Source organism: Microbispora triticiradicis (genome assembly GCF_005864065.1).
GTDB lineage: Bacteria > Actinomycetota > Actinomycetes > Streptosporangiales > Streptosporangiaceae > Microbispora > Microbispora triticiradicis.
The window spans coordinates 450,430-562,719 of record NZ_VANP01000001.1 but is presented as its reverse complement, the minus strand read 5'-3'; the positions used below and the strand labels follow the sequence as shown (position 1 = coordinate 562,719).

107 protein-coding genes, 2 tRNA genes and 1 pseudogene (1 of these 110 only partly in view) are annotated in these 112,290 nt (G+C 71.3%); 49 read left to right on the top strand and 61 right to left on the bottom strand.

What is annotated here, in order from left to right:
- Window positions 1–311: 311 nt before the first annotated feature.
- Window positions 312–1,133 carry a M15 family metallopeptidase gene (locus FED44_RS02705; protein WP_138459606.1) on the bottom strand — a complete coding sequence of 274 codons (822 nt, stop codon included), beginning with the start codon at window positions 1,131–1,133 and terminating at the stop codon, window positions 312–314.
- Between the two features lie 206 nt (window positions 1,134–1,339).
- Here FED44_RS02705 and FED44_RS02700 point away from each other — a divergent pair, with 206 nt between their 5' ends.
- From FED44_RS02700 to FED44_RS37030, 4 genes are read left to right on the top strand one after another with little or no spacing between them, the layout of a single operon-like run.
- A complete protein-coding gene (locus tag FED44_RS02700) occupies window positions 1,340–2,167 on the top strand; it encodes a prolipoprotein diacylglyceryl transferase (RefSeq protein ID WP_117410253.1) in 828 nt (275 codons plus the stop codon).
- On the top strand, window positions 2,164–2,820 hold the full coding sequence (locus tag FED44_RS02695; RefSeq protein WP_138459605.1) for a hypothetical protein: 657 nt from the start codon (window positions 2,164–2,166) through the stop codon (window positions 2,818–2,820). Before FED44_RS02700 ends, FED44_RS02695 begins: the two co-directional genes overlap by 4 nt.
- Window positions 2,821–2,822: 2 nt before the next feature.
- Window positions 2,823–4,385 carry a radical SAM protein gene (locus tag FED44_RS02690; RefSeq protein WP_244301670.1) on the top strand — a complete coding sequence of 521 codons (1,563 nt, stop codon included), beginning with the start codon at window positions 2,823–2,825 and terminating at the stop codon, window positions 4,383–4,385.
- Window positions 4,386–4,407: 22 nt separating this feature from the next.
- The gene (locus tag FED44_RS37030) at window positions 4,408–4,794 is read left to right on the top strand and encodes a hypothetical protein (protein WP_244301669.1); all 387 of its coding nucleotides are present in this window, start codon (window positions 4,408–4,410) and stop codon (window positions 4,792–4,794) included.
- Window positions 4,795–4,824: 30 nt separating this feature from the next.
- On the opposite strand, the gene FED44_RS02680 is transcribed toward FED44_RS37030, so the two are convergent.
- A complete protein-coding gene (locus FED44_RS02680; RefSeq protein ID WP_117408892.1) occupies window positions 4,825–5,490 on the bottom strand; it encodes a helix-turn-helix domain-containing protein in 666 nt (221 codons plus the stop codon).
- A gap of 92 nt (window positions 5,491–5,582) precedes the next feature.
- Between FED44_RS02680 and FED44_RS02675 the strand changes: the two genes are divergently transcribed.
- Both FED44_RS02675 and FED44_RS02665 read left to right on the top strand, forming a co-directional pair.
- Window positions 5,583–6,458: an oxidoreductase gene (locus tag FED44_RS02675; RefSeq protein WP_117408893.1), complete on the top strand. Its 876-nt coding sequence runs from the start codon at window positions 5,583–5,585 to the stop codon at window positions 6,456–6,458.
- Window positions 6,459–6,842: 384 nt separating this feature from the next.
- Window positions 6,843–8,024: an ATP-binding protein gene (locus FED44_RS02665; RefSeq protein WP_138459603.1), complete on the top strand. Its 1,182-nt coding sequence runs from the start codon at window positions 6,843–6,845 to the stop codon at window positions 8,022–8,024.
- Between the two features lie 105 nt (window positions 8,025–8,129).
- On the opposite strand, the gene FED44_RS02660 is transcribed toward FED44_RS02665, so the two are convergent.
- Together FED44_RS02660 and FED44_RS02655 are read right to left on the bottom strand one after the other, a co-directional pair.
- The gene (locus FED44_RS02660) at window positions 8,130–8,984 is read right to left on the bottom strand and encodes a MauE/DoxX family redox-associated membrane protein (protein WP_117408896.1); all 855 of its coding nucleotides are present in this window, start codon (window positions 8,982–8,984) and stop codon (window positions 8,130–8,132) included.
- Window positions 8,985–8,987: 3 nt separating this feature from the next.
- Window positions 8,988–9,938 carry a hypothetical protein gene (locus FED44_RS02655; RefSeq protein WP_244301668.1) on the bottom strand — a complete coding sequence of 317 codons (951 nt, stop codon included), beginning with the start codon at window positions 9,936–9,938 and terminating at the stop codon, window positions 8,988–8,990.
- Between the two features lie 234 nt (window positions 9,939–10,172).
- On the opposite strand from FED44_RS02655, the gene FED44_RS02650 reads away from it, so the two are divergent.
- Entirely contained in the window at window positions 10,173–10,712 is a 540-nt protein-coding gene (locus tag FED44_RS02650; RefSeq protein ID WP_244301722.1) for a SigE family RNA polymerase sigma factor, read from the top strand.
- 44 nt (window positions 10,713–10,756) lie between these two features.
- Here the strand turns inward: FED44_RS02650 and FED44_RS36220 are convergent, their stop codons facing one another.
- Window positions 10,757–11,776, bottom strand: a complete 1,020-nt coding sequence (locus FED44_RS36220; RefSeq protein ID WP_117408898.1) for a thermonuclease family protein — start codon at window positions 11,774–11,776, stop codon at window positions 10,757–10,759.
- 135 nt (window positions 11,777–11,911) lie between these two features.
- Window positions 11,912–12,409 (bottom strand): MarR family winged helix-turn-helix transcriptional regulator, encoded by a 498-nt coding sequence (locus tag FED44_RS02640; RefSeq protein ID WP_138459602.1) that lies wholly within the window; start codon window positions 12,407–12,409, stop codon window positions 11,912–11,914.
- Between the two features lie 97 nt (window positions 12,410–12,506).
- On the opposite strand from FED44_RS02640, the gene FED44_RS02635 reads away from it, so the two are divergent.
- Window positions 12,507–13,070, top strand: coding sequence for a YceI family protein (locus tag FED44_RS02635; protein ID WP_117408900.1), 564 nt, complete (start codon window positions 12,507–12,509; stop codon window positions 13,068–13,070).
- Window positions 13,071–13,380: 310 nt separating this feature from the next.
- Window positions 13,381–13,470, top strand: a tRNA-Ser gene (locus tag FED44_RS02630).
- A gap of 220 nt (window positions 13,471–13,690) precedes the next feature.
- On the opposite strand, the gene FED44_RS02625 is transcribed toward FED44_RS02630, so the two are convergent.
- Entirely contained in the window at window positions 13,691–14,059 is a 369-nt protein-coding gene (locus FED44_RS02625; RefSeq protein ID WP_138459601.1) for a bleomycin resistance protein, read from the bottom strand.
- A gap of 311 nt (window positions 14,060–14,370) precedes the next feature.
- Between FED44_RS02625 and FED44_RS02620 the strand changes: the two genes are divergently transcribed.
- Window positions 14,371–14,733, top strand: coding sequence for a nuclear transport factor 2 family protein (locus tag FED44_RS02620; protein WP_138459600.1), 363 nt, complete (start codon window positions 14,371–14,373; stop codon window positions 14,731–14,733).
- Between the two features lie 226 nt (window positions 14,734–14,959).
- Window positions 14,960–15,733, top strand: a complete 774-nt coding sequence (locus tag FED44_RS02615) for an SDR family NAD(P)-dependent oxidoreductase (protein WP_138459599.1) — start codon at window positions 14,960–14,962, stop codon at window positions 15,731–15,733.
- Window position 15,734: 1 nt separating this feature from the next.
- On the opposite strand, the gene FED44_RS02610 is transcribed toward FED44_RS02615, so the two are convergent.
- From FED44_RS02610 to FED44_RS02600, 3 genes are all read right to left on the bottom strand, one after another.
- Window positions 15,735–16,151 (bottom strand): GNAT family N-acetyltransferase, encoded by a 417-nt coding sequence (locus FED44_RS02610; protein WP_208758798.1) that lies wholly within the window; start codon window positions 16,149–16,151, stop codon window positions 15,735–15,737.
- Between the two features lie 167 nt (window positions 16,152–16,318).
- Complete coding sequence (locus tag FED44_RS02605) at window positions 16,319–16,687, bottom strand: barstar family protein (protein ID WP_117410409.1); 369 nt, start codon at window positions 16,685–16,687, stop codon at window positions 16,319–16,321.
- A 9-nt stretch (window positions 16,688–16,696) separates the two neighbouring features.
- Entirely contained in the window at window positions 16,697–17,110 is a 414-nt protein-coding gene (locus tag FED44_RS02600; RefSeq protein ID WP_208758797.1) for a ribonuclease domain-containing protein, read from the bottom strand.
- Window positions 17,111–17,335: 225 nt separating this feature from the next.
- Here FED44_RS02600 and FED44_RS02595 point away from each other — a divergent pair, with 225 nt between their 5' ends.
- A complete protein-coding gene (locus tag FED44_RS02595) occupies window positions 17,336–17,842 on the top strand; it encodes a DUF4142 domain-containing protein (RefSeq protein ID WP_167521369.1) in 507 nt (168 codons plus the stop codon).
- Window positions 17,843–17,924: 82 nt separating this feature from the next.
- Here FED44_RS02595 and FED44_RS37970 read toward each other — a convergent pair whose 3' ends face one another.
- Complete coding sequence (locus FED44_RS37970; RefSeq protein ID WP_259402020.1) at window positions 17,925–18,047, bottom strand: hypothetical protein; 123 nt, start codon at window positions 18,045–18,047, stop codon at window positions 17,925–17,927.
- A gap of 335 nt (window positions 18,048–18,382) precedes the next feature.
- On the opposite strand from FED44_RS37970, the gene FED44_RS02590 reads away from it, so the two are divergent.
- A tRNA-Arg gene (locus FED44_RS02590) sits at window positions 18,383–18,455 on the top strand.
- Between the two features lie 466 nt (window positions 18,456–18,921).
- Here FED44_RS02590 and FED44_RS35575 read toward each other — a convergent pair.
- The 4 genes and pseudogenes from FED44_RS35575 to FED44_RS35565 form a co-directional block, all read right to left on the bottom strand.
- On the bottom strand, window positions 18,922–19,464 hold the full coding sequence (locus FED44_RS35575; protein ID WP_167521368.1) for a cellulose binding domain-containing protein: 543 nt from the start codon (window positions 19,462–19,464) through the stop codon (window positions 18,922–18,924).
- Window positions 19,465–19,520: 56 nt separating this feature from the next.
- Complete coding sequence (locus FED44_RS35570; RefSeq protein WP_167521367.1) at window positions 19,521–20,108, bottom strand: hypothetical protein; 588 nt, start codon at window positions 20,106–20,108, stop codon at window positions 19,521–19,523.
- A gap of 415 nt (window positions 20,109–20,523) precedes the next feature.
- Window positions 20,524–21,126 (bottom strand): annotated as a pseudogene (locus tag FED44_RS02580) (site-specific integrase); the annotation flags it as partial.
- Between the two features lie 21 nt (window positions 21,127–21,147).
- Window positions 21,148–21,288, bottom strand: a complete 141-nt coding sequence (locus FED44_RS35565; RefSeq protein WP_167521365.1) for a hypothetical protein — start codon at window positions 21,286–21,288, stop codon at window positions 21,148–21,150.
- A gap of 223 nt (window positions 21,289–21,511) precedes the next feature.
- On the opposite strand from FED44_RS35565, the gene FED44_RS02575 reads away from it, so the two are divergent.
- A complete protein-coding gene (locus tag FED44_RS02575) occupies window positions 21,512–22,222 on the top strand; it encodes a class I SAM-dependent methyltransferase (protein WP_138459594.1) in 711 nt (236 codons plus the stop codon).
- Window positions 22,223–22,636: 414 nt separating this feature from the next.
- Here FED44_RS02575 and FED44_RS02570 read toward each other — a convergent pair whose 3' ends face one another.
- Window positions 22,637–23,095 (bottom strand): hypothetical protein, encoded by a 459-nt coding sequence (locus tag FED44_RS02570; protein WP_133306204.1) that lies wholly within the window; start codon window positions 23,093–23,095, stop codon window positions 22,637–22,639.
- Window positions 23,096–23,729: 634 nt separating this feature from the next.
- On the opposite strand from FED44_RS02570, the gene FED44_RS02565 reads away from it, so the two are divergent.
- The 4 genes from FED44_RS02565 to FED44_RS02550 all read left to right on the top strand — a co-directional run bounded on the left by FED44_RS02565 (window position 23,730) and on the right by FED44_RS02550 (window position 27,666).
- On the top strand, window positions 23,730–24,548 hold the full coding sequence (locus FED44_RS02565) for a glycoside hydrolase family 16 protein (RefSeq protein ID WP_167521364.1): 819 nt from the start codon (window positions 23,730–23,732) through the stop codon (window positions 24,546–24,548).
- Window positions 24,549–24,883: 335 nt separating this feature from the next.
- Complete coding sequence (locus tag FED44_RS02560; protein ID WP_138459593.1) at window positions 24,884–25,726, top strand: peptidoglycan-binding domain-containing protein; 843 nt, start codon at window positions 24,884–24,886, stop codon at window positions 25,724–25,726.
- Between the two features lie 42 nt (window positions 25,727–25,768).
- Window positions 25,769–26,665 (top strand): peptidase inhibitor family I36 protein, encoded by an 897-nt coding sequence (locus tag FED44_RS02555; protein ID WP_138459592.1) that lies wholly within the window; start codon window positions 25,769–25,771, stop codon window positions 26,663–26,665.
- A gap of 53 nt (window positions 26,666–26,718) precedes the next feature.
- Window positions 26,719–27,666, top strand: coding sequence for a SpoIID/LytB domain-containing protein (locus FED44_RS02550; protein ID WP_208758796.1), 948 nt, complete (start codon window positions 26,719–26,721; stop codon window positions 27,664–27,666).
- A 59-nt stretch (window positions 27,667–27,725) separates the two neighbouring features.
- Here FED44_RS02550 and FED44_RS02545 read toward each other — a convergent pair whose 3' ends face one another.
- Window positions 27,726–28,676 carry an NBR1-Ig-like domain-containing protein gene (locus tag FED44_RS02545; RefSeq protein ID WP_244301721.1) on the bottom strand — a complete coding sequence of 317 codons (951 nt, stop codon included), beginning with the start codon at window positions 28,674–28,676 and terminating at the stop codon, window positions 27,726–27,728.
- A 61-nt stretch (window positions 28,677–28,737) separates the two neighbouring features.
- The gene (locus FED44_RS02540) at window positions 28,738–29,394 is read right to left on the bottom strand and encodes an NADPH-dependent F420 reductase (protein WP_208758795.1); all 657 of its coding nucleotides are present in this window, start codon (window positions 29,392–29,394) and stop codon (window positions 28,738–28,740) included.
- Window positions 29,395–29,485: 91 nt separating this feature from the next.
- Here FED44_RS02540 and FED44_RS02535 point away from each other — a divergent pair, with 91 nt between their 5' ends.
- A complete protein-coding gene (locus FED44_RS02535) occupies window positions 29,486–29,848 on the top strand; it encodes a winged helix-turn-helix transcriptional regulator (protein WP_138459589.1) in 363 nt (120 codons plus the stop codon).
- Here FED44_RS02535 and FED44_RS02530 read toward each other — a convergent pair.
- The gene (locus tag FED44_RS02530; RefSeq protein ID WP_138459588.1) at window positions 29,823–30,446 is read right to left on the bottom strand and encodes a TetR/AcrR family transcriptional regulator; all 624 of its coding nucleotides are present in this window, start codon (window positions 30,444–30,446) and stop codon (window positions 29,823–29,825) included. The two genes, FED44_RS02535 and FED44_RS02530, sit on opposite strands and share 26 nt — an antisense overlap.
- Before the next feature lie 137 nt (window positions 30,447–30,583).
- Between FED44_RS02530 and FED44_RS02525 the strand changes: the two genes are divergently transcribed.
- Both FED44_RS02525 and FED44_RS02520 read left to right on the top strand, forming a co-directional pair.
- Window positions 30,584–31,477, top strand: coding sequence for an aldo/keto reductase (locus tag FED44_RS02525; RefSeq protein ID WP_138459587.1), 894 nt, complete (start codon window positions 30,584–30,586; stop codon window positions 31,475–31,477).
- Window positions 31,478–31,487: 10 nt separating this feature from the next.
- Complete coding sequence (locus tag FED44_RS02520) at window positions 31,488–32,507, top strand: NADPH:quinone reductase (RefSeq protein ID WP_138459586.1); 1,020 nt, start codon at window positions 31,488–31,490, stop codon at window positions 32,505–32,507.
- A gap of 28 nt (window positions 32,508–32,535) precedes the next feature.
- On the opposite strand, the gene FED44_RS02515 is transcribed toward FED44_RS02520, so the two are convergent.
- The 11 genes from FED44_RS02515 to FED44_RS02465 form a co-directional block, all read right to left on the bottom strand.
- Complete coding sequence (locus tag FED44_RS02515) at window positions 32,536–32,745, bottom strand: GNAT family N-acetyltransferase (protein ID WP_187405959.1); 210 nt, start codon at window positions 32,743–32,745, stop codon at window positions 32,536–32,538.
- Between the two features lie 110 nt (window positions 32,746–32,855).
- Window positions 32,856–33,743, bottom strand: a complete 888-nt coding sequence (locus tag FED44_RS02510) for a hypothetical protein (protein ID WP_138459585.1) — start codon at window positions 33,741–33,743, stop codon at window positions 32,856–32,858.
- Window positions 33,740–34,297 (bottom strand): RNA polymerase sigma factor, encoded by a 558-nt coding sequence (locus FED44_RS02505; protein WP_138459584.1) that lies wholly within the window; start codon window positions 34,295–34,297, stop codon window positions 33,740–33,742. Before FED44_RS02505 ends, FED44_RS02510 begins: the two co-directional genes overlap by 4 nt.
- Before the next feature lie 78 nt (window positions 34,298–34,375).
- Complete coding sequence (locus tag FED44_RS02500; protein WP_138459583.1) at window positions 34,376–35,923, bottom strand: sensor histidine kinase; 1,548 nt, start codon at window positions 35,921–35,923, stop codon at window positions 34,376–34,378.
- 3 nt (window positions 35,924–35,926) lie between these two features.
- Window positions 35,927–36,610, bottom strand: coding sequence for a response regulator (locus FED44_RS02495; protein ID WP_138459906.1), 684 nt, complete (start codon window positions 36,608–36,610; stop codon window positions 35,927–35,929).
- Window positions 36,611–36,632: 22 nt separating this feature from the next.
- Entirely contained in the window at window positions 36,633–38,126 is a 1,494-nt protein-coding gene (locus FED44_RS02490; protein ID WP_138459582.1) for a serine hydrolase domain-containing protein, read from the bottom strand.
- Window positions 38,127–38,236: 110 nt separating this feature from the next.
- Window positions 38,237–38,722 carry a DnaJ family domain-containing protein gene (locus FED44_RS02485; RefSeq protein WP_138459581.1) on the bottom strand — a complete coding sequence of 162 codons (486 nt, stop codon included), beginning with the start codon at window positions 38,720–38,722 and terminating at the stop codon, window positions 38,237–38,239.
- A gap of 101 nt (window positions 38,723–38,823) precedes the next feature.
- The gene (locus FED44_RS02480; protein WP_117409234.1) at window positions 38,824–39,282 is read right to left on the bottom strand and encodes a hypothetical protein; all 459 of its coding nucleotides are present in this window, start codon (window positions 39,280–39,282) and stop codon (window positions 38,824–38,826) included.
- 75 nt (window positions 39,283–39,357) lie between these two features.
- On the bottom strand, window positions 39,358–40,236 hold the full coding sequence (locus tag FED44_RS02475) for a CDP-alcohol phosphatidyltransferase family protein (RefSeq protein ID WP_138459580.1): 879 nt from the start codon (window positions 40,234–40,236) through the stop codon (window positions 39,358–39,360).
- A 328-nt stretch (window positions 40,237–40,564) separates the two neighbouring features.
- Window positions 40,565–41,179: a trimeric intracellular cation channel family protein gene (locus tag FED44_RS02470; protein WP_138459579.1), complete on the bottom strand. Its 615-nt coding sequence runs from the start codon at window positions 41,177–41,179 to the stop codon at window positions 40,565–40,567.
- Window positions 41,180–41,245: 66 nt separating this feature from the next.
- Window positions 41,246–42,322: a L,D-transpeptidase gene (locus FED44_RS02465; RefSeq protein ID WP_138459578.1), complete on the bottom strand. Its 1,077-nt coding sequence runs from the start codon at window positions 42,320–42,322 to the stop codon at window positions 41,246–41,248.
- A gap of 147 nt (window positions 42,323–42,469) precedes the next feature.
- Between FED44_RS02465 and FED44_RS02460 the strand changes: the two genes are divergently transcribed.
- The 4 genes from FED44_RS02460 (at window position 42,470) to FED44_RS02445 (ending at window position 46,145) form a co-directional block, all read left to right on the top strand.
- Window positions 42,470–43,084, top strand: coding sequence for a pentapeptide repeat-containing protein (locus FED44_RS02460; protein ID WP_138459577.1), 615 nt, complete (start codon window positions 42,470–42,472; stop codon window positions 43,082–43,084).
- A 133-nt stretch (window positions 43,085–43,217) separates the two neighbouring features.
- Window positions 43,218–44,648, top strand: coding sequence for an aldehyde dehydrogenase family protein (locus FED44_RS02455; protein WP_222867865.1), 1,431 nt, complete (start codon window positions 43,218–43,220; stop codon window positions 44,646–44,648).
- Between the two features lie 107 nt (window positions 44,649–44,755).
- Window positions 44,756–45,442 (top strand): siderophore-interacting protein, encoded by a 687-nt coding sequence (locus FED44_RS02450; protein ID WP_138459576.1) that lies wholly within the window; start codon window positions 44,756–44,758, stop codon window positions 45,440–45,442.
- Window positions 45,443–45,602: 160 nt separating this feature from the next.
- Window positions 45,603–46,145 (top strand): hypothetical protein, encoded by a 543-nt coding sequence (locus FED44_RS02445; protein ID WP_138459575.1) that lies wholly within the window; start codon window positions 45,603–45,605, stop codon window positions 46,143–46,145.
- Window positions 46,146–46,212: 67 nt separating this feature from the next.
- Here FED44_RS02445 and FED44_RS02440 read toward each other — a convergent pair whose 3' ends face one another.
- Window positions 46,213–46,689, bottom strand: a complete 477-nt coding sequence (locus FED44_RS02440) for a MarR family winged helix-turn-helix transcriptional regulator (RefSeq protein ID WP_208758794.1) — start codon at window positions 46,687–46,689, stop codon at window positions 46,213–46,215.
- 104 nt (window positions 46,690–46,793) lie between these two features.
- Here FED44_RS02440 and FED44_RS02435 point away from each other — a divergent pair, with 104 nt between their 5' ends.
- Window positions 46,794–48,893: an MMPL family transporter gene (locus FED44_RS02435; RefSeq protein ID WP_138459574.1), complete on the top strand. Its 2,100-nt coding sequence runs from the start codon at window positions 46,794–46,796 to the stop codon at window positions 48,891–48,893.
- Here FED44_RS02435 and FED44_RS02430 read toward each other — a convergent pair whose 3' ends face one another.
- From FED44_RS02430 to FED44_RS02410, 5 genes are all read right to left on the bottom strand, one after another.
- Entirely contained in the window at window positions 48,894–53,225 is a 4,332-nt protein-coding gene (locus tag FED44_RS02430) for a cation-translocating P-type ATPase (RefSeq protein WP_138459573.1), read from the bottom strand. It abuts the gene before it with no gap.
- A 107-nt stretch (window positions 53,226–53,332) separates the two neighbouring features.
- Window positions 53,333–53,680, bottom strand: coding sequence for an STAS domain-containing protein (locus tag FED44_RS02425; protein WP_111700333.1), 348 nt, complete (start codon window positions 53,678–53,680; stop codon window positions 53,333–53,335).
- Window positions 53,681–53,879: 199 nt separating this feature from the next.
- Window positions 53,880–54,719: an SAM-dependent methyltransferase gene (locus tag FED44_RS02420; protein ID WP_187405958.1), complete on the bottom strand. Its 840-nt coding sequence runs from the start codon at window positions 54,717–54,719 to the stop codon at window positions 53,880–53,882.
- 176 nt (window positions 54,720–54,895) lie between these two features.
- Complete coding sequence (locus tag FED44_RS02415; RefSeq protein WP_111700334.1) at window positions 54,896–55,399, bottom strand: VOC family protein; 504 nt, start codon at window positions 55,397–55,399, stop codon at window positions 54,896–54,898.
- Between the two features lie 39 nt (window positions 55,400–55,438).
- Window positions 55,439–56,584 (bottom strand): ROK family transcriptional regulator, encoded by a 1,146-nt coding sequence (locus FED44_RS02410; RefSeq protein ID WP_244301667.1) that lies wholly within the window; start codon window positions 56,582–56,584, stop codon window positions 55,439–55,441.
- Between the two features lie 133 nt (window positions 56,585–56,717).
- Here FED44_RS02410 and xylA point away from each other — a divergent pair, with 133 nt between their 5' ends.
- The 3 genes from xylA to FED44_RS02395 all read left to right on the top strand — a co-directional run bounded on the left by xylA (window position 56,718) and on the right by FED44_RS02395 (window position 60,056).
- Window positions 56,718–57,863 (top strand): xylose isomerase, encoded by a 1,146-nt coding sequence (gene xylA, locus FED44_RS02405; RefSeq protein WP_111700336.1) that lies wholly within the window; start codon window positions 56,718–56,720, stop codon window positions 57,861–57,863.
- Window positions 57,864–57,897: 34 nt separating this feature from the next.
- Window positions 57,898–59,268: a xylulokinase gene (gene xylB, locus FED44_RS02400; protein ID WP_138459572.1), complete on the top strand. Its 1,371-nt coding sequence runs from the start codon at window positions 57,898–57,900 to the stop codon at window positions 59,266–59,268.
- Between the two features lie 140 nt (window positions 59,269–59,408).
- The gene (locus FED44_RS02395; RefSeq protein WP_111700338.1) at window positions 59,409–60,056 is read left to right on the top strand and encodes a DUF998 domain-containing protein; all 648 of its coding nucleotides are present in this window, start codon (window positions 59,409–59,411) and stop codon (window positions 60,054–60,056) included.
- A gap of 19 nt (window positions 60,057–60,075) precedes the next feature.
- On the opposite strand, the gene FED44_RS02390 is transcribed toward FED44_RS02395, so the two are convergent.
- From FED44_RS02390 to FED44_RS36215, 4 genes are read right to left on the bottom strand one after another with little or no spacing between them, the layout of a single operon-like run.
- A complete protein-coding gene (locus tag FED44_RS02390; protein WP_111700339.1) occupies window positions 60,076–60,651 on the bottom strand; it encodes a GTP-binding protein in 576 nt (191 codons plus the stop codon).
- A complete protein-coding gene (locus FED44_RS02385) occupies window positions 60,632–60,979 on the bottom strand; it encodes a DUF742 domain-containing protein (RefSeq protein ID WP_244301666.1) in 348 nt (115 codons plus the stop codon). Before FED44_RS02385 ends, FED44_RS02390 begins: the two co-directional genes overlap by 20 nt.
- A gap of 31 nt (window positions 60,980–61,010) precedes the next feature.
- Complete coding sequence (locus tag FED44_RS02380) at window positions 61,011–61,418, bottom strand: roadblock/LC7 domain-containing protein (RefSeq protein WP_030507694.1); 408 nt, start codon at window positions 61,416–61,418, stop codon at window positions 61,011–61,013.
- A complete protein-coding gene (locus FED44_RS36215) occupies window positions 61,415–63,898 on the bottom strand; it encodes a sensor histidine kinase (protein ID WP_208758793.1) in 2,484 nt (827 codons plus the stop codon). Before FED44_RS36215 ends, FED44_RS02380 begins: the two co-directional genes overlap by 4 nt.
- A gap of 235 nt (window positions 63,899–64,133) precedes the next feature.
- Between FED44_RS36215 and FED44_RS02370 the strand changes: the two genes are divergently transcribed.
- Window positions 64,134–64,946, top strand: coding sequence for an SDR family NAD(P)-dependent oxidoreductase (locus tag FED44_RS02370; protein WP_111700341.1), 813 nt, complete (start codon window positions 64,134–64,136; stop codon window positions 64,944–64,946).
- Here FED44_RS02370 and FED44_RS02365 read toward each other — a convergent pair.
- The gene (locus FED44_RS02365; protein ID WP_138459570.1) at window positions 64,938–65,798 is read right to left on the bottom strand and encodes a helix-turn-helix transcriptional regulator; all 861 of its coding nucleotides are present in this window, start codon (window positions 65,796–65,798) and stop codon (window positions 64,938–64,940) included. The two genes, FED44_RS02370 and FED44_RS02365, sit on opposite strands and share 9 nt — an antisense overlap.
- A 134-nt stretch (window positions 65,799–65,932) precedes the next feature.
- Here FED44_RS02365 and FED44_RS02360 point away from each other — a divergent pair, with 134 nt between their 5' ends.
- From FED44_RS02360 to FED44_RS02345, 4 genes are all read left to right on the top strand, one after another.
- Window positions 65,933–66,709, top strand: coding sequence for an SDR family NAD(P)-dependent oxidoreductase (locus tag FED44_RS02360; RefSeq protein WP_111700343.1), 777 nt, complete (start codon window positions 65,933–65,935; stop codon window positions 66,707–66,709).
- 66 nt (window positions 66,710–66,775) lie between these two features.
- Window positions 66,776–67,906 (top strand): acyltransferase family protein, encoded by a 1,131-nt coding sequence (locus tag FED44_RS02355; RefSeq protein ID WP_138459569.1) that lies wholly within the window; start codon window positions 66,776–66,778, stop codon window positions 67,904–67,906.
- A 52-nt stretch (window positions 67,907–67,958) separates the two neighbouring features.
- Window positions 67,959–68,159: a hypothetical protein gene (locus FED44_RS02350; RefSeq protein ID WP_111700495.1), complete on the top strand. Its 201-nt coding sequence runs from the start codon at window positions 67,959–67,961 to the stop codon at window positions 68,157–68,159.
- Between the two features lie 48 nt (window positions 68,160–68,207).
- A complete protein-coding gene (locus FED44_RS02345) occupies window positions 68,208–69,698 on the top strand; it encodes a flotillin family protein (RefSeq protein ID WP_111700344.1) in 1,491 nt (496 codons plus the stop codon).
- Window positions 69,699–69,749: 51 nt separating this feature from the next.
- On the opposite strand, the gene FED44_RS37965 is transcribed toward FED44_RS02345, so the two are convergent.
- Window positions 69,750–70,592 carry a helix-turn-helix transcriptional regulator gene (locus FED44_RS37965; protein ID WP_187405957.1) on the bottom strand — a complete coding sequence of 281 codons (843 nt, stop codon included), beginning with the start codon at window positions 70,590–70,592 and terminating at the stop codon, window positions 69,750–69,752.
- Window positions 70,593–70,746: 154 nt separating this feature from the next.
- On the opposite strand from FED44_RS37965, the gene FED44_RS02335 reads away from it, so the two are divergent.
- The gene (locus tag FED44_RS02335; protein WP_316246842.1) at window positions 70,747–71,778 is read left to right on the top strand and encodes an aldo/keto reductase; all 1,032 of its coding nucleotides are present in this window, start codon (window positions 70,747–70,749) and stop codon (window positions 71,776–71,778) included.
- Window positions 71,779–71,815: 37 nt separating this feature from the next.
- On the opposite strand, the gene FED44_RS02330 is transcribed toward FED44_RS02335, so the two are convergent.
- Window positions 71,816–73,348: an MDR family MFS transporter gene (locus tag FED44_RS02330; RefSeq protein ID WP_222867864.1), complete on the bottom strand. Its 1,533-nt coding sequence runs from the start codon at window positions 73,346–73,348 to the stop codon at window positions 71,816–71,818.
- Window positions 73,349–73,507: 159 nt separating this feature from the next.
- Here FED44_RS02330 and FED44_RS02325 point away from each other — a divergent pair, with 159 nt between their 5' ends.
- The gene (locus FED44_RS02325) at window positions 73,508–74,719 is read left to right on the top strand and encodes a cytochrome P450 (RefSeq protein WP_111700347.1); all 1,212 of its coding nucleotides are present in this window, start codon (window positions 73,508–73,510) and stop codon (window positions 74,717–74,719) included.
- Window positions 74,716–75,297 carry an NUDIX domain-containing protein gene (locus tag FED44_RS02320; RefSeq protein ID WP_167521363.1) on the top strand — a complete coding sequence of 194 codons (582 nt, stop codon included), beginning with the start codon at window positions 74,716–74,718 and terminating at the stop codon, window positions 75,295–75,297. The genes FED44_RS02325 and FED44_RS02320 overlap by 4 nt, the downstream gene beginning before the upstream one ends.
- Window positions 75,298–75,301: 4 nt before the next feature.
- On the opposite strand, the gene FED44_RS02315 is transcribed toward FED44_RS02320, so the two are convergent.
- From FED44_RS02315 to wecB, 8 genes are all read right to left on the bottom strand, one after another.
- Window positions 75,302–76,930, bottom strand: a complete 1,629-nt coding sequence (locus FED44_RS02315; protein WP_138459567.1) for an ABC-F family ATP-binding cassette domain-containing protein — start codon at window positions 76,928–76,930, stop codon at window positions 75,302–75,304.
- A gap of 13 nt (window positions 76,931–76,943) precedes the next feature.
- Window positions 76,944–77,468 (bottom strand): DUF1697 domain-containing protein, encoded by a 525-nt coding sequence (locus tag FED44_RS02310; RefSeq protein WP_111700349.1) that lies wholly within the window; start codon window positions 77,466–77,468, stop codon window positions 76,944–76,946.
- 96 nt (window positions 77,469–77,564) lie between these two features.
- On the bottom strand, window positions 77,565–79,307 hold the full coding sequence (locus FED44_RS02305) for an HNH endonuclease signature motif containing protein (protein WP_167521362.1): 1,743 nt from the start codon (window positions 79,305–79,307) through the stop codon (window positions 77,565–77,567).
- A gap of 605 nt (window positions 79,308–79,912) precedes the next feature.
- On the bottom strand, window positions 79,913–80,572 hold the full coding sequence (locus FED44_RS02300; protein WP_138459565.1) for a response regulator transcription factor: 660 nt from the start codon (window positions 80,570–80,572) through the stop codon (window positions 79,913–79,915).
- Window positions 80,560–81,834 (bottom strand): sensor histidine kinase, encoded by a 1,275-nt coding sequence (locus tag FED44_RS02295; RefSeq protein ID WP_138459564.1) that lies wholly within the window; start codon window positions 81,832–81,834, stop codon window positions 80,560–80,562. Before FED44_RS02295 ends, FED44_RS02300 begins: the two co-directional genes overlap by 13 nt.
- Window positions 81,835–81,876: 42 nt before the next feature.
- A complete protein-coding gene (locus tag FED44_RS02290) occupies window positions 81,877–82,818 on the bottom strand; it encodes a CPBP family intramembrane glutamic endopeptidase (protein WP_111700353.1) in 942 nt (313 codons plus the stop codon).
- 209 nt (window positions 82,819–83,027) lie between these two features.
- Window positions 83,028–85,097, bottom strand: coding sequence for a glycosyltransferase family protein (locus FED44_RS02285; protein WP_138459563.1), 2,070 nt, complete (start codon window positions 85,095–85,097; stop codon window positions 83,028–83,030).
- A gap of 83 nt (window positions 85,098–85,180) precedes the next feature.
- Window positions 85,181–86,308, bottom strand: a complete 1,128-nt coding sequence (gene wecB / locus FED44_RS02280; RefSeq protein WP_138459562.1) for a non-hydrolyzing UDP-N-acetylglucosamine 2-epimerase — start codon at window positions 86,306–86,308, stop codon at window positions 85,181–85,183.
- A 56-nt stretch (window positions 86,309–86,364) separates the two neighbouring features.
- Between wecB and FED44_RS02275 the strand changes: the two genes are divergently transcribed.
- From FED44_RS02275 to FED44_RS02250, 6 genes are all read left to right on the top strand, one after another.
- Window positions 86,365–88,032, top strand: a complete 1,668-nt coding sequence (locus tag FED44_RS02275; RefSeq protein WP_111700356.1) for a glycosyltransferase family 4 protein — start codon at window positions 86,365–86,367, stop codon at window positions 88,030–88,032.
- Between the two features lie 98 nt (window positions 88,033–88,130).
- Window positions 88,131–89,393, top strand: a complete 1,263-nt coding sequence (locus FED44_RS02270) for a nucleotide sugar dehydrogenase (protein WP_138459561.1) — start codon at window positions 88,131–88,133, stop codon at window positions 89,391–89,393.
- 14 nt (window positions 89,394–89,407) lie between these two features.
- Window positions 89,408–90,496: a glycosyltransferase gene (locus tag FED44_RS02265; protein ID WP_182872994.1), complete on the top strand. Its 1,089-nt coding sequence runs from the start codon at window positions 89,408–89,410 to the stop codon at window positions 90,494–90,496.
- A 62-nt stretch (window positions 90,497–90,558) separates the two neighbouring features.
- Window positions 90,559–92,394 (top strand): DUF4434 domain-containing protein, encoded by a 1,836-nt coding sequence (locus FED44_RS02260; RefSeq protein ID WP_138459560.1) that lies wholly within the window; start codon window positions 90,559–90,561, stop codon window positions 92,392–92,394.
- A 39-nt stretch (window positions 92,395–92,433) separates the two neighbouring features.
- Window positions 92,434–93,108 (top strand): NUDIX hydrolase, encoded by a 675-nt coding sequence (locus FED44_RS02255; RefSeq protein ID WP_111700359.1) that lies wholly within the window; start codon window positions 92,434–92,436, stop codon window positions 93,106–93,108.
- 66 nt (window positions 93,109–93,174) lie between these two features.
- The gene (locus tag FED44_RS02250) at window positions 93,175–94,371 is read left to right on the top strand and encodes an acyltransferase family protein (protein WP_138459559.1); all 1,197 of its coding nucleotides are present in this window, start codon (window positions 93,175–93,177) and stop codon (window positions 94,369–94,371) included.
- On the opposite strand, the gene FED44_RS02245 is transcribed toward FED44_RS02250, so the two are convergent.
- Both FED44_RS02245 and FED44_RS02240 read right to left on the bottom strand, forming a co-directional pair.
- Window positions 94,350–95,099, bottom strand: a complete 750-nt coding sequence (locus tag FED44_RS02245) for a polysaccharide deacetylase family protein (RefSeq protein WP_138459558.1) — start codon at window positions 95,097–95,099, stop codon at window positions 94,350–94,352. The two genes, FED44_RS02250 and FED44_RS02245, sit on opposite strands and share 22 nt — an antisense overlap.
- A gap of 48 nt (window positions 95,100–95,147) precedes the next feature.
- Entirely contained in the window at window positions 95,148–97,316 is a 2,169-nt protein-coding gene (locus tag FED44_RS02240) for a glycoside hydrolase family 6 protein (RefSeq protein ID WP_138459557.1), read from the bottom strand.
- A gap of 135 nt (window positions 97,317–97,451) precedes the next feature.
- On the opposite strand from FED44_RS02240, the gene FED44_RS02235 reads away from it, so the two are divergent.
- On the top strand, window positions 97,452–97,955 hold the full coding sequence (locus FED44_RS02235) for a hypothetical protein (RefSeq protein WP_138459556.1): 504 nt from the start codon (window positions 97,452–97,454) through the stop codon (window positions 97,953–97,955).
- Between the two features lie 32 nt (window positions 97,956–97,987).
- Window positions 97,988–99,043 (top strand): histidinol-phosphate transaminase, encoded by a 1,056-nt coding sequence (hisC, locus tag FED44_RS02230; RefSeq protein ID WP_187405956.1) that lies wholly within the window; start codon window positions 97,988–97,990, stop codon window positions 99,041–99,043.
- 117 nt (window positions 99,044–99,160) lie between these two features.
- Here the strand turns inward: hisC and FED44_RS02225 are convergent, their stop codons facing one another.
- From FED44_RS02225 to purD, 4 genes are all read right to left on the bottom strand, one after another.
- A complete protein-coding gene (locus FED44_RS02225; protein ID WP_165900650.1) occupies window positions 99,161–100,405 on the bottom strand; it encodes a transcriptional regulator in 1,245 nt (414 codons plus the stop codon).
- Window positions 100,406–100,667: 262 nt separating this feature from the next.
- Window positions 100,668–101,945 (bottom strand): UDP-N-acetylglucosamine 1-carboxyvinyltransferase, encoded by a 1,278-nt coding sequence (gene murA, locus FED44_RS02220; protein ID WP_138459555.1) that lies wholly within the window; start codon window positions 101,943–101,945, stop codon window positions 100,668–100,670.
- Window positions 101,946–102,120: 175 nt separating this feature from the next.
- On the bottom strand, window positions 102,121–103,008 hold the full coding sequence (locus FED44_RS02215) for a phosphoribosylaminoimidazolesuccinocarboxamide synthase (RefSeq protein ID WP_138459903.1): 888 nt from the start codon (window positions 103,006–103,008) through the stop codon (window positions 102,121–102,123).
- Entirely contained in the window at window positions 103,005–104,264 is a 1,260-nt protein-coding gene (gene purD / locus FED44_RS02210; protein WP_138459554.1) for a phosphoribosylamine--glycine ligase, read from the bottom strand. The genes FED44_RS02215 and purD overlap by 4 nt, the downstream gene beginning before the upstream one ends.
- A 381-nt stretch (window positions 104,265–104,645) precedes the next feature.
- Here purD and FED44_RS02205 point away from each other — a divergent pair, with 381 nt between their 5' ends.
- The 3 genes from FED44_RS02205 to FED44_RS02195 all read left to right on the top strand — a co-directional run bounded on the left by FED44_RS02205 (window position 104,646) and on the right by FED44_RS02195 (window position 107,355).
- Window positions 104,646–105,764, top strand: a complete 1,119-nt coding sequence (locus tag FED44_RS02205; protein WP_111700365.1) for a magnesium and cobalt transport protein CorA — start codon at window positions 104,646–104,648, stop codon at window positions 105,762–105,764.
- 145 nt (window positions 105,765–105,909) lie between these two features.
- Window positions 105,910–107,106, top strand: coding sequence for a cytochrome P450 (locus FED44_RS02200; RefSeq protein WP_111700366.1), 1,197 nt, complete (start codon window positions 105,910–105,912; stop codon window positions 107,104–107,106).
- Window positions 107,107–107,127: 21 nt separating this feature from the next.
- Complete coding sequence (locus FED44_RS02195; protein WP_111700367.1) at window positions 107,128–107,355, top strand: ferredoxin; 228 nt, start codon at window positions 107,128–107,130, stop codon at window positions 107,353–107,355.
- Window positions 107,356–107,573: 218 nt separating this feature from the next.
- On the opposite strand, the gene FED44_RS02190 is transcribed toward FED44_RS02195, so the two are convergent.
- The 4 genes from FED44_RS02190 to fbaA all read right to left on the bottom strand — a co-directional run bounded on the left by FED44_RS02190 (window position 107,574) and on the right by fbaA (window position 111,594).
- Window positions 107,574–108,503 carry a glycerophosphodiester phosphodiesterase family protein gene (locus FED44_RS02190; protein ID WP_138459553.1) on the bottom strand — a complete coding sequence of 310 codons (930 nt, stop codon included), beginning with the start codon at window positions 108,501–108,503 and terminating at the stop codon, window positions 107,574–107,576.
- 73 nt (window positions 108,504–108,576) lie between these two features.
- Complete coding sequence (locus tag FED44_RS02185) at window positions 108,577–109,860, bottom strand: adenylosuccinate synthase (RefSeq protein ID WP_111700369.1); 1,284 nt, start codon at window positions 109,858–109,860, stop codon at window positions 108,577–108,579.
- A 187-nt stretch (window positions 109,861–110,047) separates the two neighbouring features.
- On the bottom strand, window positions 110,048–110,470 hold the full coding sequence (locus tag FED44_RS02180) for a DUF3151 domain-containing protein (protein ID WP_111700370.1): 423 nt from the start codon (window positions 110,468–110,470) through the stop codon (window positions 110,048–110,050).
- A 101-nt stretch (window positions 110,471–110,571) separates the two neighbouring features.
- Window positions 110,572–111,594: a class II fructose-bisphosphate aldolase gene (gene fbaA / locus FED44_RS02175; protein WP_111700371.1), complete on the bottom strand. Its 1,023-nt coding sequence runs from the start codon at window positions 111,592–111,594 to the stop codon at window positions 110,572–110,574.
- Between the two features lie 177 nt (window positions 111,595–111,771).
- On the opposite strand from fbaA, the gene FED44_RS02170 reads away from it, so the two are divergent.
- A protein-coding gene (locus FED44_RS02170; RefSeq protein WP_244301665.1) for a DedA family protein crosses the window boundary here: on the top strand, window positions 111,772–112,290 show its 5' portion. The gene runs 186 nt beyond the window's last position; 519 of the gene's 705 nt are visible here — the first part of the coding sequence; the start codon lies at window positions 111,772–111,774; the stop codon falls past the right edge of the window.

Sequence of the window (112,290 nt, the reverse complement as noted above, 5' to 3'; positions counted from 1 at the left end):
AGCAGTTGACCGGTCGGGCGCGCGTGATCGCCACAGCGTGACGGCGTCGTAGGCCGATCGTTATTAACTGGTAAGCGATCCTTCCCAAGCCGGAGTCCGTAGCCCGTTAGCGTGTGAGCCCTCACTCGTGATTCCCCTTTATCCGGAGAATCAGGAGATGTCATATCTGGAGAGACGCCCGCTTCTGCGGCCGGAGAAGCGGGCGTTGTCCTCCATCCCTCGCCCCACCGATCCGACCCGCCTCCCGCGCGGTCCTCTCCGTGTGCCCGTCCCGAGGTTTCCGGGCCGTGCCGTCTGCGCGGCCGATGCCGTCAGCGCCCGTTGACCGAGAAGTGCTGGTAGTCCCGGGCGCCCGACCAGGTGCCGCCCCAGCCCCAGCCGATGCTCGCGAAGGCGCGCACCACGCGGTCGCCTCTGTTGATGACGCCGGGCTTCTTCAGCGGTCTGTCCACGAACGCGTCCGCGTTGCGGTGCGCGTTGCTCCCGTCCGCCTCCACGTACGGGTTCTCGCGCGGATTGAGGTCCACCGCCAGCCCGTACGCGTGGTTGGACCAGCTGCCCGATCCCGTGGCGTTGCGGCAGTTGAAGGCCGAGGTGTTGTCCACCTCGATGGAGTCGAAGTCGCTGCCCTTGTAGACGTCGACGGGCTCCATCCGCCGGATGGGATAACGCATCTCGTACAGCTTCCCGAAGACCGACGCGACGTCCTCGGCCACCGACCTGTTCACCACCAGCGTGCCGGTGTGCGCCTTGTCGTCGAAGCCCCAGTAGGTCATCGTGATCTTCCGTAGGCCGCTCGGCGCCACCGGGCAGCCGGGGCGCCAGGAGTGCCGCAACTCGTCCCGGGACACCTTATCGATCTTCGAGGAGAAGGCGGGCGGGCCGCTCGGGCTCGGTGTGCCGCCGTCCTCCGGAGCGGACGGGGCGGGCGTCGCCGAGGGCGTCGCGGGCGCGGGCGTGGCGGTTGCCGGGGAGAGGGACGCCGCCGGTGACGTGACGGCGACGGGCACCGACGTCCGGGCGGGTGCGGAGGCGGCGCCTCCGGCCTCGGGGCCTGCCCCGCCGCCACAGCCGGTCACGCCCACCAGCGTCGCTATCATCACCGCTGACCTGCGGTTCTTCAATAAGCCCATAGGCGCAGAGTACCCGCGGCCGCAAGGTGCGCCGACGGTTGTGCACAACCTGTGGATAACCATCCTTCGAATGCACGTGGCCGATCCGCGCCGACCTCCCCGTACGGGCCGTCGCCCGGAACCGCCCGGTCAGGTGAACCCGGCTCGGCCGGCCCGGAAATCGAGGATCGGAAACGTCGGAAGCCGCCGCTAGGGTGGCGTCCGTGATGGAGGAACTGCGCTTCGGCGGGGTGAGCGTGCCGGCCCACGCTTTCTTCGTGGGCCTCGGCGTGGTCCTCGCCAGTGTGGTCTTCGTCCTGGAGGCGCGCCGCAGGGGCGCGCTGCGTGAGGAGTCGCTGGTGGCGGTCACCGGCGCGCTCGTCGGCGGAGCGGTGGGCATGCGGCTGTCCGGCTGGGCCGAGCACCTCGACCCCGCGCTGAACCCCGGGCTCGTCGAGGCGTGGATGTTCGGCGCCCGGAGCATCCTCGGCGGGCTGACCGGCGCCTATGTCGGCGTGCTGGTGGCGAAACGGCTGATCGGCTACCGGGAGCGGACCGGTGACCTGTTCGCCCCCGCCGTCGCGATCGGCATGGCCGTCGGGCGCATCGGCTGTTTCCTCACCGAGGCCCCCGGCCGCCCCACCACTCTTCCCTGGGGCGTCCACGCGCCCGCGACCGTCCCCGAGTGCCCTGGGTGCCTGGCCGGGCAGGCCATGCACCCCTCTTTCCTCTACGAGGTCGTCTTCCAGCTCGCCGCCTTCGGCGCGCTGCTGTGGGCGCGCGGCCGCGTCGACCGGCCGGGCGAGCTGTTCACCCTCTATCTGGGTGCCTACGCCGTGTTCCGTTTCCTGGTCGAGTTCACCCGGGCGAACGAGACGGTCTGGCTCGACCTGACCCGCCCGCAGTGGTTCCTGATGCCGGGCCTGGCGCTCCTCGCCGTCCGGCTCACGTATGGCTGTCGCAAGGGGTTCTACGACAGACTGCTCCCCGGCCGGGGCGAGCGGCCGTTATTGACGGGCGTACGGCTTTCGCCCGCCGGCGAGGAGGACAGATGAGCACACCCCCCGAGCCGCCCGAGCGGCCTCAGGACCCCCAGCCCCAGGATCCGCAGCCCCAGGATCCGCAGCCCCAGGACCTCCGGCCCGGCGACCGGCCCCCGCCACCGGAACAGCCCCCGCCCCCCGGCCAGCCCCCACCCCCGGGCCGGCCTCCGTACCCCGGCGAAGCGCCGGGTGGTCCGCCCGGTCCCGGCGGTCCGTACGGTTCCGGCCCGGGCGGGCCGCACGGCCCCGGTGGCGCGCCCGGCCCCGGTGGCGCACCCGGTCCCGGCGGTCCGTACGGTCCGGGCGGCGGGGCGCCCTACGCGTGGCCGCCACCACCGGCGCGGCAGGAGAACACCACCGGCGTGGTCGTCGCGTTGACGTTCGCGGGGATCGTGCTCGAGGTGATCGTCAACGCGATCCTCGCCGTCGCCACCCTGGCGGCAGCCGACGGCCTCGGCGATCACAAGGAGATAGCGGTCGTGGGCGGGGCCGTGATCCTGGCCGCGATCGTCTTCGGCGGCGGGACGCTGCTGATCCGCCACCGGCAGCCGTGGTCGCGGGGGCTCGGTCTCGGCCTGATGATCGGGTGGGCGCTCGTGACGATCGTCACCGCCGGTTTCTGCACCGGCGTCAACACCTCGCTCTACACGGACGGCGGACTGTGACCATGGGAATGCCGCTGCGGGGAGACCGGATCCTCCGCTACGTCAACGCGTTCTGCCCCCGCTGCCACGAGGAGCGGCCGGACCGCCCGCTAGCGGAGGTGCCGCGGCTGTCCGGCTGGCTGGCCGCCCGTGACGGCCGCGTCTACCTGGAGCGCGGCTGCCGGGCCCACGGCATGGTCAGGACCCTGTACGACGAGGACCCGGAGATCCTCGCCTACCTGGAGGAGTGGACCGCTCCCACCAAGGCCCACCTGCCCGACGTCGCGGGCAACTTCGACCCGATCCCCGAGGCGTACCTGCGGGGTCTGCCGGAGATGCAGACGCAGCACACGTGCATCCTGCTGGAGGACGTGGCGGAGGCGTGCAACCTGCGCTGCCCGACCTGCTTCACCGAGTCCTCGCCCGACCTGCGGGGAGTCGTACCGGTCCGGGAGGTGCTCGCCAACGTCGACCAGCGGCTGGCCCGGGAGAACGGCCGGCTCGACGTGCTCATGCTCAGCGGCGGCGAGCCGACGCTGCATCCCGACCTGCCCGAGTTGCTCGCCGGACTGGTGGCACGGCCGGTCACCCGCATCCTCGTCAACACGAACGGCCTCCTGGTGGCCAGGGACGACGCGCTGCTCGACCTGCTCACCGAGCACCGCGAGCGCGTCGAGGTCTACCTGCAGTACGACGGCCTGTCCGCCGAGGCGTCCCGGCACCACCGGGGCGGCGACCTACGGCGGCAGAAGGCGGAGGCGCTGCGCCGGCTGTCGGAGCGGGAGATCTTCACGACCCTGGTGATGACGGCCGCCCTCGGCGTCAACGACGGCGAGATCGGCGACGTGGTGCGCCTGGCCCTCGACACGCCCTACGTCGGCGGCGTGTCGATCCAGCCGCAGTTCGGCTCGGGACGGTCCGGCGTGATCGACCCCATGGACCGGCTCACCCACACCGGCGTGCTGAAGCGCCTCGGCCCCCAGACGGACGGCCTGGTCACCTGGCAGGACCTCACGGCACTGCCCTGCTCGCACCCCCACTGCTGCTCGGTGGGCTACATGGTCAGGGACGACGCCGACCGGTGGCGCTCCCTGACGGCCCTGATCGGCCACGACCGTCTCAAGGAGAACCTCGGCCTGGTCTCGAACCGGATCGCCGACTCGGAGATCCCCCGCCAGCTTCGCATGGCCGTGCAGGAGTCGCTGCTCGGCCTGTTGTCGGAGCAGTCGTCGCTGTCCCACCCCGAGATCGGGAAGGTCTGGCGCGACATCTGCGAGAACTGCGATCTCGGGCTGACGACCCTGCTGACGCTCGCGTCGTCGGTGCTGCCCGGCCGGCAGCGGCGCCTGCGGAAGCTGCTCGGCGAACGGGTCGTCCGGATCACGGTCAAGCCGTTCATGGACATGTCCACGATGCTGGAGGAGCGCCTGACCCAGTGCTGCGTACACGTCGGCACCCGCTCCGACCAGGACCAGTGCGCGCCCTTCTGCGCGGTCCAGGCCTGGCCGGCGCTCGCGCGTCAGCGCCTGTCGGCCGTCGCCTCCGCCGACGCCGGTGTACGGCTGCCGCTCGTGGAGATCACGTGAGCCGCCGCGTCGCGGAGCCCGCGTGAACCCCGGCACCGGGCCGCGAGCGGGTGACCGGCCGGACGACCACCCCACCGGCGTCGCCTACGAGCAGGCCCTCGCCGCCCAGGGCCGTACGCCCGGCCAGGCCCCGGAGGACGGTCAGGCCCCGGCGGACGGTCAGGCGCAGCCGTACGATCCGCTGAAACTGTGCGTCTACGCCACGGTGGCGCTGCTCGCCTGGGTGTTCGGAGCGTGGGCGGTGCTCGCCTTCGCCGCCCTGGGCGTCGCCGGATACTGGCGGGCCCGCCGCGCGGGGCTGACGAGGAGCAAGTGCTATCTCCGTGACACCCGGCTCGTCCTCGCCTACCTGGGGCTGGTCGCCCTGGCTGCCGCCGCGGCCCTCGTGCTCCCGCACCTGCCCCGCTGAACCGGCGACCTGTGTCCGACCGGTGTCCGTCTATCCCGTGAGCCCGAGTTCGCCGGCGCGCAGCCCGGCCTGGAAGCGCGAACCGGCGTCCAGCGCCTCCATGAGCTCGGCGACGCGCCTGCGGTACGTACGCACCGACAGGCCGAGGTGCCGCGCCGCGGTCTCGTCGGTGTGACCCGCGCCGAGCGCGCGCAGGACGGCCCGGCTGTCCTCGTCGAGGTGCGGCGCGTCGCCGCGCAGGTAGGCGGTCAGCTCGGTGGCCGCGTCCCAGGCGGCCGTGAAGAGGGCGTACACGCCGCTCACCAGGGTGGGCGAGGTGGTGACGGTGAACTCGCGGGGGCCGGGCCCGTCCCGTCCCGCGAGGATCATCACGCGCCGGTCGATGACGATCGTCTCGTGCGGCAGCGGGGTGGAGCTGATCCGCACCTCGATGCCCCTGGCCACGGCCTCGCGCAGGTGTGTCCGGGAGGCCTCGTCGGCGAGGGCGACGGGGGTGTAGAGCTTCCTGGCGGCCAAGCCGGAGCTGCCGGGGGCGGGCATCCGCCCGATCATGGAGTTTCGCGCCTCGGGCTGCGACCACGTGGCGAGGTCGCGGGCCGCGCACACGAACTCCTGCCGGGCGCCGGTGAACAGATGACCGGCCCGGGCCACGAGTTCCGCGTCGCCACGGACGGTGATGACCTGTTCGGCTGTCATTCGCCCATTATGACCCTCCATGACCTGGCGGGAGGCTGGCAGCTTGCTGCCACCACGTTGGCCGCCGCCCCCGGCCGCGCGAGGCTGACGGCATGACGACCAACACGAACGCCGCGCTCGGCGGCGAGTTCCTCCTCGGCGGCGACCTGCCCGTTCACCGGCTCGGCTTCGGGGCCATGCGGCTGCCGGTCGGCACCTTCGACGGCGCCGTGCGCGACCCCGAGACGGGCGTCGCCGTGCTTCGCCGCGCCGTCGAGCTCGGCGTGGACCACATCGACACGGCATGGTTCTACCGGCGAGGGGGCGTGGCCGCCAACGACCTGATCCGCCAGGCGCTCGCGCCGTACGCGGACGGCCTGGTGATCGCGACCAAGGTCGGCCCCCTGCTCGGGGAGACCGGAATGCCGACCGGCGAGGCCGGCCCGGACGAGCTGCGCGGGCTGGTGGAGGACAACCTGCGCACCCTGGGCGTGGAGCGGCTCGACCTCGTGTACCTGCGGGTCGGCGGCATGAGCGGCCCGGGCGGCGCCTCCGTCTCCGACCGGTTCGCGGCCCTGGCCGAGCTCCGCGAGGAAGGGCTGATCCGGCACCTCGGCGTCAGCAACGTCGACGCCGCCCAGCTCGACGAGGCCCTGTCCATCGCCCCGGTGGCCGCCGTGCAGAACAGCTTCCACGTGCAGGACCGGGGCGACGCCGAGCTGCTGGCCCGGTGCGAGAAGGACGGCATCGCCTTCGTGCCCTTCTTCCCGCTCGGCGGCGGGTGGCGGCCCATCGACCAGACACGTCTGGCGGCGGTCGTGGAGCGTCACGGGGCGACCGCCCCGCAGATCGCGCTCGCGTGGCTGCTGGCGATCTCGCCCGCGCTGCTCGCGATCCCCGGTACGGGGGTCCTCGATCACCTGGAGGAGAACATGGCGGCGGGACGGATCCACCTGACGCCGGAGGACCTCGCCGCCCTCGAGGACTGAAGGCCCTCCTGACCGGAGCCGAACGACGGCGTTTGGCGGAGCTTTTTCACCGAACGCTCGCGCACATGTTCGATGAGGCGCTACAGTCATGGGCACCGGATCGAACACGGGTTCGGTCGAGTCCCGGCAGGTGAGGAGTGTGCGATGGCTGTGCCGACGGTGTCCGCCGCCCCCGCTCCCACTCCCGCCCCCGGCCTCGCCGGCCCGGCGGCGTTCGACCGCGGCGTACCCTCCCCGGCTCCGCCCGTCGTCGTCCCGGTCGTGCCGGCCCAGGCTCCGCCCGCCGCCGTGCGGTGCGTGCCCGGGCCGCGCCGGGCGACACGCCGTAGCGCTTTCTACGGAAATCTACGACGGCCGCTATATCCCGTCATAAAGTCCGAGAGCGTGGACCCCGTGCGCAACCCCTACGCCCCCGGCGCCGGACAGCGCCCCCCGGAGCTCGCCGGACGCGATCGCGAGCTGCAGCAGTTCGAGGTCGTGCTGGAGCGGGTGGCCCGGGGCCGCCCGGAGCGGAGCATGGTCCTCACCGGTCTGCGCGGCGTGGGCAAGACGGTCCTGCTCAACACCTTCAAGTCCATGGCCATGCAGCGGCTGTGGGGCACCGGGAAGATCGAGGCCAGGCCCGACCAGTCGATCCGGCGCCCGGTGGCGGCCGCGATGCACATGGCCATCAGGGAGCTCGCGCCCCGGCACCGCGCCCCCGAGCGGATCGAGGAGTTCCTCGGCGTGCTCAAGGCGTTCGCCATGCGCGATCCCGCCGCCGCCAAGGGCACCTCCCACTGGTCGCCCGGCATCGACGTCCCCGCCGCCCGCGGCCGGGCCGACTCCGGTGACCTGGAGATCGACCTGACCGAGCTGTTCGTCGACGCGGCGGGCGTGGCGACCGACCTCGGCGTCGGCATCGCGCTGTTCATCGACGAGATGCAGGACGTGCAGGCGCCGGACGTCTCGGCTCTCTGCGCGGCCTGCCACGAGCTGTCGCAGAGCGGTGGCCCGCTGATCGTCGTGGGCGCCGGCCTGCCGCACCTGCCGAGCGTGCTGTCGGCGAGCAAGAGCTACTCCGAGCGGCTGTTCCGGTACGCCCGCATCGACCGGCTCGACCGCGACGCCGCCGACCTGGCGCTGATCGTCCCGGCCGGCCGCGAGGACGTGGAGTTCACGCCCGACGCGCTCGACGCGCTGTACGAGGCGGCCGACGGCTACCCCTACTTCGTCCAGGCGTACGGGAAGGTCGCCTGGGACTTCGCGCCCCGCAGCCCCATCACCGCGGAGGACATCAAGGTGTCCGCGCCGGAGGCGGAGGAGGAGCTGGCCGTGGGCTTCTTCGGCAGCCGGTACGAACGGGCCACCCCCGCGGAGCGCGACTACATGCACGCGATGGCCCAGCTCGGCGACGACCCGGTGCCGACGGCCGAGGTGGCCGAGGCGCTCGGCCGCAAGCCGTCGAGCCTGTCCCCGGCCCGCGACAGCTTGATCAAGAAGGGCCTGATCTACAGCGCCGAGCGCGGCGTGATCGGGTTCACCGTGCCCCATTTCGGGAGGTTCCTGCGTGCCCAGCCGGTCTGAGGCGGCACGCCCATCGACCTCTCTACGGCTTTCTAGAGGGGAAGCTAGAGAGCCGTAGAGAGCTGAAGTGAAGTCCTCGATGCGGGAATCTACGCCTGTATAGCGTCAGGCCGATACAGGGGTAGATTCCCGCAGAGAGGCGTCCGTACGGTCACCGGTGGCGGCCGCGACGCGGCCGTCCGCGCCGACTACGGCGACGCGGACGGCGGGACGGCGTCCGCTCAGGTACACCGCGAAGACCACCTCGGTGCCGTCCTGGGCGGGAAACACGAAGAAGCGCCAGCACAGCTCGCGCCACACGTCGGACGGCTCGCCGGTCACCAGCGACCCCGCGTGCGCCCGCCACGCCGCACTGCCGCGCAGGCGGGACAGCGCCCGTCCGGAAGGCAGCGCCCGCTGCTCGCACGGCGCGCGGTGCCGTACGCGGGCGGCGACCTCGTCGATCTCCGGCGAGAGGACGAGCAGCAGCAGGACGAGGCCGCCGGCGATCCAGGCCGCGGTCCCCCGCGGCAGGACGGGCCGGGCCATGACTCCGGGCAGACCCGGGACGTTCCCGGCCGCGACGAGAACCGCCATCGCCGTCAGCGCGGCGGCCCGTCCGATGGACCGCAGCCCGACCGGCGCCGCGCTGACCTCACCGAAACAGCCGCACCCGACGTCGGGCCGTCGCCTGCGCAGGTCCCACAGGACGTACGTCGCGATCGCGAAAAACACCACCGGCGACCAGCGTGTGACGGGGTGGTCCAGCACCAGCGATCCGCCGGCCAGGGCGAACTCGGTCAGCGCGCAGGCGATCATCGCGGGCCTGGCGAACCGCTCCGGCGCGAGCGCGACCGGGCCCAGCCGGGTCAGCGCGCCCGGCGACGCCTCACGGCCGGCCGTGGCCAGCTTGGCGACGCCGCCCAGCGTCAGCGTGAGGGCGAGGACCGGCAACGCGGCCGTCGCGATGATCGTAAGCACCGGTCACCCCAATCCGACGCGGGCGTTGAAGCAGCCCTTGGTCAAGTCTCCCCCGAGCGCCACGTAGGACGACGCCGACAGTTCCACGAGCCTCCCGCGCGGGGAGGTGCCGCATTCCAGGCAGCGGTCGCAGAACCGCCCGGCGAGGCACCCGCACGCCACGATCGGCAGCGTGTCCGCCCGTCCGTCGCACACGTTCCGCACGCGCAGCAGCGAGCCCAGCGCGAGGTACGGCAGGCCCGCGCAGGAGACGCCCGCGTCGTCGCAGCCGGTGTCCTCGGATTCGAGCACGGGATAGGCCGCGCCGTCCTCCGGAAGGTCCGCCCACACGGCCGTGCCCGCGACGCTCGCCTGGACCCCTCCGTACGCCGGGGGAGCCGGGGGCGACGCCGAGGCGTGGTACGGCGGCTGCGAGGTCGCGGGAAGCTGCGCCAGTGACGTGCCCTGGTCGAGCAGGCCGATGGCGTCGAACAGATACCCCGGCTCCAGCTTCGGGTGCCGCACCCGGATCCGCCCCGAGGAGCGGTAGGGGATCACAATGGAGCGTTCCCGGCGGTGCGGACCGCAGTCGAGGTCCACGGTGAGGTCGCGGGTTCCCCGGACGTCGCGGATGACGCCGGTGATCCGCGTGACGTCGGCCCAGATGCGCTCGGCCACCGTGCCGGACCGCAGCGCCCTGATGACCACCCGCGACCCGATGGGCAGGTCGGCGGGCGCGACCGCGCCGCCGCGCCAGGCGGTCGCCCACGGCGCGATCACCAGGCGCCGCTGGCGGCCGTCGTCGGCCTCCACGATGATCAGATGCGGGCTGACGTCGACCATCTCGCCGTCGACCACGTCGAACGGCGCCTCCTCCTCCGGCGACCGCGGCGCGGGCCCGGGATCGCGCCCGAGCGCCGCCGCGGCCAGCATGCGCCGTCGCGCTCCGGCCCGGTGCGGTAATGACCCTTCCACGTCCTCCAGCCTCACATGCCGGGGCGGGATGGAGATGCCGTTTTCCGGGCGATGGTGGCGTCCGGGATCAATATTCCTCCTCCCGGTGCAAGGGGTTGCCACCCGCCGAGGGCAAACCACCGCCCGGGTGGGATTACGGCCCGTCCGGCCCGCCGCTACCGGCTTGTCCGGTGTTTACGCAGGCCGGGGCGAAACCTGAATTCCGGCTCAGTCGGATCCGATCGCGTGGCTGCGATTCTGGCACGAGATGCCTCTCTGGCCGGGTTGGTGATCCTGAGCGTGAACCACGAGGAGTTCCACACGTACGTCCAGTCCCGCGGGGCGGCGCTGCTCCGGGTCGCCAACCAGCTGACCGGCAACCCCAGCGACGCCGAGGATCTGCTGCAGACCGCCCTCACCCGCACCTACCTCGCCTGGGACCGCATCCGCGACCGGTCGTCGCTCGACGGTTACGTGCGACGCGCGATGGTGAACATCAACATCTCCTGGTGGCGGCGGCGCAGGCTGGAGGAGTACCCCTCGGAGTCCCTTCCCGACGTACCGGCGCAGCAGGACGCGCGGCACCGGTACGAGGAGTTGGAGCAGGCGCTCGACCGGCTCCCCACCCGGCAGCGTACGGCGATCGTGCTGCGCTACTACGAGGACATGACCGAGCCCGAGATCGCCAGGACGCTGGGGATCAGCGTGGGCACGGTCAAGAGCACGGTCTCGCGGGGCATGGCGAAGCTACGCGGCGATCTGGTCGTCCCCGATCCCCGGGAACGGGTGAACTGACCGCCGCGCGCCTCACCTGCCGCGCTTCTCAGGTCCCGCGCTTCTCAGGTCTCGCAGACCACGCCGTCGCTGTCACTGTCGACGTACCAGTCGTACTCGACGTCGATGCCCCGGACGTACGGCCCGTAGCCGGCCCTGTTGGCCTCCTCGCAGGTGCCGAAGCGGGGATCCGTCGAGCCGTCGTCGTCACCCGTCGCGGTCGGAGTGGGGGTCGGCGTCGGCGTCGCAGTGGGCGTCGGGGTGGGTGTGGGAGTGGTCGTGCCGCCGGTCAGCCCGTCGGGGTCGGGGCTCGCGGACGCGCCGGGCGCGGGAGAGGCGCCGTCGGCGGGCTCCACCGCGAGGTCTCCGGACGATCCGGGCGGAACCTGGATCGAACCGCGCTTGTCGTAGGTGTCGGCCGCCCAGCAGGGACCCGACCACATGCCCCGGCCATCGGCCTGCGCGCGCATCTGCTCGGCGAACTGCCAGTCGGTGTAGCTGTGGTCGGGCAGGTAGGGCACGGCCTGGGCGAACCCGCTCCTGACCATGTCGCCGTTGACGTACAGGCCCTTGGGCGACCACGTGTAGACGAGGACGCGGTCGTTCTCGGTCACCTGCTCGGAGGCCCGCACGTAGGCCGGCTTGCCGACGGGAAGCAGCGCCTTGAGCCGCGCGACCGCGCCTTCGTACCAGCAGTCGCCCTTCTCGGGCGCGTCCGCCTCCAGGAGACCGATCCGTACGGTCCGGCCGCTGGCGGTCACCACGTCCAGGGCGTCACCGTCCACGATCTTCTTCACCGTCACCTCGACGGCGTCCTTGGGCACGGTCTTCGGCCGGGGGGTCTTCGTGGCCTTCGCGGTCGTGCTCGGGGTGGCGCTGGGGCTCGGCGTCGCGCTCGCGCTCGGGCTGGGGGTCGCGGCCGGAGTCTGGGACGGGGTCGGCGTCGGGCTCGGACTGGCGCTCGGACTGGGGCTCGGGCTCGGGCTCGGGCTCGCGGCCGCGGCGAAGGCGCTGGTGGACGCGGCCACAGGAACCGCGAGGACCGCGGTGGCGAGGACGGCGAGTGCGTGTGAGGGGAAACGCACGAGTGCTCCATTGGCTTGGGTACGGGGGACACGTCGGCTTCGTGGAGCCGTTTCCTGGATTACGGAGTCCACCAGAAAACGATCGTATGCGCCAGTCCGTCCGGTCAGTTCCCTCGAATCACGATCCTGTGCGGCTCAGCCCGTCCTCGTCCGCGACGGCCTGCCGGCTCCGTCCGCTCCCGCGGTCGCGCAGGGCCGTACGACGTCGCGGATCACCCGCAGGGTCTCCAGGAACTCGGCGAGCCGCTCGCCGGTCAGCAGACCGGTGAACCAGGTCTCGATGTCCTTGATGTGCTCGGGGAGCACCGTGCGCAACCGCTCCGCCCCCGCCTCGCTCAGCACCGCGTACGACGCGCGGCGGTCACTCGCGCACGCGTGCCTCTCGACGAGTCCCTCGCGCTCCAGGCGGTCGACGACACGGGTGATCCCGCTGGTGGACAGCGAGGTCTGGGCCGCGAGGTCGCTCATCCGCAGCCGCCGCTCGGGCGAGCGGGCCAGCCGGATCAGAGTCTCGAAGTCGACCTCGGACAACCCGGCGGTGACCAGGGTGGGGGTGGTCTTGGCGGCCAGCCCGGCGAAGACCTCCGCGAACAGGCCCATCGCCGTGAGCCGCGGGTCGTCGAATGGATCCATGGTCCAAGTCTACGTCAGAATAGTTGACGCGAGGAATATCCTCGGGTAGAAATTTGCTCAGTGAGACATCCGCACCGCAACGATCTGGGGAGTAGCCATGAGCATCCGTGAGTGGGAGGGCCTGAAGGTCCCGACGGCCGGCGAGTTCGCGCTCGACAAGGCGCACACGCGCGTCGGTTTCGTCGTCAAGCACATGATGGTCAGCAAGGTCCGCGGGCACTTCGCCGACTTCGAGGGCAAGATCGCCATCGCCGAGAACCCGCTTGAGTCCTCCGTCGACGTCGTCATCAAGACCGGCACGATCGAGACCGGCGCGGCCGACCGTGACGGCCACCTGCGGAGCGACGACTTCCTGGGCGCCGACAAGTTCCCCGAGATCACCTTCCGCAGCAAGCGCGTGACCGACCTGTCCGGCAACGAGTTCACGCTCGTCGGCGACCTGACGGTGCGTGACGTCACCAAGGAGGTCGAGCTCAAGGTCGAGTTCAACGGCGCGGCCAACAACCCGTGGGGCCAGGAGATCTTCGGTTACTCCGCCGAGACCGAGATCGACCGCGAGGACTTCGGCCTGACCTGGAACCAGGCGCTGGAGGCCGGCGGTGTCCTCGTCGGCAAGAAGGTCAAGATCGAGATCGAGGGCGAGGCCGTCCGTCAGGCCTGAGCCCGTGGACTGCACCGGCGGAAATCCACACCTTGTGCACAGCCGTCATCCACAGCCTGTGGACGGCGGCTGTGCTCTTGTATAACGCCAGCTCACCCGGCGGCCGAGGACATCCTGCCGTACGCTCCGGCGCGAGTCTGTGGCCCGCTCGCCGACCCGCGCGGCTACCTCCGGCCCCGCCGAAGCCCGCCCGGAGCGGGCCCGCTCCGGTGCCGCGACGCGGGTGGTCGAGACGGTGCCACGCCCCACCCGGCAATCCGCTTTGCCGCGTTGCGCGATCGCCGGTACGCTGTGCTGAGCAGCGCTCCCAGGAGGCTTCGCCTAGTCAGGTCTATGGCGCCGCACTGCTAATGCGGTTTGGGTCTTAAGCCCATCCGGGGTTCAAATCCCCGAGCCTCCGCAGTTCAGAGCCCCTCTCGTTCTCACCGACGAGAGGGGCTTTTTGATCTCCACAGGGCCTCTGGTTGTAGTTGTCCTCGGTCCTCGCAGCCCCATGCGCTCGCTGACGATCCTTCACCTGGGGACTGGCGATGTAGTCGTGAGTCGCCGGCGCGTTCGTGTACGCAGCACCGTTGGGGTGGCCGTCCGGGCGAACTGGGAGAGCCGATTACATGATCAGATCACGGCATGGGCGAGCCGACGCGATGCAGTGTTCCGTCAGGGTCGACATAGCCGAACTCCCGAAGTCCGTATGGAGTGTCGTGAGGCTCGCCGAGGCGGCCAGTGACGTTCGCTGCGACCCATTCGGCGTGAAGGGCATCGGCGTCTGAAACATAGATGTACACGGCCGCAGCAGTGCGCGCAGGGTCGTGCTCGTTCCACTCGGTGAGATGGAGCGACACCGGCCCCCGAGCGACGAACCCATATCCAGGGTCCTCATCGGACCGCCGCGCCGCAAACCCCAGGTGACGGTAACGCTCAAGCGCGGCGGCCAGATTGCGGACGGGGATCACAGGCGCCACGCCCTCGAAGACGACCTTGCTGTCCATGGCCTCTCCTACGGCTGTCGGCGCCGAACCTCGATGCGAGGCTACGCGGTGGCCCTGACAGTTTCACCGGGCCCAGGTAGCTCAACGCCTCCGGCTCCGGGAGGTGCCGTACCGGAGAGGCGGGGCGTGCGCATCCACGCAGGTCACGACCCGCTCGAGTTGTAGTTGCCCACCGCTGCGGTCTGGTGACCTGAGACAGATCTCCGATCCGGGGCGCGGCAACAAGATCCACACCCTTGCGCTAGTTGTACGCCATCCTTCGCCCCGTATCGTCCGCATCAGTGATCCCGTCTGCGTGAGAAGGGACCGGCATGTCCGGCGATGCGGTGCTACGCGTTTTCCGATCAGTAGATTCGTTCGATCCCGACGAGTTCGGGCGGCTGCTGGCCGAGGACGCCACGCTGGTGTTCGGCAACGCCGAGCCGCTGGTGGGGCGTGAGGCCATCGTCGCGGGCATCCGGGAGTTCTACTCCACCATCGGCGGCCTGCGGCACCGGGTCGTCCGTACCTGGCAGGTGGACGCCGACATCATCGCCGAGACCGAGGTGACCTACCAGAGGCTCGACGGCAAGGACGCGAGCGCCGTAGCCGTATCGATCTGGCGCACCCGCGACGACGGCCTGATCTCGGACTACCGCATATTCGTCGATCTTGCCCCCATCTACGCGGTCTAGCGATTCGGCCACAGGTGAGGAGGAGCTGGAGCGGCGCTTCTGACGCGGCTACGTCGTCGATGCCGATCGGCTCGACGAGCGGCTGAACGTGTCCAAGACAACCCGACCTCAAGGAACTGGGCGACATCAAGCAGGCGCTGGTAGTGCGCGACGTTCTTCATGTGCCATGGTCGATTGATCACAGGTACACACCTCCGCCCGGGGTGACTTCGATGGAGGGGGCGTTGTGGGCTCTTCGTACGTTGTCACCGGGGGTGGGCGGGGCATCGGCCGGGCGATCGTCGAGCGACTCCTGGGCGACGCGAACGCTGTCGCCGTGATCGAACTCGACCCGGCGGCGCTCGAGTGGATCCGTACTCACCCCGCGGGTCCCCGGCTGATCGCGGTGGCAGGCGACGCCGCCGACGAGACCGTCACGGAACGGGCCGCCGACCTGGCGCAGGCGGCGGGCCCGCTCGCCGGATGGGTCAACAACGCCGCCGTCTTCCGCGCCGCATCGCTCGACTCCCCGTCGGCGAGTGAGCTCCTGGCTCTCATCGGGGCCAACTTCGACCCCGTGGTCGCCGGCTGCGTGACGGCGATCCGCCGCTTCCTCGACGCCGGTACGGCCGGGGCGATCGTCAACGTCTCGTCCCACCAGGCGCAGCGGCCGGTGCGCGGCTCCCTGACGTACGCGACGGCGAAGGCCGCGACCGAGGGGCTCACCCGGGCGCTCGCCGTCGACTACGGCCCGCGGGGCATCCGGGTCAACGCCGTCGCCCTCGGCTCGATCAACACCGAACGGTACGAGGCGTTCCTCCGCCGCCAGGAGCCCGTGGCGGCCACGCGGATCGAGAACGAGATGGGCCTGCTGCACCCGCTCGGCAGGGTGGGCCGTCCGGAGGAGGTGGCCGCCGCCGTCGCCTACCTGCTCTCCGCCGACGCGAGCTTCGTCAACGGCGCGATCCTTCCCGTCGACGGCGGACGGTCGGTGCTCGGACGCGACCCCGAGGAGGCATGAGTCACGCGCGGTTCTTCCAGTCGTCGGCGAGCAGACCGTAGAGGAGATCATCGGTCCATTCGCCCTTGAACCAGGTGTGCTGGAGGCGCAACCCCTCCCGCCGGAAGCCCACTCGCTCCAGGAGCCGTGCCGAGCTCGTGTTGCGGGCGTCGCACTCGGCGGAGACGCGCCGCAGGCCGCGCCGCTCGAACAGGTCGCGCAGTACGGCCCGCACCGCCTCGGTGGCGTACCCCCGGCCCTGCCATCGGGCGGCGAGAGTGAAGCCCAGCTCCGCCTGCATCCGGTTCTCGTGCAAGTTCACCCCCACGTCGCCGATCAGGCACTCCTCGGCCCGAAGCTCCACGGCGTACTGGAACCACCCGGGCTCCTCCGGGTCCCGCGAGGAGAACACGGTGACGAGCGAGACGGCCGACTCCACCGGAACGGGGGCGTCCAGCTCTGGTAACGCGCGACCACCGGGTCGGAGCGGTAGGCGGCGAACGCCGGCGCGTCCTCCGGCCGGAACCGACGCAGGAACAGTCGTGGCGTTTCCAGGAGCATTCGCCGATTCTCGCAGCGGGCAGCCCGGTGCGGGCCGCGGAAGGGTCAGGCGAGGCCCTCGGCCGTACGCCGGCGGAGTGGCGCCTCGTGGGCGGAGTCGGTGCACAGCGTCAGGGTCAGCCCGTCCTCCGCCGCCCCGGCCAGTACGGCCAGCAGGGTGGCGAACTGCTCGGCGGGTTCGGCGGCGAGCAGGTCCCCGGCGTGCTCGACGACCAGGTGGACGTTCCCGATGTCGCGCAGCGAGTCGGTCAGCGCGTCCCAGTTGTGGCCGAAGTAGCCGGGGAGGCGCAGCACCCGTGCCACCTCCGCGAAGAAGGCGGCACGGGTACGGCAGGCCCGCCCGTCGACGACCGCCGGGGCCCGGCCGGTGGTGATCGTGAGCCATTCGGGCAGCGGACGCGGGGCGGAGGTCATGAAGGATCCCTAGAGCCGGTAGAAGTCGGTGTAGTGGTTCGGCGAGAACCAGGTCACGCCGGTGCTCCGGTTGACGACGATCCGGTAGGCGTCCCGCGCGGCGCCGCGGGCCCGGGAGTACACGTCGTACTCGTAGTAGGTGGCGCCGCTCGGCAGCTGGCCCTCTCTGTTGTAGAAACGGCCGCCGGTGTAGTTGTACCTGCCGTCCGGCCAGGAGTACCAGCCGGCGCTGGTCGGGTATCCCTTCCCGGCCCAGATCGCGTTGGCCGAGCGCGCGTCGGCGCAGCGCGAGATGGTGCAGGAACCGTAGACCGCCGCGTCGGCGGGAACGGTGCCGGTCACCGTGGTCAGGGACACGACGGTGGCGATCAGGGCGATGAACCGGGCCGGCCAGGACGACCGGAAGCGTCGCGGAGTCCGCACGAGACCTCCAGAGGCGAGGGGATGGACAATCGCCAGCATCACCCCGAATTCGGGCCGAACCAAGGTAAAGATCGCCAAAGGTATGGTGAACTCCCGGCCGCGCCGCCGTACACGCTCGGTTCCCCGCGAACGGGCGGATGGGTATGACACCTGACAACGAGTATGCCCGGATGGTCGAGTACCGATCAGCCGCTGCTCGCCGTCGGGCGAGGATCGGGGGATCCGATGCTGAGATCGCTCATCGTCACGGTCGCGACCGTGATCGCGCCGCTGTCAGGGGTCACCGCCGCACCGCCGGATGCCAGCGACCAGGACAAGGCGTTCCTGGTCAGCGCGCATCAGGACAACCTCACGGAGATCGAGGGCGGCCACACTGCCGAGAAGCAGGCCGGAAGCCAGGCCGTCAAGGACGCCGGAAGCCGGTTGGTCAAGGACCACACCGCCCTCGACGAGCAGGTCACGAAGGTCGCCGCGGAGTACGGGGTGGACCTGCCGGGCGAGCCGACGGAGAAGCAGCAGGCCGAACTGCGGAAGTTCGCCGCCAAGAGCGGCGCCGCGTTCGACCGGGCCTGGGTCCCGGCGCAGGTCGAGGATCACCGTATGACCCTGGTGGCGCTGGACAAGGAGGCGTCGACCGGTTCCTCCGAGAAGGTGCGGCAGCTCGCCCGGGACACCAAGCCGGTGGTGCAGGAGCACCTCGACCTCATGGAGAGCATCCAGAGTGGCGGGTGAGGGCCGGTGCCGGCCGGGGCGGGTCTCCTGGCCGGCACGTCCCCGATCCCTCTGAGCGATCCGGCTTCCGCAGGGACGGCTCTCACCGGAACAAGGCCACGACCAGCCAGATGACCAGCGCCCAGAAGACCAGACCCGCGACCACGGCCGCGACGAGCCCGCGAAGGCGGTACCGCCTGCCGGGCGGGCCTGGTGGCTCGTTCACGTTCCCTCCCGCGGGGCGGCCCGGTGTCCGCCTGCGTGCCCTGCTCCTATACCCCGGGTACGCCTCTCCTGTCGCCACGAAGCCATATCCGTCACACAGAGTGATGGCGTGGCAAGGGTCCCCCGAGGACCAGTGTGCGCATCGGCGGCGCGCCAAGGTAGCCATGCGGCCGATTCCGGCCAACCCGTTCGCCGACCGGCTCCTGCCGTGCGCGAACGGTCCCCGCGTACGGGTCGGCTTGACCGTGCGCAGGGCGGATTATTGGCGCAAGCAGGGGTGAGGGGTCTGGTAGAGTTACACGCGTTGCCGAGCACAGCAAGTGAACAGGCAGCCAGGCGGCCGTAGCTCAATGGATAGAGCATCTGACTACGGATCAGAAGGTTGGGGGTTCGAGTCCTCCCGGCCGCGCAGTACGAAAGCCCAGATCATCAGCCGATGACCTGGGCTTTCTCGTGTTCCAGATCGGTTGCCGGTGTCCGGCTATGTCCGGCCGTCAGCCGTTGACTCCGGTTGATCTTTCCCGATGCCTTCCCACAGAGTCTCGCAGGCCGACAGCACACCGTGCCATTCCTTGGTCCGGTGCCGCAGACGGTCCCTGACGTTTCGACGGCTTTCCTCTGACGATGGGGCTTGTTCCCGTTACGGTCAGTGCATGCTGGTTATCGAGGCGGCCCGCCGGGGGTCGGCCGGAGGCGTGGCCACCGGGTTAGCGTCTGTGACGACTGCGGTGAGGGCTGCCAGGGATCCAGGCCGGGTCGGCCGGGATCGCACCCCAGGGTGTGTCAGATCGATCCCGACAGAATCAGGTCGGAGCCGATCCGTTTCCACGACGTCGAGCCGACGGATCAGCGCGCCGGCGCCTCCGCTGCGCCGGTCAGGCGGCTGAGCATTTCGACCCGTTGAGCGCGTACTCCACGGGCCGCGAGTTGGTGCCGGTCCAGGTGCCGATGAATCCGAAGGAGACGGTGGCCCCGCCCGCGATGTCCGGATTCCAGTCGGCGTGGGCGACCGTGGGGGACACGCCGTTGGATACTTGGACGGCGTTCCAGATCTGGGAGATCGTCTGGCCGTTGGCGAAGGTGAAGGTGAGCCGCCAGCCGCGGACGGTGGTCTTGCCGGTGTTGAGGATCTTCACGTCGGTGTGGAATCCGCCGGGCCATTGGCTGTTAATGGTGTAGGTGACCGTGCAGCTGGTGGGTGGGAGCACGGTCGGGCTCGGCACGGGGACACCGTAGTCGAGAGTGTTGGGCGCCGGCGAGATGTTGCCCGCCGCGTCCAGGGCGCTGACCCAGAAAGTGTGGAGGCCGGGGGCGGCGATGCTGAGGGTCTGGCTGGTCGTGGTGCCCGGAACGGTGACGAACTCGGCGTGGACCGTACCGCCGACCTCGTACCACTGGTGGCCGACCAGGTAGCTCACGACAGGCACGCTGCCGGCCGCGGCCCAACTCACGGTGGCGGTTGACCCGTTGACCGTCAACATCTGGTTGCCGGGGTAGCCGTACGGGTACCCACCAGACGGCGACGGCGACGGCGACGGCGACGGCGGCAGGCAGGACGCCGACCAGCATCCCGTGGTGGCTTGGCCAAGTCCGGAGGCGTTGCCGGCAGCGTCCACGGCCGTGACCGTGTAGACCTCGTGCCCCTTAACGTGCTGACTGCGAACGAGGTGCCCGTCACGAAGTAGCGGTAGAACTGTTCGGACTGGTTGATGTTGCGCAGGATGTAGTAGCCGACCACGCCGACGTTGTCGGTGGCGGGCGCCCAGCTGACCACGACGGTCGGTCCGCACTCGGTGAAGACCGGCCCGCCGTGCGGCGTGGGCGGCACGGTGTCGCCATTGGCCACGGCTGGGCTCGCCGTCCCCCATGGAATGAGCGCCGTCGGCGACGTGGGGCAGATGGTCGGCGTCGTGCTCGGGGTCGGCAGGACGCCCGCAGTGCTGCTCGGCGTGGGGGTGGCCGCTGCGGGAACTGCGGACTGGATGGTCGCCGCACCGGCAGTGCCGGCGACCAGCCCGATGCCGGCGACCACGGCGGCCAGCATGGCGAGCACGACGCTCACGGAGCGCGCACGCGGACGAGGCCGGGTGGGGGCAGCCTCGGGTACAGGTATGACAGGTTGGTGGGTCATTGGGGCCTCCGGGGGACGGCTTAAACAAGCGAACTCTCAACAAAGGCGGTCCCATACTACGGATTCGATCAGCGACATGCGTTCATCATTGGATGCGCCTGGACAACCTCGTGCCAGCGTTCGGGGAGAACGGTCAATGGGGCGCCGCGGGCGCGCTGTGAAGTCGGATCCTGTCGTCGTCCGGAATCGCGGCCGTGTCATTTTAGATTCGAATTGTGTACGCGACGCCCTACGTGAGGGTGATTCCGTGGGCTGCGGGCGGAACGGACTCAATCTCCCGGCTTGCATGCGTACATAAGGCCCTTTGGGTTGATGCCAAAGGGCCTTATCGGAAAAGGTGATGAGCTTACGATTCGCTCGGGTTATCGAGACTCCGGTTGAGCCAGTCAAGGGCAGCGCGGGTCTCCGGGGTCGGAATCCGCGTGTAGACGTCCATGGTCATTGAGATCTGCGAGTGCCTCAGGATGCGCATGGAGACGCGAGGGTGAACGTCGAGCGCGGCCAGGAGCGAGGCGCAGGTGTGTCGGGTGTCGTGGACGCGGATGACGGGCACACCCGCTCTCCGGCAGTGCGCCGTAAAGGCCCGGTTGAAGTTACGCGGCTCGACCGGCGTGCCGTTCCGTGTGGTGAAGACGAGGTTGGAAGCCCGCCACTTCTCCCCGGCGGTCTTGCGTGCGTCCTCCTGGGTCCGCTGGCGATGCCTAAGCGCGGTGACGCACAGGCCCGGCAGCGGGAGTGAGGCCGTGGAGTCGTCGGTCTTAGTCGTCTCCCGGTGGAGAAGTCGGTCACCGACCCGGTTGAGCTGATGGGAGATCCACAGCTGCTGTTCGCTGAGGTTGACGCCGTCCCAGACCAGCCCGAGCACCTCACCCCGCCGCAGGCCGAGCACGAGGATCAGCACGTAAGCGGCATAGAGAGGATCGTCCACCGCTCGCAAGTGTTCCAGGAAGGCCCGAGCCTCATCGACGCCCTACACCGCGCGCTGACGCTTCTTCTTGGTCTTGTTCGCACTGGGCAGGGTTGTCAGCGCCGCGACGTTCTTGGAAATCAGCTCTTCCCGTACGGCGTTGCCGACCGCGGAGCGCAGGACACGGCGAAACCTTCTTGCCACGGGCCATGTCGGTGTCCATCTGCGGCCGGCTGAGGAAGGATGGCGGCGCGGTGCTCCGAGAGGCGAACTAGGTGACAACAGTCGGTGGAGGTGGAGCGGAGTGCGTGTCCAGCAGCCCGTACGCACCGGCGCCTTGGCGATCACCCGCTACCGGTCGGCAACTACCGCGGCCGGGACTTCCCGCGGCCGGCCCGCCCGGCATCCGAGGAAGTACCCTTAGCTGGTGTTCTCGCCTCAAGGCCCGTCGCTGCGTGAACTGGTGGTCCAGGCGCTGTCCTCGGTCGAGCGCGGCTACGACCTACTCGCCCCGAAGTTCGAACACACGCCTTTTTGCACCCCCGATAGCGTTCTTGACGCAACCGCCGACGCTCTGCGTCCGCTCGGGCCGTTCGGGAAGGGACTGGACGTGTGTTGCGGCACCGGTGCGGGCATGCGGATCCTCAACCCCCTGTGCCAGGGACGGATCACGGGCGTCGACTTCAGCACCGGCATGCTCGCCCAGGCGCACCGGGCGCACCCGGACGCTGAGTGGGTACAGGCCGACGTTCGAGCCCTGCCCTTCGCCGGGGCGTTCGACCTCGCGGTCAGCTTCGGAGCGCTCGGACACTTCCTGCCCGCTGAACGGCCCTCGCTGTTCGCCGGGGTGTACCGCGCGTTACGGCCTGACGGGCTCTTCGCCTTCCCGATCGTCGCGCCGCCCCCCATCACGTCGGGCTGGTACTGGGCGCTGCTCGGATTCGACCTGGCCATGCAGGTGCGCAATGCCGTGTGGCGTCCCCCCTTCGTCATGTACTACGGCACCTGCCCGCTGCACGCGGTCCGCAATGACCTGACAGCAGCCGGATTCACCGTGACGACAGTCCCTTTGACGGCCCTTGGCCGACGCGAAGATGGCAGCCCGCGCTGCCGGCTTGTTCTCGCACGCAGAACTTAGGTGTCCAGGTACTGGCGAACTCGATAGAGCAGGTGCAGCACCTGTCGCCCCGGATCACGGTGCGGTCAAGGCCCGATCTGGGTGAACGGAGCCTTCATCCGATATCCGCTTCTCGGTATGAGAGGTCGACCCCCGCTCCAACGGAGCGCTCTTGCTAACGCGGCTGCTGACAACAGCCGCGCTTGGCCGCTAGCAGCTCGGCCTTCTCCGTGCTGGTCAACCCCGGATCCAGCCCGCGGTCGATGCGATCCTGTCGCCGCCACATGTAGATCGTCTACGTGCTGATGTCCAGATCGCGGGCCAGGTCGATGACCTTACGTCCAACCTCGATCAGGTTCAGTACCTCAGCAATCCCGGCGCGGTTCAATGCCGGACGGGTTCAGTGACCGGGTGGCCTCTCCGCTTGGGGCTTCGCTACCCGCAGTTGCCAAAGGTCTTGCGGCCACCGGTCGCCTCGGCGAAGTCCAGCCGGGTGTCTCGGGTGCTGCCCCAGTACGAGACGCACTTGCCGCGCGCCTTCACCTTGACCGGCCCGGCGTAGTACTTGAACTTGCCCGCGTCGGTCTTCGGCTTGCTGCCCTTCACCGTCAGGGTGGCGGTGGTGTAGGTGGCGGTCCGGTAGAAGGCGGTCTTGATGCTGACCACGCAGTTGTAACCGGTCCTGCGGTTGTACATGAGGTAGACGTAGCCGAAGGTGTCACGTCCGGACTTGAGGGGACGGGAGCCGTCCTTCACCCGGGCGAACCCCGCCCCGCAGACGCCCTCGGGAGTGTAGGGGGCGGAGGCCGCGTACGCCGTGTATGCCGGGTTGGCCGCGAGAACGCCGGCGGCCAAGGCCGTCACGGCGACGACCTTCGTAACAGACCTGATCACTTGTCTACCCTTCGATGGTGGACCGGGGCGCATGCCACAGCGGATCACCCATCGATCTTGGCTTAACCCCCTACTTCCCGGCAATGGGCACCCGGAAAGGCCTGGCCGAAAGGCCGGTGCCTCATATCGCGGCGAGAGCCCAGGCGGCCTCGCACCAGCTCGCCGGGCCCGGGGCGCGCCTCCTCGGCATGGGGCTGGCCGGGGCGAAATTCACCGGTCCGTGGATCTCGCCGGGCCCCGAGGCGTTGGAGGACCTCTTGGGGTGCGCGGGCGATCCAGTGCCTGATCGCCGCGTGGCAACGGATTGCAGCTGCTCGGAAAGCGGCCAAGGCGAGAGCTCAGGAGGCCATCGCCGCATCGAAATGTCTCCACGCTTTCGGGCATCGCCAGAGCATCTGTGTGTGCCTTCCCGACTGACGTTGGCGCGTCGGCCTGCTTGAGATGCCTGATCAGATTCGGGAAGGCACACCCTTCCCATCAGATCCACAGTTTCAAGCATTGCTCGTAGACGAGATCTTCCGCGTTCTGGATCAGTCGGCTGTGTTCGGCCGTCAGCCGTTGGCTACGGGTGATCCTTCATCCTCAGCCATGGCTCCGGTTCGCTCAGGTTTCCTGGTCGCGCCAGGATTGCCGCATGAGCGAAGCCGTGGACAGAACGCACGCGCCGGACCCGGTGACGAAGGCCGGCTATGTGCTGGAGTTCGAGGACACCTTCGACGGAGACACGCTCGACGAGCGTCGCTGGATCCCGCGTTACCTGCCCCAGTGGACGACGCGTGCCGCCTCGGCCGCCCGGCATCGGATGGGCGACGGGTGCCTGCGCCTGCTGATCGAGGAGGACCAGCCGCCGTGGTCGCCGGAGACGGAGGGCCGGATGCGCGTGTCCTCGCTGCAGACGGGCGTGTTCTCCGGACCTGTGGGCAGCGGCGTCGGCCAGCATGGGCGGGGCCGGGCCGTCGTGCGGGAGGCGCAGGACGAGGTGCGGCTCTACACCCCGCACTACGGGCTGATCGAGATGCGCGCCAGGGCCGCCGACGACCCGCGTGCCATGGTCGCACTGTGGATGATCGGCTTCGAGGACGCGCCCGAGCGGTCCGCGGAGATCTGCGTCTGCGAGATCTTCGGGCGTGACGTACGACCGGAGGCAGCGGCCGTCGGTATGGGTGTCCACCCGTTCGGCGATCCCGCGATCACCGACGAGTTCGCCGCCGAGGTCCTCCCCATCGACGTACGCGAGTTCCACGTGTACGCGGCCGAGTGGACCCCGGATCGGGTGACGTTCTTCGTGGACGGCCGGCACGTCAAGACCGTCCGGCAGTCCCCGGACTATCCGATGCAGCTCATGCTCGGGATCTACGAGTTCCCCGACGCGGAGGGGCCAGAACGGGTAGGGCCGTACCCCAAGGAGTTCGTGGTCGACTATGTGCGGGGCTACCGGCCCGTGACGGATTGAGCCCTACTCTTCGCCGATTGAGTCTCCCCCTACGAATCAGAAGGTCAGTGGGTCGAGTCCTCTCGGCCGCGCACATCACAGCAGGCCCGTTACCAGGATCACCTGGAAACGGGCCTCAGTGTCTTCCGGGCTCGAAATGGCGTCCGTCGCCGCTCGCTTCGAGGTGCCCGGGCGTCTCGCTCGTCACGAATCACCTGTCAGGCGGCGCGTACGCCTGTACGGCGAGCGTGTCGAACAGGCTGACAACACGATCTCGTTGTGGACAGCGCGAGGGATCCGAAACCGTGGATCCCGCCGCAGGATTCACCTGACGGCGCTCGCCACCAGGAGAAACGATGAAGCTGCCGCCATGCGCCGCCGCCCTCGCGGCCCCCCTGCTCGCTTGCCTGACCGGAGTGTCCGGGGTGCCGGCGGCACAGGCGGCCGACGTCAGGACCCTTCCGAGGGTGGACATGGAGGCCACGGTCAAGGCGGCCCAGGTCGACCCGCGGCGGTCCGACGACAGGCCGACCCCGGGCGCCAAGGCCGACGTGCTCCTTGTCGAGCGGGCGCTGCGCGACCGGCACCTGCTCGACGCGAAGTGGGTGGACGGTTACTTCGGCGCGACGACGGTCGTCGCCTTCACGAAGTTCCAGAGGTCGCTCGGCCTCACTGGTCTCGCCGCCAACGGACTTCCGGGAAAGGCGTCGCTCACCAGGCTCGGAGCCGGTCGTTTCACGGTCACCCGCACCATCGGGCCGGGCGCTCGGGTGTCCGTCGGCGGTGTCGTCGTCGACGCCCGCACGCGGAGCATGCTGGCCGAGGCGAAGCGGCTGCTCGGCCGCGACCTGGTGCTGTTGCAGGGGTCGTACAACCGCGGCGGCGACCCCACGTCCGCGGGCACCCACGACGGCGGCGGCGTCGTCGACATCTCGGTCGAGGGGATGGGCTCCGCCACCCGCACCGCCGTCGTCCGCGCGTTGCGGCGTGTCGGCTTCGCGGCCTGGGTGCGTAATCCCGGCCAGGCCGACTGGCCGTGGCACATCCACGCCGCCGCCATCAACGACACCGACCTCTCCAGCCAGGCCCAGCACCAGATCGGTGACTACTACCTCGGCCTGAACGGGCTCGCCGGCCGTGGCCCGGACGACGGCCCGAAGGTGCCCATCCGCACCTGGGAGGAGTACCGGCGCCGCTGACCATCCGAAACCCAGGCTGCACAGACAACGAAGGAGAACACCATGGGAACGCTCAACAGGATCCTCACCACGGCGGCCGCCGCGACGGTGCTCGGCGGGGCGGTGCTGGCCACCGCCTCGCCCGCCTCGGCGGCCACCCGCAACGGCGTGTGCGAGACCGGCGAGTTCTGTTACTACTTCAACAGCGGCACCAAGGGATCGCTGTCGGACTTCACCGGGTCCGTCCCCGACTACGGCACCCGGCAGCCCTCCTGCTTCGACTTCAAGGGACCCGGCGCAGGTAAGGGCAAGTGCGTCAAGAACGCCGCCGCCTCGGTCTGGAACCGCAGCGGCAAGACCGTCCGCGTCTACTTCAACAGCAGCTACGGCGGCAGTATCTACCAGGACTTCGCGCCCGGTGCCAGGGGCAACCTCAAGCCCGGCCTGAAGAACCAGAACGCCTCCCACCAGTTCGGCCCGTCGTCATCGGTGCGCGTCAACATGTCGTACGCGCTGTACAAGGCGAGTGGCGGCTACATCAGCTGCGGCTTCGACGGTTACGTCCACACCTCCGGCCGGCACGAGGGCATCGACATCACCCGCAGGGTCGGTTCGGCTGTCCACGCGCTGACGAGTGGTCAGATCATCAACGTCGTGTACGGGAGCAACGGCGGCTCGGGGCTCTCCACGATCGCCGTCTACAACGCCTCGCTGAACAAGACGATCATCTACCTGCACTCGGCTCCGCTGTCCTCGCTGCGGGTGGGCCAGCAGATCTCCCGCGGCCAGGTCATCGCGGAAGAGGCGTGGCACGGGGTGTCGTCCAGGAACAAAGCGCACACCCACGTCGAGATGCGCCGCGGACGGCAGACGCGGGCCGCCAAGAGCGTCGGCGACTCGACTCTGAGCAACCCGAACCCGAACTCGTTCTGGGTCTCCCAGGGCTACAACGTCCGCTAGCGCACCGGGACCCCTGTGAAGCACCGGGGCCTCTGATGAGGAGGAAGGCAACTGTGTCTCCGCGAACTGCACGGCTGATCTCGCCCCTGGCCGCGGTGGCCGCCGCGACGGTGCTCGGCGGGGCGGTGCTGGCCACCGCCTCGCCCGCCTCGGCGGCCACCCGCAACGGCGTGTGCGAGACCGGCGAGTTCTGTTACTACTTCAACAGCGGCACCAAGGGATCGCTGTCGGACTTCACCGGGTCCGTCCCCGACTACGGCACCCGGCAGCCCTCCTGCTTCGACTTCAAGGGACCCGGCGCAGGTAAGGGCAAGTGCGTCAAGAACGCCGCCGCCTCGGTCTGGAACCGCAGCGGCAAGACCGTCCGGGTCTACTTCAACAGCAACTACGGCGGCAGCGTCTACCAGGACTTCGCTCCCGGCGCCAAGGGCAACCTCAAGCCCGGCCTCAAGAACCAGAACGCCTCCCACCGGTTCCTGAGCGCCGCACCGCCGACCGGGTGCAAGACCGACGGCACGCACAGCCGGCTGCCCACGACAATCCTCGTCTACCGGAAATCCCTCGACCGCGTGGACCGGGTGGAGTTCAAGACCTACATCAAGAACGTCCTGCCCAACGAGTGGCGGTCGCACTGGCCGAAGGAGTCCCTCAAGGCCGGGGCGATCGCGGTCAAGAACTTCGGCTGGTACTGGGCGCTGAGGTCGGCGAGCAGGACACCGAGCGGCCAGTGCTACGACGTCACCGACCACACGTCCAGCCAGATGTACAAGCCCGGCTCCGCGACGGCGGCGACGAACGCCGCGGTGGACGCCACGTGGGGCATCCGGATGACGCGTGACGGGAAGATCTTCAAGGCCCAGTACTGCTCCACGACGACGGCGTGCGGCCACTGGGTCACCGGCGACTGGATGTCGCAGAACGGCTCTCGCGACAAGGCCGAGGCGGGCTGGAGCTACGCCAGGATCCTCAGGTACTACTACAAGGGGATCGTTCTCAACTGAACCCCCGGAGATCGTCCGCCCCTGTTCCCCGCCGTGCCGCGTACGGCGGGGAACAGGCGTCAGCCGACGATGACCTGGAAGTTGAGCGGCCGGCCTCCGGGGAACGCGACCCGTCCCGAACCCTCCATCATCTTGAACCGCACGTAACACAGGCCCGGCTTGCTCGGCGTGGTGATTTCGGTCCGGATGTCGACCGTCTCTCCGGGTCGTGTGTCCTTGATCGGTATGTCGGAGACGGTCCGGCATTGATCAGGTCGCTGCGGGAGGTCGAGGCGATGCAACGAATATCCCTTCCACGGCACCGTCCCGGCGTTCTTGAGCCGCCACACCTTGGTCACGGTCTGGCGGGGGCCGACGCGCGTGCAGTCGGTGAGCGTGATGTCCCCGATGAACTTCGCCGAATCACCCTCGTGCGCGGGTGGGCTCCACGGCGGGCTGGTGGCGTGTATCGGGCAGTCGGCCGCCGACAGCCCGGAATTCGACGGGCTCCCGGACGGGTTCGAGCTGTGCCCGTCGGCCCCGGAGCCACGACTGACGGCGACCGCGATGAGGACCGCCGTCACCACACCGACGGCCGCTACCGCGAGCGCTGCCGGGCGGTTCCGCCGGAATCGTCCTCGGTCCTCTGGCGCGGAGGGGACCGGCCGGACGTCGCCCGCGATCTCACCGCCCGGCCGTGAGGTTCGCGACTCGGGAGCGCTGGGCGCGCTACGGCCTTCCGCGACGTTCGCGGCGGAGGCTTCGAGTCCGGTGCCCGCCGATCTGACCGCCAGGTTCGCCCTCTCCCAGCGTTCGCGGTACGCGGCCGGGTCCGCGCCGCACGCCTTGACGAACTCGACGGTGGTCTCCCAACTGGGGAGCCGGTTGCCCTTCGTCGCCTCGTGCAACGTCGTGTGTGAGATCGCCCCCGACCGGCCGGACATTTCTCGAAAAGGTGGGTTGCCGACCGATTTGCGGAGTTCTCGCAGTGCCGCCGCGAAGTCCTCGATCGCCTTCGCCCGTGCAGGCATGTCGTCCACCGGGTGAAGCTAACAGCGCTCACAGTATTCACTCAAGCTCAGGGAGTCGCGATCACGACCCCGAGGCTCGGAGGAGCGCCGGGTCCACGTCGGGAACGGCGAGTCTCGGGTTGTGGCCCGCTGCGACGACCCTCATGACGAATCCGGCGGCCTCCTCCAACTGCCGGGCGCTGCCCAGCCCGCCGACCACCGCGGCCCGTCCGCCGAGATCCCGGATCAGCGCCGCGGCGCGGTCGAGGGCATCCGGCTCGTCGCCGCAGATCGCCACGACCGGCGCCGACTCCCGCGGACCCGCGTACGGCCATGAAGCTCCGGCGAACAGGTGGAGCGCCTTCACCACGTGCGCACCGGGAGCCGCCCGAGCCACGAGTGCCGCTGCCGAGCCGGACGCCGGCTTCAGTTCACCGGTCGCGTAGTCGACCGGGTTGGTGCAGTCGATCACGGTCATGCCGGTCAACGCCCCTTGGGGGCCGCCGACGAGGGACACCGCGGCCTCCAGCCCTTCCCAGGCGATCGCGATCACGAGCGCATCGACCCGGGCCGCGAGGCCGGCGGAGTCGGCGGCCTCCGCCGCGGGGCCGATCCGGTCGGCCGCCCGGCGGGCGTGGCCCGGGTCACGCCCTGCCACCAGCAGCGAATGCCCGGCCGCGGCCCAGGCTCGGCCAAGCGTCACGGCGAGGTTCCCGGTGCCCAAGATTCCCAGATTCACAGCGATCTCCTCTTTCTCGAAAGGGCTTCGTGGGAGACGCTACGAACGAGGCTCCTACCATCCGGTAGGCGACCGATGCGAGACTGGATCAGTGATCGAGGGGTCCTGTGAGACGTTCGTCTCCGACTGCCAGGTACGCGCCGCGGCCGAGCTCATCAGTCACGCCTGGGATCCCGTCGTGCTCTCAGCCCTACGCCTCGGGCCGACGCGACGGAAGGAGCTGCTCACACGTATCGCGGGAGTCAGCGACAAGGTCCTGACCGAGGCCCTGCGACGTCTGCTGGCGCGCGGACTCGTCCTGAAAGACGGCGCCGACCAGATGTCGACGCGGGCAGGCGCGGTCTACCGGCTCTCCCCGCTGGGCGAGTCGTTCGCGAACGGGCCCCTCGCGCAACTGGCGCAGTGGGCCGCCGACAACCAGGACGATCTCATCGCCTCGTCGGTGACGGCATGACCTGACGGCCGTCACCGTGCCGGATGCCGTCGAGGATGAGCGAGACGACGCTCGCGGCCTCCGCCTCGATCTCGGGGGACTGCCACTCCGCGGCGTGCCTCGGATCGAGAAACCGGGTGCTCGCGTTGAAGACGGCTCGCGCGGTCGCCTCCGGATCGCAGGGCGCGAAGTCGCCGCCGGCCACGCCGTCGGCGACGACGGCGCGGATCTGGTCGAGCAGGAACGCGAGATGGGACCGCGACTCGGTGCTGTGCTCCGCCGCCAGCACCCGGAAGGTGGCGAACAGTTCCGGGTCCTCCCTCGCCTTCGCCCATTTGACGGCGAACATGGCGGTGAGCAGGCCGCGTAGCCGGTCGGGCGGGGTCAGTCCGGCGTCCTGAACCGCCGCGACGAGATCGTCTCGCACCCGGTCGAGCCAGCGCCGGATCACGGCCTCGCGCAGCGCCGCCTTGGACGGGAAGTGCCGGTAGACGCTGCCGTGGCTCACCCCCAGCAGCCGCGCGACGTCGAGCACCGTGGTCTTCTCCGGACCGTGGCGGCGCAGCACCTCCTCGGTCGCCGACACGATCGTCTCCGCGTCGAGTGGCTCTCCGCGCATCGGATCTCCCTGTCGAGCTGGTACGAGGCCTCCGGGCCCCGCAGCGGAACGTACGTCAGCGGACTGACGGCCGTCAAACCATGTTCGACAGATGACAACTATTGAAATCTGTCATTTGCTGTTTGTACGGTGTGGTCATGAGCACTCCTACTGCTTCCTTCGCCGGCCGTACCGTGGCCCGGGTGGGCTACGGCGCGGCCCAGCTCGGCCGGTTGGGAGACCACCGCGCCGAGGCCGTCGCGCTGGTGCGCCGGGCGGTCGAGCTGGGCGTGAACCACGTCGACACCGCCGAGTTCTACGGCTTCGGCTTCGCCAACGCGGTGATCCGCGAAGCCGTACGCCCCGAAGACGACGTTGTCGTCGTCACCAAGGTCGGCGCCGACCCCAATCCGGGCGGGCGCCTGCCGTTGCGGATGGCGCAGCGGCCCGAACAGCTGCGGGCCAGCGTCGAGGACAACCTGCGCAGCCTCGGCGTCGACCGGCTCCCCGTGGTCAATCTCCGCCGCCTCGACTCCGGCCCGGGGCTGCGTCCCGAGGGCGACCAGGTGGTCGACCTCGACGACCAGCTCGCCGCCATGATCACCCTGCGCGACGAGGGCAAGATCGGGGCGATAGGCCTGGGCAGCGTGACCCTCGACGGCCTGCGCCGCGCCCTGCCGGCCGGCATCGTCTGCGTGCAGAACGCCTACAGCCTCGTCTCCCGGGACGACGAGGACCTGCTGCGGCTGTGCGCGGCCGAGGGCATCGCGTGGGTGCCGTTCTTCCCGCTCGGCGGGGCCTTTCCCGGTCTGCCGAAGGTCGCCGAGGAGCCGGTCGTCCACACCGTGGCCGAGTCGCTGGGCGTCACACCCGCCCAGGTCGGCCTCGCCTGGCTGCTGCACCACGCCCCGAACGTGCTGCTCATCCCCGGCACCGCCGATCCCGGCCACCTGGAGGCCAACATGGCGGCCGGCGAGATCGCCTTCGACGAGGCCACCCTTGCCGTCCTCGACGCGGTCGAGTCCCGCTCCAGCGAAGTCTCGCTCGGCTAGGGGACGGACCATGAAGGCGATCGTCTACCGCGACAACGGCGGCCCCGGCGTACTCCGGCTCGTCGAGCGTGACCTGCCCGCGCCCGGTCGCGGCGAGGTTCGCGTCCGGGTCGCCGTGTCCGGGGTCAACCCGGCCGACGTGCAGGCCCGATCCGGCGTCACCGGCCCCAAGCGCTTCCCGGAGGTCACTCCGCACCTGGACGGCGCCGGCGTGATCGACGCCGTCGGCGAGGGGGTCGACCGGAGCCGGATCGGTCAGCGGGTCTGGCTGTTCATGGCCGCCGCGGGGCGGCCCACCGGCACCGCCGCCGAGTTCACCGTCGTGCCCGCCGACCAGGCCGTCCCACTGCCCGACGAGGCCGGTTTCGACGTCGGCGCCGCGCTCGGCGTCCCCGCGCTCACCGCGCACCGCGCGCTCACCGTCGCCGAGGACGGACCGCGCCGCCTGCGGCCGGGTGCGCTCGACGGCAGGGTGGTGCTCGCCGCGGGCGGGGCCGGAGCGGTCGGGCACGCGGTGATCCAGCTCGCCCGATGGGCCGGCGCCACCGTGATCAGCACGATCAGCGGTCCGGAGAAGGCCCGGCTGGCCACCGCGGCCGGCGCCCACCACGTGGTCGACTACCGCGGGGGCGACCCGGCCGCCGAGATCCGTACGATCGCCCCGGACGGCGTCGACATCGTCGCCGAGGTGGCGCTCGGCGCGAATCTCGCGCTGGACCTCGCCGTGCTGCGCACGCGAGGCACGATCTCGACGTACGCCAACGAAGGCGGCAGACCGGTCCAACTGAACGTGCCGCAGAACATGGTGCTGAACACACGCCTGCAGTTCCTGGTGCTCTACACGGCCGGTGCCGCGGCGCGCGCCGCGGCCGCCGAGGACGTCGCCGCCGCGGTCCGCGACGGCGCCCTGCCGGTCGGCGAAGAACACGGCCTGCCGCTGGTCCGCTTCCCGCTCGACCGCACCGCCGACGCGCACCGGGCGGTGGAGCACGGCGTGGTCGGCAAGGTCCTGGTCGACGTCACCCGATGAACCACGCGCGGGCCGGCGCCCGTCAATCTCAAGAAGAATCCTGAGGAGCGCGCCTGACGTGCACGTGTCCCCCGCTGGGGTACGGCGGGCGAGCCGGGACGACCTCTTCCAGGACGTAGCCGCACTTCTGCGCCACGCGGCACGACGCGTGGTTGTCCACCAGGTGGAGCAGTTTGAGGAAGTCCAGGCCCTGCCCGGCGAACCTGTCGTCCGGAGGACTGTGGAGCACGACGGTCATGCGTTGAGGTCGGCGACGTCGTCGAACCGGTCGTTCATGTGAATCTCCTCCGAGAACGATACGGCGATCATCGCATTCCCTTACGACAGACGACCGGGGCATCCGGACGATCAGGAGGAGTCCTTCACGCAGTCGTCGCCCCGCATGCGGGGACCGGGGACGTCGGGACGACTGTGCGTGGGGCCCACCAGCAGGCGGGCGCTGCCCGCCGACCTGAGCACGCCCTCGTGGACGTACCAGGACCCGGGCACGGTGGCGCGATCACCGTCGGCGGTGACGAAGACCGCGTCCGGCACTCCTCTGGAGCGCAGCAGCGCGATGACCCGGTCCACGCGCTCGCCGCGGAAACCGGTGCAGTGCAGCGGTTCCCCGGGGGCGTCGACGGACGCGATCAGGGTGTACCGCTCGCCCTCCCGCCCCCGGCGTCCGAGTGTGATGTCGATCTTCTTCGTGTAGCCGACGGGGATCCTCAGGCCGATCGCACAGGGAAAGTCCGCTGTGAGGCAGCCGTCGATGGTCTCGATCGCGTCCTTACGGCGTCCCCCCTCCGCGGTCCGCTCGCCGCCGGTACGCACCGTGCCCTCCCAGATGCGGCCGACCAGACTCGGCGACGCGGGGACCAGGCGCAGCGAGACGTTCAGCCCGAGGCCGCGAAGCTGTTCCTGGTACACCTCGGGATCGGCGTAGAGGTCCCTCACCATGACGACGTAGAAGCCGTTCTCCTGCCTGATGTCGAGCGCGGCGGCGGCCGGGCCCGCGCCCAGGCCGAGGAACCCCGGCCCGGCCAGGCCGAGCGCGGCGACAAGAGCGGCCACGACGGACAGGCCCCAGCGCCTCCACCGGCGCGGGCTCCCGGGCCCCGGCTCGGCCCCGGCGGTCTCGGGCTCCTCGGCCGCGTGCGACGTGATCTCCTCGAGCAGTTCCCGGGCGCCCCTGGTCATCCCCGGGCCCGGCGCGGGGGCGGTTCCCGCGAGCAGGTGGTCGATGTCGCGTCTCATGACGTTCCCTTCGCCGGCTCGGTGGCGCGTACGCCGTAGGTGGCAAGGTCGGATCCGACGAGTTTCAGGTTGCGCGCCAGCCGTCGGCGCGCGCGGTGGAGGCGGAGGCGCACGGCGCCTCGGGAGCAGCCCAGCAAGGTGGCGATCTCGGCCGTGTCCAGGCCTTCCCAGCCGACCAGGGCCAGCAGCTCGCGGTCCCGCTCTCCGAGCAGCCGGAACGCCCGGCGTACGGCGTCGCGGTCGTGGCCGGCGGTGGGGGCGGGGTCCTGCCAGGCGGTGAGCTCCGCCCGGAGCCGGGTGGCGAGCGCCGTGCGCCGGGACGCGCCGCGCCGCTGGTTGGCGAGCACCCGCCGGGCCACGCCGTACAGCCAGAGCCTGGTCTCCCGCCCCTCGGGGAGCTCGTCGATGCGCCGCCACGCCGTGGTGAACGTCTCGGCGATGGCGTCCGCGGCGTCGTCGGGCGAGCCGGTGCGCCGCCACACGTAGGTCAGGAGGTCGGAGTAGTGCGCCTCGTAGATCTCCTCGAAAAGCCTTCTGCGTTCCGGGGGGCCCATGCGGCCGTCCTTCCTGTGGGAGGTCGTCGGCCCCGCACATGTCCGGCTCACCCGGACGCGTTTCAGGCTTTTTCCGGCTCAGGGCACCACGGCTTTCGAGACCAGCCGGTCTTCGCGGAAGCACAGCCGGTAGGCGAGCCGGTCGGCGTTCTTCACCGTGTAGTACAGGCAGTCCTGTCCTTCGGGCGGGACCGGCGCTCCGTCCGGCGGCCCGTCCCTGGTGAAGACGGGAAGCCCGGACCGCACGTCGTCACGCGGCGCACCCAGGCGCAGCCCCTCGTACGTCTCCCGGTCGAGGACCGAGAGGGACGAGCCGACGAAGCCGAGAGGGATCATGATCAGGGCGATCACGGCGAGCACCGCCACGGGCACCCCGGCCGCCTCCACCAGCCGCCGCCGCACCCGCCGCCTGGCGAGGGCCAGCTCCCCGGCGGCGGCGCGGGTGCCCGCACGCCCCTCCTCGGACTCCGGAACCAGGGGGTTCCCGTCACGTCCGGCGATCGGAACTTCGGCGCAGACCTCGAAACCGCCCGCCGGGGTCGGACCGCTGCGCAGGGTCCCGCCCGCGAACCGGACCCGCTCGTCGAGCCCCACCAGCCCGGACCCTACCGGCGCGGCCCCGGGCGGCACCCGTCCGGGCGCGCTCACCGCCGGGGCGGCGTCGTTCACCACCCGCACCCCGAACGAGGTCTCGTCCCGTACGAGCCGGACGCGCACGGTCGCGCCAGGGGCGTGTCTGGCGGCGTTCGTCAGGGCTTCCTGGAGCACGCGGCGGACGGCGAGCGCCGCCATCGGGGGCAGGCCGTCGGTGCCGCTCGACCGCTCGACGACGACCGGGATGCCCGAGTCGCGGGCCCGCTCGACGAGGCCCTCCACGCTCTCCTCCCTGGGTGGCACGAGGGAGTCGTCCTCCCGCAGCACGCCGATGATCTCCCGGAGCCGGTGGGTGGCCTCCGCCGCGGCCTCCCGCAGCTCCCGTACGGCGTCGCGCTGCCGCGCGTCGAGCCCGGGATCGAGTTCGAGGGCTCCGGCGCGCACCGCGAGGAGCGTCAGGTCGTGGCCGAGCGAGTCGTGCATGTCTCCGGCGATGCGGGCTCTCTCCCGGGTCCGGGCGCGGCCCGCGACGGCCCGCTGTTCACGCTCCATCCGGTCGGCGAGGCGCCAGCCCGTGTCCACCAGTTCGGCGTACTGGCGATGCCAGCGGCCGGCCAGCCACGGCAGCACCACCGCGAGCAGCAACGTGAGGAGCTGGGTGGGCCAGCCCCACAGGTCACGCAGGACGAAGGCGGACAGCGGCAGCCCGGAGAGGGCGACGGCGGCGAAGAACCACAGGGCCGCGCGCCCGCTCTCGGCCCGGCGCCCGGCCAGGTAACCGAACAGCGCCAGCGCCGCCCACGTCCAGTACAGAGGAGCCAGCATCCGCGCGTCCAGCGCCAGCGTCAGCGCCACCGGCACGGCGAGCGCGGTCAGCGGCCGGGCGCGTCCCAGCGCGGTCGCGACGGCGAACGACGGGACACCCGCGATCAGCGGTATCAGGCTCCGCCCGTCGGGGTCCAGCGCCGCCGCGGCCGGCGGCACGCACACCGCCGCCCACAGCGCGAGGTCCTGGAGTCGGGGCGTCCGCACGGCTCAGGACCTCCGATCGGCCGGCGCGCCGGGTGCGGCGGGCACGAGACCCGCCTCGTACGCCAGGATCGCGGCCTGGACCCGGTTCCTCAGGCCGAGGCGGGTGAGGATCTGGCTGACGTATCCCTTGACCGTCCCCTCGACGAGGTGCAGCCGCCGGGCGATCTCGGCGTTGGACAGCGCGGCCCCGACCAGCGCGAGCACCTCGCGCTCCCGCTCGGTCAGCTCGTCCAGGCGGTCGCGGGCGGTCCCCGGCACGCCGTGCGGGCGCGTACGGAGGCGGGCGATCACCTGGCGGGTGACGGCAGGGGAGAGGTACGCGCCGCCGGCGGCCACGGCACGGACCCCCGCGATGAGTTCCCGGGGATCGCCCGACTTGAGCAGGAACCCGGAGGCCCCGGAGCCGAGCGCGCTCGTCACGTACTCGTCCTCGTTGAACGTCGTGAGCATCACGACCGCGATCTCGGGGAGGACGCGCCGCAGCTCGGCGGCCGCCCCGAGCCCGTCGAGCCGCGGCATCCGCACGTCGAGCAGGCAGATGTCCGGGCGGTGCCGCAGGGCGAGGTCCACGGCCTCGCGCCCGTCGGCCGCCTCGGCGGTCACGTCGATGTCGCCGGCCGTGCCGAGGATGCTCCTGATGCCGGCCCGGATCAGCGCCTCGTCGTCCGCCAGCAGGACCCGGATCATGTCTGACCTCATGTCGGGGACGCTACCGAAGCGCGCGGCGGGCGAGCACGGTGCGGGTGAGCACGGTCCGGGTGAGGCGGGCGGCCACGACGGCGACGGCGGCCAGCGCCCCGGTGGCGGCCCAGACGTACAGCGCGGGCCAGACATACGTCAGCTGGTCCAGCGTGCCCACCCGGTTCAGCAACAGCCCGGCCAGGTCCGCGAGCCCGAGATAGAGCGCGAGAGGCAGCGCGTACGGGACCAGCCGCGCGGCCAGCCGCCATGCGGGCCTGCCCGTACGGCGGCGCGCCCAGCCGCCGGACCGCAGCACCCCCGCCGCGCCGAGCGCGAGGTTGAGCAGCGACAGGCCGGCCAGCCAGTAGTCCGCCGACATCGTGAAGGGCGCCGCGTCCGTGTCCGGCCTGCCCTCGATCATCCCGGTGACGCCGTCGCTGATGATCAACGCGTCGTCCCCGGAGACCATGCCGGTGTTCGTGACGACGGCGATGCCGTACCCGCTCGCGGGCAGGATCGTCTGCGCCGAGTTGTGCGTCAGCAGCCAGCCGGTGTGCCGCAGCATGGGGGCTCCCCCGCCGGTCCGGCCGGCCGACCAGCCCATGCCGTACGTGCTGCCGCCCACGCCCGAGGGGGCCTGGGCCGTCCTGACGGTGCCCGGCGGGAGGACGTGACCCGCGCCGTCCTGCGCGATCAGCCATCTGGCCATGTCGTTCGCGGTGCTGACGACTCCGAAGGAGCCGTTGACGAACCACTTCGGATGCGCACGCCCGATCAGCCGGCCGTACGCCCGGACGTACCCGGCGCCCGCGCCGGGGAACTCCTCCGTCGTGTTCACCGTCCGGGTGGACGTCATGCCGAGCGGGGTGAGCACCGTGGCGGCCAGGCAGTCGGCGAACGGCTTCCCGGACACCACCTCGGCCAGCCGCGCCGCGACCGCGTAGTTGGGGTTGTGATAGATCATCCGGGTGCCCGGCGTCGCGGCGAGCGGGGCGTTCCGGAGCATCGCGACGGCGTTTTCAAGGTCGTCCGGCGCGGGGAGCGTCAGTTCGGGAAAGGTCCGGTCGCTCATGCCCGAGGTCTGCTGGAGCAGTTGCCGCACGGTGATCGCACCGGCCCGGGGATCGGCCATCGTGAAGTCCGGCAGGTACCGCCGCGCCGGGGCGTCCAGGTCGATCCTGCCCTCGTCGGCGAGGCGGAGCACCGCCAGGGCGGTGAACGACTTGGAGATCGAGGCGAGCGGCATCGGCGTGTCCGCGGTGATCGCCTCGCCGCCCGCCGTGTGCCCGTGCCCGGCGGCGTACACCACCCGATCGCCGCGGACGACCGTCACCATCGCGCCGGGCAGGCCGGTCCGCCGCATGTACGACCGCACGTACCGGTCGGTCGCCGCCGATGTCACCTCGCCCGGCCGCTCGGCTACGGCCCCCGCCGCGGTGCTCGCCGCCGCTGTTCCCACTACCGCCGTCCCTGTCAGTGTCGACAGCAGGCCGGCGACCGCGGCGATTCTCCGTGTCCGCACCGTCTTCTCCCCGATCTCTCACGTGTACGCAGGTCACGTACGGTATGAGCCCTCAGGGGGGCGGCACAGCGGACGATCGGAAGGTCTCTCACCCGACTTTCGTCAGGTGTTCAATGGCGCCACAGCCGGCGGAGGAAGGAGCGCCTGGCCGGGGCGGGCGGGGGAGCGGGTTCCGTCTCGGCGGCCCGATCGGCGACCGGGCGGGCGGCCCGCCATCCGGCGGCGACCTCGTCCACGTCGATGAGCGGCTGCACGACCGGTGGGCCCGACAGGGGCCTGCGGTAGCTCTCGCGGATCCTGTCGTTCATCTCCTCGGCGATCCGGCGCGCCTCGGTCTCGGTCCGCGCGCCCAGCGCCGCCGCCCTGGCCTCCTCGGCCTCCTTGCGCAGCGCCAGCGTCTCCGGCAGCGGGAACGACAGGTTCTCCGCCCGCATCTTCTGCTTGATCCACCACATCTCGTCGTACGGCTCGCCCGCGCCGGGGATGGGCTTGCCGGCGCCCGGCAGGTTGTCGAACTCCCCGCGTTCGGCGGCCTCGCGGATCTGCCGGTCGATCCACGACTCGAAGCTCGTCCCGAGGGGTCTGCGGTCCGTCACGGCCTCACCTCGCACGGTCTCGCACGGTCTCGCACGGTACGGTCGGCATCCTCCCCGCAGGATAACCGGCGCTCCGCCGGCCGCCCGCGGCGCCGTTCGCCTCACGGCATCGTCTCGTGGCCGGGCTGCCCGGGGGTGCGGCGCTGCTGTTTGAGCTCCGCCTCGAAGAGATGGCGGCGGCCGCCGGCCAGCTCGTCACGCGCCTGCCGCTCCAGCTCCTGGAAGAGCGTGTAGTAGCCGTCGTCGTACTCCTCCACGATCTGGAAGGTCCAGCGCCCCTGGAGGACGTTGCGGCCGATGAGCTCGCGTTCGATCCGGTCGGCCCACTTGTCGTGCCCGGCCTGGCGCAGCAGCCGTACGGCGTCGTCCAGCTCGAAGTCCGCCGTGCCGGTGAGCTGGTGGAAGGCGTACAGGTGGCCCCTGGCGCGGTGGATCGTCTCCAGCGCCTTGCTGAGCCTGCCCAGCGCGTCGACGGTGACGTCGTCGAGACCGGGTGGCCGGCGGTGGCCCGGATCGGGCCGGGCAGGGAGGTCCTCACGGGATTCGTCGCGTTCGGTCATGTCCCCACCGCTACCCGCCGCGCCCGCCTCTCTACCGGCGTCTCTATCGGCGTCTCTGCCGGTCACGACGCGGCGTCATCCGGAGGCGCGGATCACGGCGAGCACGCGGGACAGGTCGCGTGACGACAGCAGGAGCTTGTACATGATCGCGGCCTCGAACAGCAGCAGCAGGGCCGCCGCGCCGACGGTCACCGGTACGATCGCACCGGTCAGCGGCCCGACGATGAACACCGCCATCTGGAACTCGATGCCGCTCATCAGATGGGTACGGACCCGGTGCGCGCGCAGCCACTCACGCAGCCGCGGATACCAGGAGAAACGGGTGCGGAACTCCTCCTGCAGGTCCACGGCCGCGGCCAGGCGGACCCTGATCTCGTCCGGGTCGTCCTCGGGGTCGTCGCGCAGCAGCGCCCGTGGAAGGGGCGCGGGGCCGCCGGACGACTCGCAGTAGGCCCGCCGCACCCTGCGCCGCATCTCCCGGCGGACCTTCGCGATCTGCAGGGCGTCGACGTAGCGGAGCATGTCGAGGAACACCACCGTGATGCCCAGCAGCGGGTAGACGTCCTCGCCGGTCACGCGGTACTGCCCCCACACCAGCGCGACGGTGCAGGTCAGCACCCTGATCCGGTCGAAGACGTAGTCGAGCCAGCCGCCGAGGACGGTGCCCGTCCCCTTGAGCCGGGCGATCTTCCCGTCCATGCAGTCGAGGACGAAGCTCAGATGGTAGAGCACGGCCCCCGCGACCAGCCACGCCCACTCCGCCCGCAGGAAGCACCAGGCCGACCCGAGGCCGAGGGCGAACGCGCCCCAGGTGATCTGGTTGGGGGTGACGGACGTGCGGTTGGCGGTTCCGACGACCAGCCGGCCGGCCAGGGGATCCACCAGGAACACGGTCCACCAGGCGTCTCGCGCCTTGTACGTCTGCGAGCGTACGTCTTGGAATGTGAACGTCATTTCGGGGGGCTTTCTGGTTGTCTGGCGAGTCGCGGGAGAAATGTCAGAAATCGTCGTCCAGGCCGAGCGCATGCGAGTCGTCGCCCGGACGCGGGTCGCCGGCGCCGAGCAGGGCGACCGTCGGCAGGAGAAGAGTCCTGAGCATGCCCATGCCCTCAGGTCGGCATTTCTTCGGAATTCTTCGGTGTTCTTTTTCCCGCTACTCATCAAAGCACCCGTCGGCCGCCTTCCGCGACTTTTTCCCGGGGTGCCCGGGCATGCGAAATCACTGAATAGTGATAAATCTGGATTTAATCGGCCGGGCGCGTGAGGCCGGCGTCAGACCGGCTCAGACCGGTCCGCCGACGCCCCGGGCGAGGGGAGCGCGCCAGCCGTACCGCATGGCGAGGATGCGGAGCGCGAAGGCGAGCACGGCCGAGGAGAGGGTGGCGGCGAAGCCGCGGATGTCCAGCGCGTACAGGACGGCCATCGCCGTCGAGCCGAGCATCGCCGGCACGGCGTAGAGCTGGCGGTCGTAGAGCAGGGTCGGCATCTCGCCGGACAGGACGTCGCGGATGACACCGCCGCCGACCGCCGTGCAGACGCCGAGCAGCACGGCGTGCAGCGGCGAGAGGCCGTACGCCAGCGCCTTGGCGGTGCCGACCGCGCAGAACAGGCCGAGGCCCGCCGCGTCGAAGACCAGCACGCCGGGCATCGCCCGCTCGACCTGCGGATGCCAGAAGAAGGCGATGGCGGTGGCCGCGATCGGCACGAGGAGATATCCGGTGTCCCGGAAGGCGGCGGGCTGCACGCCGATGAACAGGTCGCGCGTGATCCCGCCGCCGACGGCGGTGAAGAACGCCAGCACCGCCATGCCGACCACGTCGAGCCGTTTGCGTACGCCCTGCAGCGCGCCGGAAAGGGCGAAGACGAAGATTCCGGCGAGGTCGAGGGCGGGAGTCACAGGTGTGGAGTCTCCCACACGGCTCTCACGCGGCTCTCAGTGGCCGACAGGCCTACCTGGGGTGCGTCACCCCTCCAGGCCGCCCGAGGTCGGGGAGGGGGACGCGGAGGGGGCCGGGGAACCGGCCGGCAGGGCGCTGCCGCGCTTCCACTGGGTCCAGTTCAGCTGCCAGTAGCTCCAGCCGTTGCGCCAGTCGAGCTTGCGCTTGGTGCCGGTGACCTGGACGACGTCGCCGCGCTGGCTGATGCCGTAGAACCACTTCGCCCCGGCGGGGGTGGCCCGCACGCAGCCGTGGCTCTGGTTCGACTTGCCGAGGAACTGGTAGTCGCCCGCGCTCTGGTGGACGTACTCGCCGCTGTCGGAGATCCGGACCGCCCAGGGGATCTCCAGCTTGTAGTAGAGCGGGTCCTTCGGGTCGGTGACGCCGAGCCAGGACGAGGTCATCGTCTCGACCCGCTTCTTGCCCATGGCCAGGTGGACGCCGCTGGTCGTCAGGTAGACGTCCACGCCGTTCTTGACCAGGCCGCCGCGGCCCGCGCTGATCGGGATCGTCTTGGCGAGCTTGCCGTCGCGGCGGACCTTCATCACGTGCTTCTTCGTGTCGACGACCGCGATGTTGGCGGTGCCGACCGCGAAGCGGCGCGAGACGTCCTTGGCGGCCTCGTTGCCGGGGATCCGGCTCAGCAGGGCCTTGAAGAGCACCTTCTGGTGCGGCTTCCAGTACGTCTTGGTCCGGTAGACGACCTTGCGGTCGGAGACCCAGCGCCACGCGCCCTCGACCGGCTTCTCGGCCTGGACCAGCAGCACGGACTCCGCGGCCGCCCGGTCGCGTACGGCCCGGTCGAAGGTGACGATGATCGGGAACCCGACGCCGACCCGCTCGACCTTCTCGCCCATCGGCGTGATGTCGGCGATGCCCAGCTTCGGCTTGCCCGCCCTGCGCGCCGTCCTGGACGCCGCGTGCGGCGCGAGCCCGGCGGCTTCGGTGGCCTGCGCGGCCGGAGTCTGTGTGGCCGCGGTCTGTGCCGCCGTGGTCTGTGCTGCTTCGGTCTGTGGGGCTGTGCCTTCCGCCGAGCAGGCCGTTGCGACGGCGATGGCGGCGACGGTCAGTGTGACGTGGGCCGCCCGCCGGAGGATGTTCACGGTCTACTCCTCAAAGAGGGTTTCACTGCGATTTGCACTCTCTTGGAACGTATGAAAAGCCGGTTTTGTGCGTCCGAGACCATAACGATCAAGTAACTGTCGGGGCCGGGCGATACGGTCGGCGCATGTGTTGTCAGAGGGGCCGCCGTGGTTGAGCGCGCGTACGGCAGACAGGCTCCGCCCACGGAGAGCACGGTCGAGTCCGAGGACTGGGACGGCCGGGACCTGTCGGGGGAGAGCCACCGCAGGGTGGAGTTCACCGACGTCGACATGACCGAGGCGTCGAGCCGGGGCGCTGAGTTCTTCGAGTGCGTCTTCCGGGACGTGCGGTTCAACGTGTCCACGCACACCGACTCGGCATTCGTGAGCTGCACGTTCGTCCGGTGCTCGTTCTTCGACGCCACCTTCACGGGGTGCAAGCTCGTCGGCAGCGTCTTCGAGCGCTGCGGCCACGACCTCATGAAGGTGGAGGGCGGTGACTGGTCGCTGACCGCCCTGCCCGGCGCGGACCTGCGCCGCGCGTCCCTGACCGGCGTGCGGATGCGCGAGGCCGACCTGACCGGAGCCAACTGCGCCGGGGCGACGATCCGCGGGGTTGACCTGTCCGGCGCGTGGCTGCACCGGGCCGACTTCTCCCGCTGCGACCTGCGCGGCAGCGACCTGTCCGCGCTCGATCCGCGCACGGCCGAGATCGCGGGCGCCGTCGTCGACCCGCATCAGGCGATCGTCGTCGCCACGTCGCTCGGCCTGGAGGTGCGCTGACGGGAAGTCCGGGAACCGTGGTGATAACCGTACGCACCCGGGGGTAGCGAGCAGGGGTAGAGCGACCACGTCGCACGAGGCCTTACAACCACGAGGGCGTACACGTGAGTGCGAGTCACGGGAGGAGACCGGGGTGCGGGACAGGGATCGCTGGGTGCTGACCGACGGGGAGTGGACGGCGAGCGCGAGCGAACGTGACCGCACGGTCGCCGACCCCGCGACCGGGGAGCCGCTGGGCGACTTCCCCGCGGGCTGCGCCGAGGACGTGGAGCGCGCCGTCGACTCGGCCCGCCGCGCCCAGGCGGCCTGGGCCCGTACGGCGCCCGCCGAACGGGCGGCGTGCCTGCACCGGATCGCCGGGCGGATCGAGGCCCGCGCGGACGAGCTCGCCGAACTGGTGACCAGGGAGATGGGCAAGCCGATCGGCGACAGCCGCGGCGGCGTGGCGGCCGGCGCCGGCACGCTCAGGCAGTACGCCGAGCTGGGGCCGCTGCACCGGGGGCGCAGCCTGCAGGGCGGCTGGGACGCCACCGACCTCATGGTGCACGAGCCGCGCGGCGTCGTGGCGGTGATCACGCCGTGGAACGACCCGGTGGCCATCGCCTGCGGGCTCGTCGGGGCGGCCGTCGTGACCGGCAACACCGTCGTCCACAAGCCGTCCGAGCGCACGCCGCACACGGGGGCGCTGCTCGCCGGGCTGATGGCGGAGGAGCTGCCGCCGGGCGTGCTCACCATGGTGCCGGGCGACCGGCACGCGGGGGAGGCGCTGGCCGCGCACCCGGGGATCGACCTCGTCGCGCACGTCGGCTCGACCGCCGCGGGCCGCGCCATCGCCGCGGTCGCCGCGCGCACCGGCGCGAAGACCCTGCTGGAGAACGGCGGCAAGGACCCGCTGATCGTGGACGCCGGAGTGGACGCGAAGTGGGCGGCGGGGCAGGCCGCGACCGGCTGCTTCGCCAACGCCGGGCAGATCTGCACCTCCGCCGAGCGCGTCTACGTCCACCGGGACGTCGCCGAGGAGTTCCTCGCGGCACTCGTGCAGCGGGCCGAGGAGCTGCGCATGGGCCCCGGCCTGAACGAGGAGACCACCCTCGGGCCGCTGGTCGACCGGGCGCAGCGCGACATCGTGGACCGGCACGTGCGCGGCGCGATCGAGGCCGGCGCGCGGCTGCTGACCGGCGGGTACGTCCCCGAGGGTCCCGGGGCCTTCTATCCGCCGACCGTCCTGGCCGACTGCACCGAGAACATGGACGTCATGTGGGAGGAGACGTTCGGCCCGGTCGCGGCGGTGCGGGTGGCCGGGTCGTTCGACGAGGCGCTGGAGCTGGCCCGCGAGTCGCGGTACGGCCTCGCCGCCACGGTCCTGACGCCGTCGATGGCCAACGCCCAGCGGGCCTGGCGGGAGCTGCCGGTGGGCACCGTGAAGATCAACGCCGTGTTCGGCGGGGCGCCGGGCGGCGCCGCGCAGCCGCTGCGCGGCAGCGGGCACGGTTTCGGCTACGGCCCCGAGCTGCTCGACGAGATGACCCACACCAAGGTCGTCCATCTCAGTCCGCTGGCCTGATTCCACCGCTCCGGTCCGCCGGTGGGCCGACGACGCCTCCCGCTTGACTTCAGGTGCACCTCAACCGGCACTGTTGACCCCATGAACTCAAGTCGGGAGGCCGCGCCATGAGCCTCTTCCTGCACGGCACCGTCGCGGAGATCGAGCAGGTCGCCGAGCGCATGCGCCGCGTTCGCATCGCCGGGCCCGGCCTGCGCGGCCTCACCTGGAAACCGGGCAACCACATCCGGGTACGGGTGGGCGACCCGCGCTCGCCGCGCTCGTGGCTGCGTGGGCTGCTGCGCACCTACTCGATCTGGCAGTACTCGCCCGACGGGCATCTCGACCTGTGCGTCCTCGACCACCCCTCGGCTGGGCCGGGAGCGCTGTGGGCGAGGGAGGTTCGCGTCGGAGATCCGGTCGCGTTCCTCGCCCCGCAAGGCAGGTTCGTGGTGCGTGCGGACGCGCCGTACCACCTCTTCGCCGGAGACGAGACCGCGGCCGGCGCGTTCGGGGCGATGCTGCGCGCCCTGCCTCCGGCCGCGACCGTGTACGGCGCGATCTCCGCGGAGAGCCCCGGGGACCGTCTTCCCCTGGAGCGGGCCGACCGCCTCGGCTGGTCCTACCGGCCGGCCGATCTCGTCGGCGCGATCCGCTCGCTGGACCTCCCCGCCACGCCGGGCGTCGCCTACCTGGCCGGGCAGGTCCGTGACTGCCAGGCGGTGCGCGACCATCTCGTCCGGGAACGCGGCTGGTCGCGCGGAGACATCGTGATGAAGCCCTTCTGGGCTCCCGGACGGCGGGGCATGGACTGACGGGCCGGGCTGATGGGCATGGACTGACGGGCACGGACTGGCGGGCACGGACTGGCGGGCTCGCCAGGCTTGACCCGACATTGGGCGTGGGCGGCGTGATCGGCGCGGACGCGCTGCCTACCGTCTTCCTCGTAGGGATCCGTGACCTCGGGGGAGACTCATGATCATCTTCTCGGCCGCCGCCGCTCTCGCCGCGACGCTGATCGCCGGACCGGCCGCGTTCGCCGACCCCGGGCCGTCCGCGGCCCTCTCCGGCACCAACGGCGGCACCACCGCTGACAGGACGGGCGGGGAGGCGCCGGCGCAACAGCCCGACACTGTGGTCGGCGACCCCGGCTACGGCCCCTCAGGCCCGGACGACAACACCGGGGACGGCACCGGTTACAGCCCGGCGTACGCACCGGCCACCGTGCCGGCCGCCGTGCCGGTCGTCGCGCCCGCTTCCTTCACCGGACAGTCCAGCCAGGCCGGCCAGCCGGAGCAGGCCGTCTACCACCTGAAGGGCAAGGACGGCGTGCGGCACGACGTGGTGGTCGTCCCGATCTCGGACGACCCCTCCAAGCCGATCGCGCTGCCCGACTTCGGCTTCCAGAAGTTCAAGGTGACGGACAAGCCGCGCACCCACCGGCCGCGCGCCCACGCGGCGCGGCGGCACCAGGGTAGGAAGCATCACCACGGCGGCAGGGCGCACCGCCGCCGCTGACGTACGCTCCAGCGCGAGAGGCGCCCTCTCACGCGGCCTTCTCACGCGTCCTTCTCACGAGCCCTTCTCACGAGCCCTCTTGGGTCGTCTCCTGCCGGGCCGCGACGGTGGCCTCGATGCTCCGGCCGAGGAAGCGCCCGATGACCCGGCGCTCCTCGGGGGTGAACTCTTCGAGCGCCGCCGACATCCGCCGTCCGAGCGGTGCGAAGAACCGGCCCGCGAGGGCCGCCGCCTGCTCGTGCATGGCGAGTTCCACCTTGCGCCGGTCGCCGGTGCTCCGATGCCGCGTGAGATGGCCGGCCTGCTCAAGACGGTTGATCAGGGCGCTGGTGGCGGGCGCGCTCAGGTTGAGCGCCGCGCCCAGTGCCCCAGGGGTCAGCGGCCGCCCCTCACGTGAGGCGTCCATGATCACGGTGAGCGCGTCGAGGTCCGTGCGGTGCAGTCCGTGGTCGACGGCGAACTTCTCGGCGAACCGGTCCACCTCGACGTTGAGACGCCGCATCAGGTTCATCAGCTCGAAGGGATCGATGGTCTCCTCGGCCACACGCACCACCTCCCGCGTTGCCAACCACCCCCGGCTCCACCTAATCTTTCCACGGTAGAAATATTCCACGGTCTGAAATATTTCACCATGGAAAGAGATGGCGGATGAGGCGAGCAGATACTAGTGGATGGGCGGCGCTCTGGGGTCCCCGGGGCAAGTGGCTCGCGGTCGTCCTGGCGATCGTCGTCTCCGGTCTGGCCCTGGCGCTCGGCGGCGCGTCGAAGGTGAACACCGACCCGGCCGCCGCGCTGCCCAGGGGCGCGGAGTCGGCCACGGTGGCCCGGCTGCAACAGCGGCTGCCGAGCGGCCAGCTCGCGCCGGCCCTGGTCGTCTACAGCCGTGACGGCGGGCTGTCTCCGCAGGACCGGGCGTCGATCGACGCGGACGCGCGGCGGCTCACCGCGCTGGCGGCGGGCGGGCGGGTGCCGCCGCCCGTCTACTCGGACAAGGGCGACGTGGCGCTGCTGAGCGTGCCGCTGCGCGGCGCACTGCCGCTCGCGGATCTCACCGACGCCGTACGGAAGGTCAGAGAGGAGGCCGCGGCCGGCCTGCCCGCGGGGGCGCGGGCGCAGGTCACCGGCCCGGCCGGGTTCAAGGTCGACCTCGCGGCGGTGTTCGACGGCGCGAACCTCACCCTGCTGGCGGTCACCGCGTCGGTCGTCGCGCTCCTGCTGCTGATCACCTATCGCAGCCCGTGGCTGTGGCTGGTCCCCCTCGGCGTCATCGGCGTCGCCGACCAGGTCGCGGCCAAGATCGTCGCCGTGCTCACCCGCACGGCCGGGCTGACCGTGGACGACTCGACCCTCGGCATCACCTCCGTGCTGGTGTTCGGCGCGGGCACCAACTACGCGTTGCTGCTCATCGCCCGCTACCGGGAGCAGCTTCGCGTCCACGACGACCGGCACCAGGCCATGGCGCGGGCCGTCCGCTCGGCGGCCCCGGCCGTCCTGGCCAGCTCGGCGACGGTCACGCTCGCCCTGGTGACGCTGGTCCTCGCGGACTCGCCGGCCGTACGCGGCATCGGGCTGGCCGGGGCGATCGGCATCGTGACCGCCGTCTGCTACGCCCTGCTGGTCCTGCCCGCCGCGCTCGTGCTGTTCGGCCGGGGGCTGTTCTGGCCGTTCGCCCCGAAGACGGGGCAGCCGGACCCGGCCCGCGACGGAGTCTGGGCGCGCGTGGGCGGCGCGGTGTCGCGGCGGCCCGCCCTGATGACCACGGTGAGCGTGGCCGTGCTGGCCGTGCTGGGCCTGGGCGTCGCCGGGCTGAAGGTCGGCCTGTCGCAGACGGAGCAGTTCCGGGAGAAGGTGGAGGCCATCGCGGGGCAGGAGACGCTCGGCCGCGCCTTCCCGGCCGGGAGCGCGCAGCCGCTCGTGCTGATCTCCCGCGCCTCCGCGGCCGAAGAGGTCGAGGCCGCCGCCTCGCGGGTGCCCGGGGTCGTGCGGGTCACGCCGGGCGACCGGACCGCCGAGTACGCCCGGGCCGACGTGGTGCTACGGGCGGAACCGGGCACGGAGGCCGCCTTCTCGGCGGTCCGCGCGCTGCGCGCTGCGGTGCACGCCGTGCCCGGCGCGCAGGCCGTCGTCGGCGGGCAGCCGGCCGTCGACCTGGACGAACGCGACGCGGCCACGCGCGACCAGAAGCTGGTCATGCCGCTCGTGCTGGGAGTGGTGCTGCTCGTCCTGCTCGCCCTGCTCCGCTCGGTGGTCGCGGCGGTGACGCTGGTGCTGACCGTGATCGCGAGCTTCGGGGCGAGCTTCGGGGCGGGCTGGTTCGCCTTCAGGCACCTGTTCGGCTTCCCGGCGCTCGACCTCGACGTCCCGCTGCTGAGTTTCCTGTTCCTCGTGGCGCTGGGGATCGACTACAACATCTTCCTCGCCACCCGGGCCAGGGAGGAGGCGGCGGAGCAGGGCACCCGCGAGGGTGTGGTCACCGCCCTAGCGGTGACCGGCGGGGTCATCACGAGCGCCGGGGTCCTGCTCGCGGCGGTGTTCTCCGTGCTCGGCGTGCTGCCGCTGATCACGCTCACCCAGATCGGGGTGATCGTCGGGTTCGGCGTGCTGCTCGACACGGTCCTCGTGCGCAGCGTGCTCGTCCCCGCGCTGGTCACGCTGCTGGGCGACCGTTTCTGGTGGCCCGGCGACCCCGCCGCCGGGGCGACGCCCACGCGCACGCCCGTACGGCAGGCGGAGGCGGCCCGCCCCTGATCACCGTACGGCCGGTCGCCCTGCGAGCACGCCCACGAAGGTGGCGGCCGCGGCGCTGCTGAGGCCGATGACCCAGCCCACCGGTCCGAGGGGTCGGCACCCGAAGACGGTGCTGACCCCCGGCACCGTGACGATGAACCCCAGGACGGCGAGCGACGACAGGGCGGCCAGCGCGATCACCCGGTCCCGCCCGCCCTCCACCATCGTCTGCATGAGCTGGGCCGACACGAGCGCGACGAGACCGATCGTGTTCGCCCGCGTGCGGGTGCCGCTGAGGCGGCCGGCGAGCCACGCGACCGTGGCCGCGCCCGCCGTCACCGCGGCCCGCAGGTAGATGTCGCGGGTCAGCGACGCGCCCAGCGACGCCTCGGGGCCCTCGGCGAGCAGTCTCTCCGGGTCGGTCGAGGCCGGCGGCCGTACGGCGACCACCATGGCCGGCACCATGTCCGTGAGGAGGTTGACCAGCAGGAGCTGCCGGGCGTTGAGCGCGCTGCCGCCGGCGAGCAGGGAGGACCCCACGGTGTAGGCGATCTCGCCGATGTTGCCGCCGAGGAGGATGCTCAGCGAGTCGCGCACCGAGCTCCACATCGCCCGGCCCTCGACGATGGCGTCCACGATCGTCTCGATGCGGTCGTCGGTCACGACGAGGTCGGCGGCGGCCCGGGCGGCGGGGGTGGCCCGCGAGCCCAGGGCGATGCCGACGTCGGCGGTGCGGATGGCGGGCGCGTCGTTCGCGCCGTCGCCGGTGACGGCGACGACCTCTCCGGCCCGGCGCAGGCAGGTGACGATCCTGGCCTTGTGGGCGGGGGTGGCCCGGGCGAAGACCGACACCTCGGGCAGCACCTTGGTCAGCGTCTCGTCGTCGAGCTCGTCCAGCGCCGGGCCGGTCATCACCCGCCCGCCGTTCAGCGCGTTCAGCTCGACCGCGATCGCCTCGGCGGTGCTGGGGTGGTCGCCGGTGACCATGACGACCCTGACCCCGGCCCGCATGAGGCGGCCGACGCTCTGCGCGGCCGTGGGCCTGACCGGGTCGGCCAGGCCCAGGAAGCCGAGGAAGCACAGCTCCTCGATGCGCGACTCGTCCAGGTCGCTCCGGTCGGACGCGGGCCGCTGCGCGACGGCGAGCACCCGGTAACCCTGCCGGGCCAGCCGCTCCACCTCCTGCTCCAGCTCCAGCCGTACGGACTCGTCGCAGGGCACCGCACCGGTCTCGCGGTGGACCGTGGTGCAGTGGGTGAGCACGACCTCGGGGGCGCCCTTCACGCTGAGCAGGTGGCCGTGCTCGGTCCGGCCGAGCACGGCGTGGTATCCCCGGCCGGGCTCGAACGGCATCTCGTCCACGCGTTCCCAGTGTTCGAACCCCTCCTCGGGGATGACCTCCAGCCGGTGGGCGCCCTCCAGCACGGCGCGGTCGGTCGGGTGGGCGATCACCCGCCCGGCGCCGGACCGGGGGCTCGCCCGCACGGCCGCGGCGAGGACGCGCCGCAACGCGACGTCCGCGTCCGCCGCCTCGACCGGGCGGCCCGCGCGTCCGTCGGAGATGTGACGCAGGCTGATCCGGCCCTCGGTCAGCGTGCCCGTCTTGTCGAAGCACAGCACGCCGACCCGGCCCAGGGCCTCGATCGTGGACGGGTTGCGCACCAGGGCGGCCCGCCTGGACAGCCGTCGGGCGGCGGCCAGCTCCGCCACGGTCGCCACGAACGGCAGCCCTTCGGGCACGGCGGCGACCGTCAGGCTGACGGCGGGGGTCAGCGCTTGGGCGAGGGACCGGCCGCGCAGGAGGTCGGTCACGAGCAGCACCAGCCCCGAGGCGATCGAGAGCGGGAGGATCCGCCGGCTCAGCTCCCGCAGGCGCAGCTCGACACCGGTCGGCGGGCCGGGCTCGCCGGCGAGGCGGGCGCTGCGCCCGGCCTCCGTCAGGTCGCCGGTCGCGACGATCACCGCCCGGCCGCTGCCGGCCGCGACCGTCGTCCCCTGGTAGACCATCGAGACGCGGTCGGCGACGGCCGCCGCCATGGTCGGCGCAGCAGTCTTGGCGACCAGCTGGGACTCCCCGGTGAGGCTGGACTCGTCGAGCTCCAGCCCGACCGCCTTGATGACGCGGGCGTCGGCGGGCACGGCGTCGCCCGCGCGCAGCTCGATGACGTCGCCGGGGGCGAGGTCGTCCTTGGAGGCCTCGACCACCCCTTCGGGCCGGCGCAGCCGTACGAGGACCTCGGTCGACTCGGTCAGGCGGTGCAGCGCCTGGTCGGCCTTGAACCGCTGCACCCCGCCGAGGAACGCGTTCACGACCATGACACCGCCGATCAGCACCGCGTCCAGCATCGAACCGACCATGGCGGAGATGCCCGCACCGGTGGCGAGGGCGGGCGTGAGCGGGTTGGCGAGCTCCTCCACGGTGGCCCGGGTGAGCGAGTGCGGCCGTTCCTCCTCCTCGGGCGCGGCCTGCGCGCGCCGCTGCTCCGCCTCCTGCCCGGCGATGCCCTGGGGCGAGGAGTCGAGCCGGGAGAGCACCTCCCGGGCGGACATGGCGTGCCACGGGGTGGTGTCGGCGCGGGGCGGGACAGGGATCCGGCCCGCGCCGCGCCCGGCCCACTCGCCGAGCGCGATGGCGGCCCCGGAGACGGCGGCGCCCGCGATCTGCGCCCGCCGCAGGGCCGTGCCGGCCGGGCCCGCGACGGCGAGCAGGGTGCCGACGACCGCGCCCGCGGCCCCGAGCCGTACGGCGTTCGCGCTGGTGCGGCGCGCGCGGGGCAGGCAGCGCAGGAACAGGTGGACGCCGTGCAGCTCCCCGGCGATGTCGGCGTCCCACGGCACGATCCCCTTCGGATCGACGACCCCGAGGCCGACGTCGGCCTGGGCCAGCGCGTGCCGGGCGCCCGCGGACACGACGACCACGCAGCGGCCCTCCGCCTGAAGCTCGTAGACGCGCCCGGCGAGCTCGGCGCCGCCGGGCAGCATCCGGGAGATGGCGAGACGCCGTGCCAGGCCCTCGTCGCCGCCCGCGAGGAAGACGGTGCCGGCCCCCTTGGCCGCGCTGACGACGGGCACGGCCAGGGCGTCGATCTCCGGGGCGAGACCGGCGACGGCGACCCGGGCGCCGTCCCTGGCCACCTCCACGGCCCGCAGTCCACGGCTCCGCCAGCCGTCGCCGCCGGGAACGAGCCGCGCGGGGTCCGGCAGCGGCCGCGCGGACCACCCGTCCCCGTTCCGTATGCGCCCGGGGTCGGCGAAGTCGATGAGGGAGTAGAGCCGGGAGTACAGCTCGTCGGTGTCGAGTCCGTCCACCAGAGGCTCGACCCGGTCGATCGTCCACGAGCCGGTCGTGAGGGCGGCGGCGTCGAGGATCACGGTGTCGACGCGGTCCATCCTGCGCAGGGAGTCGGCGTCGAAGACGACGGTGTCGTGTTTGCCGAGCGCGCGGAGGACGGCGCCGGAGAACGCCTCCCGGCCGAGGTCGGCGGCCCTCGGAGTGGCCGAGACGAGCACGGACACCGCCCGCTCGCCCCGCGTGAGGAACCGGGCCGCCGTGTAGCCCGCGGCGCTGATCGGGCCGACCACGTCGGCGTACCGCTCGATCGGGCCGTGCGGGAGAGGGCAGGGCCGGGGCCGCGACCCCGCCCTGACGTGGTGGTAGGAGCCCGGCCGCTCGGCCAGCCGTTCCTCCAGGTCCTTCCAGGCGTACCGGCCCGCCTTGGTCTCCACATAGCGGCCGAACGAGGCCGCCGCGTGCACCAGCAGTCCCGCCGGGCGGAGCGTGAGCGTCTGGGTGACCAGGTTGGCCGTGGTGAACAGGACATCGGCGGGACGCCGGCCGAGGCGCCGGTCGAGCTCCTCGCGGAGCGCGGGCGTCGCGTTGACGAGCTGCACCAGCGAGGGCACGGCGGCGGGGAGCCGGGGCACCCGCACCGCCCTGGCGAGGAAGACCCACCCGATCCCGGCCAGGCCCGCGCCCAGCCGTACGGTCGCCCTCAGGTGCTCGTGGGCGAGGTGGACGGGGGTCTCGCGGGCGTGCTCCTCCAGCGAGTCGAGCTCGGCGGTGAGCCTCAGGAGCTCGTCCCGGTCGGTCAGCTCGGGGTCGCAGGCGACGAAGACGCAGGAGATGCGGCCGTTGACCTCCGCCCGTTCCACGCCCGGGACCTCGCCCAGCCGCGTCTCCAGCCGCGTGGCGGCCTCCTCGGAGCCCGGCCGGCCGATGCCGTGCAGGCCGATGCGCAGCCCTCCCGGGCAGAGGCGCACCTCACGGGTGCACGGCAGCAGGTCGCGGAGCGGTTCGGGCAGCACGCTCCGCAAGAGGGCCACCGATGTCGTGAGTCCCTCAGTGAGGATCATCACCCCTCCTCGCGAGAGTCGGGGGGAACTCACGAATGACGGTAGAACGGCCGGACGACCGTCCTCCGATACTTTTCCTCCATCCGCGACGGCGGAAACGCCCTGGATCAGGACATTGTGAAGGCGGGCCAGTCCAGCATGAGCAGCAGCTTGCGCAGCGCGGGCCGCACGTTGTTGAGCTGGATGGGGTGGCCGACCGGCGAGTCGGACAGCACGGCCAGGGCGCGCAGGCCGTAGAGGTCGATGAACCTCAGTTCGGCGACGTCCACGCCCTGCGCGCCGGACTTCGTCCAGGCCTTGTTGAGGGCGCCGGCGATGGCGTCGCCGTTGGTGAGATCGATCTGGCCGATCAGGCGGACGGACCCGTCCACGGAGGTGCGGATGCTGAGTTGCGAGTCCGTGTAGAGCAGATTCTTGGTGCGAGTGGATTCGAACGACCCATTGACGGTCATCATGCGGTGCCGCCTTCCTGTAGAGGGGCAACCACCTCCGAGCATCACCGTCCTCACCGACCGGTGTCAACCGCGCCACCGGCCGTACGGGGACCAGGGCGGCCGCCCGTCCGTCGCCGGACGTGACGCCGCCTGCACTGATACCCGTACGGCCCGGCGCGGGGACAGTGACCTAACTCACGTTTATTCGGCCGGAACGATCTCAGTGCTTCCGGGCCAGGCCACCGACGAACGTGTGGTAGGTGATTCCGCGGTCCACCGGCTCGCCGGGGTCCGGCCGCCACTCCGCGAGCGGGACCACGCCGGGCTCCAGGAGTTCCATGTCGCCGAAGTACGCGACGATCTCGTCGTGCGTGCGCCACCGGCCGGTGCCGAGGTTCTCGTTGAACAGCTTCTCGGCGGTGGTCGCCTGGGCCGAGACCTCGGGCATGGACGGGCCCGGATTGTGGAAGTGGGACAGCGCCAGGTAGCTGCCGGACGGCAGGGCGTCCCGGAAGCGGGCGGCGATCGCGTGGGGGTCCTCGTCGTCGTTGAGGTGGTGCAGGATCGCGAACAGCAGCAGGGCCACCGGCTGCGTGAAGTCGATGAGGTCGCGCACCCCGGGGTGGTTCAGGATCGACTCCGGGTCGCGGATGTCGGCCTCGATGACCGTGGTGCTCCCGTTCGTGGCGAGCAGCGCCCGGCCGTGGACGAGCACAATGGGGTCGTTGTCGACGTAGACGACCCGCGACTCGGGAGCGGCCGCCTGGGCGACCTGGTGCACATTGCCCTGGGTGGGCAGGCCGGAGCCGATGTCGAGGAACTGCCGGATGCCCGCCTCGGCAGCCAGATGGTGGACGACGCGCCGGAGGAAGGCCCGGTTCGACCGGCCGGCCGCGGGGGCGTCCGGCGCGATCTTCAGGGTCGCCTCCCCGATCTGGCGGTCGATGGCGAAGTTGTCCTTGCCGCCGAGGAAGAAGTCGTAGACACGGGCGATGCTCGGCTTGCTCGTGTCGATTCGGGCCGCTCTCGCGGCGGCCTCGCGCTGGGCCTCGTCGTCCACGACTCGTCCTGTCTCCTCGCCGTACCGGTGCAGACCGCGATCATGCTAGAGCCGGACGAGGGGGTGAGGAAGGGGATTCGCGATAAGTGGTACTGATAGGTCGGTCAATGAAGGCAAACCCGTTACATTTAGCCCTTTTGACCTGCCGTATGTAGGCGTTTCGGTCAGGTTCCGGGTCAGACGCTGACGCCGACCCCGCCGCGCGTGTGCGCACCGTATCGTTCCAGCTCCGCGGCCAGGTCGAGCGGCCTGATCGTCGTGCGTCCGGCCAGGAGTTCGTCGGTGATCAGGTCGGCGGGCACGAGCCAGGAGACCTCGAACTCCAGCCCGTCGGGGTCCTTCGCGTAGAGGGCCTTGGTGGTGGCGTGGTCGGACGCGCCGACCAGGGCGTCCATCGCCGCCAGCCGGGTCGCGACGCGGTCGAGTTCGGCGAGCGTGTCGACCTCCCACGCGAGGTGGTAGAGCCCCACCGTCGCCCGGCCCGCCGACGACGGCCCCGCCTGCGCGCCGATCTGGAAGAGCCCGAGGTCGTGGTCGTTCGACGACCCCTCCGCCTGCAGGAACGCCGCCCCGGGGAGCGCGTTGACGACGCGGAAGCCCAGAGCCTCCCGGTAGAAGGCCACACTGCGGTCGACGTCCCGCACATAGAGAACCGCGTGGTTGAGTCGCTGGACCGGCATGACGCCCTCCCGTTACTTGAGCTCTCAAGTAAGTCTAGCTCAGGTGTGTAAAAGGGCGGCGGGGTCGGCCATGACCTGCTCGATCACCTGGCCGGCCGCGCCGAGGGCGGCCGCCTCCGCGCCGAGCCGCGACACGATCACCGGTGGCACGGTGCCGCGCATCTGGCCGAGGCGGGCCCGCAGCGTGTCCCCGACCACGTCGCCGATCCAGCGGAAGAGCGGCGCGTAGATCCCGCCGAGGACGATGGCGCCGGGGTCCACGAGGTTGATCGCCGACGACAGGGCCACCCCGAGCGCCCACGCCGCCCGCTCGCAGGCCGCCCGCGCTCTCTCGTCGCCCTCCCGCAGGCGCTGGGCCACCTGCGCGACGCCCAGCTGGCCGCGGACGCCCCCGGCGGCGGCCAGCAGCGCGTCCTGCCCGGCGTACTGTTCGAGGCATCCCCGGCCGCCACAGCGGCACTGCGGCCCGTCGGGCGCGACGACGACATGCCCGAGCTCGCCGGCGAAGCCGTGCGCCCCCCGGAAGAGCCGGCCGCGAACGACGAGTCCGGCGCCGATGCCGATCTCCCCTGAAACGTGCAGGAAATCGGGCAGTCCCGACCCGAACCACAGCTCACCGAGCGCGGCCAGGTTCGCCTCGTTCTCGACGCGTACGGGGAAGGGGAAGTGCTGGAGGAGCGACGCCAGCGGGACGTCGCGCCAGCCCAGGTTGGGAGCGTTCCGGACGTCGCCGGTGGCCCTGTCCACAGGGCCGGGCACGGCCAGCACCCCGCCGACCACCCGGAGGCCCTTCTCCACAGCCTCGTCCACAACGTTCGCGGCCAGATCCCCAAGTCGCGCGATGCTGTCCACAGGGAGTGCGGCGCGGTTGTCCACAGCCTGTGTACGGCGCAGTCGCACGGTCCGGGCGAGGTCGACCACGCACACGGCCAGGTAGTCGACGTTGACCTCCAGGCCGAGGGCGGCCACATGGCGCCCGCTGATCCGGATCTCGACGCCGGGCCGGCCGCGCTCGCCGTCCCGGACGGCGCCGGTCTCCACCACCAGCCCGCCCTCGATGAGGTCTCCGACCAGCTTGGAGACGGTCGTCTTGGTGAGGCCCGTTATCTCGGCGAGAGCGGCGCGCGTCACCGCGCCGCGTGCGCCGACCTCGCCCAGTACGAGCGCCAGATTCCGGGCGCGCATCGCGTCGTGTCGTACGGCCTGCGACATCACACCCTCCACTATCGGGGGTTGAGAACCTGGACACGCCCTCTTGACCCAGAGCCCGCCACGTCGGATATTTAGTCCACAACATAGACTAATTCGGAGGCGACTCATGTACACCCCCACTCCCGAGGACCGTTTCACGTTCGGGCTGTGGACCGTCGGCTGGCAGGCGCGCGACCCGTTCGGCGACGCCACCCGGGCCCCGCTGGACCCGGTCGAGAGCGTGCACCGCCTGGCCGAGCTCGGCGCGTACGGTGTGACGTTCCACGACGACGACCTCCTCGCGGTGGAGCAGGACCGGACCAAGGCCATCGAGAGCTTCAAGAAGGCTCTCAGCGAGACCGGCCTGAAGGTGCCGATGGCCACGACCAACCTGTTCACCCACCCGATCTTCAAGGACGGCGGGTTCACCAGCAACGACCGCGACGTCCGGCGGTACGCCCTTCGCAAGGTCATTCGCAACATCGACCTCGCCGCCGAGCTCGGGGCCACGACGTACGTGTGCTGGGGCGGCCGTGAGGGCGCCGAGTCCGACGCCGCCAAGGACGTGCGGGTCGCGCTCGACCGCTACAAGGAGGGCTTCGACCTCCTGTGCCAGTACGTGATCGACAAGGGTTACGACATCCGGTTCGCGGTGGAGCCCAAGCCGAACGAGCCGCGCGGCGACATCCTGCTGCCGACGATCGGCCACGCCCTGGCCTTCATCAACTCGCTGGAGCACCCCGAGATGGTGGGCCTCAACCCCGAGGTAGGCCACGAGCAGATGGCCGGGATGAACTTCGTCCACGGCATCGCCCAGGCGCTGTGGCACGGCAAGCTGTTCCACATCGACCTCAACGGCCAGCACGGCCCGAAGTACGACCAGGACCTCGTCTTCGGCCACGGCGACGTGAAGAGCGCGTTCTTCCTGGTCGACCTGCTGGAGAACGGCGGCTACGACGGCCCGCGCCACTTCGACTACAAGCCGCTGCGCACCGAGGACAAGGAAGACGTCTGGGAGTCGGCGGCCGCGAACATGCGGACCTACCTCATCTTCAAGGAGAAGTCGAAGGCCTTCCGCGCCGACCCCGAGGTGCAGGAGGCGCTGGCCGCCAGCAAGCTCACCGAGCTGGCCCAGCCGACCCTGGCCGAGGGCGAGACCTACGACGACGTCCTCGCCGAGTCGATCGACGTCGACGAGGTGGCCGCCCGCGGCTTCCACTTCACCCGGCTGAACCAGCTCGCGCTGGAGCACCTCCTCGGCGTCCGCGGCTGACCGCCCGGCCGGAAGACAGAGTGAGGGGACGACTGTGACGCTCGTGGCAGGGGTCGACTCGTCGACCCAGAGCTGCAAGGTCGTGATCCGGGACGCGGAGAGCGGGGCCCTCGTGCGCGAGGGCCGTGCCCCCCACCCGGAGGGCACGGAGGTCCATCCCGACCACTGGTGGACCGCCCTGCAGGGCGCGATCGAGCAGGCGGGCGGCCTGGCGGACGTCGCCGCCGTCAGCGTGGGGGCACAGCAGCACGGCATGGTCTGCCTCGACGAGAACGGCGAGGTGGTCCGGCCCGCGCTGCTGTGGAACGACACCCGGTCCGCCGGGGCCGCGGCCGACCTGGTCGCCGAGCTGGGCGGCCCGAAGGCATGGGCCGAGGCCGTCGGCAGCGTGCCGGTGGCGTCGTTCACGGTGACCAAGCTCCGCTGGCTCGCCCGCGAGGAGCCGGACAACGCCCGCCGTACGCGGTCGGTCTGCCTGCCGCACGACTGGCTCACCTGGCGCCTCGCCGGGCGGCCGGACACGATCGCGACCGACCGGGGAGACGCCTCCGGCACCGGATACTGGTCGCCCGCCACCGGTGAGTACCGCACCGACCTGCTGGAACTCGCCATGGGCCGGGTGCCGGAACTGCCCCGCGTGCTCGGCCCGGCCGAACAGGCGGGTACGGCCGAGCACGGCGGCGCGCTGCTCGCGCCCGGCACCGGGGACAACATGGCGGCGGCGCTCGGCGTCGGCATGCGGCCCGGTGACGTGGTGGTGTCCATCGGCACGTCGGGGACGGCGTTCGCCTGTTCGGAGACCCCGTCAGCGGACGCGGCCGGGCTGGTCGCCGGGTTCGCCGACGCCACCGGGCGGTACCTCCCGCTGGTCTGCACGCTGAACGCGGCGCGGGTGCTGGACGCGGCGGCCCGGATGCTCGGGGTCACCCCCCAGGGCCTGAGCGATCTGGCCCTGCGGGCGCCCGCGGGCTCCGGCGGGCTGGTGCTCGTGCCGTACCTGGAGGGAGAGCGCACCCCCAACCGGCCCGACGCGACCGGTTCGCTGCACGGGCTGCGCCTGTCCAACTCCAGCCCCGAGCATCTGGCCCGGGCCGCGGTCGAGGGCATGCTGTGCGGGCTCGCCGACGCGCTGGACGCGCTCGGCGTCGAGCCGGCCAGGGTGCTGCTCATCGGCGGCGGCGCCCGCTCGGAGGCGGTGCGCCGGATCGCGCCCACCGTGTTCGGGCGTCCGGTGCTCGTCCCCACCCCCGGGGAGTACGTCGCGGACGGCGCCGCCAAGCAGGCCGCCTGGCTGCTGTCCGGCGAGCCGGAGCCGCCCCACTGGGAGTCGGGCGGCACCGAGCGGTACGAGGGCGACCCCACTCCCGGCCTGCGCGAGCGCTACCACGAGGCGGCGCAGGAGTAGAGGCGCGCAGGAGTAGACGTCCGGGGTGGGGTCCACGTGACCCCGGAGACCCCACCCTGAGACGACCCTGACCCCCTATCGGGGTGATGTACGCGTTGTCCCGGATGTTAGAAACGGGCCGTACGCGGGATCCTCAAGGTATGGCCAAGAGGATCTATCCCCTGCTCGCCGGCGGTGGCATCCTGCTCGCCGTCGTCACCGTCGTGGCGGCGCAGGTGGGCGGGGAGCCCTCGCTGGACCCCGTCTCCATGACGATCAGCCAGTACGCGGCGCGCGACGCCGGTGGCGTGATCGAGACCGCCATGGCCGTCCTCGGCCTGGCCTCCCTCGCCCTGCTGGCCGGGATGCGCGCCGTGCACGCGCCCGTGGACGGCTGGCCCGCCCGCCTGATCGGCCTGTGGAGCGCCTCCCTCATCGGCGCGGCGGTCGTCCCGTCGGACACGAGCTGGCAGGGCGACCTGCACGGACTCCTGTCGGCGGCCGCCTTCGTGAGCGTGCCCGCCGCCGCGATCCAGCTCGTGGGCCGGCTCGGCCAGGACGAGCGGTGGCAGGCCGTCGCCCGGCCGCTCGAATGGCTCGCGCTCGCCTCCGGCCTCGGCCTCGCCGCCATCACCTACGTGGCGCTGCCCGGCCACGGCGTCATGATCGGCCTGGTGGAGCGGCTGCTGCTGACCGCCGAGGTGTCCGTCCTCGGGCTGTTCGCCCTGCGGCTCGTCCAGCTCACCTGGGGGCCGCCGCTCCGTGAGTGGATCGGCGGGCGGCGGGCCGACCTCGCGGCCCACCGCTGATCCGCCGGGGTCGGGCCGCTCAGCGCTGGGCGGCCGTCAGCATCTTGAGCGCGTGCTCCACGAGGGTGACGAGCACGACCTTCGCCGAGGCGCGCCGCCGTACGTCGCAGAGCAGGACGGGCACCTCCGGATCGAGGTCGAGGGCGATCCGCACGTCGTCGGCCTCGTGCCGGTCCGCCCCGTCGAAGCAGTTCACCGCCACGATGAACGGCGTGCCGCGCTGCTCGAAGTAGTCGATGGACGGGAAGCAGTCGGTCAGCCTCCGGGTGTCGGCCAGCACGACCGCGCCGAGCGCGCCGTAGCTGAGCTCGTCCCACATGAACCAGAAGCGCTCCTGCCCGGGGGTGCCGAACAGGTAGACCACCAGGCCTTCCCTGATGGTGATGCGTCCGAAGTCCATCGCGACCGTGGTGGTCGTCTTGGCTTCCACGCCGTCGGTGTCGTCGACGCCGACGCTGCGGTCGGACAGCACCTCCTCCGTACGGAGGGGGCGAATCTCGCTGATCGCGCCGACCAGCGTGGTCTTGCCGACGCCGAAGCCGCCGGCCACCAATATCTTGAGGGCGACCGGCTCCTCAGAGGGCGCGAAGGCCATTGATCACTTCCTTGAGAATGCGCTCGCTTGGCAGCGGCGCCACTTTGCCCGGAGCCCGTGCCTCGACGAGTCCCAGATCGAGCAGATCCCCGATCAGGACGCGGACCACGCCCAAGGGCAGGTCGATGTCGGACGCGATGTCCGCCACCGACGCGCCGCGGCGCGCGAGGTCGAGGATCCGCCGCTGCTCGGGACCTATCCCGGACAGGTCCCTGCGTGAACCCGTGGTGGTCACCATCGTGATGAGATCGAGTTTCGCGCCGGAGGGCCGCGCCCGGCCCCCTGTCAGCGCGTAGGGCCGGACCAAAGGCCCGGCCTCCTCGTCCATCCATTGGGGTCCCGTCATATGCGCGCCCGTCTCACGGGGAGATCCGGCGCGGGTTGGTGGAGATGTGCTGGCCCACGCGCTTGACCAGCATCGCCATCTCGTACGCGATGTGGCCGACGTCGGCGTCGGAAGCGGCCAGGACGGCCAGGCAGGTGCCCTGCCCGGCGGCGGTGACGAAGAGGAACGCCGCCTCCATCTCCACGATGGTCTGCCGCACCTCGCCGCCGCCGAAGTGCCGCCCGGCACCCCTGGCCAGGCTCTGGAACCCGGCGGCGACCGCCGACAGGTGCTCCGCGTCCTCCCGGCTCAGCCCCTGGGAGGCTCCCACGACGAGGCCGTCGGTGGAGAGGATCACCGCCTGGCGGACGGCGGCGACCCTGCTGATGAGATCGTCGAGCAGCCAGTTCAGTTCGCCGGTCGACGTCGCTTTGCCGGTCATGCGTCACCCTTCTCGCCGTGCGTGTTGTGTGCGTGGTCACCGGGTGCTACCCCACCCGGCTGGTCGGAGTCCTCCCGGCCCCGGCGCGCTCCGCTCTGGAAGGCGGCGAACACGGCCCTGGCCTCCTCGGGCGACCGCTCCTCCATCGGAGGGGCGGACAGCGGCGGCTGCGTGGACGGGGTGCGTAGCTGCGGAGCGATGTTGGCCTGGCGGACCCGGCGCGGCAGACCGGCGTGGGTCCCGTTGGGCGCCGACCCCCTGGGCCGGGACGCGGTGCCGTTCGGTGCGCCGTTCCCCGCACCATTCCCCGAGCCGTTGCCCGCACCGTTCGCGGGGGCCGGCTCCGGCATGGAGACGGGTGTGGGCACGGGTGTGGGGAACGGTGTCGGGACGGGCGTGGGGATGGACGTGGGGGCGGGCGGAGCCTCGCGCATCGAGGAGGGCACGGCCTCGGTCCGCAGGGCGGCCGGGGTGAAGAACGGGGACGACTCGGGGAACTCCGAGGCTCCGCCGGGCTCCCACACCCGTCCCGCGACGGCCTCGCGCAGCGTCGGCGGCGTGGTCTCGGGCGCGGTCTCCGGGAATCTCTCCGGGAAGGTGTCCGGCACGGTGTCCGGCACCCTGTCCGGCACCGTCTCGTGCACGGCCCTCGGCATCGGCTTGGCGTGGGCGCCGCGGGGGGCGGGCGGCCCCTCGATCGCCGCGGGCGCGCCGTCCTCCACGACCAGGGTGCGGGGGATGAGCACGATCCCGGTCGTCCCGCCGAACGGCGACCCGCGCAGCACCACCCTGATTCCGTGCCGGGCGGCGAGCTGGCTGACGACGAAGAGCCCGAGCCTGTCGCTGTCGGCCAGGTCGAACTCCGGCGGGTCGGTCAGCCGCGCGTTGATCTCGTCGTACTCCTCGGGCGAGAGGCCCAGGCCGCGGTCCTCGACCTCGATCGCGAGCCCGTTGGCGACGAGCTCCCCGCGGACCTCCACCCGGGTGTGCGGCGGCGAGAAGACGGTGGCGTTCTCGATCAGCTCGGCGATCAGGTGGACGAGGTCGGCCACGGACGCGCCCATGAGGGTGGCGGCCGGCATCGGCGCCATCGTGACCCGGGTGTAGTCCTCCACCTCGGAGATCGCCGCCCGGACCACGTCGATGAGCGGCACCGGCTTGCGCCAGGCGCGTCCCGGCGTGGCCCCGGAGAGGATGATCAGGCCTTCCGCGTGCCGCCGCATGCGGGTGGTGAGGTGGTCGAGCCGGAACAGGTCCTCCAGCGCCTCCGGGTCCTCGGCCCGGCGCTGCATCGAGTCGAGCAGCGTGAGCTGGCGGTGCAGCAGGGTCTGCTTGCGCCGGGCCAGGTTGAGGAAGACCTGGCCGACGCCGCGGCGGAGGGCGGCCTGACCGACGGCCGCCTCGACGGCGGTGCGCTGCACGGAGCCGAACGCGTGGGCGACGTCCTCGACCTCGCTGGACCCCGTCGCGTTGATCGGGGGCGCCTCGGCCTCGACGTCCACCTCCTCGCCGCGCCGCAGCTTCTCGACGACGCGCGGCAGCCGTACGTCGGCGAGGTCGAGCGCGGCGTCGCGCAGCCCGGCGAGGTCGCGGGCGAGACGGCGGCCGAACCGTACGGAGAAGATGATCGTCGTCACGATGACGACGAGGCCGAGCCCTCCGGCGACCAGGATGCGGAGCAGGATCCCGGTCGCGACCGAGGTGGCGTTCGTGTTGAGCGCGTCCGACGCCTTCACCCGGGCCGAGTCGAGCCTGAGGATCAACTGGTCGACGGTCGGCGACCACTTCTGGGCCTCCGGCGGGACCGGCCCGCCGGTGCGCACCCGGTTGACGAGCAGGTTCTCCAGCGCCGTGAAGCGGTCGAACAGCGGTGAGGTGAGTTCCTGCTCGTACGGCGCGCGCATGTCACCGGTGAGGACTGTGCGGTTCTTCCGGTAGAGGAAGCGGCGGGTGGACACCCACTCGCTGAACGCGGTCTGCTCCTCGCCGGTCATCACGCCGCTGGCCAGCGCGCCGCGGATGAGGGCGTCCTCACGGCTGATCATCTCGTGCGCGTTGCCCATCCCCTGCATCGCGCTGGCCTGCTGGAAGACGGTCAGGTCGGGGACCGAGACCAGCCTCTCGTACAGCGCGAACATGTCATCCATGATCGCGTTGTAGGAGTTGATGGCGTACAGCCGGTCCATCTGGCCGAGCGAGACGGACTCCCGGATCGAGGGCAGGCGTTCGAGGGAGGACAGCAGGGACTCCAGGGGCGCCACGAGGTCCTCGCCCATGGCGTCACGGGTGGAGTCCTCGCCGGCGGTCCTCCGGAACCTGTCCACCGAGGCGGTGGTCTTGGCCTGCTGGGCGGTGAGGGCGGCGGAGTTCGTCTGGCCGCTGCTCAGCACTCCCGCGGTGAGCGCGCGTTCGGCCTGGATCTGCAGCCCGAGGTCGGTGGAGGCGATGCCCACGGTGTCGTACAGCGTCTTGGAACGCATGAGGATGACACCGTCGCCGACCGTGAGCTTTAGGGCAAACCCCCACATAGCACTCAACATGAGCAATGGTAGGAGCAGCAGTAAGAAGATCTTGAACCGAATCGAGCGGTTTTTTGAACCCATATGGCCACTCCTGCAGTGCTGGAGGCTGTGCCGCATTTATGGGGGAATGCACCTCCGGAAGATCGCACAGAAGGCTAGCACCGATACACTCGCCGCGCAGGGGGAGGAAACGATGATTACAGTGATCACTGGGGCTGGTGCCGGAATCGGTGCAGCTTCCGCCCTTGATCTCGCTCGGCGAGGTCATCAAATCGTGCTCATCGGGCGTACCCCCGAGAGGCTGCGCGCCGTCGCGGACCGGGCCGCGGAGGCCGGCGGTGCCCGCCCGGACACCCTCGTGGCCGACTTCTCCTCCCTCGACCAGGTGCGCCGGCTGGCCGCGGAACTGCTGGCCCGGTACGACCGCATCGACGTGCTGGTCAACAACGCGGGCGTCATGTCGCCCGACCGGCGGACGACGGTGGACGGCAACGAGTTGATGATCCAGGTCAACCATCTGGCGCCGTTCCTGCTCACGAACCTGCTCGCCGACCGCCTCGCGGCGTCGTCGGCCCGGGTCGTCACCACCTCGTCGCGGGCCGCCAAGACCGGCCGCCTCGACCCCGCCGACCTGTCCAGGGAACGGCGGCGCTGGAACGGCTGGCTGCAGTACGGCGACTCCAAGCAGGCCAACGCGTTGTTCACCGTGTCGCTCGCCGAGCGCGGGCTGGCCGCCACCTGCCTGCACCCGGGAGTGCTGAAGACGTCCTTCGCGGACGGCACGCTCTTCATGAAGATGGTGTGGCGCGTTCCCGGGGTGGGCGAGCCGCCCGAGGCCGGCGCCGCCAGGATCGTCCACCTCGCCACCCACTCCGACGGCGTGGACCACCCGGGCCGCTACTTCGTCAAGAACGCCCCCGCGCGGGTGCCGAAGACGATGTCCGACCCCGCCCTCGCGGCCGCCCTCTGGGACGCCAGCGCCGCCGCCACCGGACTGTCAGGCTGAGCTGCCGAGAGACCGGGTGTTCAGAGCCTGGGTGCCGAGGACGGTGATCAGCGCGAGGCGCTCGGCGTCCTCGGTGCCTGGCTCGGCCGTGTAGACCATGACGCGCAGGTCGCTGCCCGCCACGGTGAGCACGTCGCAGTCGAGCGTCACGGCGCCCGCCTCCGGGTGGTCGATCGTCTTGCGGGCGGCCTGGTGGTGCCCGGCGACGCCGGTCTCCCACAGTTGGGCGAACCTGTCGCTGTTCGCGAGCAGGTCCGCCACCAGTCGCTTGAGCCGCTGGTCGGCGGGGTAGCGGGCGGTGGCCGCCCGCAGGTCGCCCACCAGGGCCGCCTCCAGTTCGCGCCGTGACACGGTGGTGTGCCGCACCCGGTCGTTCAGCCCGAGGAAGGTGCGCCACACCCCGTTGCGCCGACGGCCGAGCCGGTCGGAGGGGTCGCCCATGAGCGCGGCGTAGGGCTGGTTCGCCTGGAGCAGCGTCCAGGTGGCGTCGAAGACCGCGACGGGGGAGCCGGTCAGCCGGTCGAGCAGGCGCTGCACGCTCGGGGTGATGTGCGTGGGCACGGTGCCGGGCCCCGGCGACCGGAGCCCGGCCAGTTGGAAGAGGTGCGCGCGCTCGGCGTCCGACAGCCGCAGGGCCCGGGCGAGGGACTCGACGACCTGGTGTGACGGATTGGCGGCCCGGCCCTGCTCCAGGCGGGTCACATAGTCCACGGAGATCCCGGCCAGCAGGGCCAGTTCCTCGCGGCGGAGCCCCGGCGCGCGCCGCTGCCCCCCTGTGGGGAGTCCCGCCGCCTCCGGTGCGACCCGGTCGCGCCACCGGCGCACGGCCTGCCCGAATTCCGACGTCGCCATGCCGCCAGTCTGCCCGTTCCGGCCAGGACCCGCGTGGTACCGGCAGTCCCAGGAAGACCGGACGACTGGCCCGGCCGCGGAGTCGTCCCGGAGGCTGGGGGCACTAACACGGCAACCGAAAGGAACACGCGGTCATGAGCAGGCTCGCACTCGTCACCGGCGCCACCTCCGGGATCGGCAGGGCCTTCGCCGCGCGCCTGGCCGCCGACGGCTACGACCTGGTGGTCGTGGGCCGGCGGCAGGAGCGTCTGGAGGAGTTCGCCGCCTCGCACCCCGAAGCCGGGATCCGGACCGTGGCCGCCGACCTGTCCACCGACGAGGGCATCGACACGGTGGCCGGGATCTGCGCGGACGAGCCGCTCGACCTGCTCGTCAACAACGCCGGCGTCGCCCACTACATGCCGCTGGCCGAGCTTCCCGCGGACAAGGCCAGAGAGCTCGTGCACGTCAAGGTCGTCGCTCCGACCATGCTCGCCCGGGCCGCCGTCGCGGGCATGCGGGAGCGGGGCGGCGGCGCGATCGTCAACGTGGCCGGCATGATCGCCTTCAGCGGCCCGGCCCCGCACTCCCAGATGCCCCGCCGCGCCGTCTACGCCGGGACCCTGGCCCACCTCGTCGCGATGTCCCAGACCCTGAGCGCGGAGCTGGAGGGCACGGGAGTCGCCGTACAGGTGTTGTGCCCGGGCGTGGTTGCCACCGAGTTCCACGAGCGGCAGGGTCTCGACCTGAGCGCCGTGCCGCGGATGAGCGCCGACGACGTCGTGACGGCCTGCCTGCGTGGGCTGGAGCTGGGAGAGGTCGTCTGCGCACCCGGCGTCGAGGACGCCGGTCTCCTGGACGCGGTCTTCCGGGCCGAGCTCGCCGCCTTCGGAGGGCAGAGCCCCGAGCTCGCCACGCGCTATCGGGCCTAAGAGTTCGGGGAGTGTTCGCCCGGGGTTGCGCCGGTGCTCACGGACGGGTGACTAGGGTCCGGCCGCATGACCGTGACCGTTCCCGCGCGCACGTCCGGCACGGCGGCCCCCGCCCGCGACCCGCTGCTGGACAACGCCAAGTTCCTGGCCATCGTCCTCGTCGTCTCCGGGCACCTCGTGGAGGACCTGCGGGACGTCCCCGCGGCGCACGCGCTCTACTTCTACGTCTACCTCTTCCACATGCCGCTGTTCATCGTGATCAGCGGCTACCTGTCGCGCAACTTCACGTTCTCCGCCGGCAAGGCGCGCAAGCTCATCAGCGGCCTGGCCGTGCCGTACGTCATCTTCGAGGTGGCCTACTCGCTGCCCCGCTACTTCCTGTACGGCAAGCTCGAGATCAGCCTGCTCGACCCGTACTACCTGACCTGGTTCCTGATGTCGCTGTTCCTCTGGCGGCTGTCCACCCCGGTCTGGCAGCAGTTGCGGCATCCTCTGGTGGTCGCGGTCGGGCTCTCGCTGCTGTCGGGGACGAGCGCGCTGCCGGACGAGCTGTCGATGAACCGCACCTTCGGCCTGCTGCCGTTCTACGTGCTCGGGCTCATGCTCACCCCCGGCCACCTGGAACTGCTGCGAGGACGGGTCGCCGCGATCACGGGTGGCGCCGTGCTGGCCGCGGCGCTCGCCGGGGCCTTCGCCGTGCACCGGCTCGTGCCGACGGAGTGGATCCGCTGGCGCCACTCCAACCACCAGATCGGCGTGGACGACCTGACCGGCACCCTGATCAGGCTCGCCATGCTGGCGGCGGGCTTCCTGCTGGTCCTGGCGTTCCTCGCGCTCACCCCGGACCGCCGCACCTGGTTCTCCGGCCTCGGCGCCGCCACCATGTACGCCTACTTGCTGCACGGCTTCGCGGTGAAGGTCACCGAGCGCTTCCACGACGCGCTCGTCAATCCGCTCGGCGTGGCGGCGATGGTCCTGCTGGGGGCCGTACTGGCGGCCGTGCTGTGCACCTCCCCGGTACGGCGGGCCTTCCGGTGGGCGGTGGAGCCGGACGTCTCCTGGGCGTTCACGACGCTGCGCCGGCCCAGCCGGCGGCCCGGTCACCGGCCCGGTAGGCGCAGGGCGGAACTCCAGCGTCCGTACGCACGTTTTCCGGGCGATGGTGCTGAACATGGCGAAGCGCGCAATCCGGGGTAGCGTACGCATTCGCGGTGCGGCCAGATGTGGTGAAAACGACGGGGTGACGCGGGTGGTCGGCAGACAGGGCAGGGTCACGGGCAGGATCGGTCCCGGCCTTGTCGGCGAGGTGATGGTGCCCATCCGCGGGGGTGTCGAGGCGTTCTACGCCTATCCGAGCGTCCCGGACGAGGAGATCCTGGTGGGGTCCATCGTCGTCGTCGTGGAGTATTCGCCCCCGCGCACTGTCTACGTCGCACGCGCGATCGTCTGACCGGCACCCTCCTCCTCTCTCTTTCCCCCCACTTGGACGGAGGCTCCCATGCCCTCGGAGATCCTGGTCGTGGGCGGCGTCGCCATCGTCGCCCTCATCGTCCTGACCATGCTGTTCAAGGCCATCTGGCGGGTGGCCGAGCCCAACGAGGCGCTCATCATCTCGGGCCTCGGCGCCCACACGAGAAACGAGCTCGCCGACAGCCTGGGCTTCAAGATCGTGACCGGCAAGGGCACCGCCGTGCTGCCCGGCTTCCAGACCTCGCGGCGGCTGCGGCTCGACAGCCGGGCCACGAACCTCCAGGTCAACTGCGTGACCCAGCAGGGCATCCCGGTCCAGGTGCGCGGCGTGATCATCTACAAGGTGGGCGACGACTTCACCAGCATCGCGAACGCCGCCCGGCGCTTCCTCGACCAGCAGGACTCGATGAACGGCGCCATCCACGAGCTGTTCACCGGTCACCTGCGCTCGATCATCGGCAACCTGACCGTCGAGGATCTCATCCTGAACCGGGAGCGGCTCACCAGCGAGACTCGCAGCTCCGCGGCCGACGAGATGAGCAAGCTCGGCCTGGTGGTCGACTCGCTGCAGATCCAGGAGATCGAGGACGAGACCGGCTACATCACGAACCTGGGCAAGCCGCACGCCGCGAAGATCGCCGCGTCCGCGCGCATCGCGGAGGCGCAGCGCGACCAGGAGGCCACCGAGGCCGAGCAGATCGCGGCGGCGAACAAGGCCGCCGCCTGGCGCGACGCGCAGATCAAGCAGGCCTCCTACCAGGCGGAGATCGACGAGGCGCAGGCGCGGTCGCGGCAGTCCGGTCCGCTGTCGGAGGCCACGGCCCGCCAGGAGGTCGTCGTCCAGGAGACCCGTACGGCCGAGCTGGAGGCCCAGCTCTCCGAGCAGCGGCTCCAGTCGCAGGTGCGCAAGCCCGCCGACGCCAAGGCGTACGAGACCGTCACGCTGTCGCAGGCCGAGCGCGACGCGCGCATCGCGCAGGCCGAGGCGGAGGCGAAGGAGACCGAGCTGCGGGCGGTCGCGCAGGCGTCGCAGGTCAAGCAGGCGGCCGCGGCCGACGCCGAGTCGGTGCGGCTGCGCGGTGAGGCCGCCGCGGCCGCGACCAGGGCGACCGGTCTGAGCGAGGCCGAGGCCGCCAAGGCGCGGGGTCTCGCGGAGGCCGAGGCCGCCAAGGCCAGGGGTCTGGCCGAGGCCGAGGCGATCAGGGCCCGCTCCGAGGCGCTGCGGGAGAACCAGGAGGCCGTCATCGCCCAGCAGCTCGCCGAGAACTGGCCGCAGATCGTCGAGGCCGGGGCGAAGGCGTTCGGCAACGTCGACCACATGGTGGTGCTCAACGGCGCCCAGGGCATCGAGGAGATGCTGGCCAAGGCGCTCACGCTGGGCGGCACCGGGCTGGGCCTGGCGCGCACCCTCCTGGCCGGCGGCTCTCCCGCCGCGGCTCAGGCGGCGGTCCAGCAGGACGGCGCGAGCGTCAACGGCGCCGAGCCCCCCACGAAGAACGCCGTCGACGCCGCCTCCTGACGGCCCGCGTTCGTCCCCGTCCCTTCGGACGGGGACGAACGTCTCGTGCGTTCAGCCGCGGATCAGGTCCTGGAGGCCGACCACGCGTAGCAGTTCCAGCCGCTCGCGGGACTCGCTGCCCGGGCGGGCGGTGTAGACGACCAGCCGCTGGTCGTGCTCCGGGCTGAGCATCACCTCGCAGTCCAGCTCCAGCAGGCCGACGACCGGATGCCGGAAGCGCTTGACGTCGGCGCGGCGTACGGCGACGTCGTGGGCGTTCCACAGCGCGGAGAACTCCTCGCTGCGGGCGCGGAGCCGGCGTACGAGCTCTGCCAGCCGGGCGTCGTCCGGGCGGCGGGCGGAGGTGGCGCGCAGATCCGCCACCGCCGTGCGGGCGGCGAGGTCACGATCCCCGGGAGGGAAGAGCTCCCGCGCGGACGGGTCGGTGAAGTAGCGCCAGATGAGGTTGCTCTCCGCCTCGGGGCGGGCGGACATGTCACCGTGAAGTGCTTTGTCCATCGAATTCTGCGCGAGGACGTCGCCGCGGTCGTTCACCACCTGGGCGGGCGTGTCGATCAGCCGGTCGAGGATGAGCAGCAGGCCGGGCCGGACGTGCTCCGTGGCCGACCGGTCCCGCGGCGGTTCCTCGCCGGCCAGGTGGAAGAGGTGGTCCCGTTCGTCGCCGGTCAGCCGCAGCGCGCGGGCGACGGCGGCGAGCATCTGGCGGGACGGGTGCGAGCCCCTGGCCTGTTCGAGCCGCGTGTAGTGGTCGGTGGACATGCTCGCCAGCTGCGCGACCTCCTCACGGCGCAGTCCCGGGGTGCGCCGCCGCGCGCCGTGCGACAGCCCCACGTCGGCAGGGGTGACTCGGGCACGGCAGTGACGCAGGAAGTCGGCCAGTTCGGTTCTGTCCACACCCTTCACCATGCCCCTCACCATGCCCCGGTGAGCCGGACGTTGCCAGGGACGGCCTGTCCCGGGATAAGGGCGTCTCTCCCGCCCACGCCCGCGCCGCCCGAGGCTCGGAGCCGACGCTACGGATGACCCCGACTGTTCGACGAAGGAAGGCATGGTTCGCATGCAGTACCGCACGCTCGGCCGCACCGGTATCAAGGTCAGCCCCTATGGCCTCGGCGCACTGATGTTCGCCACGTCCATCGGCAACCCCGATCCCGGCGACTCGGCCCGCATCATCCACAAGGCGCTGGACGCCGGGATCAACCTCATCGACACCGCCGACGCCTACGGCGACTCGGAAGAAATCGTCGGCAGGGCGCTCAAGGGACGGCGGGACAACGTCGTGCTCGCGACCAAGGTGAGCCGCCCCGTCGGTGACGATCCCAATCAGCAGGGCGCCTCGCGGCGCTGGATCATGACCGCCGTCGAGAACTCGCTGCGCCGCCTGGGGACCGACCACATCGACCTCTACCAGATCCACCGGCCGGACCCCGCCACGGACGTCGAGGAGACGCTCTCCGCGCTCTCCGACCTGATCCACAGTGGGAAGGTCCGCGCGATCGGGACGTCCGCCATGCCGGCGTCCGACATCGTCGAGGCCCAGTGGGTCGCCGAGCGGCGCGGCCTGGAGCGATTCCGCACCGAGCAACCGCCCTACTCGCTGCTCAACCGCGGCATCGAACGCGAGGTGCTGCCGGCCGCGCAGCGCTACGGAATGGGCACGCTCGTGTGGGGCCCGCTCGGGCAGGGACTGCTCACCGGACAGGTCCGCAAGGGGCGGCAGAACGAGCTCCGCCGCGCCGGCTTCCTCAAGCACGTCAACGACGAGCACCGCATCGAGGCCGTCGAACGGTTCGTCTCGCTCGCCCAGGAGGCGGGTCTGCCGCTGACCCACCTCGCCATGGCCTTCGCCATCGCTCATCCCGGCGTGACCAGCGCCGTCCTCGGGCCACGCACGATGAGCCACCTCGACGACCTGCTCGCGGGCGTCGACGTCGCTCTGACCGACGACATCCTCGACCGGATCGACGCGATCGTCCCGCCCGGCACCGACGTCGGCGTGCTCGACCAGGCGTACGTGCCGCCGGCTCTCCAGCGGACGAGCCTGCGCCGCCGCCCCCTCGGCGAACGCACGGCCGCCTGACAGCTCGGCCGCCTGACGTCTCGGCCGGGGCGCTCGGTCAGTCGAACGACAGCTCCGTCGTACGGCGGGGCATGAGCAGCAGCGCGCCGACGCTGAGCACGGCCACCACGACGAGCGCGACGAAGATGTGGTGGACGGCGTCGTACAGTGCGCCCCGGACGAAGGACGCGGCGGCCGAGTGGGCCGCCGCGCCCTGGGCGTTCAGCACCAGGCTCGTGGCGTCGAGGCTGTCGGGCAGCCGTCCCGCCGCGGAGTCGGCGAGGGAGGCGGGCGGGTGGGCGAAGCGGTCCGACAGCGTCGCGTTGGAGATGGCGCCCAGCATCGCGGCGCCGACCGTGCTGCCGATCGAGCGGGAGAACATGTTCGTCGCGGTGACCACGCCGCGGCGCTCCCAGCCGACGACCGACTGCACGGCGACCATCGTGGGGCTGGCCGACAGCCCGAGGCCGACGCCGACCACGAAGCAGGCGGCGGCGACCTGCCAGATCATCGCGTTCCGGCCGAGCAGCGCGCACAGCACGGTGCCCGCCACCACCACGACGATCCCGATCAGCGCGGTGTCACGGAATCCGATGCGCATGTAGAGGCGGCCGGAGAACGTCGCCGCGAGCGGCCAGCCGATGGTGAGCGCGGCCAGGGCGAAGCCCGCCACCAGCGCGCCGGTGCCCAGCACCCCCTGCGCGTACGTCGGGACGTACGACGTGAGCCCGATGGTGAGGGCGCCGACGCCGACGGAGACCAGGTTGCCGCCGGTCAGCGTGCGGCGGCGGAACACCCACAGCGGCAGCACCGGCTCGGCCGCGCGGCGCTCGGCGAGGACGAAGGCGGCGATCAGCAGCACCCCCGCCCCGAAGATCAGCAGGCTGGGCGCCGAGTTCCACTCCCAGGCCACTCCGCCCTCCAGCAGGCCGAGGATGAGCAGCGAGGAACCGCCGGTCAGCAGCACGGTGCCCAGGTAGTCGATCCGGTGGGAGCCGCGCTCGACCCGCTCCTCGAACCGGCGGGCGAGCACCCAGGCGGCCACCGCGCCGAGCGGCAGGTTGATGAAGAAGATCCAGCGCCAGGAGACGTACTCGGAGAACACGCCGCCGAGCGTCGGGCCGACGACCGCCGAGATGCCCCACACGCTGGCGAGGTAGCCCTGGACCCGGGCCCGTTCCTCGACCGAGTAGAGGTCGCCGGCCATCGTGATGCTGATCGGCTGCACCGCACCGGCGCCGATGCCCTGGATCGCCCGGAACGCGATCAGCGCGGGCATGCTCCAGGCCACCCCGCACAGCACCGACCCGAGCAGGAACGCGGCGATGCCGAAGAACATCACCGGCTTGCGCCCGAAGACGTCGGCCAGCTTGCCGTAGATGGGCACGGTGACGGCCTGGGTGAGCAGGTAGATCGAGAACAACCACGGGAACTGGGAGAACCCGCCGAGGTCGCCGACGACCGAGGGCACCGCGGTCGCGATGATCGTGCTGTCCAGCGCCACCAAGCCGGTGCACAGCATGATGGCGGCGAGGACGGGACCGCGTTCCGACCGTAGCCCGATGCCCTTCGATGTCGTCGTCGTGGTCACGGATGAGACTCCCTCAAGAACGCCCTCGGCACAGCGGTTTCGTCATGCGCAACTGTCACCGTATGGCAGAACATTCCGGGCCTGTTGACGGGCCAGGCGACATTTCGTACGTTCCGCGTAGGCCGCCCCCGGGGCGCCCCAGACCGGGAAGGGGTTGCGATGGCCACCGAGCCGAGTCCAAGCGGGGGGCCGGACATCGTGCCGGGTCCGCTCGCCACGCCGTCGCCGGAGCTCGCCCGCAGGCGCGAGTCGGGGCCACTGGAGCCGGCGACCATGCCCAGCGGCGACCGCGTCCCGATGGTCGTCCGGTACGAGGACGTCCGCGCCCTGCTGGCCTCGCCCACATCCAGCCGCAATCTCCGCCTTCCCGGGTTGCCGCGGTTCGTGAGCGGCGTCGGCATCGACGACGACCCGGACGCGCTGGTCAACCAGGATCCGCCGGAGCACACGCGCTACCGGCGGATCATGCACGGCACCTTCACCCCGCGCCAGATCGAGCCGTGGCGTCCCCGCATCGCGAAGATCGCCGAGGATCTCCTCGACGGCCTGGGCGACGACTTCGACCTGGTCCAGGGATACGCGCTGCGGCTACCCGCCCATGTCATCTGCGAGATGCTCGGCGTGCCGATCGACGACTACGAGCAGTTCGTCCGGTGGACGGACATGTTCCTGACCACCTCCACGGCCGACGGGCAGGTGCGCCAGGAGGCCTACACCGACTTCATGGCCTACGCCGCCGAACTGGTCGCCCGGCATCGCCTCTCGCCCGGGCAGGACCTCATCGACCTGCTCATCCAGGCCAGGGACGAAGGCGACCGGCTGTCGGAGGGCGAACTCGTCAACACCGTCTTCTCCCTGATCACGGCCGGGTACGAGACGACGGCCTCGATGATCGCCCGTGGCGTGTTCCGATTGCTGCTGCACCGGAGCCAGTGGGACGAACTGGTCGCGGACCCCGCCCTGACGGCCACCGCCGTCGAGGAGGTCCTGCGCTTCGACGGGCCGCCCGCCAACGCCTTCATGCGCCGCGTCACCGCGGACACCGACCTGCCCAGCGGCCCGCTGAGCGCGGGGACGGTCGTCATGCCGAACCTGAACGCCGCCAACCACGACCCGCGGGCGTTTCCCGAGCCCGGCCGGTTCGACATCCACCGCTTCACCGGCCACCCGCCCAACCCGCATGTGGCGTTCGGGTACGGCCCGCACCGCTGCCTGGCCGCCAGTCTCGCCAGGGTCGAGCTCACCGAGGCGTTCAGAGCCCTGGTCACCCGGCGCCCGGACCTCCGCCTGGCCACCCCGCCCGAGTCGGTGAAGTGGGCCGACGGCCTGGTCCTGCGGCCGGTCGCCCTGCACGTCACCTCGGAGGGATGAGACGGTTCCCGGCGCGGCACCGATCCGTGATCAACGTCGAGCCGGCCGGTGCTACCCTCGCGAGCGTGGCGATCAGGAACTCCCACTGCTCCTTCTGCGGAGCGGCCTACGCGCCCGGCCTGCCCTGGCCGAGGACCTGCGAGGAGTGCGGCAACACCGGCTATCTCAACCCCCTGCCGGTCGCGGTCCTGGTGCTTCCGGTGGACGGTGCGCGTACGTCTGGCCTTCTCGTGGTCCGCCGGGCGGTCGAGCCGCACCGCGGCCTGCTCGCCCTCCCCGGCGGCTTCATCGACATCGGCGAGTCCTGGCAGCAGGCCGCCGTGCGGGAGGTCCGCGAGGAGACGGGCGTCGTCGTCGACGTGGCCGGAGTGCGGCTGTTCGACGTGCTCAGCGCGCCCGACGGCACTGTGCTGATCTTCGGCCTCGGGCCGCGCACAGCCGCGGACGCACTCCCGCCGGTCGTCCCCACCGCGGAGACCAGCGAGTGGCTGGTGATCGACGCCCCTCAGGAGCTGGCGTTCCCGCTCCACACGCAGGTCGTGGCCCGCTACTTCGGCCGTGAGGCTCAGCGGCCGTAGCGGTTCAGTCTTCGCGGACCCGGCCGGACTCGACGACGACCCGGCGTGTCGTGTGGACGGCCTTCAGCATGCGCCGGTCGTGGGTGACGAGCAGCAGAGTCCCCGTGTACGAGGCGAGCGCCGACTCCAGCTGCTCGATCGCGGGAAGGTCGAGATGGTTGGTGGGCTCGTCCAGGACGAGCAGGTTGACCCCACGGGCCTGGAGGAGAGCGAGCGCCGCCCTCGTGCGCTCACCGGGTGACAACGTGGCCGCCGGGCGCAGCACGTGGTCGGCGCGCAGACCGAACTTGGCCAGCACCGTGCGGACGTCGGCGGGCGGCAGGTCGACGAGCGCGCCGAACGCGTCGAGCAGCGGCTCGTCGCCTTCGAAGAGGGCGCGGGCCTGGTCGACCTCGCCGACGACCACCCCGGGGCCGAGCGTCGCCGTCCCCTCGTCCGGGGGCACCCGGCCGAGCAACACGCCGAGCAGGGTGGTCTTGCCCGAGCCGTTCGCGCCGGTGATCGCGACCCGGTCGGCCCAGTCGATCTGCAGGTCGACGGGCCCGAGCGTGAAGGCGCCACGTCGCGCGACCGCGCCGCGCAGCGTCGCGACGACGGCTCCGGAGCGGGGCGCGGCGGCGATCTCCATCCGCAGCTCCCACTCCTTGCGCGGCTCCTCGACGACCTCCAGCCGCTCGATCATCCGTTCGCTCTGCCGGGCCTTGGCCGCCTGCTTCTCCGTCGCCTCCGTGCGGAACTTCCGTCCGAGCTTGTCGCCGTCGGTGGCCTTGCGGCGCGCGTTCTTGACGCCCTTCTCCATCCAGGCGCGCTGGGCCCTGGCCCTGGCCTCCAACGAAGACCTGGTGTCGGCGTACTCCTCGTACTGCTCGCGTGCGTGCCTGCGGGCGACCTCGCGCTCCTCCAGGTAGGCGTCGTAACCGCCGCCGTACGCGCGCACCTGCCGCTGGGCGAGGTCGAGCTCGACCACCCTGTTCACCGTGCGGGCGAGGAACTCACGGTCGTGACTGACGACCACGGTCCCGGCGCGCAGTCCCGTCACGAAGCGTTCGAGCCGGTCCAGGCCGTCGAGGTCGAGGTCGTTGGTGGGCTCGTCGAGCAGGAACACGTCGTAACGGCTGAGCAGCAGCGCGGCCAGCCCCACCCGGGCCGCCTGCCCGCCGGACAGGGACGCCATCTCCTGCTCCGTGCCGACCGTGAGCCCGAGGTCGGCGGCCACCTCGGCGGTCCGCTCCTCCAGGTCGGCGCCACCGAGGGCGAGCCAGCGATCGAGGGCCTCGGAGTACGCGTCGCCGGGATCGCCGCCGACGAGCGCCTCGGTGGCCGCGTCGAGGGCCCGCTGTGCGGCGGCGACCCCGGTACGGCGGGCGAGGAAGGCGGCGACGGTCTCCCCGGGCCGCCGTTCGGGCTCCTGCGGCAGATGGCCGACGTTGGCGGCGGGCGGGCTGAGCCGTACGCTGCCGTGCTCGGGGGTGTCGAGGCCGGCCAGCAGGCGCAGCAGCGTCGACTTGCCCGCGCCGTTCACCCCCACAAGCCCCACGACGTCCCCGGGCGCGACGACCAGATCGAGATCCGTGAACAGGACGCGGTCGCCGTGCCCGGCGGCGAGTTCCTTCGCGACAAGAGTGGCGCTCATCAGGACACCGACCCTACTGGGTGGCGAGCGAGAGCAGGCGGGTGACGGTGTTCCAGTTGCGCATGGTCGCCGGGCCGGTCGAATGCTTCTCCAGCAGCGGCGGCAGCTTGGGACGCCGCAGCCCGTCGGGGAAGTAGACGTAGAGCTCCCGCTCGCCGATCCGCATCTCCTCCGGGGCGTACGCCGCCGGGTCGATGCTCGCCAGCCCTTCCCGGTCCGGCGGCCGGGCCAGGAAGACCACGGCGAACCGCGCGGGGTCCCTGACCTCCAGGGGATTGCGCTCCACCACGCCGCGAAGCTCCTCAGCCGTACGGAGGATCACCGTAGTGGACAGGCCGAGCTCCTCCTGGAGCCCGCGCTCGATCGCGGCGGCGATCGAATCGGCGTCACCGTCGGCCGTGAACAGGGCGTTTCCACTGCGCAGGTGCGTCCGCACGTCCCCGTACCCGAGGCGGTCGAGCAGTGCCCTGAGATCGGCCATCGCCACCGCGGTGGCGGGATTGACGTTGATACCACGCAACAGCGCCACGTGACGCATCGCATCGCCTCCTTCCGGCGGGAGACTATCGCCCGATCATGTCAACAACCGTCAGGTATCAGGCCGCGACGTCGGCAGCCATGGTCCCTTTCTCCGTCATGTCCTCGCTCGCCGGGCGGTGCGGGTGGTGCGGGGGTTGCGGTAGGTGAAGGCCCAGCGGTCGGCTCCGATCTTGCGGCGGGTGTAGCGGGTGGGGTGGCGGTAGCGGTCGCGGTTGTGGAACTGGCACGCCGGCCCGAGCAGCTTCAGGTCGGTCAGCCCGCCGCTGCACCAGTCCTCGGCGTGGTCGATCTGGCACATCGTCGCGGGCAGCGGGCAGCCGTCCACCCAGCAGGTCGCATACCGGGCGAAGACCGCCCGCCGCTGCGCCGGAGTCGCCAGGCGGACCTTGCGGCCCATGTCCAGGACCTGCCCGGCAGCGTTGATGACGACCCGGACCAGGGTGCTGGTGCGGGCCAGCCGGTGCACGCCGGCGACGGGCAGCAGATGCCCGGTCGCCAGGATCAGCCCCGGCAACCCCCGCAACCACACCCCCGGCGGACTGTTGCCCCCCAACCCTGGCGGAGCGTCGGCTCCCACCCACGACGGGGTGTCGTACTCCCCATCCGGCGTGTTGCTGGGTTCCGGCCCCGGCCAGGCGTCGTTTCCCGGCCAGGCGTCGGCTCCCGTCCTTGGCGTCCCGCTCGGTGTCGCACCCGGCGTGAAGGCATGCCGGTAGTCCCCTGCCGTGCAGTCGTCGGCAGGGCAGTCACCGGCGGGGCGGTCCTCATCGGGGTAGCCGGACGCACGTCGGTTTCCAGTGCAGTTCCGGCCGCCGCCCGGCTCGGCGTGCTCGTCGCCGTGGGCCGAGTCGGAGTGCGGCTCGGCGACGTTCGGGCTGCCCGTGGCCGAGCGCTCCGTAGCGGGACGCTCGTCGCCGCAGGTGGGAGCATCCACGCCAGGGTCCCGGCTGACAGGCGCGTCAGCCCAGTGCTCGTCGCCCCGCATCGGCGCATCGCTCCCGAACCGGTCACCGTCGCACTCGGGTATGTCGCTTTCGCAGCGCCCGCTGTCACGCCCCGGAGCATCACCGGCGCGGGGTCCGCTGCCGGGAGCCGTCGCGGGGTCGTCGGGGAGGGATTCGGCGTTGACGAGCACCAGGAGCTCGGTGGCGATCTTGTTCTCCAGGAGCGCGATCAGCGCGTCGGCGTTCCGCACACTCGGCGTGCGGTCATCACCCTCGGCCTTGGGCTTGGCGTAGACGTCGAGCCAATGCTGCAACCGCGCCGCGGCCTCCACCGGCAGGTAGAACTCCCCTTCCACACCGCCGTTCCTGCGCCTACGAATCCGGAATAACCGGCGGTCGAAGTCCGCCTGCTCGTCCTTCTCGTGGCCGTCGGGGTCCAGCACCGCCCGCAGAAATCGCCCCGCCTTGGCCACCTCCGCCGCACCCGCCGATCTCGCCAACTCCAGCAAGATCCGCTCGGCGGTGGTCGCCTGGTCGTCGGTCAGCCCGGAAGTGGCTATGCAGATCGCCTCCACGATCCCCTCGGGCAAGCTGCCCTCTGCGAACAGGCGGCGCACCTCGTGCAGGCGGACCAGCTCCATGCTCATCGTCAGCAGACGGCCGGCTCCCGCAGGGGTCATCCCCCCGGCGGAACGCAACCACAACTTGGTGGAGGCGTGCCCATGGTTCTTCGCCTCTCCGGCCCGGTGAACGCGGCCGACGCGGGCGGCCAACGCCGAAGTGATGCGGTCGCGGGCCGACAGCAGCTCCTCGGCCTCAGCCAGGCACACCTCCGCCGCCTCAGGCACCGGCACCAGCGCCACCGCCCGCGCCGCCTCGACAACCGCCGCCACCGCCACCCACGACGACGACCCAGCGCCAAAAGCGCAACCACGAGCACCGTCGGAAGCACCGCCGGAAGCAGCACCGGCAGCGCCACCGGGGGCGCTTTCGGCCGCGCTTCTCCGGGGTCCGGCGTCCCGGGGCCCGTCAGCGTCCCCGTGCTCGTCGGCGTCAGCGGCGTCGTCGGCTGGGTTCGCCGGGATCTCACGGGCCGGCCTGGGGGTGGAAGTGCCGCCACCTGCGGTAGTGAGGTTTCCGCTCGCGCTGTCCTGGGAGCGGCCGCCGTCAACAGCATGGTTCGGCGCGACGGCAGCGTGGTTCGGCGCCACGACGGCAAGGTTTGGCACGACGGCAGGGCGAAGACGCGAGTCTTCGGCGCCGGGCTCGGACGCAGGAGGGTCATCCGAGGACCAGAAGGGCGGGCCGTCGATGATCCTTGCCCACCAGGGATCAGCCGGAGGACGAGGGGCTGGCATGTCGAACGTCGGAGACTCCATGCGCACCTCCTCCCACCGCCCCTGCGATTCGAACTCTTGCCCTAATCCTTTCATCACTCTCTGTATAGAACAAGCCGCCGTGACAATTACCTGGAGTCACAACAAGTGTGTGTACGACGTCAGCCGCGGCGCTGGGTCTCCTCCAGGTAGCGCAGGACGGCTGTGACCCTCCGGTCCGCCCGGTCGGTGGGGGCCAGGTCGAGTTTGGCGAAGATGCTGCGGATGTGCTTGTGGACGGCGCCTTCGCTCACGAAGAGCCGTTCGGAGATGGCGGTGTTGCCCAGTCCCTCGGCCATCAGGGCGAGCACGTCGAACTCCCGGGCGGTCAGCCGTTCCAGCCCGCTGTCGGTGCGGGTGCGCGTGAGCAACTGCGCGACGACCTCGGGGTCTATGGCCGTGCCGCCCTCGGCCACCCGGTGCAGGGCGTCGAGGAACTGGTCGACGCGGCCGACTCTCTCCTTGAGCAGGTATCCGAGCCGGTCGGTTCCGCCGGCGAGCAGTTCGGTGGCGAACGCCTGCTCGACGTAGGCGGACAGCACAAGCACGGCCAGGCCGGGCTGACGGCGCCTGGCCTCGACCGCCGCGGCGATGCCCTCGTCGGTGTGGGTCGGAGGCATCCGGACGTCGACGATGGCCACGTCGGGCCGGTGGGCGTCGACGGCCGCCAGGAAGGAGTCCGGGGAGTCGGTCGTGGCCACCACGTCCAAGGACTCCGCGCGCAGCAACAGCGCGACGCCTTCACGCAGCAGCGGATCGTCCTCGGCTATCACGATCCGCATGACAACTCCACTTCGAGTGCGGTCGGCCCGCCGGGTGGGCTGGTCAGGGTGAGACGGCCGTCGTGCGCCTCGACCCGGCTGCGGATGCCGGTGAGCCCGGAGCCGTGCCGTTCGTCCGCGCCGCCGACGCCGTCATCCTCGATCCGCAGGGACAACCGGTCGCCTTCACGCCGTACGGTCACCGTGGCGTGCCGGGCCCGGCTGTGCTTGGAGATGTTGGTGAGTGCCTCGGCGGTCACGAAGTAGGCGGTGGCCTCGATGGAGGCGGGGCACCTGCCGAGCGCGTCGACGTCGACCCGGCAGGGCACACCGCAGTTCGCCGCGAGCCCGGCGAGCGCGCCGGCGAGCCCCCGGTCGGCCAGCACGGGCGGCAGGATGCCGCGGACGACCGTACGGAGCTCGGCCAGCGCCTGCTCGGCGGTCTCCTGGGCGCGTTCGAGCATGTCCTCCGCGTCCGGCCGGTCACGGGCCAGCGCGCGGCGGGCCGCGCCGAGCATCACGGTGACCGCGACCAGCCGGTTCTGCGCCCCGTCGTGCAGCGAGCGCTCGATCCGCCGCAACTCCGCGGCGTGGGCGTCCAGCGCCGCCGCGCGGGTGGCCGACAGCTCCGCGATCCGCAGAGACAGGTCGACGTCGGCGGTGGGCGCCAGGAGCCGGCGTCCCGGCCACGCCTGCAACCGGGCCATTCCCGTCCCCAGCACCAGGAAGCAGGCGGCCATTCCCACGCCGAGGATCGCGACCGCCATGGCGCCGGCGTCGTCGCGCACGTCCCAGAACACCAGGGTCGGGGTGGGATCCTCCGCCGGCAGCGCCCGCCACCACAGCGGATACGTGATGTTCTGCACGGCGTTCAGCACCATGGTCAACCCGGCCACGCCGAGGAACAGGCCCAGCGTGCCGTGCGCGAGGATCCAGCACAGCTCCCGACGTACGGCCCGATCGGCGAGCGCGGCGCGTGCGCCGGCCGGCGCGGGCCCCAAGGGGACGATCTCCGGCCCCCAGCGGGACAACCGGTCACGCTCGCGCTCGGCGACGGACCGTACGACACGCGGCACGGTGGGCAGCAGGAGCAGGCCCACACCGATCACGCAGGTCAGTCCGGCCACGACGAGCCACACCAGAGCGGCGAGCGCCAGCAGCGCCGTGCTGAGGCCGCCGACGAGGTGTTCGAACGCGTGGAAGACGTCACGGGCGCGTGCGGCGACACCCCTCCGATCGTTTCGCCGGGTGTCGGCCGGTTCCGGCTGGTGCGCCGCCATCATGCACCCCCCTCGGGCCAGAGAGCTTAGAACAGGAATCGTCGATCAAGCAGCGTTCAGCTCCGCCTGGGCGAGCTCCGGCGTGTGTTCCTCGGCCGGACGGTAGCCGAGGCGGCCGCGGGTCGCGATGAGCAGCACAATCGCCGCCGTGGTGGCCGCGAGCAGGGTGACATGGCTCGCCTGCTCGGCGGAGGCGATCGACGGGAACATCTCCCCGTACGGGAGCGACATGAAGTTGTTGACGCTCACGTGCAGCAGCATGACCAGCGGCAGGCTCTGGCCGGTCCGGTTGAACATCCAGGTGACGACCACGCTGAAGGCGCAGCAGAAGGCGACGAACTCGCCGACTCTCATCATGGTGACGTCCGGCCACCCACCCCACTCGCTCAGGAACAGCGGCAGATGCCAGACGCCCCACAGCAGGCCGAGGACGGCGGTGGCGCCCAGCGGGCCGAACCTGCGCTGCATGCGGGGCAGGGCGAAGTCACGCCAGCCGGGTTCCTCGGCGAGACCGGTGGTGACCATCTGGATCAGCAGGCTGGGCACGTAGGCGACCAGCACCGCGACGGGCGGCACATGAATGTCTTCGCCGGAGAGCGCGAGAGAGGCGGCGATGATGGCGGCGGGGACCCCGAGGACGGCCACGAGATACCAGACCCAGCCGACCCGCCACTTGGTCATCCTCCGCAGCCACCGGCGGACGCCTTCCTTGCCGTCCGCGACCCTGGTCACAATGTACGCGGCGAAGATGGGGCCGAGATAGGCGCCGGGCAGCACCCCGGCGAGCTGCGTGCTGCCGAGTAACCGGGGGAAGGCGAAGTCCCAGACCGCCAGGCCGGTCGCCGAGAGGATGTAGGGCACCCAGGCGACCCAGCTCATCAGGTTGGCCAGGACGAAGAAGCTGATCAGCGGATGGTTGCGGATGAAGCCCCGAAGCCCGCTCTGACTCGTGTACCGCTCGGCCTCCGGCCGGCTGTCGACTGCCATTTCACTCTCTCCTGTGGGAGTGCTCTACTGACAGTGATCAGCACACCAGCCGCAGGCCCTCCCGGTCGCTCCCGCGTACACCCCAATGGAGGTACAGCCAGGGGTACCAAGGAGAGAACGACCAGGTCAGAGCGTCGTCCGTGAGACGGAGAGAGGGTCGCGGAGCAGGCCCGGAGGCGAACCGCGGCCCTCTCTCCGGACGAGTACGTTCAGATGAGCACGTGCGGCTCGGGGTTGCCGGCGAAGCAGAACTGGGCGTTGCGGGTCAGTTTGTAGTCCGCGGCCTGCCAGGTGTGGGCGGTGGCGTCGGAGCCGCGCATGTAGATGAAGTTGTAGCGGTCGGCCGAGTAGATCCGTACGCCCTCTTCCTTGCAGCGCCGTACGAGCCGGGTGTCCTCGCCCGCGTTGACCGGCTCGAACGGGAACGCCCGCAGCAGGTCGGCGCTGGCCAGGATCGTCGCCCCCTGGATGAGGTGGGCGTAGCGGTGCTCCAGCCCGGGCAGGCGGAAGATCGTGACGTTCTGGTCGGGGAAGTAGGTGTAGTGGGCGCCCTTGCCGACCATCTCGGCGTCGGCGTAGTCGAAGGAGCGGACCAGGTCGGACAGGTAGTGCTCGCCGTAGATGTTGTCGTCGTCCATCTTCGAGATCAGCTCGCCGTCGGCGTGGGCGATGCCGTGGTTGAGCACCTCGCCGAGCGTCCAGGACGGGTCGGCGGTGAGCACCTTCACGGCCGGGATGCCCGCCGCGAGCGCCTTGTCGCGCACGACCGCCGGGTCCTCCGACAGGCCGTGCATGACCAGCACGAGCTCAAGGTCGCGGTGCCGCTGCCGGGCCACCTGGGTGATCGCGTGTTCGAGCTGGCCGGCCCGGTTGGTCGGCAGCACGACGGAGATCGACCGCGAGCGCGACACGACCGGCAGGCCGAGGTCGGTGAGGATCTGGTCGACCCGGTGGGAGAACAGGTGCTTGTCGAACACCTCGCGCATCGCCAGGTGCCCCTGCCGGGCCCGCAGCTCCGGGCTGTTGATGAAGTAGATCGCCCGGTTGTACGCCTCCTCCTGCGAGTGCGCGACCGGGATCAGCGGGCCGAACGTCTCCTCGATGGCCCGCGACCACCCCGACAGCACGGTGGTCGAGCAGGCCGACAGCTCGAAGACGCGCCGGGCGCACATGGTCGGCGAGTCGATCACCGAGTTCACGTTCAGGAAGACCTTGTACATCTTGTACGCGGCCAGCATCTGCTCGTACGGCAGTTCGCCGGCGATGTGGGGGCGGTACTCCTCCGGCCAGGCGTACTTGTCGGCGACCGTGCCGTTCCTGGCGAAGATGTGCAGGCCGAGCGGGCGTACGGGCGCGAGGATGGTCTCCATCTGCTCGCGCCGCTCGGGGTGCTTGTCGCGGAAGTACATGCCGGCGAAGACGACGTCGTACGGCCGGCCCTGCTTGGTCTGGATCGGGTTGTGGATCCGCGGCTGGGCGGCGAACTGCAGCACGCCGACACGGTCATGACCCAGCATCTCGCGATATTTCGGGATCATGTCGCCGTCGCACGTGTACACGTGGTCGAACAGCTTGGCCGTCTCGATGAAAAAGTCGAAGTTGGGCGGGTCCTCCTTGTTCCAGAAGACCGTGGGGATGCCCTCCTCCCGGCACCAGGCGATCAGGTCGCGCAACTCCTGCTTGGGCGCGTTGGTCCCGGTCATCTGGTAGCGCCAGCGGCCCTGGTTGCCGTGCCAGGCCGACTCGCAGAACAGCATCTCCGGACGCCGCTCCGCGAAGATCTCCCGCCAGTCCTGCAGGCCGAACTCGATCTGGTCCCACTCGTACCTGAACGCCATGCGGGAGAAGTCGTCGAGGATCACCGCGACGCGCATGTCGGGCCGTACGACAGGGCCGTCGGGCCACTGGAGGGTCGGGATCTTGACCTCGGGACCCCGCGCCTCGGCCGCGGCGGCGACCTCGATCGCGGACGGCGGCGCCTTCGGCGCCTTCCTGCCGTCCTTCATCGCCTTGCTGAGGTCGCGGGGCAGCCGGACGATCTTCTTGGGCTTGGCCGCGTTCGTCAGCACCTGCGCGACCCGGTACGGCTTCTGGGTCTGGGTGGCCTGGAGCCGCCAGAGCGCGTAGTCGGCGCGGGCCTCCTGGTAGGCGAGCCGGTTCTCCAGGTCGCGGATGCGCGCCTCGTACTGCTCGACGTGCTTGCGCTCCTCGGGCAGCCAGTTCACCGGCCCCAGCCGCTGGAAACGGGGCTCTTCAGGAGTCTCGTCGGTCTCAGCCATGCTTCCCCCCTCGAAGGAAGAGTCATCGTACGGCTGTCGCCGCCGCCTTTATGCCGAAATAGGTGATTCAGCCTCGCCGGGCGCTAGCGCGCCCGGCCCTTGGCGGCCGGGGAGAGGTTGTCACCGCGGAGCCAGGCGTCGATGACGCGGGCGATCCTCGGCCCGGCGGCGCCGTCCCAGAGCGGCGGCAGTTCCCCGCTGGGGGTGGCGGCGCCGTCCGCGAGCGCCTTCGACGCGGCGGCGGGCAGCGACGCCGGGGTCACGAGCCGGTTCGTCCCGTGGGTCACAGTGATCGGCCGCTCGGTGTTGGGCCGTACGGTCAGGCACGGGACGCCCAGCATGGTCGTCTCCTCCTGCACGCCGCCGGAGTCGGTCACCACCAGGGCGGCGCCCCGGACCAGGGACAGGAAGTCCACGTAACCCAGCGGGTCCACGATCCGCAGTCCGTCGCGATCGACCAGACCGGCCTCCGCGAGGCGCTGCCGGCCGCGGGGGTGCAGCGGCACGATCACCGGCACCTGCTCGGCCACCCCGAGCACCGCGTCGACCAGTTCGCGGGCGGCCTCGGGGTCGTCCACGTTCGCCGGGCGGTGCAGCGTCGCCACCGCGTACCGCCCGGAGATCCCGAGACGCTCCTGTACGGGCGCGGGGTCGAGCGAGGGCAGCGCGGCGAACAGGCTGTCGATCATCGGGTTGCCGACGAGGTGCACCTTCGCCGGGTCCACCCCCTCGTTGGCGAGGTGCGCCAGCGCGTCCGGCGAGGTGGCGAAGAGCAGGTCCGACAGCGCGTCGGTGACGATCCGGTTGACCTCCTCCGGCATCCCCCGGTCGAAGGAGCGCAGGCCCGCCTCGACGTGCGCGGTCGGCACGCCCAGCTTGGCGCAGACCAGGATCGCCGCGAGCGTGGAGTTCACGTCGCCGTAGACGACCACGAGCGCCGGACGGTGCTCCAGGACGACGTCCTCAAGCCCGGTGAGGAGGGCCGCCGTCTGCCGCGCGTGGGTGCCGCTGCCGACGCCGAGGTTCGCGATCGGCTCGGGCAGCCCGAGGTCGGCGAAGAACACGTCCGACATCAGCGCGTCGTAGTGCTGACCCGTGTGGATGATGCCCTGCCGGACGCCGAGCGCGGCCAGTCCTTTGACGACGGGCGCCGCCTTGACGAAGTTGGGCCGGGCGCCCAAAACGTGCAGGACGAGGGGCTGGTCTCTCATCTACCTCGCCTTTCACCTAACCCTGAGACAAACGTTGCCTATGGTACGGTCGCGCCGTGGAAACCGAGGCCAACAAGCCCGTAAAGGTCGTGTCCGCCGCGTCCGCGAAGGCCGGTCTCGGCGGCTTCCTCCGGGGGTTCGCGCGGAACCCGATCCTCGTCTCCCGCATCGTCGCCAGCAAGGCCAAGTCTGACCCGATGCGGATCGCCCAGGCGGCCGCCGACGCGATGCCGGCCGGGGTGCGCCCGTTCGTCGGCCGCGTCGCCTGGCCCGCCGCCCGCTTCGTCAAGGTCCGTACGCGCAAGATCCTGCAGCGGGCGGCGAAGGGCCCGCTGAAGGAGGCGAAGGCGCACTTCGACGCCGGGCGGATGTCCGAGTCGGTCCGGGTGCTCCAGGCGCAGGCCCGGTGGCCGTTCGTCCGCCGCAGGATCGCCTACTACGAGGGCGAACTCGCGGCGCTGGGCCCGGACCCGATCCCGCCGAAGCCCAAGGTCATCATGGGCGAGCGGGTGCCCGGCCGGGTGCTGCACATGGTCACCAACGCCCTGCCGTACACGCAGGCGGGATACACGGTCCGCACCCACCGCATCGTCACCGCGCAGCGGGCGGCCGGGCTCGACCCGCACGTCGTGACGAGCTGGGGCTGGCCGATGCTCCAGGGGCACACCGACGCCGAGCCGTACGAGGAGATCGACGGGGTCCCCTACTACCGGCTGCTGCCCAAGGACGACGTGCCGTTCGAGACGCAGGGCCGGATGATCCGCGGCGCCGCGGACGTGTCGGAGCTGGTCCGCACCCTCCGCCCGCAGGTCCTGCACGCGGCTACCGACCACCGCAACGGCTCCGTCGCGCTCGCCGTCCGCGAGCGGACGAACACCCCCTTCGTGTACGAGGTGCGCGGCTTCCTGGAGGAGACCTGGGTCTCCCGGGACCCGGCCCGGGTCGGCAGCGAGCGGCACGTCCTCCAGCGGGAGCGGGAGGCGCGCATCATGCGCGAGGCCGACGCGGTCGTCACGCTCGCCGAGACCATGGCCACCGAGATCATGGAGCGCGGCGTCCCCCGGGAGCGCATCTTCCTCGCGCCCAACGCGGTGGACGACTCACTGCTGACCGCCGACTACGACGGCGAGGCGTTCCGCGAGAGCTACGGCGTGGGCCGCGGCGAGATCGTCGTGGGCTCGGTGTCGAGCATCGTGGGCTACGAGGGCTTCGCCACCCTGCTGGACGCCGCCGCGCTGCTGCGTGACGCCGGGACGCCGGTGCGGGTGCTGCTCGTCGGCGACGGCGCGGAGCGGCCCGCGCTGCTCGAACAGGTCGAGCGGCTCGGCCTCAGGGACGCGATCCTGCCCGGCCGGGTCGGCCCGGACGAGGCGCTGCAGGCCCAGGCCGCCATCGACATCTTCGTCTGCCCACGGGAGGACCTGCGCGTCTGCCGCCTGGTCACGCCGCTGAAGCCGGTCGAGGCGATGGCGCTGGGCAAGCCGGTCGTGCTCAGCGACCTGCCCGCGCTGTCGGAGCTCGTCGGCGGCGAGGGCGCCGGTCTGCTGGTGCCGCCAGGAGACCCGGCCGCGCTCGCCAAGGGGCTGGCCGCGCTGCGCGACGATCCGGAGCGCCGCCGGGTCATGGGCGAGGCCGGGAAGGCCGAGGTCGCCGCGCACCGGACCTGGAGCAGCCTGGCCCGGACCTACCGGGGGATCTACCAGTCGCTGACCGAAACCCGGTAAAACGCACGAAGTCCGATGTGTTGCATCAGGCGTGCCTGGTGCCGAGTTGAGATAACCTTTGCCACCATGAAGTGTTGTTTCCGCCCTCAGGCCGTATCGTGACTGCCTTCGATCTCACGATCATCGGGCTTGGATACGTGGGCATGCCGCTGGCCAAGGAGGCCACGGCGGCCGGTCTGCGGGTGGCTGGTCTGGACGTCGACCCCCGCAAGGTGGACGCGCTCAACGCCGGCCGCTCCTACATCGACGACCTGACGGACGCCGACCTCGACGCGATGCTCGCGGCGGGTTTCACCGCCACGCTGGACGCGTCGGTGCTGTCGCGGTCGAGCACGATCGTCATCTGCGTCCCGACGCCGCTGGACGAGGACCACCGTCCCGACCTGTCGGCCGTCGAGGGCGCCACCCGGGCCGTGGCCGAGCGCCTTAAGGCGGGCACGCTCGTCGTGCTGGAGTCCACCACGTGGCCCGGCACCACCGACGAGCTCGTACGGCCGATCCTGGAGGAGTCGGGGCTCACCGCGGGCGACGACTTCCACCTGGCGTTCTCGCCGGAGCGGATCGACCCGGGCAACCCGAAGTTCGGCCTGCGCAACACCCCCAAGGTCGTCGGCGGCTACACCGCGGCCTGCAAGGAGCGGGCGGTCGCCTTCTACGCCCGGTTCGTCGAGCGGGTCGTGCCGGTCAGCGGCACCCGCGAGGCGGAGATGGCCAAGCTTCTGGAGAACACCTACCGGCACGTCAACATCGCCCTCGTCAACGAGATGGCGATCTTCTGTGACGAGCTCGGGGTGAATCTCTGGGAGTCCATCGAGGCGGCCTCCACCAAGCCCTTCGGCTACCAGAAGTTCCTGCCCGGCCCCGGCGTCGGCGGGCACTGCATCCCCGTCGACCCCTCGTACCTGTCGTACACGGTGCGGAAGCTCGGCTATCCCTTCCGCTTCGTCGAGCTCGCTCAGGAGATCAACGAGCGGATGCCGTCGTACGTGGTGGCCCGGGTGCAGCGGCTGCTCAACCGGGCCCGCAAGCCGGTGAACGGCTCGCGCGTGCTGCTCCTCGGCGTGACGTACAAACCGGATATCGCCGACGAGCGGGAGACGCCCGCGATCCCGGTGGCCGAGGCGCTGCTGGAGCTGGGCGCGGAGCTGTCGTTCTGCGACCCGTACGTGAAGGAATGGTCGGTCGAGGGCAGGGCGATCCCCCGCGAGGAGGACCTGTCGTCGGCCGTGGCCGCCGCGGACGTGGTGGTCCTGTTGCAGCAGCACGCGGCGTTCGACCTGGACGTGGTGGAGGACCAGGCCCTTCTCGTCCTGGACACTCGTGGCGTGCTCGCCACGAGCGAACGCGTCGAGCGGCTGTAGGAAGGGTCCGCGCCGTGCACGTGCTCGTCATGACGGTGGTGCATCACCCCGAGGACGCCCGGATCCTGCACCGGCAGATCCGGGCACTCGTCGATGCCGGTCATGAGGTCACGTACGCCGCGCCGTACACCGCGCGGGGAGTCGTGCCGCGCTCGTGGGTGACCGGAGTCGACCTGCCGAGGGCCGCCGAGCGGCGCCGCCTGTCGGCGGTGCGGGCGGCCCGCAAGCTCTTCAAGAGCATGCGCGGGAAGGTCGACCTGGCGCTCATCCACGACCCCGAGCTGCTGTTCGCCGTCGCCGGGGTGCGCAAGAGCCCGCCGGTGGTCTGGGACGTCCACGAGGACACCCCCGCGACGCTGTCGCTCAAGCCGTGGCTGCCGGCGTTCCTGCGCCCGCCGACGCGGTTCCTCGCCCGGCTCCTGGAGGGCACCGCCGAGCGCCGGATGCACCTGCTGCTGGCCGAGGCGGCGTACGCGGGCCGGTTCAGGCAGCGGCACCTGGTGGTGCCGAACGAGACCTGGGTGCCCGACAGCGTCAGCCCGCCCGGCGACGACCGGGTGGTCTACCTGGGCTGGCTCTCGGAGGCCCGCGGCGTGCAGGAGGCCGTCGAGGTGGCCCGCCTGCTCCAGCCGCACCGGGTGGCCGTGGAGCTGATCGGCTACGCCGACCCGCAGAGCAGGCCGCTGCTCAACGAGGCGGTCGCGCAGGGCGTGCTGGAGTGGCGCGACTTCATGCCGAACGACGAGGCGCTCAAGCGGCTCGACGGCGCGCTCGCCGGGCTGTCGCTGCTGCACGACGAGCCCAACTACCGCCACTCCATGCCCACGAAGATCGTGGAGTACATGGCCCACGGCATCCCGGTCATCACCACCCCCTCGCCCCGGGCCGTCGAGCTCGTGGAGCGTTACCAGTGCGGCATGGTGGTCCCGTGGCGGGACCCGCAGGCGGTGGCGCGCGCGGTGCTCCAGCTCAGGGACAACCCGTTCGAACGGCGCGGCACCGGCGGGCGCGGCTACGCCGCCGCGCGGGCGCATCACCACTGGCCCAACTCGGCGCGTCGTTTCGTCGACCAGCTGGAAGCGTGGGCCGGCGTCAAGAGCTGAAGCCCCGGTGAACACTTCGGCGTGACAAGTTCGACGAACGACGGGCGGGTAGTGTCCTGAAAGTGCGCTGGCTCACCTTCATCCTGGGTGTGGCGATCCTCGCGGGTGTCGCGTCCGTCGTGATCGTCCTGCGGGACGGGAGCTCCGATCCCGGCGCCGCCGGGGCCGGGCGGACCCTCTCCGCGGCGACCGAGAGCCCCAGCCCGTCCCCCGCGCACAGCGAGTTCACCGACCCCTGTGGCACGTTCGACACCGCCGCGGCCACGCCGTACGCCGTGCGGGGGTACTGGCTCATCCCGACCTCGGACCCGTGCACCTGGCGGCGTCAGCTCCAGGCCATCCACCGCCTCGGCGGGGACACCGTCGTGCGTCTCGGCTTCGGCCTGTCGCCGCGCCAGACGGACGACGACGGGCAGGTGCTCCAGCCGGTGGACGACAAGGATCGGGAGAAGACTCCGCCGCCCGACAAGCGGTACGCCGTCTGCGTGGAGAGCGGGCTCAGCTGCATGAAGGCGGCGGAGCAGGAGCTACGGGCCGCGAACCCCGGCAACCGCATCAGCTGGACGTACGTCTACCGCACCGACGAGCAGTTCGGGCCCGGCATCTTCCGCTGCCCACAGGTGGAACGGAAGATCGTCGTGAACGGCGACGTCTTCTACCGGCTCATCGCCCCCGAGGACGGCTCGGACGACCCCACCTGCGACTTCACCACCAAGGGGCGGGCCTACCACCTGATCCTCGTCTCGGCGGGCGAGCAGGACAGCCTCAGCGAACTGCTCGACCTGGGCGACCGGTTCGGCATCAGGGTCTTCCCCGCACTGCCCCTCGCGCCGCGCGACCCGGCCGAGTCCACCCGCGCCGACCCCCGGCACATCGGCACGCTCACCACGCTGACCCGGCGGATCCTGCAGGACTACGGCAACCGCTTCGGCGACCGTCAGTCGCTGGGCGGCGTCTACCAGCCGTTCGAGCTGCAGCTCAGGGACTGGCCCGACCCGGGCAAGGTCCAGACGCTCCAGGTGTACGCCGAGCAGCACCGGATCGTCGAGCAGGAGCTGCCCGGCAAGCCCATCCTGGTCAGCCCGTACATCGACAGCCGCAGGCGGCTGAAGTACACCTCCACGCCGGCGCAGGTCGCCGCGGGCTTCAAGGCCCTCGCCCGGACCGGGGTGGAGATCATCGCCCCGCAGGACGGCCGGGGCACGGGCAAGGTCGGCCTGTTCTGGCCCAACTGGAAGAACAAGCCGGTGGACGACCGCCTCAAGCCGGTCGTCGGCGAGAGCACCTACGCCACGGCCTACTACGGCGGCACCCGGGACTACTACCGCGAGATGTCCAAGGCGCGGGCGGAGCTGGCCGAGGAGGGCGTGGAGGTGGAGCTGTGGGCCAACGTGGAGGCATTCGAGCCGTCCTCCACCGAGAACTGCGGCCGCCAGGGCACCCGGGGCAGGACCGACAAGCCCCGGCTCGACACCCAGGTCACGCTGGCCGGGCCGTACGTCTCGAAGATCATTTCGTACATGTGGAGCGACTTCTTCACCTGCGGCTCGCCGTCGCTGTCCGAGGAGATCGCGGAGGACTGGGACCGGCCGATCCCGGTGGAGGCGCAGCGGCGCGAACGGCAGATCCAGGACGGCCTGGAGATCCGCGGCTACCACCTCGGCGACGCGAAGGTCACGCTGAGCTGGCCGGGGCTGAACACCCCCAGGGTCGTCGACTCGGCGACGGTCGGCTGGCACGACGGCACGCCGATCCCGGGGCTTCCCGCGGGCACCGAGCAGATCTGGATCCCGGTGGACTGGGCGACGGTGCCCGGCGGCGTGTGGGTGCGGGTTGAGGTCACCTCCGCCGACGGCCGTAAGTCGGCGGAGCCCGTCTACTACCACAACACCGGCTGAGACACCGGGCAACCGGCCGCGTACTGATAGCGTTCGCTCATGATCCCGCGCATCCCGGTCAGCGTGGATCTCGTCGTGCTCACCGTCAGGTCCCAGCAGCTGAGCGCCCTCGTCTGGCGGCGCGACCGGCCGCCGTACGAGGGCAGGTGGGCGCTCTCCGGCGGCTTCATCAAGCTGGAGGAGGACCTGCCGGCCGCCGCGGCCCGGGTGCTCGCCGAGCGGGCGGGCCTGCCCGGCGCTCCCGTCCATCTGGAGCAGTTGCAGACCTACGGCTACCCGGACCGCGACCCCCGTCAGCGGGTGGTCAGCGTCGCCTACCTCGGCCTCGCCCCCGACCTGCCCGCGTCCACCGAGGCCCACATGAGCTGGCAGCCGGTGGCGGAGCTGACGGAGATGGCCTTCGACCATCGCAGGATCATGCTCGACGGCGTGGAGCGGGCGCGGAGCAAGCTGGAGTACACCTCGCTCGGCGCCGCCTTCTGCCCGCCGGAGTTCACCGTCGCGGAGCTGCGCCGCGTGTACGAGATCGTCTGGGGCCGCCCGCTCGACCCCCGCAACTTCCATCGGAAGGTCACCAAGACCGAGGGCTTCCTGGTGCCCACCGGGCGCACGACGACCCGGGACGGCGGCCGGCCCGCCATGCTGCACCGTCGCGGCCCCGCCGTGCTGCTGCATCCCCCGATGCTCCGCGCCGGCGCCGCCGCCCCCCAATAGCCGCACAGTAGCCGCCGCGGCCTGATCGTCCGCCTCACAGGGATCTTTCAGGATATATTCCGGCCTATGCTCGCTGCGGCCCCACGCGTCGCCCCCGACGCGCCGGCCATCCTCCGCGGACCGTCGCGGCTGCGCGTCCTCGACCTCCTGCGGTTCTGCGCGGCTCTCGGCGTCGTCCTGTTCCACTTCGGCGAGACCCGCGCGTGGGGCACCCCGAACGCCTTCCCCGCCCTGAGCGCGGTGACCATGTTCGGCGTGTACGGCGTGCGGTTGTTCTTCCTCATCAGCGGGTTCGTGATCCTGATGAGCGCGTGGGGCCGTACGTCCGGGCACTTCGCGGCGTCGCGGATCGCCCGGCTCTACCCGGCGTACTGGGCGAGCGTGCTCGTCCTCGGCGCGCTGGCCGTCGCCGGGCTCATCACGGACCACCGGCCGACGTTCGCCGAGCTGCTGGCCAACCTGACCATGCTGCAGCACGGCCTGCGGGTGCGGGACCTGGAGATCGTCTACTGGACGCTCTGGCAGGAGCTCGTGTTCTACGTGCTCGTCGCGTGCTTCGCCGCGGTCGGCATCACCTACCGCCGCTGCCTGGCGTTCCTCGGCGGCTGGGTCTTCCTGCTCGTCATCGCCGAGCGGGTGGACGCCGACCTCCTCCAGGCGGTGCTGCTGCCGTTCAGCGCGCCGTACTTCATCGCGGGCATGGCGTTGTTCCTGATCCACCGCTTCGGCGGGTCGATGTTCCCCTGGCTGTTCGTCGGGGCGGGGTGGGCGCTCGCGATCGTGTCGGTGCTGGGGGAGAAGCTCCCGGCGGTCGACCGGTTCGGCCCGGCACTGGGGTCCGCGCTCGTCGTCGGCGTGATCTCACTGATCTTCCTGGTGATGGTCGCGGTCGCCGTCGGCGCGCTCGACCGGCTCGACTGGCGGTGGCTGACCGCGCTCGGCGCGCTGACCTACCCCCTGTACCTCTTCCACCACCACGTGGGGTTCCTGCTCATCCAGGCGTTGCACGGGCCGCTCGGCAACCGGCTCGCCCTGCCCGTCGTGACCGCCGCCGTGCTCGCCGTCGCGTACGCCGTGCACCGGCTGGTGGAGCGGCCCCTGCAGCCCCGCCTGCGGGCGGCCCTGGAGCGGTCGCTCACGGCGGACGCCGCGGCCGCGGTTCCCGTCCCGCCGATGCAGACGCCGGTGCAGGCACCGGTGCAGACGCAGGCACCGGCGCCGCTCGCGGAGGCGCCGGCCGCCTACTTGCCGCGGGGCGGGTAGATCTCGCCCCCGCGCAGCGTCCGGCCCTGCAGCAGGGTCGTCAGGGTGACGAACTTGTAGTGCTGCTTCTCCAGCTTGCTCAGCACGCCCGGCATCGCCTTGACCGTCTCCGGGACGATGTCGTGCAGCAGGATGACGCCGTCGCGCTTGGCGAGCTTCAGTGTCCGGGCGGCGATCACCTTCGTGTTCCTGGCCTGCCAGTCGAGCGTGGACCCCGTCCAGAGGATCTGGGGCAGGCCGAGTTGCGCCGTGAGCCCGGAGATGCGGGCGTTCGTCGCGCCGTTCGGCGGGCGCATGATCTCCGGCTTCCTGCCGATCGTCTCGTAGATGACGTCCGAGGTGCTGGTGAGCTCGCTGAGCACCTCCTCGTCGGGCAGCTTGGTCAGGTCGGGGTGGTTCCAGGTGTGGTTGCCGATCTCGTGCCCCTCCCGCACGATCCGCTGCGTGAGCTCCGGGCGGTTGGCCACCTTCCGGCCGAGCAGGAAGAACGTGGCCTTGGCCTTGTGCTTCTTCAGCGTGTCGAGCAGCGCCGGCGTGTAGGGCCACGGGCCGTCGTCGAAGGTGAGCGCGATGCACTTGTACCGGGCGCAGTACGGCTTCGCCGCCTTCACCGTCTGCACCGCCGCCACCGTTTTCACCGCCACCGGGGCCGAGGCGGCCGAGGTGGGGACGGCGCAGACGCCCGCCACGCAGACACCGGCCAACGAGATTCTGACTTTGCGCCACATGTCGCGGGATCTTAGTGAATATCGGCAGAGAGGGTAATCAGACCTTCATCAGAGCGGCGGGACGGCGTCCTTGGCCCGCTGGAGGGCGAGCTCGGGCCACCACTGGCCGCCGTACGGCGTGACCATGCCGTACACCGGGTCGGCGGAGCCGCCCTCGCCACGGGTGCACCGGGCGTCGGAGACCCCGGCCGGTCGCACCCACAGGTACGCGTCCACGAGCGCGCTGCCGGTGTCGGTGGTCGGCCGCGCCCCGGCGCCGCGTCCCGGGGGGTTGCACCACTCCTGGGGGTCCTTGTACCTGCCCTCCGGCGGAGTCCACGCGCCCCTGCCGTTCCTGCTCGTGTCTACGACGAAGTGCGGCAGCCCGCTCGTGTCCCCGCCCGTCCCGGCGTCGGCGCACGTGCCGCTCCCCGACGATTTGATCTTGACACAGGCGGCGAGGCGGGTGCCGTACGCGACGAGCGAGCCGGTCTCCTGGTAACCGGCGGCGTTGAGGTAGAAGCCGTCGGCCCGGGCGATGCCCGCCTCGACCAGCCGCGTCGCCATGACCTCGGGTGACGGCCAGCCCTCCAGGCTGCCGTCGAGGTAGACGGCGGTGTTCGGCAGCGCGCCGAGCCGTTCGACCGCCGAGGAGAGCATCCGCAGCCTGGCCCGCTGGTCGGCGGCGTTTCCGAGCGAGCACTCCGGCGAGCCCGGCAGCTCCGTGAGGCTGTTGGGCTCCAGCACGAACACCGCCCTGCGGTCGCCGACGGCCGAGGCGACGGCGTCGATCCAGGCGAGGTACTGCGCCGAGCCGGCCGCGCCGCCCTCGTTGCACGCGTGCAGCGGGAGGTCGTCGGTGACGAAGACCGGCACGGCGTCCTGCCGCGCGGCGGCCCCGAGCGCGGCGCTCGCCGTACGGCCCGCCTGGGCGGCGCTCGGCCCGGTCAGCCACACGGCCCTCGGCACCGCGGCCAGCTTCCGCATCGTCTCGGCGTCCTCGCCGCGCCCCGCGGCCGCCCAGGCCTCCGCCTGGCGCGCCTCGTCGCCCGCCGGGTCGGCGTAGAGCCGTACGTCCGGTCCGCGCAGCGGGTTGCCCGAGTCCGCGCCTCTCGCTGTCGTGCCGGTCGGGGCCGGGGTGGAATGCTTGGCGGGGCTCCCGGACGCGGCCAGGGGCACTTGCGGCGTCCCGGACGACGGCTTCCCCGACGACGTGAGCCGGACGGCGACGAAGACCCCCGCCGAGACCAGGACGGCGGCCACGACGGCCGCGATCCCGAGTCTGACGCCGCCGGTGAGGCCGGGCCGGGACGGGCGGCCGGCCGCGTCCCCGGCGACCGTCGGCGCTCCGGTGACCGTCGCCGCCGGTGCGGCCGGCTCGGCTGTCGCGACCGGAGCGGCCGGTGCGATCAGCTCGACCGGCTCGTGGCCGGTCAGCATCTCGACGAGGCGCTGCGCCGTGGGGCGCCGGGCCGGCTCCTTCGCCAGCGCCAGGTCGACGATCGACCGCAGCCGGGGTTCGAGCCCCGAGATCTGCGGAGACTCGTGGAGCACCCGGTAGAGGATGCTCGGGATCGACCCGCCGCTGAACGGCGCCTGCCCGGAGGCGGTGTACGCCACCAGGGCGCCCCAGCCGAAGATGTCGGAGGCCGGGGTCAGCCGGTCGCCCTTCGCCTGCTCGGGCGACATGAAGGACGGCGTCCCGGCGACGATGCCGCTCAGGTCCGCGGTGTTGTCGGTCACCTGGGCGATGCCGAAGTCGATGACCTTGGGGCCGACCGGCGACAGCAGCACGTTCGACGGCTTGAGGTCGCGGTGGATCACCCCCGCGCTGTGGATCGCCTGAAGGGCCACGGCCACGTTCACCGCGACCGCCTCCAGGCTCGATCCCGACAGCGGCCCGCGGTCCCGTACGACCTCCTGGAGGGTGGGGCCGGGGACGTACTCGGTGGCGAGGTAGGCGACGTCGCCGTCCAGCCCGGCGCCGATGACGGCGGCGGTGCAGAAGCGGGCGACCCGCTGCGCGGCGGCGACCTCCCGCTGGAACCGGCGCCGGAAACCGGGGTCGGCCGCCCACTGCGGGTGGATCACCTTGACGGCGGCCTCCCGGCCCTCGTCGTCCCGGCCGAGATACACCGTGCCCATGCCGCCCTGACCGAGCCGCCCGAGAATGTGGAACGGCCCGATGCGCCGGGGATCGTCGTATCGCGGTCCGCCGCTCTCAGCGCCGTTCGTCATGCTTTTCCCCGATCGCCGGTTCAGGCGCGATCCTAACTAATATCGGTGTCCGAAAGCGGCGTACAGCGGGCGTCAAGCGCATTGAAAGCGGCCTGCGACAAAGTGAGCGCAACAACAGAGGAAAGGAACCCCGCAATGGCGCTCACCCGCTCCCTGGCCGGCATCACGCTGGCGGCCGGCATCTTCGCTCTCGCCCCGCTCGCCACCGCCACCGCCGCCGAGGCCGCCACCACGCAGGCCACCGCCGCCCAGGCCGCCTTCAAGCCCTGGGGCCCGTACTTCGCGGTGGGCTCGAAGGCCAAGGTGAGCGGTTCGCTGACGGCCGCGGCCAAGGACGACCCCAGCGTGCCCGCGCCGTGGGTCAAGGTCTCCGGCAGCGTCGTCGACCGGACCAGTTCCTCGTCCTCCTGCGGCTGGGCGCTCTTCCGCGTCAGCTGGTTCGACTCCTCCAACACGCCGCACCTGGCCTACCGCAACTACCGCACCTGCTCGTACAACGTGAAGAAGAAGTTCGCCTTCACGATGAAGAACGTCGGGGAGGTCGAGCTCAAGGTCTGCTCCGAGGGCAAGGCCGCCAAGCCGTCGCTCAACTGCCAGTACGCCGGCACCTGGAAGACGCTGTACGCCTACTACAAGTAGAGCCTCCCCGGGTCATCTTCTAAGGTGACGGTATGCCGCGATTCCGCTCGATCCTCGACAGCATGCCGCCCTACAAGCCCGGCAAGGCGGTGGTCTCCCCGGAGGGCCGGTCGTACAAGCTGTCCTCCAACGAGAGCCCGTACGGGCCGCTGCCGTCGGTGGTCGAGGCGGTCGCGCGGGCGGCCACCGAGGTCCACCGCTATCCCGACCCCGGCGCCGTCCGGCTCACCGAGGCGCTCGCCGAGCGGTACGACGTGCCCGCCGGGCACGTCGCGCTCGGCGCCGGGTCGGTGGCGGTGGCGCAGCAGATCCTGGCGGCGGTGGGCGAGCCCGGCGCGGACGTCCTGTACGCCTGGCGCTCCTTCGAGGCCTATCCGCTGCTCGCGGACCTCTCGGGCGCCCGCTCCATCCAGGTGCCGCTGCGCGACGAGACGCACGACCTCGACGCGATGGCCGACGCCCTCACGCCGGAGACCCGCCTGGTCTTCGTGTGCAACCCCAACAACCCGACCGGCACCGTGAACCGGACCGAGGAGCTCAGGCGGTTCCTCGGCCGGGTGCCCGGCGACGTCACGGTCGTCCTCGACGAGGCGTACCGGGAGTACGTGCGGGACGCCGACGTGCCGGATGGCCTCACGCTCTACCGCGAGCACCCGAACGTCGCCGTCCTGCGCACGTTCTCCAAGGCGTACGGCCTGGCGGGGCTGCGGGTCGGCTACCTGATCGGGCACGAGCCGGTGGCCGCGGCCGTCCGCAAGACGCTGCTGCCCTTCGCGGTCAACCACCTCGCGCAGGCCGCCGCCATCGCGTCCCTCGACGCGGAGGACGAGCTGCTGGAGCGGGTCGAGACCGTCATCAAGGAGCGCACGCGCGTGCGGGAGGCCCTGCTGTCGCAGGGCTGGACGGTCCCGCCCACCGAGGCCAACTTCGTGTGGCTGCGCCTCGGCGAACGCACGACGGAGTTCGCCGCGGAGTGCGCGGCCGTCGGCGTCGCCGTGCGTCCGTTCGACGGCGAGGGGGCCAGGGTGTCCATCGGCGACCCCGAGGCCAACGACGTCTTCCTGTCCGTGGCCCAGGCCTTCGTCTGAGCGGTCCTCCCACCGAAGGGAGAGTGTGGACGGCGGCCGCGCTGCCGGGGCACGCCGGCCCCACGCCGTCTGCCCGGCGCCGAGCGCCGTCCACACCTGTCGTTCACGACCGCCCGGTCACCGGCTGAGCTTCTCCACGATCAGCCGGTAGAGCTGGCGCGGCCGGCCCGGCTGCGGAGTGCGGTTCGGCGGAAGCGGCCACGCGAGTCCCTCGTCAACCAGCGTGCGCAGCAACCGGCGAGCCGTACGCGGGGTGACCCCGAGCATGCGCCCGGCCCCCTCCGCGTCCACGACCGTGTCTCCGCCTTCCAGCTTGGCCGCCAGGCGCGCCAGCACCTCGACGCCCTTGGGCTTGATCGGCCCGCCCGGCTGGGGAGGCATCCGGGGCGGCGGCACCAGGGCCCGGCCCTCCCGGTCGACCGCGAAGCCCTGGGGCTGTTTGCCGCCCTGGGTGCGGGCGAGCGCGCCCCGCGCGTGCGTCTCGGCCTCGTGTGTCGTGCGGCCCATCCCCACGCCCACCTCGACGGCGAGCCCCAGCTCCTCGCGGATCCTGGCGGCGAAGGGCAGCACCCGGAACCCGTCGGTGGCGGCCGCGATCGAGCCCTTGGTCGCCACGACCAGGTAGCTGTGGTCGTCGATCGGCCACACGCTCGCGTTGATCCGGTTGGCCTCCTGCACGAGCAGGCGGTGCAGCGACAGCCGGAGCTCGTCCCGCCAGTAGCGCGGGGCGGCTCGCCGTACCGGCTCGCGCAGCGTCGGCACCTCCACCAGCACGACCGTGAGCTGCGACTCCTCCAGCCGGTGCCGGGCGCCGAGCAGCGCCGCCGTGTGCAGTGCCGTCCGTACGGCCGCGGACGTCGGCCGGATCGGCACGACCGGTACCCCGGCCGAGGTCAGCCGGTCGGCCACTCCCTGGACGCACGTCAGCGCGCCCGTGGTGGCCCCCTGGCGGAACAACCGCTCGTGGAAGGCCGTGACCGTGCCGATCGGGCCCGGCTCGTCGCGGCTGTGCACCTCCCCCGAGGGGAGGTTGAGGTCCGCGTACGCCTCGTCGATGTCCGGCCGCCCGAGCACGTCCACGCTCACCCGGCGGGGATCCGTCCGCTCGTCCAGCGAGGCCCGCGCGATCGCCGCCACCAGTGCCGCTCCGCCGAGCTGCACGTGTGTCGCGGGCATCGTCAGCACTCCGGCCCGCCGGGCGAGCTCGAAGGGCACCGGGCTCGCGAACAGGCAGGCGTCCACACCCGGCCCGAGCCGGGTCACCTTGTCCGCGGCCTCCTGCTCGTCCCTGTACGCGGCGGCGACCAGCCGACAGGGCACCGGGGCCGCAGAGTGCCCCATGAGCATCACGCGTTCGACCAAATCATGTGACCCCACCACGCCGATGGTGAGGTCGGGTGTCACCGTCCCCAGACGTGACCCGCGCGGAGTGTCTTCCGTGCGCTCGACCAATGTTCGTCCCATCCCACGTCGCCCTCGTTGTTGTGGCTTCTCTTTGGAACGATCGCTGGTTAAGGCCGTAATGTCACGCCCAGATTTTCCGGAATACCATTCTGGGTGGTCGAGCCGCATCCGTAATATCCCGGATACCCCCTGGTCAGGGCGTTAGTAAAGGTTTTCGGACTCAGCGGCCGTCCGAAGTGGAAATTTCACGCACCACATCAGCGCCAAGCGCCTGCATGCGCTGCGCCAGCGCACCGTGGCCGCGGTCGATGAGATAACCCGACCCGATCGACGTCTCTCCCTCGGCGGCGAGACCGGCGAGCACGAGCGCGATTCCGGACCTGAGGTCGTGGGCCGTCACGCCGGCGCCGTGCAGCGGCGTCGGGCCGTGCACCACCGCGCGGCTCCCCTCCACCTCGACGTTCGCGCCCATCTTGTTGAGCTCGCCCGCGAGCGCGAAGCGGCCGTCGAAGATGCGCTCGTGGATGTAGCTGGAGCCCTCCGCGAGGCAGGCCACCGTCATCAGGGGCGACTGCAGGTCGGTCGCGAAGCCGGGGTAGGTGTCGGTGATCACGTTGATCGGGCGCAGCGGCCGGTCGCGGCGCACCTGGAGGACCGCGCCGTGCTCCTCGAACTCGACGCCCATCTGCTCCAGCTTCCAGCGGACCACGCCGAGGTGCTCCAGCGAGGCGCCGACCAGGCTCACGTCGCCGCCGGTGATCGCCGCGGCCATGGCGAACACGCCCGCGTCGAGCCGGTCCGGCATCACCGTGTGCTCGACCGCGGTCAGTTCGTCGACGCCCTCGACCGTGATGAAGCCGGTCCCGCCGCCGCGGATGCGCGCCCCCATCCGGCTCAGCATCGTGATGACGTCGAGCACCTCGGGTTCGAGCGCCGCGTTCTCGATCACGGTGGTGCCCCGGGCGAGGGAGGCCGCCATGATCAGGTTCTCGGTGCCGGTGTGCGAGGGGGTGTCGAGATAGAGCGGGGCGCCGAGCAGGCCGCCGGCCTTGATGTGGATGACGGCCTCGCCCTCGTCCACCATCGCGCCGAGGCGCTTGTAGCCGAGGTAGTGGAAGTCGAGGTTGCGGCTGCCGAGGTTGCAGCCGCCGATGCCCTCGATGATCGCCTCGCCGAGGCGGTGGAGCAGGGCCGGGACGAACAGCACCGATCCCCGGAACCGGCGGGCGATCTCGGCGGGCAGGACCGGGCTGGTCAGCCGGGAGGCGTCGATGACGAGCGTCCGCTCGCTCTCGTGGAACTCCACCTTCGCCCCGATGGCCTCGGCGAGCTCGACCGCCCGGCGCACGTCCTCGATGACGGGCACGTTGCGGAGCACCGTACGGCCTTCGGCCGCGAGCAGCGCCGCCCCGATCATGGGCAGTACGGCGTTCTTCGCGCCCTGGATGAAGGCGGTTCCACGCAGTACGTTGCCACCGCGCACGCGGTAACTGACCATGAATTCGACTCCTATGTTGGGGGAAAAGTGGGGGGACTCGCGTCGGCCGGCAGCCACGTCGTCGGCGAATGCGTCGGCCTAGAGTAGCCGCTGTCCCGGGCGTTTCGGGGAGGAACTACCCCCAGAACAGACGGGGGAACAGGTCACACGAGATGACTTGTGTGACGTTTGTGACTCAGGCGCGGAAGCGCTCTCCGGTGAGGCGCTCGTACGCCTCCACGTAACGGTCGCGCGTGCGCTCGACGATCTCGTCCGGCAGCCGCGGAGGAGCCTCGCCGGAGGCCCTGTCCCAGCCCGACGCGGGCGACAGCAGCCAGTCCCGGACGAACTGCTTGTCGAACGACGGCTGGGAGCGGCCCGGCTCCCACTGGTCCAGCGGCCAGAAGCGCGACGAGTCGGGGGTCAGCACCTCGTCCCCCAGAGTCAGCACGCCGTCGGAGTCCCAGCCCAGCTCGATCTTGGTGTCCGCCAGGATGATGCCGCGGTCCAGGGCGATCTCCGCCCCCCGGCGGTAGACGCCGAGGGTGATGTCACGCAGCCGCTCGGCCACGTCCGCGCCCACTTCGGCCACGACCTGCTCGAACGTCATCGGCTCGTCGTGCTCGCCCATCGGGGCCTTCGTCGACGGCGTGAAGATCGGCTCGGGCAGCCGCGACCCGTCGGTGAGCCCGTCCGGGAGCCGTACGCCGGAGACGACGCCCTCCCTGCGATAGTCGGTCAGCCCGGAGCCCGTGAGGTAGCCGCGGGCCACGCACTCCACCGGCACCATCCGCAGCTTCCGGCACAGGACCCCGCGCCCGGCGAACTCCGCGGGCACGTCGGCCGGGACGACGTGGTTGGGCACGACGTCCTCGAGCTGCTCGAACCACCACAGCGACAGCCGGGTGAGAATCTCCCCCTTGTCGGGGATGCCGGGTTCGAGGACGTAGTCGAAGGCCGAGATGCGATCGGACGCGACCATCAGCAGCAACCCCTCGGGGGTCTCGTAAAGGTCGCGTACCTTGCCGGAGTGGAGGTGCTTCACCCCGCCATTCTCCCAGCTCCTCACCCCGTGTCGCGTCAGGAGGAGGGGTCGCGTCCGGAGGAGGCGGCGGTCAGGGCGATGTCGGAGCGGTGGTGGGAGCCGCGCAGGGTGATCTGCTCCAGCGCCTCGTAGGCCCGCGTCCTCGCCTCGGCCAGGTCGGCGCCGGTCCCTACCACGTTGAGCACCCGCCCGCCGTTCGACACCAGCCGGTTCTCCGGGTCGAGGGCCGTCCCGGCGTGCAGCACGTACGCCTCGTCGGTGGTCGCGGGAAGCCCCGCGACGGGGTCGCCCTTCGCCGGGTCGGCCGGGTAGTTCTCGGCGGCGAGCACCACGGTCACGGCGGCGCCGTCGCGCCAGCGCAGCGGCGGATGGTCCGCGAGGGTTCCGGTCGCGCACGCGAGCAGCAGCCCGCCCAGCGGGGTTTCCAGCCGGTCGAGCACGACCTGGGTCTCCGGGTCGCCGAACCGCGCGTTGAACTCGATCACGCGGGGACCGTCGGAGGTCAGGGCCAGCCCCGCGTACAGCACGCCCGTGTACGGCGTGCCGCGCCGGGCCATCTCGGCGACCGTCGGCCGCACGATCTCCGCCATGACCCGCTCCGGCAGGCCCTCCGGGGCCCAGGGGAGCGGCGTGTACGCCCCCATGCCGCCGGTGTTGGGGCCCTTGTCGCCGTCGTAGGCCCGCTTGAAGTCCTGGGCCGGCTGCAGCGCCACCGCGCTCGTCCCGTCGCACAGGGCGAACAGCGACACCTCCGGGCCGTCGAGGAACTCCTCGATCACCACCCGCTCACACGACCGCGCGTGCTCCAGGGCCTCCTCGCGGCTGTCGGTCACGACCACGCCCTTGCCCGCGGCCAGGCCGTCATCCTTCACGACGTACGGAGGGCCGAAGGCGTCGAGCGCCGCCGCGGCCTCCTCCTCGGTCACACAGGTGTACGCCCGCGCGGTCGGCACGCCCGCGGCCGTCATGACGTCCTTGGCGAACGCCTTGGAACCCTCGACCGCGGCCGCCCGGGCCGACGGCCCGAAGCAGGGGATGCCCGCGGCCCTGACCGCGTCGGCCACGCCGGCGACCAGCGGCGCCTCCGGGCCGATCACGACGAGACCGGCGCCCAGGCGCTCGGCGAGGGCGGTCACCGCCGCGCCGTCGGTGGGCGTGACCTGGTGCAGGGTGGCCACCTCGGCGATGCCGGCGTTGCCGGGGGCGCAGTGGACTTCGACGACGGAGGGGTCCAGCCGCAGGGCCCGGCACAGAGCGTGCTCGCGACCCCCGGAACCGATGACAAGAACGCGCACCCGCTCATTCTCGCAGTCTTCTCCGCGTCCTCCGCCGTCCGGCCTCCGTACAGGCCGATGGGTGCCGGATACACAGGGGTGACCAGTTTGTCCGACCCCTTTTTGGCAAGAAGTGCATGATCGGAGGGTCTTGACGCCGGTACCCTGGAACAGGCGTCACGCAGCCGTGTGCTAGGTTGGACAGGCTTCGCGCTGTCTCGTAGTGATTGGAGGTGGTCTGGGATGAATTCTGGTGATCCCGTCAGTACGTGCTCGCGCACGTACGTCGTGCGCACTCCCGACCACTTCGACACTGAGTCCCGAGGGGCAGCTCACGCCTGCATGAAGGGGTGACATCACGTCGCGCGTAGAGCGTGCCGGCTCGGGCGGGAAGGGACCGCCATGCGCTCCACTCTGCTTTTCCCCCGCATCAACAGGCACACCCGCGTCCTGCCCACGCACATCGGCTCCGCGCCGGTGAGCGCGGACGCCGTCGTCCGCTGCGTGCCGCCGGCCAGCTCCCTCGTCGAGTTCGGCGCGTACATCGGCGGCAAGAAGGTCGCCGCCAACGGCATCCCCGAGGCCGTCCGGATGGTCCGCGAGCACAACGAGGCCAACGAGGTGCCCGACGCGTACGTCTGGGTGGGCCTGCACGAGCCCGCCGCGCCCGAGGTGGAGTGGCTCGCCGAGGTGTTCGGCCTGCACCCCCTCGCCGTGGAGGACGCCATCAAGGCCCACCAGCGGCCCAAGGTCGAGCGGTACGGCGACTCGCTGTTCGTGGTGCTCAAGACCGTCGCGTTCCTCGACGGCGAGGTGCCGACGGCGAGCGGTGAGATCATCGGCACCGGCGAGATCATGGTCTTCGTCGGCCCCGACTTCGTGGTGACCGTACGGCACGGCCGGTACTGCCCGCTCGGCGACGTCCGCGAGAAGCTGGAGTCGAAGGCGAAGCTGATCAGCCGGGGCCCGGCGGGTGTGCTGCACGCCATCGCCGACCACGTGGTGGACAAGTATCTCCAGGTCGCCGACCTGATGCAGGCGGAGCTCGAAGAGGTCGAGGCGGCGGTGTTCGCCGAGGTCAGCTCCCGGGACATCAACCGCATCTACCAGCTCAAGCGGGAGATGCTGGAGCTCAAGCGGGCCGTGGGACCGCTCCAGACCCCCTTCAACGCCCTTCCCCAGCGGCGCAGCATCCCCTCGGAGATGCGCGAGTACTTCCGCGACGTCGGCGACCACCTCTCCCGGGTGTGCGAGCAGGTGCAGGCCTCCAACGAACTGTCGGACTCGATCCTGCAGGCCGCGCTGGCGCGCTCGAACGCGCTCGCGAACGAGGACATGCGCAAGATCTCGTCCTGGGTCGCGATCATCTCGGTGCCCACGATGATCGCCGGCATCTACGGCATGAACTTCGAGCACATGCCCGAGGTCAAGGCGGTGTACGGCTACCCGCTGGTGCTGGGTGTCATGGTCGTCGCCTGCACACTCCTGCATCGGGCGTTCCGTCGCAACGGCTGGCTCTGATCTGCTTTCTCCTGCTTTGTCAATTGGGGCCGGCTGGCCCCGACTCTGGGCATCGGTCATTGCGATATGTCAGATGATGTTGTTAGGTGGGGGAGAGCGGGCCGCTCGCGCACATCGACCGTTTCCACTTCCACAGGAGCGTGTCATGACAGAGGCGACACCCCGGTTGTCCATTTTTCCCCTCGCGCGTGAGCGTACTTTCGACCCGCCGGACGAGCTGACGCGCCGCCGCGCGGAGGCGCCGCTCCAGCGGATGATGTACGGGGACGGGCACGAGGGCTGGCTGGCGACCGGTTACGCCGAGTCCCGCGCCATCCTCGCCGACGCCCGCTTCAGCAGCCGGCCCGAACTGATGCACTCGGCCCTTCCCCAGCGGGTGGAGCTCCGCCGGGGGCCCCTGCCGCCGGGGTTCTTCCTGCAGATGGACCCTCCCGACCACACCCGGTACCGGAGGCTGCTGACGGGCCAGTTCACCGTGCGGCGGATGAAGCAGCTCGAACCGCGCATCCACGACATCACCGAAAGCCGCCTCGACGCCATGGAGCGCGAGGGCGCCCCCGCCGACCTCGTCAGGTCCTTCGCGCTGCCCATCCCGTCGCTGGTCATCTGCGAGATGCTGGGCGTGCCGTACGAGGACAGGGAGAAGTTCCAGCACGACTCGTCGGTGATCCTCGATCTCGAGGCCTCGACCGACGAGATCACGGCGGCGAGGGACGACCTGCTCGCCTACCTGGGCGCCCTCGTCGCCGCCAAGAGGAAGGACCCGGGCGACGACATGCTGAGCGGCCTGACCGCCTCCGGGGAGCTGACGGACGCCGAGATCGCCGGCATGGGCCTGCTGCTGCTCATCGCGGGCCACGAGACGACGGCGAACATGCTCGGCCTCGGCACCTTCGCGCTGCTGACGAACCCCCGGCAGCTCGCCGTCGTACGGGACGACCCGGGCGCGGTGGAGAACGCGGTGGAGGAGCTGCTGCGCTACCTCAGCATCCTGCACATCGGGCCCACCCGTACGGCCCTGGAGGATGTCGAGATCGGCGGCACCCTGGTCAGGGCCGGGGAGTCGGTGACCCTGTCGCTGGGGGCGGCCAACCGCGACCCCGAGCGGTTCGAGGGCGGCGACACGCTCGACGTGACCCGGTCGGCCCAGGGCCACCTGAGCTTCGGCCACGGCATCCATCAGTGCCTGGGCCAGCAGCTCGCGCGCGTCGAGATGCGGATCGCCTATCCGGCCCTGCTGCGCCGGTTCCCCGGCCTGCGCCTGGCCGTGCCGCCGGAGGAGGTGCCGATGCGAGCCACCTCGGCGGTCTACGGGGTACGCCGCCTGCCGGTGCTCTGGTGAGGCGATGCGCGGGAGGAAACGATGAAGATCAAGGCTGATCTCGAACGGTGCGTCGGAGCGGGTATGTGCGCGCTCACGCTGCCCCAGGTCTTCGACCAGAGCGAGGACGACGGAACGGTCGAGATTCTCGACCCCGAACCGCCGGCCGAACTGGCGGCGGCGGTGCGCAGAGCCGTCCAGCTCTGCCCGTCCGGCGCCCTCTCGCTCGACACGACAGATGCGGCCGAGTCGGCCGAGCCGATCGAGTAGGCAGAGTCGATCGAGTAGGCGAGGAGTGAGCGGCGACCGGCCCGGCGCGACACGCAGGACGGGGTGACGGTCAGCTACTTGACGCGCACCCTGCGATGAGGTTGTCTGGTAAGTGGCTGTGAAAGCCATTCTTGTGGGTGACCCTGGAGCCCCGTCTCAGCCCCTCAGAAGAGGAGCCTCGGCGGGGCTCTTCCCACGTCCCTTAACGGCAGGGTCTCTTACGGCGCTCCCACCGGGCGCAACGGGCTGACCGGCCGGGGCAGTGGCAGCCCCCGTGCCTTCCACAACCGGCGCATGCGGTCGGGGTAGTCGGTGACGACGCCGGCCACGCCCAGGTCGATGAACCGGGCCGCCTCGTCGGGCTCGTTGACCGTCCACACCACGACGGGCAGGCCCTGCCGCGCCGCCCCCGCCATCAGCGCCTCGTCGACGAGCACCCGGTCGGGGGACAGGGTCGTCGCGCCCACCGCGGCGGCGGCCGCCGCGAGGTCGCCGCCCACCTCGGTGAGGCGGATGCCGTTCATCCACTCCGGCGTCATCGTGTCGTGCTCCACGAGGGCGTACCGCCGCTCGATCAGCGGTCCGGCGATCTCCAGGAGCCGCCAGTCGAAGCTGAGCAGGGCCGACCTGGAGAGCCGGTCGTGCCGGTCGAGCTCGCGGACGACCTCCGTCACGAACCGCCGCGGGTCCGGGCACAGGCCGGGACGGATCGGGTCGGACTTGAGCTCCACGTTCAGCCGCACGTCGTCCGCGCCGAGAGCGCCGACCAAGCCGAGCACCGCGCCGAGTGTGGGCATCCGGGTGTCCGGCAACGGCACCTGCGTGAGCGCGAAGCGGTCTTCCGGCCGTTGCGGCAGCCGCACGCCGACGTCGAGGGTCCGCAGCTGCGGCAGCGTGAGCGCGACGACCGGCTTGCCGACGTACGGGAACATCTCGTCCCCCGGCGTGGCCATGCCGGTGTCCGCGCTGGTCACGGGGGAGACGTGCAGGTCGTGGGTGAGCACGAGCTGCCCGTCGGCCGACATGGCGACGTCGAACTCCAAGGCGTCGACCCCGAGCTCCAGCGCGAAGGCCAGGCCGGGCAGCGTGTTCTCGGGCCGCAGCCCTCGTGCTCCACGGTGCCCGTGCAGCTCAACGTATCCGTGCACAGCGGCGTACCCTACCGCCCCGCGGGGGTGACGTGGGTGATCCCCCGGTTCCCGGCGCGTACGCCACGAACCATCAGATCAGCGGGCGAATCTGGATGGTCTGGGTGCGGCCGGGGCCCACGCCGATGGCCGAGATCGGGGCGCCGCTCATCTCCTCCAGCGCCCTGACGTACGCCTGCGCGTTCGGCGGCAGGTCCTCGAACGTCTTGGCGCCGGTGATGTCCTCCTGCCAGCCGGGCAGCTCCTCGTAGACCGGCGTGGCGTGGTGGAACTCGGTCTGCGTCATGGGGATCTCGTCGTGGCGCGTGCCGTCGACGTCATACGCCACACAGACCGGGATGCGCTCCAGCCCGGACAGCACGTCGAGCTTGGTCAGGAAGAAGTCGGTCACGCCGTTGATCCGGGTGGCGTACCGCGCGATGACCGCGTCGAACCAGCCGCAACGGCGGTCGCGGCCGGTGGTCACGCCGTACTCGCCGCCCGTCTGGCGCAGCCACTCGCCCTGCTCGTCCAGCAGCTCGGTCGGGAACGGCCCGGAGCCCACCCGCGTGGTGTACGCCTTGAGGATGCCGATGATCCTGGTCAGCCGGGTCGGCGGGATGCCGGAGCCGGCGCAGGCGCCGCCCGAGGTGGGGGAGCTGGAGGTCACGAAGGGATAGGTGCCGTGGTCGATGTCGAGCAGCGTGCCCTGCCCGCCTTCGAGCAACACGACCTTGTCCTGGTCGAGCGCCTGCGAGAGCACCAGCGAGGTGTCGGCGATGTGCGGGCGCAGCCGCTCGGCGTAGCCGAGGTACTCCTCCAGCACCTTCGCCGGGTCGAGGCCCCTGCGGTTGTAGATCTTGGTGAGGACCTGGTTCTTCTCGCCGACCGCGGCCTCGATCTTCTTGCCGAGGATGCCCGGGTCGAGCAGGTCCTGCACCCGGATGCCCATGCGGTAGATCTTGTCGCCGTACGCCGGGCCGATGCCGCGGCCGGTCGTGCCAATCTTGGCCTTGCCGAGGAACCGCTCGCTGACCTTGTCGATCGCCTTGTGCTGGGGCATGATCAGGTGCGCGCTCGCGGAGATCAGCAGCCGCTCGCAGGAGATGCCGCGCTCGGCCAGCCCGTCGATCTCGGAGAGCAGGACGCCCGGGTCGACGACCACTCCGTTGCCGATCACCGGTACGACATCCGGCGAGAGCACCCCGGTCGGCAGCAGGTGCAGGGCGTATTTCTGGTCGCCGATCACCACGGTGTGACCCGCGTTGTTGCCGCCCTGGTAACGGACGACGTAGTCGACGTCACCACCGAGCAGGTCGGTGGCCTTCCCCTTGCCCTCATCGCCCCACTGGGCACCAACGAGAACGACAGCCGGCATGGTCAAATCTCCCGAACCACGACGAAAGCCCCTGGCGCAAGCGCGGCAGGGGCCTCTTGCACACAGAGACTACCCGAGGGCCGCGCCGTCGGTGAACGGCGTCTTAACTCGCGAGACGGAGCCTCGCCGGCCCTCGCGTGCCGCTGTGTTCCCGGGCCGTCGTACCCGAGTCGTCGTTCCCGGGCCGTCAGGAGGCCGTGGCGAGCGCCTCCGCGGCGGCCGTGCTGCTGTCGCGCAGGAACTGGGCGCAGCGCTCGGCCTCGTCCTTCTCGCCGATCGCGTGGGCGGCCCGGGCCAGGGCGTTCAGGCAGCGCAGGAACCCCTGGTTCGGCTCGTGCTCCCACGGGATCGGGCCGTGGCCCTTCCAGCCCGCGCGGCGAAGCTGGTCGAGGCCCCGGTGGTAGCCCGTCCGGGCGAACGCGTACGAGGTGACGGCGTGGCCGGAGGCGAAGTAGTCGTCGGCGAGCGCGCCCCAGGCCGCGGAGTAGGCGGGGAAGCGCGCGGCCACGTCGGCCGCCTTGGCGCCCGACTCGAGCATCTGCCGCGCTTCGGCGTTGTCGGGCAGCAGGGTGGGCGGCGGGCCGGCGAGGAGGTTCTCGTGCGTTTCCATGAGCACAGTCTTACCTGCCGAACAGCCCGAGGGGTATGGTCCGGCCGGCGGGAACGGAAGATCGATACGAGAATGATCTTCAGTTCCCGCCGGTCCGCCCGCTACTTGAGCTTGGTGCCCGCGGACTTGAGGTGCTGGCAGGCCTCGACGATGCGCTGCGCCATGCCGGCCTCGGCCAGCTTGCCGTACGCGCGCGGGTCGTAGGCCTTCTTGTTGCCGACCTCGCCGTCGATCTTCAGCACGCCGTCGTAGTTGCGGAACACGTGGTCCACGATCGGACGGGTGAAGGCGTACTGCGTGTCGGTGTCGATGTTCATCTTCACCACGCCGTACGAGATCGACTCGTGGATCTCCTCCATGGCCGAGCCGGAGCCGCCGTGGAAGACGAGGGCGAAGGGCTTCTCCTTGCCGTACTTCGCGCCGACGGCCTCCTGGATCTCCTTGAGCACGCTCGGGCGGAGCTTCACGTGGCCCGGCTTGTAGACGCCGTGCACGTTGCCGAAGGTGGCGGCCACGATGTAGCGGCCCCGCTCGCCCAGGCCGAGGGTCTCGGCGACGGCCAGCGCGTCCTCCGGCGTCGTGTAGAGCTTCTCGTTGATCTCGCCGACGACGCCGTCCTCCTCGCCGCCGACGACGCCGATCTCGATCTCGAGGATCACCTTGGCGGCGGCGGTCTTGTCCAGCAGTTCGCTGGCGATCTGGAGGTTCTCGTCAAGCGGCACGGCGGAGCCGTCCCACATGTGCGACTGGAACAGCGGGTCCTGGCCGCGCGCGACGCGCTCGGCGGAGATCTCCAGCAGCGGGCGGACGAAAGAGCCCAGCTTGTCCTTCGGGCAGTGGTCGGTGTGCAGACCGACCGTCACCGGGTACTTCTCGGCCACCACACGGGCGAACTCGGCGAACGCCACCGACCCGGTGACCATGTCCTTCACGGTGGTGCCGGAAAGGAACTCAGCCCCTCCGGTCGACACCTGGATGATCCCGTCGCTCTCCGCCTCCGCGAAGCCGCGCAGCGCGGCGTGCAGGGTCTGCGACGAGGTCACGTTGATCGCCGGGTACGCGAAACCGCCCGCTTTGGCGCGGTCGAACATCTCGGCGTAGACCTCTGGAGTCGCGATAGGCATGCGAAGTCATCTCCTTCTGACGGTATGCGGCGTGGCCAGTATCCCGAAGGCCGGGCCGATCCGGAAAGCCGGGCCGGGTGGAGGCCGCCGAAAGCCGCGGTCATTGCGCGACCCGGGTTTTCCACAGCCGTTGTCTCTTCTCAGTCTCATCTCATCCCGGACAGGTAGGCTCGGGCCGTGGACGTGCTCTTGGACCTTCTTGACCCGAAGTGGTGGCTGGGAATGCTCGGCGCCTTCGCCACGATCGGTGTCATCGCCATCGTGTTCGCGGAGACGGGGCTGCTCGTCGGGTTCTTCCTGCCCGGTGACTCGCTGCTCGTGACCGCTGGAATTTTCAGTACCGTCGCGGCCGCCCAGGGGTTCGGGATCGCGCCGCTGTCACTGCCGGCCCTGCTGATCGGCGCGCCGCTGGCCGCGATCGCGGGGGCGCAGCTGGGCCACTTCCTGGGCGCGAAGGTCGGCCGGAGGATGTTCGACAAGCCGGATTCCCGGCTGTTCAAGAGAGAACACGTCGAGAAGGCGGAGCACTACTTCGAGAAGTTCGGCCCGGCGAAGGCCGTGGTCGTCGCGCGGTTCATGCCGATCGTCCGCACCTTCATGAATCCCGTGGCCGGCGTCCTGGAGATGGACGCGCGCCGGTTCTTCGTCTGGAACGTCGTCGGCGGCGTCGTCTGGGTCGAGGCGCTGCTGCTGCTC

Bases quoted from the DNA above. Each gene is read 5' to 3' on its own strand.
- FED44_RS02705 (WP_138459606.1), bottom strand. From the start codon at position 1,133: ATGGGCTTATTGAAGAACCGCAGGTCAGCGGTGATGATAGCGACGCTG.
- FED44_RS02700 (WP_117410253.1), top strand. From the start codon at position 1,340: ATGGAGGAACTGCGCTTCGGCGGGGTGAGCGTGCCGGCCCACGCTTTC.
- FED44_RS02695 (WP_138459605.1), top strand. From the start codon at position 2,164: ATGAGCACACCCCCCGAGCCGCCCGAGCGGCCTCAGGACCCCCAGCCC.
- FED44_RS02690 (WP_244301670.1), top strand. From the start codon at position 2,823: ATGGGAATGCCGCTGCGGGGAGACCGGATCCTCCGCTACGTCAACGCG.
- FED44_RS02680 (WP_117408892.1), bottom strand. From the start codon at position 5,490: ATGACAGCCGAACAGGTCATCACCGTCCGTGGCGACGCGGAACTCGTG.
- FED44_RS02675 (WP_117408893.1), top strand. From the start codon at position 5,583: ATGACGACCAACACGAACGCCGCGCTCGGCGGCGAGTTCCTCCTCGGC.
- FED44_RS02640 (WP_138459602.1), bottom strand. From the start codon at position 12,409: ATGGATCCATTCGACGACCCGCGGCTCACGGCGATGGGCCTGTTCGCG.
- FED44_RS02635 (WP_117408900.1), top strand. From the start codon at position 12,507: ATGAGCATCCGTGAGTGGGAGGGCCTGAAGGTCCCGACGGCCGGCGAG.
- FED44_RS02625 (WP_138459601.1), bottom strand. From the start codon at position 14,059: ATGGACAGCAAGGTCGTCTTCGAGGGCGTGGCGCCTGTGATCCCCGTC.
- FED44_RS02620 (WP_138459600.1), top strand. From the start codon at position 14,371: ATGTCCGGCGATGCGGTGCTACGCGTTTTCCGATCAGTAGATTCGTTC.
- FED44_RS02605 (WP_117410409.1), bottom strand. From the start codon at position 16,687: ATGACCTCCGCCCCGCGTCCGCTGCCCGAATGGCTCACGATCACCACC.
- FED44_RS02595 (WP_167521369.1), top strand. From the start codon at position 17,336: ATGCTGAGATCGCTCATCGTCACGGTCGCGACCGTGATCGCGCCGCTG.
- FED44_RS02565 (WP_167521364.1), top strand. From the start codon at position 23,730: ATGAGCGAAGCCGTGGACAGAACGCACGCGCCGGACCCGGTGACGAAG.
- FED44_RS02560 (WP_138459593.1), top strand. From the start codon at position 24,884: ATGAAGCTGCCGCCATGCGCCGCCGCCCTCGCGGCCCCCCTGCTCGCT.
- FED44_RS02555 (WP_138459592.1), top strand. From the start codon at position 25,769: ATGGGAACGCTCAACAGGATCCTCACCACGGCGGCCGCCGCGACGGTG.
- FED44_RS02545 (WP_244301721.1), bottom strand. From the start codon at position 28,676: ATGCCTGCACGGGCGAAGGCGATCGAGGACTTCGCGGCGGCACTGCGA.
- FED44_RS02530 (WP_138459588.1), bottom strand. From the start codon at position 30,446: ATGCGCGGAGAGCCACTCGACGCGGAGACGATCGTGTCGGCGACCGAG.
- FED44_RS02525 (WP_138459587.1), top strand. From the start codon at position 30,584: ATGAGCACTCCTACTGCTTCCTTCGCCGGCCGTACCGTGGCCCGGGTG.
- FED44_RS02520 (WP_138459586.1), top strand. From the start codon at position 31,488: ATGAAGGCGATCGTCTACCGCGACAACGGCGGCCCCGGCGTACTCCGG.
- FED44_RS02515 (WP_187405959.1), bottom strand. From the start codon at position 32,745: ATGACCGTCGTGCTCCACAGTCCTCCGGACGACAGGTTCGCCGGGCAG.
- FED44_RS02510 (WP_138459585.1), bottom strand. From the start codon at position 33,743: ATGAGACGCGACATCGACCACCTGCTCGCGGGAACCGCCCCCGCGCCG.
- FED44_RS02505 (WP_138459584.1), bottom strand. From the start codon at position 34,297: ATGGGCCCCCCGGAACGCAGAAGGCTTTTCGAGGAGATCTACGAGGCG.
- FED44_RS02495 (WP_138459906.1), bottom strand. From the start codon at position 36,610: ATGATCCGGGTCCTGCTGGCGGACGACGAGGCGCTGATCCGGGCCGGC.
- FED44_RS02480 (WP_117409234.1), bottom strand. From the start codon at position 39,282: ATGACCGAACGCGACGAATCCCGTGAGGACCTCCCTGCCCGGCCCGAT.
- FED44_RS02475 (WP_138459580.1), bottom strand. From the start codon at position 40,236: ATGACGTTCACATTCCAAGACGTACGCTCGCAGACGTACAAGGCGCGA.
- FED44_RS02450 (WP_138459576.1), top strand. From the start codon at position 44,756: ATGAGCCTCTTCCTGCACGGCACCGTCGCGGAGATCGAGCAGGTCGCC.
- FED44_RS02445 (WP_138459575.1), top strand. From the start codon at position 45,603: ATGATCATCTTCTCGGCCGCCGCCGCTCTCGCCGCGACGCTGATCGCC.
- FED44_RS02435 (WP_138459574.1), top strand. From the start codon at position 46,794: ATGAGGCGAGCAGATACTAGTGGATGGGCGGCGCTCTGGGGTCCCCGG.
- FED44_RS02430 (WP_138459573.1), bottom strand. From the start codon at position 53,225: ATGATCCTCACTGAGGGACTCACGACATCGGTGGCCCTCTTGCGGAGC.
- FED44_RS02425 (WP_111700333.1), bottom strand. From the start codon at position 53,680: ATGATGACCGTCAATGGGTCGTTCGAATCCACTCGCACCAAGAATCTG.
- FED44_RS02415 (WP_111700334.1), bottom strand. From the start codon at position 55,399: ATGCCGGTCCAGCGACTCAACCACGCGGTTCTCTATGTGCGGGACGTC.
- FED44_RS02410 (WP_244301667.1), bottom strand. From the start codon at position 56,584: ATGCGCGCCCGGAATCTGGCGCTCGTACTGGGCGAGGTCGGCGCACGC.
- xylA (WP_111700336.1), top strand. From the start codon at position 56,718: ATGTACACCCCCACTCCCGAGGACCGTTTCACGTTCGGGCTGTGGACC.
- FED44_RS02395 (WP_111700338.1), top strand. From the start codon at position 59,409: ATGGCCAAGAGGATCTATCCCCTGCTCGCCGGCGGTGGCATCCTGCTC.
- FED44_RS02390 (WP_111700339.1), bottom strand. From the start codon at position 60,651: ATGGCCTTCGCGCCCTCTGAGGAGCCGGTCGCCCTCAAGATATTGGTG.
- FED44_RS02385 (WP_244301666.1), bottom strand. From the start codon at position 60,979: ATGGACGAGGAGGCCGGGCCTTTGGTCCGGCCCTACGCGCTGACAGGG.
- FED44_RS02380 (WP_030507694.1), bottom strand. From the start codon at position 61,418: ATGACCGGCAAAGCGACGTCGACCGGCGAACTGAACTGGCTGCTCGAC.
- FED44_RS36215 (WP_208758793.1), bottom strand. From the start codon at position 63,898: ATGCGTTCCAAGACGCTGTACGACACCGTGGGCATCGCCTCCACCGAC.
- FED44_RS02370 (WP_111700341.1), top strand. From the start codon at position 64,134: ATGATTACAGTGATCACTGGGGCTGGTGCCGGAATCGGTGCAGCTTCC.
- FED44_RS02365 (WP_138459570.1), bottom strand. From the start codon at position 65,798: ATGGCGACGTCGGAATTCGGGCAGGCCGTGCGCCGGTGGCGCGACCGG.
- FED44_RS02360 (WP_111700343.1), top strand. From the start codon at position 65,933: ATGAGCAGGCTCGCACTCGTCACCGGCGCCACCTCCGGGATCGGCAGG.
- FED44_RS02355 (WP_138459569.1), top strand. From the start codon at position 66,776: ATGACCGTGACCGTTCCCGCGCGCACGTCCGGCACGGCGGCCCCCGCC.
- FED44_RS02345 (WP_111700344.1), top strand. From the start codon at position 68,208: ATGCCCTCGGAGATCCTGGTCGTGGGCGGCGTCGCCATCGTCGCCCTC.
- FED44_RS02335 (WP_316246842.1), top strand. From the start codon at position 70,747: ATGGTTCGCATGCAGTACCGCACGCTCGGCCGCACCGGTATCAAGGTC.
- FED44_RS02325 (WP_111700347.1), top strand. From the start codon at position 73,508: ATGGCCACCGAGCCGAGTCCAAGCGGGGGGCCGGACATCGTGCCGGGT.
- FED44_RS02320 (WP_167521363.1), top strand. From the start codon at position 74,716: ATGAGACGGTTCCCGGCGCGGCACCGATCCGTGATCAACGTCGAGCCG.
- FED44_RS02315 (WP_138459567.1), bottom strand. From the start codon at position 76,930: ATGAGCGCCACTCTTGTCGCGAAGGAACTCGCCGCCGGGCACGGCGAC.
- FED44_RS02310 (WP_111700349.1), bottom strand. From the start codon at position 77,468: ATGCGTCACGTGGCGCTGTTGCGTGGTATCAACGTCAATCCCGCCACC.
- FED44_RS02300 (WP_138459565.1), bottom strand. From the start codon at position 80,572: ATGCGGATCGTGATAGCCGAGGACGATCCGCTGCTGCGTGAAGGCGTC.
- FED44_RS02295 (WP_138459564.1), bottom strand. From the start codon at position 81,834: ATGATGGCGGCGCACCAGCCGGAACCGGCCGACACCCGGCGAAACGAT.
- FED44_RS02290 (WP_111700353.1), bottom strand. From the start codon at position 82,818: ATGGCAGTCGACAGCCGGCCGGAGGCCGAGCGGTACACGAGTCAGAGC.
- FED44_RS02285 (WP_138459563.1), bottom strand. From the start codon at position 85,097: ATGGCTGAGACCGACGAGACTCCTGAAGAGCCCCGTTTCCAGCGGCTG.
- wecB (WP_138459562.1), bottom strand. From the start codon at position 86,308: ATGAGAGACCAGCCCCTCGTCCTGCACGTTTTGGGCGCCCGGCCCAAC.
- FED44_RS02255 (WP_111700359.1), top strand. From the start codon at position 92,434: ATGATCCCGCGCATCCCGGTCAGCGTGGATCTCGTCGTGCTCACCGTC.
- FED44_RS02250 (WP_138459559.1), top strand. From the start codon at position 93,175: ATGCTCGCTGCGGCCCCACGCGTCGCCCCCGACGCGCCGGCCATCCTC.
- FED44_RS02245 (WP_138459558.1), bottom strand. From the start codon at position 95,099: ATGTGGCGCAAAGTCAGAATCTCGTTGGCCGGTGTCTGCGTGGCGGGC.
- FED44_RS02240 (WP_138459557.1), bottom strand. From the start codon at position 97,316: ATGACGAACGGCGCTGAGAGCGGCGGACCGCGATACGACGATCCCCGG.
- FED44_RS02235 (WP_138459556.1), top strand. From the start codon at position 97,452: ATGGCGCTCACCCGCTCCCTGGCCGGCATCACGCTGGCGGCCGGCATC.
- hisC (WP_187405956.1), top strand. From the start codon at position 97,988: ATGCCGCGATTCCGCTCGATCCTCGACAGCATGCCGCCCTACAAGCCC.
- murA (WP_138459555.1), bottom strand. From the start codon at position 101,945: ATGGTCAGTTACCGCGTGCGCGGTGGCAACGTACTGCGTGGAACCGCC.
- FED44_RS02205 (WP_111700365.1), top strand. From the start codon at position 104,646: ATGCGCTCCACTCTGCTTTTCCCCCGCATCAACAGGCACACCCGCGTC.
- FED44_RS02200 (WP_111700366.1), top strand. From the start codon at position 105,910: ATGACAGAGGCGACACCCCGGTTGTCCATTTTTCCCCTCGCGCGTGAG.
- FED44_RS02195 (WP_111700367.1), top strand. From the start codon at position 107,128: ATGAAGATCAAGGCTGATCTCGAACGGTGCGTCGGAGCGGGTATGTGC.
- FED44_RS02185 (WP_111700369.1), bottom strand. From the start codon at position 109,860: ATGCCGGCTGTCGTTCTCGTTGGTGCCCAGTGGGGCGATGAGGGCAAG.
- FED44_RS02180 (WP_111700370.1), bottom strand. From the start codon at position 110,470: ATGGAAACGCACGAGAACCTCCTCGCCGGCCCGCCGCCCACCCTGCTG.
- fbaA (WP_111700371.1), bottom strand. From the start codon at position 111,594: ATGCCTATCGCGACTCCAGAGGTCTACGCCGAGATGTTCGACCGCGCC.